This window comes from Aliiroseovarius sediminilitoris, assembly GCF_900109955.1.
In the GTDB taxonomy this organism is placed as follows: Bacteria; Pseudomonadota; Alphaproteobacteria; order Rhodobacterales; family Rhodobacteraceae; genus Aliiroseovarius; species Aliiroseovarius sediminilitoris.
Map to the genome: position 1 here is coordinate 2,437,572 of NZ_FOJB01000001.1, position 115,343 is coordinate 2,552,914.

Consider the following 115,343-nt stretch of genomic DNA (forward strand, 5'->3'; position numbering starts at 1 on the left):
AGAACAAACCAGACATCCAGAACGATGTTGATGCCGTTCATCGCTACTTGCAGCACTAGGATGGAACGCGTGCGCTCCAACGCAATCAGCCAGCCGGTGAAGGCCGTCATCGCAATGGCAAACGGGGCGCCCCAAATACGGATGGCCAGATAGTCCTGCGCCATGCCCTCGACCTCGACCGACGCAGGGGCAAGTTTGAACGCGGCCCAGAACAGGGGGACTTGTAGCACGATCAGCGCAAGCCCGGCTGTCACCGCAATCAACACCGCGCGGGTCAGCATGGCCGACACTTCACCCATTCGTCCTGCCCCATAGGCTTGCGCGGTCAGACCCGTGGTGCCCATCCGCAGGAAACCGAACACCCAATAGAAGGTCGAAATGACAACCGCCCCGATCCCCACCGCGCCAATCGGGGCCGCTTCGCCAAGCTGGCCGATGACGCCGGTATCCACGACACCCAGAATAGGCACCGTTACGTTGGACAGCACGATTGGACCCGCAACCGCAAGGATACGGCGATGGGTGATCTGCGCTGCGCGCGTGGTCATTTGCTGGGCATCAGAAAATGACCGGTGGCTTGAGTATAGAGCTTGTTACGATTGTCCTGCCACGCCTCGACATGCACCGACGCGTAGCGCCGCCCCTGCCGCACAATCCGCGCGCGCGCATAGGCGTCGCGCGGCAGGCCAGACCGCAGATAGTCGATCGAGAAATCGATTGTCTTGGGCAGATAGGGCAGGTTGTCCGGGCCAAGCGTGCCGGGGTCCAGCTTGCCGCTTTCCATGTCTTCCCACAAAGACACCCAGCTGAGTTCGATCACCGCTGCGGTTTCCAGAAACGCCGCCGTCACCCCGCCATGGATGGCTGGCAGCATTGGATTGCCGATCAGCTTGTCAGAAAACGGCAGAATGGCGGTCAACTCGTCCCCGTGACGTTCGACGGTGATGCCCAGAAAGGTCAGATAGGGCACGCTGCCGACAAGGGCCGACAAGGTTGCATCGCGACGTTTCTTGATCACCTCGACCGGTTCGGGACGGGGGCGTTTGACGGATCTGCTCATGGCGCGTCCCCCCCACTGATCTCGGTCGAGATTTCGGTCGAGCGGCGCTTGGAATCGCCATCGGCAGAAAACGCGCCGGTTGCGGTGGCCACCGGGCGGCTTTCATCTTCGTCCAGTGCCACGGCTCGCACAAAGGCCACTGACCGGGTGACGTGATAACAGGTGGCGCGCGCTGTGATCCGCTGCCCGGGCGTCGCCGGGCGCATGTAATCAATGCGCAGGTCAAGCGTCGCGGTGACCGCGGGGGCGTCTGGGTGGCTCATCACCGCCGAGCCACAGCAGGTGTCCATCAGCGCCGATACCGCGCCACCATGAATGACCCCCGAACGGGGATCGCCTATGAAGCGCGGATCATATGGCATGGACATCACTGCCTCGCCTTCCCCCAACGCGTCAAGGGTCATGCCCAAGGCCCCGCAATGCGGGATGGCTTCGGTAAATTTCCGTGCAATTTCAGCTTTCTTTTCGGGAGTAAGACCTTTGATCATCACAGGTTCCCTTTTGTCATGTCCCGCCTTTTATTGGCTGTTGCAAAACACACGTCTAGCCCTGTTTCTCGAATTGGGAATAATTCCCAATTGCAAAAACATTCGTGACAGGCGCCATCGCTCGTATTGTCCCGAGTTGGAAAGTGCGCGTGGGGCGCAGGTGCCGCTGGCTGCTCAATTCGGGTGCTGCTCCGGGCTACCACAAAGGTCTGGCCGTTGCGGCGGCTTATTGCTCGGGCCGTGCCGGGTTTGATGCTGTGGACGAACGCGCACCGCAACACTGGGCAACGCCTTGTTCAGGGCAATAGCCCGCTTTGTTCAACAGTCCCGGCCTTGATCGCGGTCCGAGCATTCTGTTCCGTTACAGTTGGCTCGATGAACAGGGCATGCCCAGAATCCGCAGGTGGTTCTACGCAATTGCACCCCATGCACTGGTCGATTACGCTGTGTCCCATAAAGATTGAAAATGGGGCACCGATGACTGAAGACCGCCTGACCTTCAAGGAAATGTGCGCGAAGTTCGACGTGACGCCGCGCACGCTCAGATACTACGAGTATATCGAACTTCTGAGTCCCGAAAAGGAAGGCCGCGCCCGCTATTACACCCCGCGCGAGATCGCGCGTATGACACTGATTCTGCGCGGGCGGCGGTTTGGCTTTTCGCTGGAGGAACTGCGACAGTGGCTTCTGATCTATGATGAGAAAGGCACAGATGCGCAAAACCGCGCGTGGGTTGAGCTTGCCGACCGGCAACTCGTTGATCTGCGCACTCAGCAGGAAGAACTGGCGGAAAGCATCAAAGACCTTCAGAAACTGCGTGACGACGTGGCCCAGGCGCTGACCTGACCCGCGTCGTTTTCCTTTGTTTCAAGTTGTAATTGGGTGTTGCCACAATAACCGGCGATATGCGCTGACCCTGCGGCACCCTGTTTTCTGTTGAAAACCATACCCTTGCGTCATGCATGCTGATTTTCGACGTTACGTAACGACAAGAAAAACTCTGACGCCACGTTACATTTACGTCAACGTAAACTTATATTGTATGACGTGCTGGTCAGAACACACGACCGGCGTCGGGTAAAGATTGGAGCTAGTATGACCGACGAACTTATGACCATTCGGCAAATGTGCGATGCCTTTAACGTCACCGCGCGCACGCTGCGTTTTTACGAAGCGAAGGAGCTTATCGCACCCATTCGTGAAGGCCAGAAGCGGTTGTTTACCAAGCGTGATCGTGCGCGTCTCAAACTGATCCTGCGCGGCAAGCGTTTCGGCTTTTCGCTGGAAGAAATACGGCAATTGCTGGACCTTTACGACCGCGGCGACCAACAAAAAACGCAACTGAAACGCACCTATGACGTGGCGCTTGGTCATTTGGATGACCTGAAGCGTCAACGGGCCGAGCTGGATGACGCCATCGACGATCTGACAAACCAGTTGAAATGGGTGAACGACAAGATCGCTTCACTTGACGATGACCAATAAGACCTAAGACAAGGACGACCTCTATGCCCAGCTATACCGCGCCGACCAAGGACATGGCCTTCCTTCTGCATGAAGTGCTCAAGGCGGACAAACTGAACATTCCCGGCTACGACGAACTGGAACCCGACTTCACGGCGGCAGTTCTGGAAGAGGCCGGAAAAGTGGCCAGTGGGGTTCTGACGCCCCTGAACGTGGTGGGCGATCAGGAAGGCTGCCGGTTGGAAAACGGTGTCGTCTATACCCCCCCCGGCTTTAAAGAAGCGTTTGAGCAAATGAAAGAAGGCGGCTGGACCGGTCTGGACATGCCGGAAGAGTTCGGTGGCCAGAACATGCCGGTTCTGCTGGGCACAGCAGTGGGCGAGATGTTTTCGGCCGCGAACCAGGCCTTCACCATGTATCAGGGCCTGACGCACGGTGCAGCCTCGGCCATCCTGGCACATGGCACGGACGAGCAAAAAGCGACCTATCTGCCGAAGATGGTCAGCTGCGAATGGACCGGCACCATGAACTTGACCGAGCCACATTGCGGCACCGATCTGGGTCTTATGCGCACCAAAGCGGAACCGCAGGACGACGGCTCGTACAAGGTGTCGGGCCAGAAGATCTTCATCTCGGCTGGCGATCACGACATGTCCGAGAATGTCATCCACCTTGTGCTGGCGAAAATCCCGGGCGGTCCCGAGGGCATCAAAGGTGTGTCGCTGTTCATCGTGCCGAAGTTCAACCTCAACGAAGACGGTTCCGTCAGTTCGCGCAACGGTGTGAGCGTTGGTAATATCGAGCAAAAGATGGGCATCCACGGCAATTCGACCTGCGTCATGAATTATGACGAAGCCACTGGTTACCTGCTGGGGGACATGCACAAAGGCATGCGCGCCATGTTCACCATGATGAACGAAGCCCGTTTGGGCGTCGGCATGCAAGGTCTGGCGCAAGCCGAAGCGGCGTATCAGAACGCCGTGATCTATGCCAGGGACCGCCTGCAAGGGCGCGACGTGACCGGCGTGAAAAACCCCGACGGCCCCGCCGATCCGCTGATCGTGCACCCAGACATCCGCCGCTCACTTATGGATCAGAAAAGTTTCATCGAAGGCGCGCGTGGGTTCCTGTTCTGGGGTGCCCTGCTGATCGACCAGGCACATCGTTCGGGCGACAAGGAAGCAGATGGCCTCATCAGCCTGATGACCCCGGTTCTGAAAGGGTTCCTGACCGATCAGGGCTTCGATATGACCGTTCTGGCCCAGCAGGTCTATGGCGGACACGGATACATCGAAGAACATGGCATGAGCCAATTCGTTCGCGACGCCCGCATCGCGCAAATTTATGAGGGTGCCAATGGCGTGCAGGCGCTCGACCTGGTGGGTCGCAAGCTGGCCGCTGACGGCGGCAAACATGTCATGGCCTTCTTCGAGTTGATCAAATCCTATTGCAAGGGCCAGGACGGCGATGAGATGAAAGACTTCATCGAGCCGCTGAAAACCGCATCGAAGCACCTGCAAGCGGCGTCGATGTTCTTCATGCAAAACGGTATGAAGAACCCCAATCACGCGCTGGCAGGCAGCTATGACTTCATGCACCTGTTTGGTCATGTCTGCCTGGGCTATGCTTGGGCGCAGCAAGCGCGTGCTGCATTGGATGCCCTTGCAAATGGAGCGACTGACGCCACGTTCTATGAGACCAAGCTGGCAACAGCGCGCTACTATATGGCACGCCGCCTGCCCGCAACGGGTATGCACCTGGCGCGCATCGAAAGCGGCGCGGACATGGTAATGGCCTTGGACGCAGACGCGTTCTGAGCCACGCCAACACAGTAAGGAGAGATTATGCCGAAACGCTTCAAACTGACCCGCCGCTTCCCCTGTGCCATGACAGAGGATGGCTATCGTCGACTGCGACGTTTCGCGAAAGAGGCAGGGCTTGACGAAGGTGAAGCCCTGTCCTTCCTCTTCGAGCATTTCGACAGTGTAACGGACCACGAGAACCTGACCGCGCGTTTGCGCTTGTTCAATTCGGAATTGGATGCGCGCAAACGCTGACCACGCCGCCCGCGGCCCCGACAGGAGCCTCCGGCGGGGATACTTATGACAAGAAAAAGCCCGCTCGTATTTTCTTGTCATAAATATCCCGGGGGTCCGGGGGCAGCGCCCCCGGCTACGGAACATCGACAAGGAGGCTCGGATGACGATCAAGCTGTATTGCTTTGGGGAAAGCGGCAACGCCTATAAGGCGGCACTGACGCTAGAACTGTCCGGCCTGGATTGGGAGCCTGTTTTTGTCGATTTCTTCCACGGCGAAAGCAGAAGCCCGGAGTTTCGCGAGTTGAACCCGATGGGCGAGGTGCCGGTGATGATCGACGGGGATGTGACCCTGTCGCAATCGGGTGTCATTCAGGACTACGTGTCCTCAAAATCCGGCAAGCTGGGCGGGCGTAGCGCAAACGAACGCCGCGAAATCCTGCGCTGGCAGTTTTGGGACAATCACAAGATGTCGTCAGTGGCGGGTCCGACCCGTTTCCTGATGAATTTCATTCCAGAGGACAAGCGGCCCGTAGAGGTTATCGCCTTCAACCAAGGCCGTTTGAACGCCGCTTACAAAGTGCTGGAAGGCGAGTTGAGCAAGCGCGACTGGTTGGTCGGCGACACCATCACGCTCGCCGATATCTCGTGCTGTGGCTATCTGTTCTATCCTGAACCGTTCGGCTTTGACCGCACCGAATGGCCCGCAATCGACGCCTGGCTGACCCGTATTTCCGACACGCCCGGCTGGAAACACCCCTATGACCTGATGCCCGGTTCCCCTGCGGACCGTGCGTGATCTCGAAAGGACGAAAGATGACCGACGCCTATATCTATGACGCCGTGCGCACCCCGCGTGGTAAAGGTAAGAAAGACGGCACCCTGCACGAGGTGACCGCCGTGCGCCTGTCCGCGCTGGCGCTGAACGCTTTGAAAGAGCGCAACAATCTTGATGGCCATGCCGTTGAGGATGTGATCTGGGGCAACGTGACCCAAGTGGGCGAGCAAGGCGCGTGTTTGGCCCGTTCCTCGGTGCTCTATTCCGATCTGGACGAACGTATTCCGGGCGTGTCCATCAACCGCTTCTGTGCCTCGGGCCTTGAGGCTGTGAACATGGCCGCCAACCAGGTCAAAGGCGGTGCAGGTGACGCCTATATCGCCGGTGGCGTGGAAAGCATGAGCCGTGTGCCGATGGGCATGGATGGCGGCGCGATTGCCGCCGATCCTTTTCTGGCCATGAAGGCCTATTTCGTGCCGCAAGGTATCTCGGCTGACATCATTGCGACCGAATTTGGGTTTAGCCGCGACGATTGTGACGCCTATGCCGTCGAAAGCCAGAAACGCGCCGCTGCTGCCCGGGCGGATGGCCGGTTCAAGTCGATCATTCCGGTCGTTGACCAGAACGGACTTGAGATCATGGCGCAGGACGAGATGATCCGCGAGACCACGATGCAAACGCTGGGTGGCTTGAACCCGTCATTCAAAGCGATGGGTGAGGCAATGCCGGGCTTTGACGCGGTGGCCCTGCTGAAGTATCCGCATCTGGAAAAGATCAACCATGTGCACCACGCGGGCAACTCGTCCGGCATCGCCGATGGTTCTGCCGCCATTCTGATCGGCAACAAGGAGTTCGGCGAACGTCACGGGTTGAAGCCACGGGCGCGTGTCAAAGCGACGTCAAAAGTGGGCACCGACCCGACAATCATGCTGACCGGGCCGGTTCCGGCCACGGAACGCGTGCTGCAAGCTGCGGGCATGAGTTTCGGCGACATCGACCTGTTTGAAGTCAACGAAGCCTTCGCCTCGGTCGTGCTGCGCTTTATCCAAGCATTTGACGCCGACACGAACAAAGTGAACGTGAACGGCGGTGCCATCGCAATGGGTCATCCGCTGGGCGGCACAGGCGCGATGATCCTGAGTGCCCTGTTGGACGAAATGGAACGCACCGACAAGGAAACCGGTCTGGCCACACTTTGCATCGGGTCAGGCATGGGTGCCGCAACCATTCTCGAACGCGTGTAAGAAGGAGACGTTATAATGGCTGATTTTCACTATTCCGTGGACGCCGATGGCGTCGCCACCATCACCTGGGATGTCCCCAACAAATCCATGAACGTTCTGTCTTATGACGCGTTGCGCGAGTTGGACGCTCATATCGACATTGTTTTGGCAGACGACACCGTGAAAGGCGCGATCATCACCTCTGGCAAGAAAGACTTTGCCGGGGGCATGGACCTGAACGTCATCGCACAGATGAAGTCGGACGCGGGCGACGACCCGGCCAAGGGTCTGTTTGACGGCGTGATGGCAATGCACGGCGTGCTGCGCAAGATCGAACGCGCGGGCATGGACCCGAAGACCAACAAAGGCGGCAAACCGATTGTCGCGGCCCTGCCCGGCATCGCGCTTGGCATTGGGCTTGAGATCCCGCTGGCCTGTCATCGCATCATTGCCGCCGACAACCCCAAGGCCAAGATCGGCCTGCCGGAAATCATGGTCGGCATCTTCCCCGGCGCAGGTGGCACCACCCGCCTTGTGCGCAAGATGGGCGCGATGGCGGCTGCCCCCTTCTTGCTGGAAGGCAAGACCGTGACACCCGACAAGGCAAAGACGTCCGGCCTGATTGACGACGTTGTGCCGGCGGATGAGTTGCTGGCCCGCGCCAAAGAGTGGGTGTTGAACGCCACCGACGCCGATATCGTGAAACCATGGGATGCCAAGGGCTATAAAATGCCCGGCGGCGCGCCCTATCACCCGGCGGGGTTCCAGACATTTGTTGGCGCCGCTGCGATGATCCACGGCAAGACCAATGGCGTCTATCCAGCAGCCAAGGCGCTTCTGTCCGCTGTTTACGAAGGCGCACTGGTGCCGTTCGATGATGCCCTGCGCGTCGAATGCCGCTGGTTCGTGAACGTTCTGATGAACCCGTCATCATCTGCCATGATCCGGTCGCTCTTCATCAACAAGCAGGCGTTGGAAAAAGGCGCTGTGCGTCCTAAAGACGTGGCCGATCAGTCGGTCAAGAAAGTCGGTGTATTGGGCGCGGGCATGATGGGCGCAGGCATCGCGCTGGTTTCGGCCATGGCGGGGATGGAGGTTGTGCTGATTGACCAGACCCAGGAGGCGGCAGATCGCGGCAAAGCCTATTCCGAGACCTATCTGGACAAAGGCATCGCCCGCAAAAAAGCAACGCCTGAAAAGAAAGAGGCCGTTCTTTCCGCCATCAGCGCCACCACCGATCTTGATTCGCTGAAAGGTGCTGATCTGATCATCGAAGCGGTGTTCGAGGATGTGGGCGTCAAAGCCGAAATGACCAAGAAGGTCGAGGCCGTTGTGGGCGATGATTGCATCTTCGCCACCAACACCTCGACCCTGCCGATCACCGAGCTGGCCAAGGCGTCGGAACGCCCCGATCAGTTCATCGGCATCCACTTCTTCTCGCCGGTTGAACGGATGATGCTGGTCGAGATCATCAAGGGCCGCGCAACCGGGGATCGTGCTGTGGCCAAGGCGCTCGACTATGTGCGCCAGATTCGCAAGACGCCCATCGTGGTCAACGACGCTCGCTTCTTTTACTGCAACCGTTGCATCATTCCTTACATCAACGAAGGGATGCGCATGGTTGGCGAGGGCGTGTCGCCCGCACTGGTCGAAGGGGCCGCGAAACTGTTGGGCTTCCCGGTGGGGCCGTTGCAGTTGGTGGACGAAACCTCGATTGATCTGGGAGTAAAAATCGCCAAGGCCACCAAGGCGGCGATGGGCGATGACTACCCGGACAGCGCGGTGGACGACATCATCTTCTGGATGGCTGACCAAGGCCGCTTGGGCCGGAAATCAAATGCAGGTTTCTATAATTACGACGACAAAGGCAAGCGCACAGGTCTGTGGGAAGGTCTTGGCGACAGGTTCCCGCCCGCAGATGAGCAACCCGACCTGACCGAGGTGAAGCATCGCCTGATGATGAGCCAGGTTCTGGAAGCCGTCCGCGCGCTGGAAGAAGGCGTGTTGGAAGACATCCGCGAAGGTGACGTCGGTGCGATCCTTGCATGGGGCTTTGCGCCATGGTCCGGCGGTCCGTTCAGCTGGCTGGACATGATCGGCGCGGGCAAGGCGGTTGAGATTTGCGATGGCCTGACCGCAACCCACGGAGCGCGGTTCACCACCCCTGCCCTGTTGCGGGATTTGGCGGACAAGGGCGAGACGTTCTATGGCCGGTTCGACACGGCGCAGGACGCCGCCTGACCCACGACCACTTGGCGTTGGAACGGTCCGTGCAACCGCGCGGGCCGTTTTTGTTGAATCAGGCCGTCTTGCCTCAGAAAGTATATGAGAATCTCAGAATATCCGGCGCGCACATATCGGCAACCAACGCGGCATCATCATCGCAGTAATAATCGCGATAATCCGCGCGCCGGTCAGATCTGTTCTCATGTGGCATCGGACCCAATGAAAACCCCAAATGCGCTTCGAGCGGGGCAAGATCGGCGGGCAACGCTTCCATCCGTGCGAACAGATCACAGCGTTCCTGCCCGTTCTGATCCGTTACGTAAGATCCCAACGGTGATCCTGCGAAACTGTCAATCGTATGCTGATGGTTCAGGAACTCGGAAAATGTCAGCGCATGGGCCAGATCGACCGCGGGATGATCGAAATGCTGTGCCTTGAGCCAGTGGTAATAGCTGACCAACCGATCCCAGGGGTTTCTCACCAACGTCACGATGAAATAATCCTCGACCTGCTCTTGCGTGACCAGCCCGTAAACATCGCGCAGCTTAGAGTGTTTCCACAACCGACCCGACGACTGAACATGCTTCATACGCCTGCGCCGTTTGACCGCTTTTGGCGTGTCGCCCAGCATGATGTCGTCCTTCATCGCCCGCGCCTCAAGCGCCAGCGCAAGTGAGGTCCCCCCGGTTTTTGGCGGATGGATGAAAATGTAACGACGCCCGTGTGAAATGATCATAGCCAGATAATACCCCGGTTTCAGGTCGCGCGCGAGCGCAACGAAATGATCGCGCCGGAGGCAATGATCAAGACCATCCCAAAAATAGCGCGGGCAGGCACCGGATCGCCAAACAAGACCAAACCCCACCCCGCAGCAAAGGGCAGCAAGAGATATTCATAGATTGCCACCTGTGCGGCATCTCCCATTTGATACCCCTTGAAGATCAGGCCAACGGCGACCAAAGATCCCACCGCCTGCATCACGGTCAAGCCCCAGCCTATCGGCGTGGGCCAAACCACACCACGCAGAATGAACCCTTCGGCGCCTGCGGGCACCTCGTGCACCCATAACGTCATCACAACCGAGCCGATCAGGCCGAACAAACCCAGCGCCAGAAAGAAATACAGCAGCATCGACAAGGCGCTTTCCCCCTCGCACCATTGCCGGGTGGCGATCCCCCCGATGGCATAGAAAAACCCGGCAGTCATGGGAACGAGCGCTACGGGATCAAGGCCGTTTGCAAAGGGGTCAAGCACGATCAGCACGCCCGCAAACCCGATGACTGCGGCGCTGATGCGCGTCAGGCCGACAGGTTCCCCCAGAAACAAGGCACCGATCAGCAGAACCCAGAGGGGTGCGGTAAACAGCCCGGCGGCGACCTGTCCGATCGGCAGGAAAGCCAGAGAGCCGAAATAGATCAGCATGGCCAAGGCTGCGAACCCGCCACGGATCGTTACGGCCCAGCGACGGATGGGATTCAGCCGGGCGCGTCCAACCCATGACAGAAGGACGAGTATTCCAACGGCCATGATCGCGCGCATCAGATGGAATTGCCACAACCCAAGGTCGCGCGCGATCAACACAACAAAGTTGTCAAAGAACCCCAACAGCAGCATCGCCAGACAAATTGTGCCCGCTGCGGTCAGCGTCCGATTGCCTGACATGTCGTTTTCCACCCTTTATTCAAGCGTCATGAGCATTGACCACGTGGGTATCATTCTGGTCTGCTTCAAAAACGACATACACGACCCAAAGGTCAGAGCAAGACAGGGAGAAACACCGATGGGCTGGATGGCTGACGAAACCGGGTTGAACAAATGCGCGGCAAACTTCGTACCACTGACGCCCTTGTCGCATCTTCGGCGTGCCGCGCGGGTGTTTCCCAAGCGCGAGGCGCTGGTCTATGGCACGCGGCGACTGAGTTACGCGGAATATCACGACCGGGTGACGCGGCTGGCCTCGGCGCTGACTGGCCGTGGGATCAAACCGGGTGACGTGATCGCTACGCTTCTGCCCAACATATTGGCGCATGTAGAAGCCAGCTTTGGCGTCCCGGCGTGCGGTGCGGTCCTGAACACAATCAACACACGGCTGGACGTGGACACTGTGGCTTACATCTTCGGTCATGGCGAGGCCCGCGCGGTGCTGGTCGACACCCAGCTTCTGCCGCTGGCGGAACAGGCCATCGGTCAACTGACCGCCCAAGGCAAGCCCGCGCCGATGATCATCGAGGTTGCCGACCCGGATGCCGGATTTCCGGCCACCGGCAACCATCTGGAATACGAAGACCTGTTGCGTGAAGGCAGCGCCAGTTTTGATTGGATCATGCCTCAGGACGAATGGGAAAGCCTTGCGTTGAATTACACCTCTGGCACAACCGGGCGGCCCAAGGGCGTGGTTTGTCACCACCGGGGGGCCTATCTGATGACCATGGGCACCCCGATCAGTTGGGGCATGACACTATATCCGCGTTACCTGACCATTGTGCCCTTGTTTCACTGCAACAACTGGAACCATAGCTGGATGATGCCAGCGTTGGGGGGGACGATCATATGTTGTCGCGATATTACTGCCAAAGCGATCTATGACGCGATCGCCGATGAAGGCGTGACCCATTTTGGCGGCGCACCCATCGTGCTGAACATGATTGTGAATGCGCCAGACAAGGACCGTCGGACCTTTGACCACACGGTCGAGGTCTTCACCGCCGGTGCCCCGCCCGCTGCTGCCACCTTGGCAGCGATAGAGCCGTTAGGTTTCAACGTTACACAGGTCTATGGGCTGACCGAGACTTACGGCCATGTAACCGAATGCCTGTGGAATGGCCCGGAATGGGACGACCTGCCGCAAGACCAAAAAGCATCCATGAAAGCGCGAACCGGCATTGCCATGCCGCAAATGGAAGAGATCACCGTTCTTGACCCCGAAACGATGGAACAAGTTCCGATGGACGGCGAAACAATCGGCGAGATCATGATCCGCGGCAATTCCGTGATGAAAGGCTATCTGAAGAACCCAGAGGCAACGCACGAAGCCTTCTGCGGTGGATATTTCCACTCAGGAGACATCGCACACCAGACACCGGACGGTTACATCCGCATCACGGACCGCGCGAAGGATATCATCATTTCGGGTGGCGAAAACGTCAGTTCGGTCGAAGTTGAAGGCACTTTGATGCACCACCCCGCCGTGAGCCTGTGCGCTGTGGTGGCCAAACCCGATGACAAATGGGGCGAAGTGCCCTGTGCTTTTGTCGAACTGAAGGACGGCGCGAAGGTGACGGAAGACGAGTTGATCGCCTTCGTGCGCAGTCGTCTGGCAGGCTTCAAGACCCCAAAGATGATCGAGTTTTGCGAACTGCCCAAAACCTCGACCGGCAAGATCCAGAAGTTCGAATTGCGTGACCGTCTGCGGAACGCATCCTGATCCACCACGCGCATTGCCCCAACGACCGCAACAGACTATTCTTTCTGCAATGATAACGAGCAGGCGAGACCCGTCCGGCACATGACGGCCCTCACGAAATATCAACGGCTGGAGGCAGCCGGATTGTGGCGCGCCGATACCGAGGCTCAGCGCCGGGATGTGATCGTGTCACTTGGTGACGCCACATTGACGATTTCCGACACACATGACACCGCACTGACCCACTGGTCGCTGCCGGCCATTATCCGGCTGAACCCGGCCGAGCGCCCGGCCTTGTTTTCGCCGGGCAATGACGCCACCGAAGTGCTTGAGATTGACGACGACACAATGATCCGGGCGATCGAGAAGGTGCGCAAGGTTGTCGAACGACGACGCCCCCATCCGGGTCGCCTGCGCCATTGGATCACAGCCGGTTTCTTCTGCCTCTTGCTCGCGCTTGGTGTATTCTGGATGCCCAATGCGCTTCGGAACTACACGGTCTCTGTCCTGCCGGACCCGACACGGGAGGCCGTTGGGCAACGTATTCTGAACCGGATCGGTCGCGTGGCGGGCCAGCAATGCGATGGAAAGAATGGCCAAACCGCGCTTGACCGATTGACAAGTCGCGTACTGGACGGGTCAACGACCCGTGTAATCGTTTTGTCGGGCGGGGTGCAGACCGCGGCGCATCTGCCGGGACGGATCACCCTTCTGAACCGCGCCTTGATCGAAGATTACGAAGAACCCGACGTGGTCGCTGGTTTCCTGCTCGCCGAGGATCTGCGCCGTCAGAATACCGACCCGATGAAAGCCCTGTTGGAACATGCCGGGTTGAGGGCGACCGCTCAGATTTTGACGACGGGCGATCTGCCTGACAGCGTGATCGACAGCTATGCTGAAGATTTACTGACTGCGCCCACAGCTCCGATAAACCATGCCGCATTGCTGGCGCGATTTGCAAAGGCGGGTGTGCGATCCACCCCATATGCCTATGCGCTGGACCTCACAGGGGAAACGACACTTGAACTGATCGAGGCCGATCCTGTGCCACTGGCGGACGCCACACCCTTGCTGACCGATGCCAACTGGGTGCGCCTGCAAGGCATCTGTGGCGAATAGCCGCCCAGATGGACGCGCTGCTTATTTTGTTCCGAACATCCGGTCACCCGCGTCCCCAAGACCTGGCACGATATACCCTTTGTCGTTCAGCTTTTCATCCAGCGCGGCGGTAATGATTGGCACGTCCGGGTGCGCCTCTTTCATCCGGGCCACCCCTTCGGGAGCGGCCAGCAAGCACATGAACCGAATGTCCCGGGCACCGGCCTTTTTCAGCAGATCAATCGCGGCGACCGAACTGTTGCCGGTGGCCAGCATCGGGTCAACCGCGATGACAAGACGGTCTTCCAGCGCCTCTGGCACTTTGAAATAATACTGAACCGGTTCCAGCGTTTCTTCGTCGCGGTAAAGCCCGACAAATCCGACACGGGCCGAGGGGATCAGTTCAAGAACCCCATCCAAAAGCCCGTTCCCGGCCCGCAGGATCGACACCAACGCCAGCTTGCGCCCCGCCAGAACAGGGGCATCCATTTCCTGCATCGGCGTCTTGATCCGCTGGTTTTCCATCGGCAGTTCGCGTGTCACCTCATAGGCAAGAAGTTGGCTGATCTCGCGCAGAAGCTGGCGAAAATGGTTGGTCGGTGTCGTCTCGTCGCGCATCAGGGTCAGTTTGTGCTGAATCAACGGGTGTTTCACGACGGTCAGATGCTCATACATCCTGGGCCTCCACGATATTGCGCACGCGGTCACGCGTGGCATTGTCACAAAATGCCGCCTCGATGGCGGTCAGGTTCAGGGCTTTGAAATCTGCCGCGTTCCAGCCGAACTGACGCGACAGGTCTTCGTATTCTTTCACCATGTCGCTGCGGAAAAAGGGCGGGTCGTCGGTGGACACCGTGACCTTGACGCCCCGGTCGCGCAGCTTCGCAATCGGGTGCCCGGCAAGGTCGGGATAGACGCCAAGAAAGACGTTGGAACCGGGGCAGACCTCAAGCGTGATCCCGTCCTCGACCAGACGGTTCACCAGCGCCGGGTCTTCAATCGCGCGCACGCCGTGACCGATCCGCTGCACGCGCAAATCGTCCAAAGCCGCCCGCACCTCGTCCGGGCCGTTCCATTCGCCCGCATGGGTGGTCAGCTTCAATCCGGCCTCGCGCGCCATGTCGAACGCATAGGCGAAATCACCTTGTTTGCCGGATTTCTCGTCCCCGCCCATACCGAAGCCGGTGATAAAATCACCAGCGGTTTCCTGTGCGCAGCGCGCAGTTTCGCGCGCCGCGTCCGGGCCGAAATGACGAACGGCGGTGACAATCCCGCGCAGGGTGATCCCGGCGTCACGCTCGACCTCAGCGGCGGTATCCTGAATGGCGGAAAGATAGTCGCGCCACGCTATCGCATCCCGCCCGCCGCAAAAATCCGGCGAAATAAACGTCTCAAGATAAACCACGCCCGCCTCGGCGCAGTTTTCCAACACCGCTCGGGTCAACCGCGCATAGTCATTCGGGCTTTTCAGAACAGAAGTTGCTGCCTCATACACTTCAAGAAAATGCCAGAAATCACGATAGGCATAGCCGCCATCCGCCGCGAAGATACCCGACAGATCGGCGCTTTTTTCCTTCGCCAAACCCCGGATAAAATCCGGCGGGGCCGCACCTTCGATATGGGTGTGCAGTTCAACCTTCGGCAATGCTCTGTAGCTCATAAAAACGACTTCCCTGCCCCACGGGCCTCAAGCCCCAGATGTGCAGCGACTGATGCCCCAATGTCGGAAAAACCGCAAATGCCAATTTCCCGCATCCCCAGCCCGGCGCCGATCACCGGCACGCGTTCGCGGGTGTGATCGGTCCCAACCCAAGTCGGATCATTGCCGTGATCGGCAGTGAAGATCAGCAAGTCACCCTCTCGCATCTTATCGAGGACACGGGGTATCTCGGCGTCGAACCATTCCAGGGCGCGGGCATAGCCCGACACATCGCGGCGATGCCCATACTTGGAGTCAAACTCGACGAAATTGGCAAACACAAGGTCGCCATCCTGTGCGCTGTCGCTCGATGCGACCAAATGCTCCATCAGGTCAGCATCGGCGCCCTTTTTCAACGTATCAATGCCGCGATGAGCGAAGATATCGCCGATCTTGCCAATCGCATGAACCTTGCGTCCGGCCTCATGCACCCAGTCGCACAAGGTCGGGCTGGGCGGGGTCATCGCGAAATCGCGGCGGTTGGTGGTGCGCTTGAAGCCCTCGGCCTCGGATCCGATGAAGGGGCGCGCGATGGCGCGCCCAACCTGCATCTTGTGAACTTCGGGCGCGATTGCCTCGCATAAGTTGACCAAACGTTCGAGGCCAAAGGTTTCTTCATGCGCGGCAATCTGTATGACACTGTCAACTGAGGTATAAACAATGGGCCAGCCTGTCCGCACGTGCTCGGCCCCCAATTCATCAAGGATCGCGGTGCCGGACGCATGTTTGTTGCCCAGAATGCCATCAACACCGGCGATTTCGCAGATTTTACGGGTGAGGTCGTCGGGAAAGGCGGGCTGGGTGTCCGGGAAGTATCCCCATTCCCACGGCACAGGCACGCCTGCGATTTCCCAATGACCCGATGGCGTATCCTTGCCCTTCGAAATCTCTTCAGCCGCCCCCCACAGACCGTCGGGTATGGTGTCCAACCCCGGGGCCTCATCGCCTGAGGCAAGACGAATTGCTGCGCCCAGCCCCAACCCGTCCAGATTGGGCATCTTCAGCGGACCGGATCGCCCGTCTTCTGCCAGCCCTTCCGCGCAGGCCTGCGCGATATGTGCCAGGGTGTTGGCACCGGTATCCGGCACGGTCTTGTCGTTGAAAAACGCGTGCGCGTCCGGTGCTCCGCCACATCCTGCGCTGTCCAGAACGATCAGGAAGGCACGCGTCATGTGTTCTCCATATGCTCGGTTCCGAAGGCGCCTGGCAACAGTTCCGCCATCGTCATGGTCAGGCTTTCACCGCTTAGCGTCATCATGGTGATAGTGGCATCAGCATCTGCAAATTCCGCCAGTTTCTGGCGGCATCCACCACACGGCGTTACCGGCAGCGGCGCATCGGCAATCACGACCGCCTCGATGACCTTGTGGTCGCCCGCCATGACCATGGCCGCGATGGCCCCGGCCTCGGCGCAGGTGCCCTCGGGATAGGCGACATTCTCGACGTTACAGCCAGAATACACTGCCCCGGATGCACAGCGCAGTGCTGCGCCAACCTTGAAGTTCGAATACGGAGCATAGGCGTTTTCACGTGCGGTCTTGGCAGCATCCAACAGCGACATCGGACCTCCTGAAAAGTGATGGCAATGGTATTCAACCAAGTTGGCGCGGGGCGACGCCGGATGCAAGGCCAAACCTTGCCGAGTTGACGCGCCAGCCAATACCTGCGCTATCCTATGATTGCGCAAGCAGTCTTGAATGCGCTCCGCTGCCTGTTGTATGGCAGCCCGGAAGATAGTTTAAAGCTAAACTTCTCGCTGGAGGATACCGTGAGCGACGACAATTACCCCCGCAAACGCGCGTTGGATTATCATGAGTTTCCGAAACCAGGGAAGCTGGAAATCCGCGCCACCAAACCCATGGCCAACGGGCGAGATCTAAGCCTGGCCTATTCGCCGGGGGTGGCCGAAGCCTGTCTGGAAATCAAGAAGGATCCTTCCACAGCAAGCCGATACACCGCACGCGGCAACCTTGTCGCCGTCGTGTCAAACGGGTCGGCGGTGTTGGGGCTGGGCAATATTGGTGCGCTGGCATCGAAGCCTGTGATGGAAGGCAAAGCCGTCCTGTTCAAGAAATTTGCCAACATTGATTGCTTTGATATCGAGTTGAATGAAAACAACCCAGAAAAGCTGGCGGACATCGTTTGCGCCATGGAACCCAGCTTCGGTGCGATCAATCTTGAGGACATCAAAGCGCCCGATTGTTTCATCGTTGAACAAATTTGCCGCGAGCGTATGAACATCCCCGTATTTCACGACGATCAGCACGGCACTGCCATCGTTGTCGGTGCTGCCGCGACCAATGCACTAAGGGTTACGGGCAAGTCGTTCGATCAGATCAAGGTGGTGTCAACCGGGGGTGGCGCGGCCGGGATTGCCTGTTTGAACATGCTTTTGAAACTCGGCGTGAAACGCGAAAATGTGTGGCTGTGCGACATTGAAGGGTTGGTCTATGAGGGTCGCGAAACCGAAATGACGCCGCAGAAGGCTGCCTATGCCCAGGGCACCAAACCGTCCACGTTGGATGACGTCATCGAAGCGGCAGACCTGTTCCTGGGCTTGTCTGGTCCCGGCGTTCTGAAGCCGGAGATGGTCGCCAAGATGTCCAAGCGACCGATCATTTTCGCCCTGGCCAATCCAACGCCAGAAATCATGCCGGACGAGGTGCGCGCCGTTGCACCTGACGCTATCATCGCCACCGGACGCTCGGACTTCCCTAATCAGGTCAACAATGTTTTGTGCTTCCCGTTCATCTTCCGCGGCGCCTTGGATGTAGGCGCGACCGAGATCAACGACGCCATGCAACTGGGGTGCATCGAAGGAATCGCAGCCCTTGCGCGTGCCACCACATCAGCCGAAGCGGCTGCGGCCTACAAGGGTGAGCAACTGAGCTTTGGCGAGGACTACTTGATCCCGAAACCGTTTGATCCGCGCCTGATGGGTGTCGTGGCAAGCGCGGTGGCCAAAGCCGCGATGGAAAGCGGCGTCGCCACCCGACCCGTTGACGACATTGCGGCCTATAAGAAAACACTGGACGGCTCGGTGTTCCGGTCGGCCTTGATCATGCGCCCGGTCTTCGAGGCTGCGGCAACCGCCGAACGTCGGATCGTCTTTGCCGAAGGCGAAGACGAACGGGTGCTGCGGACCGCCAACGCAATGCTGGAAGAAACCACCGATGCCCCGATCCTGATCGGGCGACCGGATGTGATTGCCCAGCGCTGCGAACGCGCGGGTCTGTCGATCACCGCCGGGAAAGACTTCCAGATCGTCAACCCGGAACGCGATGACCGCTATCGCGAGTATTGGGGCGCTTATCACCAGATCATGGCCCGCAAGGGCACGACGCCCGATCTTGCCAAGGCGATCCTGCGCACCAACACCACCGCGATTGCCGCGATCATGGTCCATCTGGAACAAGCCGACAGCATGATTGCGGGCACGTTCGGACAGTATTTGTGGCACCTGAACTATATCAAACAAATCCTGGGCACCGGGCAATTGCATCCGGTTGGCGCGCTTAGCCTGATGATCTTGCAAGACGGCCCGCTGTTCATCGCAGACACGCATGTTCACAACACACCGACCTCAGAGCAAATTGCCGAGTCTGTTTGCGCCGCAGCCCGTCATGTCCGTCGCTTTGGCGTCGAGCCGAAAATCGCGCTGTGCTCCTATTCCCAGTTCGGCAATCATGACGGCGACAGCGGCCGACGCGCACGCGGCGCGTTGGAGATTCTGGACAGCCGTCCACGCGACTTCGCATATGAGGGCGAGATGCATGTCGATGCGGCGCTGGACATGGATGTGCGCCAGCATATCTTCCCCGATGCCCGATTTGATGGGCCTGCGAACGCGTTGGTGTTCGCCAACGCGGATGCAGCAAGCGCCGTGCGCAACACCTTGAAGGTGAAAGGCGGCGGGCTGGAGGTCGGCCCGATCCTGATGGGGATGGGCAACCGCGCCCATATCGTCACACCCTCGATCACGGCGCGTGGATTGCTGAATATGTCGGCGGTTGCTGGCACGCCAGTCGCCAAGTATGGCTAGGGCGACTCAGGGCTGCTAATCTTTGCAGTGCGGAGTTTGCAATTTTGCAAATTCCACATTTTTCAAATTCAAAACGCTTGTTTCGCAGAGGTTTGCAAAAATTTGCAAGCTATTTTCTGTCCGATTGCAAATTATTCAGGTTAAACCGTCGCACTGCGACACGCCGCGCTTGCCCTAACGATAGCCGGGGGCGTAACACTTCATACCAAGGGAAACTGGAGGAAGTGCACCATGGCATACAAAGATGTTTACGCTGCTTGGCAGGCAGACCCGGAAGCTTTCTGGATGGATGCCGCCAAGGCGATCAGTTGGGACAAGCCGCCCTCGAAAGCGCTCTTTGACGAAAACGCACCGCTTTACGAGTGGTTTTCGGACGGATTGGTGAACACATGCTATAACGCGGTTGACCGTCATGTCGAAAACGGTCGCGGCGATCAGGTGGCGATCATCTATGACAGCCCGATCACAGGACGGCAGGCCAAAATTACCTTCGCGGACCTGCGAAACCGTGTTGCAGCGCTGGCGGGTGCGTTGAAGGCAAAAGGTGTCGAAAAAGGCGACCGCGTTATCATCTACATGCCCATGGTGCCCGAAGCCTTGATGGCAATGCTGGCTGTCACCCGCATCGGAGCGGTGCATTCTGTCGTGTTCGGCGGATTTGCCTCGAACGAATTGGCGGTACGTATCGATGATGCGAAGCCCAAGGCAATCATTGCGGCCTCATGCGGGATCGAACCGGGGCGCGTCATTGCTTATAAACCGCTTCTGGATGGGGCGATCGACATCGCGACGCAAAAGCCAAAGTTCACCGTCATCCTGCAACGCGAGGAAGCGACCGCCGATCTGACCGATGGGCGTGATTATGATTGGACCGAGTTGGAAGCATCGGCGGAACCGGCGGATTGCTTGCCAGTAGAAGGCAACCACCCAGCCTATATCCTTTACACCTCCGGCACGACCGGTCAGCCAAAGGGCGTGATCCGCCACACCGGCGGTCATCTTGTCGCGCTGAACTGGACGATGAAAAACATCTACAATGTCGATCCCGGCGACGTGTTCTGGGCGGCGTCCGATGTAGGTTGGGTCGTAGGGCACAGCTATATCACCTATGGCCCGCTGATCCACGGCAACACCACCATCGTGTTCGAGGGCAAGCCGGTTGGAACCCCCGACGCGGGCACCTTCTGGCGGGTGATTTCGGAACACAAGGTCAAAAGCTTCTTCACCGCCCCCACCGCCTTTCGCGCCGTGAAACGGGAGGATCCCAAGGGCGAGTTTGTCAGAAAATACGATCTGTCTTGCCTGAAACAGGTCTATCTGGCTGGGGAACGTGCTGATCCTGACACCATCGTCTGGGCACAGGAGCAGCTGAAAGTTCCCGTGATCGACCATTGGTGGCAGACCGAAACGGGTTATGCGATCGCAGCCAACCCGCTTGGAATCGAGGAACTTCCCGTGAAACTCGGCTCGCCATCGGTGCCGATGCCCGGATATGACGTGCAAATTCTGGATGAGGGAGGTCATCCGGTGGCCGCGGGCGAACTGGGTGCCATCGCCATCAAACTACCCCTCCCTCCTGGCACGCTGCCCAGCCTCTGGAACGCAGAAGACCGGTTCAAATCCAGCTATCTGAACACTTTTCCCGGTTACTATGAGACAGGCGACGCTGGTTACAAAGATGAAGACGGATATCTTTACATCATGGCCCGCACCGACGACGTGATCAACGTCGCTGGCCACCGTCTGTCTACAGGCGCGATGGAGGAGGTTCTGGCCTCGCACCCGGACGTGGCCGAATGTGCCGTGATCGGCGTCACCGACCAATTGAAAGGGCAGTTGCCCTTGGGCATGATCTGCCTGAATGCTGGCACGGATCGGCCGGAAGAGGACGTGACCGCCGAATGTGTCAGGCTGGTGCGTGAAAAGATCGGCCCAGTCGCGGCCTTCAAGCTGTGCATCGTGGTGGATCGTCTGCCGAAAACGCGGTCGGGTAAAATCCTGCGCGCTACCATGGTGTCTATCGCGGACGGTAAGGATTACAAGATGCCGGCGACCATCGACGATCCGGCCATTTTGAATGAAATCCAAGAGGCGCTGCAAAGCCTTGGCTACGCCGACTGACACGGGATTTCAAGCACGCAAAACTCATCCGGCCACGCGTCGGATGAGTTTTTTTTTGGCTTTTCAGCCGCGGGGTGGCTAGAACCAACCGGGACAAGAAAACTTGTGCACGTGAACTGGGGGGAAGATGGCGATAGAGGAACGGGGCAATCCCGGCGCCACCGGATTGTTCAATACAGATGCGAACGCGCGATCCCCGGTCGTAATGGTTTTAGCCCCGCCTGCGCTTAACGACCTGTGTCCCGCCACGGTTTTCAAGTCTCTTGATTGCGAGATCAGGTATGCAAACTCGATTGCAGAAGCAAAGATCATTGCCGAGGATGATATCGTTGATATCGCCCTCCTACCGCTCGACGTAAACGGACGCAGCGTTTTGCCGCTTATTCGCGATTTGATAAAGCGAAACGCCGAACAAGCGATCATCGTTGTGTCAAAAAGCAACCAGATCAATGATGCAGCCGAAGCCATGCGCTTGGGTGCATTGGACTGTATCTTTGTGCCATTCACACATAACCGCCTGGAAAAGACTGTCAGCCAAGTGCTTCAAAAAATTGGTGGTATTCGCAAAGCGCAAGACGGAACAATCGCAATCTCCAAACCGCGCGCGCGGCTGGCCCCTGCGCACAAGGCTGGCTCTGGCCACGCTGCGCATGCGGATCCGCATTGGATCAGGCACGGCATGGTCCTGTCTGATCTGTCCATGAATCCTGTCCTACACGCGCTGGACACAATCGCCTCATCGGATGCCCCAATCTATATCCAAGGCGAAACCGGCACAGGAAAAGAGCTTCTGGCCCGTGCGCTTCACGCGGAAAGCAACCGGTCTGCTGGCCCGTTCGTAGTTGTCGATTGTGCCCGACTGGAACCTGACACCCTGACGCATCAGGTTTTTGCCGATGGCCGCAACGGTTCGAAAGGCACTGCCAGCACAGCCGATGGTGGAACTTTGTTCCTGGACGAAATCGCGCGAACGGATCTACGGGTGCAAGAACAGCTGATGCGATTTCTTGAAAACGGTGACATCGCACCACTTGGTGCGCTTGATGCAGCCAAGGTGGATGCGCGCATCATTTGTGCTAGCTCCGAAGACACCCGCGCAGAAATCAAAGCAGGTCGGCTTCGCGAGGATCTTTATTACCGCCTGCATGTTGTGCCGATAACACTGCCAGCCCTGCGTGACCGGGGCGAAGACATTCTGGTCATCGCCAATACGAAACTGGTCCAAACGGCGCGGCAAGAAGGGCGCAGGTTTCGGGGCTTCACACCCGGCGCCGCTGGTATTCTGGTATCGCATCCATGGCCCGGCAACATTCGCCAACTCGTCAATGTCATTTGGAATATCGTGCTGCACCATGATGGGGATCTGGTCACAGCCGACATGCTGCCGGTGGATCTTCTGGCTGGGCTGCCCGATCCCGACAACAGCGCAGGGCTGCAAGCAACTTTGGCGGACACGGGTCTGCTGGGGCGACCATTGGCAGAAATCGAGCGCATCGTCATCGAAGAAACGATCCGAGCGCAGGGCGGCTCTATCCCGCGGGCGGCACAGGTTCTGGACGTGTCACCCTCGACGATCTATCGCAAACGGGAACACTGGACGCAAAAATGACGCCAGCGGCTAGACGAACTGCTCGCGGATCAGGCGTTCTTCCAAACCATGTCCGGGATCGAACAGAATGCGGTGTGCAATCTCTTTATCCGATTTGATTTCCACCGAAACCACGTCGCGAACGGACCGCCCGTCCGCATCGGCCATCACCGGTCGTTTTTCATGCTCCATCACATCGAACCGCACCACGGCGTTCTTTGGCAGCAAGGCACCACGCCATCTGCGCGGGCGAAACGCGGCCATCGCCGTCAGGGCCAGCACATCCGATCCGATGGGCAGGATCGGTCCGTGCGCGGAATAGTTATACGCCGTTGATCCTGCGGCCGTACAAAGCAGTGCGCCGTCGCACACCAGTTCCGGCAGTCGCACCCGGCCATCGACACTGATCTGCAACTTCGCCGCCTGTGGGCCAGCACGCAGCAGGCTGACTTCGTTGATCGCAAGTGCTTTGTGCACGCTGCCATCCGCCCCTTCCGCCCGCATGGCAAGTGGGTTGATCACCTCTTCTTCGGCGGCGATCAGGCGTTCGACAAGATCGTCAGTGGAATACTCGTTCATCAGAAACCCGACCGTGCCGCAGTTCATGCCATAGACCGGGGCTGTCAGCGCTTGTGTCTCGTGCAGGGTTTGCAACATGAAGCCATCGCCCCCCAAGGCAACGATGACGTCTGCGTCTTTCACGTCCTTGTTGCCATAGCGGGCCACCAGTTCCTCTTTCGCGGTCTTTGCAATTTGCGCATTGCTTGCGACGAAAGCGATGTTTTGGCTCATATTTGGGTTTCCCATGCGTGTCCCGTGGTTTCCGAAAGAAACACATGTTTCCGCAAAGTGCCAGAAATTGCCGCGTCTTTCCGCAGCCATGTCGCTTTCCGGTCTTTGCGATCTGGATTGTTTCCGATAGGAAATCCGGACATCAGGCTTCCAATCCAAGGAATACGCGCATGACTGCCACCCGTGACCAAGGTTTCTTCACCGAATCCCTCGCCTCTCGCGACCCAGAGCTTTATCGGTCGATCACCGACGAACTTGGCCGCCAACGCGACGAGATCGAGTTGATAGCATCGGAAAACATCGTGTCCGCCGCCGTGATGGAGGCGCAAGGCTCAGTGCTGACCAACAAATACGCCGAAGGTTATCCGGGGCGGCGCTACTATGGAGGCTGCCAATATGTCGACATGGCCGAAAATCTGGCCATCGACCGCGCCAAGAAGCTGTTTGACTGCGAGTTTGCCAATGTGCAGCCAAATTCGGGCAGCCAAGCCAACCAAGGCGCCTTCATGGCGATGATCCAGCCGGGCGACACGATCCTTGGCATGAACCTTGCTTCCGGCGGGCACCTGACGCACGGTGCGGCCCCAAACCAGTCGGGCAAATGGTTCAACGCGGTTCAATATGGTGTGCGCAAGCAGGACAACCTGATCGACTATGACGAAGTGCAGGCGCTGGCCACCGAACATAAGCCGAAGCTGATTATCGCCGGTGGCTCGGCCATCCCGCGGCAGATCGATTTTGCCAGGTTCCGTGAAATCGCCGACAGCGTAGGTGCCTTTTTGCTGGTGGACATGGCCCACTTTGCGGGTCTTGTCGCGGCTGGCGAGCACCCCTCGCCCTTCCCCTATGCCGATGTGGCGACCACCACGACCCACAAAACATTGCGTGGCCCGCGTGGCGGCATGATCCTGACCAACCGCGAGGATCTGGCCAAGAAGATCAACTCTGCCATTTTCCCGGGCATTCAGGGCGGCCCCCTGATGCACGTGATCGCCGCGAAGGCCGTTGCGTTTGGCGAAGCCCTTCGCCCCGAGTTCAAGGAATACCAAAAGCAAGTGCGTGCCAATGCCGTGGCGCTGGCAGATCAGTTGATGAAGGGCGGCCTGGACATCGTGACCGGCGGCACCGACACCCACGTCATGCTGGTGGATCTGCGACCCAAAGGTGTGACGGGAAATATCGTCGATAAGGCGCTTGGCCGCGCGCATATCACCTGCAACAAGAACGGCATTCCTTTTGACCCGGAAAAACCCACCGTGACCTCGGGCATTCGTCTTGGCACACCCGCTGGTACCACCCGCGGGTTTGGCGAGGCCGAGTTCCGCGAGATCGCTGACCTGATCGTCGAAGTGGTCGACGGGCTGGCCGCAAACGGGGCGGACGGAAATGCAGATGTCGAAGCAGCGGTGAAGGCGAAAGTCGCCGCATTATGTGCTCGTTTCCCGCTGTATCCGAACCTTTAAGGGGCAGCTGACAGCCAGCGAGACTTACATATTTTCGACTACAATTGCACGGAAAGCTCCGGTTTTCAGATCGGGGCTTTCATTTTTGCAATATTGCGCGACATTCCCGTGGCAACGATCAAACCAATCCGCGCCAGATAAGTATCCCGGCGACCAAAGCGATCACGATCAGAAGATTCATCAGAACGCTGGCCGAGACATTCACGGCGATGCCCCGCCGCCGATCCCAGACGTCAAGGTTCAGCAGGTAGTGCTCGATCGCATCGGCCGCTTTCTCAAGTCGTTTTGAATCCACTTGTCGCCCCAGACGTGGATGATCTGACAGCTTCAACGCTTCGATCAATATGGCACCGTCGCGGCGCAAATGACGAGGCAACAACCGCCCGGCGCGGCGCAACTTGGTTTCAAACCCCGAACCGCGAATGTCCAACCGCTGTTCAAGCAGTTGGGCCAGCCGATCTGTTCTTGCGCGTATATCCACGTGGGCTTCCGCCTTGCTCGATCCGTCTTCGCCGCCATCTTATCGGTATCGCCTGTGTTTGCGAAAGGGTCCAGCCGAATAAAAGGGGGGTTCAAGCGCGACCGCCGCCACGCTATCAAACCTCATGCTTGAGATGCAGACATACGGCACCGATACGGTGCACCCGCCCGTCCTGATCGCACACGGCCTTTTTGGCTCTGCACGCAACTGGGGCGTTATCGCCAAACGGATGTCGGCCACTCGCCGTGTGGTGTGTGTGGACATGCGAAATCACGGGCAAAGCCCCTGGACCCAGAGCCACAGTTATCCTGACCTGGCCACTGATCTGGCCGAGGTTGTGAGCGCGCTAGGCGGCACGGTGGATATCATCGGACATTCGATGGGTGGCAAGGCCGCGATGGTGTTCGCGTTGTCTCGCCCCGGAATGGTGCGCCGACTTCTGGTCGCGGATATCGCCCCGGTCGGCTATTCCCACAGCCAACAATCCATGATCACCGCAATGCGCAGCATCGACCTGTCACAGATCGAAACCCGAGGGGATGCCGACAGACAATTGGCGCGGGCTGTCGATGAGGCTTCGGTGCGTGCATTCCTGTTGCAGTCGCTGGATGTCAAGGCGCGGGAATGGCGTCTGAATCTTGATGTGCTGGAACGCGACATGGATTTGATCGTTGGCTTCCCAGACGTCAGCGGGCAGTTCACTGGTGCCACATTGTTTCTGTCCGGGGGCCTGTCTGACTATGTTCTGCCTGACCACCGCCCCATCATCAAAAAGTTATTCCCAACAGCAAGGCACGCCAAGATCCCACAGACCGGGCACTGGCTGCACGCCGAAAAACCGCGAGAATTTGAAGCTTCGGCTCTAAGCTTTCTCGGGGCGTGACCGCAAGGTTAACTCCCTGATATTGCCAGCGTTTGAAAGTGTGGCAGGGCTGTAAATCGGGCAAGTTATCTCGGTGCAGGCCATTTTCACTGTAAATCAAATGACTTATCTTTACCCCTTGCGAAATTGGAGTAAAGATCCCGCGAACCACCGGAGAAGACAACAACATAGCCCGCCGAAGCGGGTTCACTAAAATGACGATTTCTGGAAGGGTCAGGCGGAATTCTTCATCGCGACCACGAAATTCACCTCGACATGGATAGGCGAAAACCCCGCGTATCTACTTCTGTTCGAACGACTGCCTGAAGGACGCGAAGCCATAACCAAAAAGCGCGAGAGCCTATAGCTCGCCAAGCAGCGGGTATCACCGAGGTTTCATTGAATGTAGGTGCCCGACGCCTTACCCGTTGCGGGGTCGATCATCCCCCTCAATGCTGTAGGTGTCCGCATCTTGAATTGGTAAGCTGGACCGCTGCTAAGCTGTTGAATGATGTGCTTCATTCCGGTTTTTCTCCGAATGGGCCTCGAATTGTAGGTAACAGCTACCCTTTTATTCCGTGTTTCCACCAAAATTTTTAGGCATAGTATCAATATCTTAGATGTAATGGCGGTGGAAGCGGAACTGGTAGCCAACCTTCTCTGACCTGTGCCCGGCGAAGAAAAGTGGAGAAGCCTCACCTATGCCTCTGACTTGTATATCATTTCTTCCCACACCCGATTCCATTGCGAAAAAGCGAACTTCATGCACCGGTGTCCGTACATCGTGATTCGATGAGCGATTGAAGTATGAATAGCGATCTGGTCAGGCGGCAACCGGGCGCGGGCTAGATCCAAGCCAGTCCAGCACGGCCACGGAAGAATCCGCCAACTCCGCGGCCAACCCTGCCGAAAAGCTCTCGAATGCGGGCCGGTTCATATCATTGACGCCGACTATCACGGGCACATCCCGCTCCAATGCGGACACGATGACCGGGTGGAAGCCGCGTCCAGTGGCCTCCTGCTTGCCGAAACGATTAAGGATCAGAAGATCCGGCGCAATGCAGCTGTCTGCCAGGTCCCTGCCAACGGCCATCGCCGCGGTCTCGATAGCGGATCCATCCAAACGGCATCCGGTAGAGCCCCCACCCAGTTTCTGGCTGATGTTAAGGCGCGCTCCGGTCGCGAGATTGATCAGGTCCATGTCGCAGGCGTGGCGATCAGCGGCGACGCAAGGTTCAGGCAAGACACCGATAAGCCGACGCCCCTGTCCACCAAGAGTAGCGGCAATTGCGCGCAAGGTGTTGTCGGCGCCACCACGCGATTGAACCCGGATGAAAGCGATGTTCAATTTCGTTTCCCAATTGAGCTCCCTGTCGCCAGCTGTTTGCGGGCGGCAGGGAGATGATTTAACCGATGATCGGTCGAGGCTTTAGCGACATCTCGAGGAAATTGTCCTTATACGCACTCTCGCCAACCTTGCGCAGAACACCACGGCCAAGCTTGTAGCGGTAGTTGCCGGTCACCGGGTCAGGCACCGCGTGACACACCGAGTTCGCCATGGAGCCGGGGTAGTTGAAAGCCGCCTTGGCAACGCCGGGGCGCATCTCGTCCGAGACAATAGCGACGGCGACGAACTGACCCGTAGTGGTCTTGATGTGACCGTTTTCCATAAGCTTGGCGAAGCTCAAATCGTCCGCTTTTACACCGACAGGTTCACCCGATTGCACATACACCGTGTCGTTGAACCCCTCGACCAAATCTCCCGACTCGATACCTTGAGGGGCCGCGTCATCCGGGTGGATAACGATATGTGGCCAGGGCCAGCGCTTGGCCAGATAGGGCTTGCGAAGATCATCGAAGCCCGACTGCCAGACCTCGTTGACGCGGCCGTTGGTGATCCAGATCTCACCTTTTTCGGCACGGGGTTTGATGGCCTCATAGAAGTCCGACCAGCTGTCATTCACCCATGGCGTCTTGAGGATGTTGGCCTTGCCGGTGTGGGTCGAGAAGGCATAGAGCCATTTCTGGTCCTTGGTATCCCCTTCGATTTCACCCCAGTCGTTCTCTGGATCATGCAGGCGGCCAGTTCCGACCATCTCTCCGTTGACATAACGAACTGGCGTCTGGATTCCCGTAGTCCCGAGTTCACGCAGTTTTTCGTGACCTCGTTTGCCTTCCTTCTTGGCTTCCTTGACCAGCACATTGTAGCTCAGAACGCCCGTCCGGGAGAAACGCGCCGCTTCCTCAAAGACATCGTTGCTGTCTTTCCAGTCAAAGCCTTCAAACCCCATTTTCTGGGCAAACTGAGCCATCGCCCACCAGTCTGGTTTGGCCTCGCCCGGTGCGTCGTTGAATTTGGCATAAAGCCGCAAACGCCGTTCGGCGTTGCACCGGGAGAAGTCTTCCTCTCCCCAGCCGGCAGCCGGCAGGACGATGTCGGCGTATTGCGTATTCAGCGGCTCGACCGGATAGATATTGCTGTCGACCAGCATCATGCCTCCGCTGTCGATCCGCGCCTTGAACACTTCGACCAGGTGATCGCGATCAACCGAACGCGGTTGATTGGCGTTGCGCAGCGTGAGGTCAGCGACACGGCTGGCAAGCTCCTGACTGGCGAGCATCGCCGGAAACCATGTGATGCCCATCGTCCACATGAAACGCACCTTGCCGTCCATTACCCAACGGTCCACATTCAGCGGCTTCTTGCGGCGTCCGGGATGTTTTTCCGGGCTGAGGAAGCCCTTGCCGGGGCCTGCGCCCATGCCACCGCGCTGGTGGCCGCCGCCACGGCTGATCACTTGGCCCGGGCGATTGCCCGCGCCTGAGATCAGGCCAAGGGTCGAAAGCGACGCGGTGTTCATGTAGTTGTTGGACCAGTAGTTGCCCTTTTCCAGCATGAACGATGTCTTCGGTCGCGATCCATCCTCGTTCGGCTTTGCGATCATTTCCGCGCAGCGCATGATATCCTCGGCCGGAAGGCCGGTGATGCGTGCGGCTTCTTCGAGTTGTGCCGCAGGTTCGTTCGCAATGAACTTCTGGAAGTCTTCCCAGTCCGATTGCCAACGGCCCCAAGTCGTGCGCCACTGCCAACCCGTGTTCCGGGTGCCGCGACCGTAGCCGGATTCAAGCTCCCAACGGTTGTTCACCCAGGTGTCGATGAACTCCTGGTCCTGCCAGCCATTGTCGATGATGATCTTGGCCAGTGCCAGATGCAGTGCCGTGTCAGTGCCGGGAATGATCGGCAGCCACAAACCACCGTTCTTGATCCCGTATTCGACCCCCATCGTGCGGTGCGGTGTGACAAATATCATCTTCTTGTTGGGGTTGTCTCCGTTCATCATCCATTCGGTGAACAGAACTGTTTTCGTCTCATAGGGGTCGACACCGGAGAGGAAAGCAACGTCGCATTTGCCCCAGTCCTCATAAGTCGCAGCAAACGAGTTGATCCCGGCATCATCCAGCCCCGTGGCATCCGGCCCGCGCATCGGTTTGTCGTGCCAGGCATGTACCGGCGTTCCGATGGCGCGATCCACCAGCTTGCGGATCGTGTAAGTGTTTTCAAAGTATTCGTACGAAAACGTCTTCATGCCCCAGGCATGTTCACCATATTTTGACAAAACGTATTTCGACACGTCCGCCATGACATCGGTCACGAGGTCCCAACTGACAGGCGTAAGCACGCCGCCGATACGTACCATAGGGTATTTCAGGCGATCTTTCGTGGGCGTCTCGGGATTATAGAGCTTTTGTGCCAGCGTCCCTCCGCGGACGCTGTAGTTTCCACCCGGATTGACCACCTCGGCATCTGCGTCGGCGATGACGACGAAATTATGAGGTTTGCCTTCATGCATGCCGACATTGTGTTGGCTGCGCGCAATCCACGGGGCACCAAAGGTTGGGAAATCAACGCCAAAAGCATTCTGATCAGCTTGCGTGCCGCCTTCCTTGCCGACCGGCCAGCGGTAGACCTTGTAGGAACAGGCAACGATGCAATAGCTGCAGGCGGTGGTCAGGACTTCCGCATCAGGTGGCGGAAGGGGTACGGACTCGCGGTTGCGAAGAGTTGTATCAGCCATTTTCTTGATCCTTTCTCACGCGCCGGACGGGTTCTGGCTGTAGCCGTAGAACAGACCCATGACCCCGGTTGCGATAATGTCGTCGCCATCAATCTCGAGCACGATCTGTGGCAGGCTTTCGACGGCATGACCGGACACGAGCATCCCGTGTTTGGTCAGGTCGAAAGTAGACAGATGGATCGGGCACGGGCCCAGCACCGAATGCGGACGCTTGAAGTCATCGGCTCCCATATAGCCGCCCTGATGCGGGCAGATCGTGTTGAAAGCCACGATGTTTCGTGCCTCTCCCACACCGCCGCCTGCTTCTTCGTCGAGCATGACCAGAACGTTTTCCACGTTGTCATTCGGGTAGTTGAAGGTTGTCGCGATACCTTGCTTAAGCTCGGAGACCTTACCCACCACTGTACGGACATAGGAGGAGGACACCAACTCCTGCGCCTGTGCGCCGCCCATCCCGAAAGTGGCCAGAACCGTCACCGAGGTCCCGCCAAGGATCAGAAAGTCGCGGCGGTTAAAACTTGAGCAGGCGGTTCCACCTGCTTTTGATCTTGTTGTTTGGGTCATTGCTGGAACTCCGACCATGTTGCGGTTTCGGGGAGCTCCGGCTCATCGAGCAGAAGCGGTTCGTCCATGGAGAGGGCCTCGAGGAAAGCGACCAGATCGGCCTGTTGCGCCTCATTCAGGCCCAGCGGCTGCAATCCTGCTGTTTGGCCTTCACCGCCTCCGCCATTATAGAAGGCAACCACATCGGCAAGATCAGACAACGCTCCGTTGTGCATATACGGCTCTGTCCAGCGCAATTCACGCAAGGAAGGTGTGCGGAACTTACCCTTGTCCTTTGGCTGCTTGGTAACGTGATAAAGACCGAGGTCATTATCCCCGTTTCGATAAACGTCCTCGGGCACACCTTTTTGGTACAGTTCCCAACGCAAGGTGATCTGGTACAGCGGATCTTCCGAGAATTCCGCCGCCGGAGGCACACCGATGTTGTAGAATCTCTGATCCGAGACCAACGCACCATTGTGGCAGGAAATGCAGCCCGCCTCGCCGTTGAAAATTTCCATACCACGCACCGCGGACTCCGTCATTGCACTTTCTTCACCAGCGAGATACCGGTCGAAAGGGACTTTGGAAGCGTCGGTGACAATGGTGCGCTCATAGGCGGCAATAGCGTCCCAGGCGTGGGCGACCTGAGGCCACTCGGTGCCGAAGACCTTCTTGAAGTCGCGGACGTAATCAGGGACGAAACGCAACCGCATTTCCATCATCGAGCCGTCGCCATTGCCGGCAACGGCCCCGCCCGCAGCACCCTTGGCCTGCGATTCAAGCGAGGTTACGCTGCCTTCCCAGAAGCCCTTGTTGTAGTAGGCCGAATTAAGGATCGTCTGACTGTTGCGCCAGTGTTGCGTACCGGGATAGCCAAAGCTGATGGGGCTGCCCGTTCCCCAGCCGGCATCAGGCAGGTGACAAGCCGAGCAGGGCATTGATCCATTTCCGGAAAGACGGCCGTCCCAGAAAAGCTGTTCACCAAGGGCGATCTTTTCCGGCGTCATGCGGTTGTCGTCTGGGATTGGCGGAGGTGACAAGGTTGCCAAAGGCGGCACGTCGTCCTGCGCCAATGCAAAGGTTGCGAATGCCAGAGCCGAAGCGCCTGTCAGGATTGCAGAAAGTGTTTTCATTGGACCGTCTCCTCAGTTCTGGCCGAGTTCGCGAAGCGCGTAGTCAGGCAATTCAGGCTCGGTCACGTTAGGCGCATCACCAGTCAGGTTGTTCAGGAAAGCGACCAGATCCGCCTCTTCCGATGGCGTCAGGCCAAGCGGTTCGGACTGAACGCTTCCCGCATTGTAAAACCGCACCACTTCGGCCAGCGTGTCAAAGACACCGGAATGCATGTAGGGGGCTGTCTGACCGATGTCCCAAAGCGAGGGCGTGACGAACTTGCCAATGTCGGCCTCGTCCTTGGTGACCACATACTGGCCGACGTCTTCACGCAGGTTCATGTAATTAGGGGTTCCCAAGGTCGCATAAAACCGTAGCATCGTGATCTGCCGATTGGCCGTGTCTTCCGCTGTTTCGGGATCAAGACCTAGAAGGTCCGGATGGTCAGGCACACCGGTCGCGTGCAAGTCACCGTCAGAAAGCATCGCGCCTGAATGGCAGGAAGCGCAGCCTGCTTTTCCTTCAAACAGGGCCAGACCACGTTTGGCGCTGTCAGACAGTGCATCCTCTTGACCGCGCATATAGGCGTCAAAGGGTGCGTTCTCGGTCCGGATCGTCTTCAGGAATTCGCCGATCGCACCATACATGCGTCCGCCATAAGGCTCGGCCCCATAGGCGGCCTGGAACATCTCCATGTATTCTGGCACTTGCTTGAGCCGTTCTTGCGCCAGTCGGCTGTCCATATTCATCGTGTGCGATTCGGTCAGCATGTCGCGGACAACCGTCCCGAGATCTGAACCGTCGAGCCGCCCGTCCCACATGAAATAATTGCGGTTGGCAACATTAAAGAGGCCGGGCGCGTTGCGGAAGTAAAGTAAATCACCATAGCCATCCGAAAGCGCCTCGCCGTCCCCCCAGCCATTTTCAGGGCTGTGACAGGACGCACAGGACAATGCGGTATCTCCCGACATACGGGTATCGAAGAACAGCATGCGCCCCAGGTCGGCGCGCGTCTGGTTGATTTCTTTCGGCTCTGGCAATGGCCCAAGCGCATCCGCGTTCTGGGCCGATACCATGGTCGCGGCAACGCTTAACGCCAGTGCGGGAATGCCTGCAAGAAACGCTGTCGCCCGCCTTGCCTTGGTCGATCGGGTCATGTGATCCTCCATTTTTCGAAATTTGGGGCGAAACGGGTCATTTCTTTGTCCCATCTGCGTTGTAAGTGGCAAGAAAGGCGATCACGTTGACCACCTCCTCGTCTTTTCATAGGCTTGCAAAAGACATCTTGTTGCCCGGCACGGTGGCCGTCGGGTCGGTCAGATACGCGGCAAGTGTGACGTCATCCCAGACAATTCCGCTATTGCTCATTGCATCGGAATATTTGAACCTCTCAACGGCACCTGCCGATTGTCCAACAATCCCGTTGAGGACGGGACCAACGCGGTTCTTTGCTTTTTCGCCAACTTGACGGCAAGTCTTGCACTTGCCAAAGACCTTTTCGCCAGCATCCGCATCCTGCGCTGACAAAAATGTCGGCGTAAATGCAGTTGCCGCCAACGCAATGACGAGATGAAGAATAAGTCGTGATTTCACCGAAGTCCCTTTCGTCAATATTTGCGGCATGCGAGCCCCCTGGATTCAACGTGCTTTCTTGCGTTCTGTCCCAACGATAGCACCGACCATCTGCGTTGATGTGACAGACAGCGTTACCAAATGTTGTGAAATGTGACGATATGTGACGGCGCTATTCAGGTCGCATCGAGGTGCTTGCGCAAGAGTTTTGCCAGTGATTTCGGGTCGATCGGTTTCGCAATAATCGCTGGCGTCGGCCCTGTGATCGGGTCAAGTCGTGGCGCAAAACCGGTCAGGAAAACAACCGGCAGAGTTGGACGCGCCAATCTCAGTCGCAAGGCAAGCTCAACGCCGTTCAGGTCAGGCATCACCACATCGGTGATAACCACGTCAAAGCGGTCCGGGGCAGTTTCGAAGCTACGCAGCGCCGAAGTCGCCGAGGTGAAGGCCTCGATCCGATAGCCATACCGCATCAGACTGCGGCGCAATGTGGCGGCAACCTCGGGTTCGTCATCCACGATCAGTAGCCGCTCAGTTCCATAAGGTGGTGTGTCGGTTTCACCGCTGGCTTCTTCATCGGATGCGTTGCTGCCCGGTAAAAGGACAGTGAAACAGGTGCCCTGCCCCGCAATGCTCTCGACTTCGATGCTTCCGCCCATGTCGGTGACCAACCCATGTACGACGGCAAGCCCAAGTCCGGTGCCCTTGCCAAGGGGTTTGGTGGTGAAGAAGGCGTCGAAAACCCGCCGACGCACATCTTCCGTCATTCCCGGCCCATTGTCCTCGACCTGCAAGCGGACCCAATATGGCACCTCTTTTGTTGCGGTGCGCGAGGCGTCGATATCTTCCTTTACAGTGATTTTCACGGCCCCCGGTTTGCCGCCAATCGCTTCGGCCGCATTGCCGCACAAGTTCATGATGATCTGATGCAATTGGGTCGGATCGGCGGCAACCCATGCCGGGACGCTTTTGGCATCGAACATGAACTTCGTTGTTGGTGCCGTCGCCGCACGGATCAACCGGAGCGCCTGTTGCACCGCCTCGGACAGGTTCGTCGGAACAGGATTGCCGGACTTGCGACGCGCAAATCCCAGCAACTGTTGCACCAGAACCTGAGCGCGGCGGGCGCCGATCTCGATCTGTTCGATTTCGTGCGCGATATCACTGTCCGGGACGGCATCCAGTGCTGCAAGATGGGTCGATCCCAGTATGGACGTCAGGACACTGTTGAAATCATGGGCGATCCCGCCAGCCAGCAACCCAACAGCTTCGATCTTCTGCGCACGGGCCATTTGTTCCCGGGTCTTGAGCCGTTCAGTGATATCCTCGCCAATGCCAAGATAGCTGTGTGCTGATCCATCAGCCCCTCGCAGCGGCAGGATAGTGGTTTCGACCCAATAACTGCCTCCATCTTTCTTGCGATTGTGCAGCACGCCCCGCCATGTTTTTCCCTCGGCCAGCAAAGCTTGCATCTGTCTGTATTCGCTGTCTTCCGTATCACCCGACTGAAGAAATTTTGGAGTCTGCCCCATGACCTCGTCGCGGGACCAACCAGACAGGTCTTCGAAATGACGGTTCACGTATTCAACATGTCCTTCCGTATCGGTAATCATGATTGTCGCCGGGCTTTGCTCCACCACCTGTGCAAGCCGCTGTGCGCGTTTCTCAAGCCGGTTTCGGATTTCCAGTTCGCCGGACAATTGTGTCATCGAGACCTGCATCTGCGATAAAAGAGTCCAGAAAACAAACGCCAGCGTCAGCGACGCGACCACAAGAAGCGCCATTGACATGAAACCAATCCGGATCAGGTCCTGACCACGATCCACAGAAGTGATCAGCCGTTCAGTTTGCCGCTTTCTGTTGGTTTGCCAAATCGTTTCCAGTGTCTCGAAGGCTGCCAATGCCGAAGTGTCATCGACCCGTACCAGCGCATCGGTCTGCTCTGCGGTCCAGCCGTCGACCGCCGCCTGCTGGGCGACAAGTAGTTTCTGACGATAGGCATCAATAGTCATGGCGATCGTGATCAGCGACTCGCGCTCTGCATCCGAAATGGGTAACGAAAGATAGTCGCCCATCGCGGCATCAAATTGCGACAACTGGTCCAGCAATTGCTGAAAATAAGCTTCATCTTTTCGCAACACGTAATTCTTGAAGGAATGGATAATGCCACCATACCCTAGATGCCCGCGAATCGCGCTGATTAAGGCACCCTTTCGGTCAGCCTCACTGGCGAACTCCGACCAGCCATCGGCGATATCAAGAAACTGCTTTCGTGTTTGTGACCCCAGAAAAAGGCCAGTGGTGACGATGCCCAGCAGCAATACACCTGCTGCCAAGGCAGTCCAGCGCGCTTTGGTACGGGGCGTCAGTCGGGAGTCTCCTAGCATGTCTCAATCTTGTCATGGCAGGTGAACACGGGCAATAATGAAGCGGAGTCATGTAGTTGAGAGAACAATGCCAGAAAGCATTCTAATCGTCGACGACGATCATCAGGTTACCGAATTCCTCGAACGTTTCCTGTCAAAATACGCCTATCAGACTGCGTCAGCTGGGTCAGCGACGCAGATGAGTCTGCTGATGGAGCATCGCGAATTTGATCTTGTCGTCCTTGATGTCGGCCTTCCTGACATCGACGGATTTCAGGTTGTTCGAGATTTGCGTCGCGTTTCGTCGATCCCGATCATCCTTTTGACGGTGCGGGATGAAGTCGTTGACAAGATTGTCGGGCTGGAAATCGGGGCCGATGATTATGTCGCCAAACCGTTCGAGCCGCGTGAGCTTCTGGCGCGGATCCGGTCTGTCCTGCGCCGTGCTTCAACAAAACCGGAACCTCAGGGAGCGCCGCAAGGCCCGGAAACAGTTTTTTCCGGGTTTCGGCTGGACACCGATACACGCAAGATCGCGGCGCCATCCGGAACGAACGTACCTTTGACTTCGACCGAGTATTCGATACTGGTCGCGTTGGTTCAAAGATCCGGAGAAGTCGTGGGACGCGATCAATTGATGGACATGCTTTATGGTGGATCCGTTCACGTGACCGATCGCGCCCTGGATGCGCACATTGCGCGCATCCGACGCAAACTCGTGACAGCGGGTGCTGAACCAGACCTGATCAAGACCGTTCACGGATCAGGCTATGCCTTGGCTGCCAAAATTGGAACTCCCGGTGTTCAGGACTTCACATAACCAATAGGAATTAGACATTTCCCCGTGCTTCCAAAATTACCAAGCAAAGCGTCTACAAATCTAGGGGCACCTCACGTCACGTGCTTCTGCATCAGTGCGCCGTATCTACAATCACCCATTCCCATACATGGTTGATCCCGACGGGCCAAAACACCCAGAACTCGCCGGCTAAACCGAGAGCGCGGAAACTTGGGCGCGACGCCAATTTATGACGCCGGACCCTGGCACCCTTAAGTGACCGATTTTTGCAGCGCCGTTTGACAAGGTTTTGCTCGGCCATTGCAGTCCCAGCCTATCTCAGAAGACATGATCTGAGCCTGTGCGCCGCCTGCCACGGTTCGTTTGAATAAACAGGCAATTGTCGGACTGCCATTTGTAATGTGCTCGCGGATTGCCACTGGGCAGTCTGACAACCTATTGTTGATGCATGGGATTCGGAAATATCTCTTTGACGCGCTTCATCCTGCTTGCATTGGCATTGGTGGCAAGCGGCTGCACACGCGATGCTGGGTCTCTGCTCAACCCGAAAGGATCAATCGCGGCCGATCAACTGGGACTTCTCTATCAGGTGACAGCCGTTACGATGATCGCCGTCCTGCCCGTTCTTATTTTCGTTCCGCTGATGCTCTGGCGCTATCGCTACAACAACCGAGCCGCGAAATATGAACCCGGTTGGGACGAGTCCCGCAGGCTCGATCTGGTCATGTGGGGCGTGCCCTTTGCCATCATCGCCTTCCTGGGCGTCCTTTTGTGGCGCAGCACGACGCTTCTCGATCCTTATCGCCCGATCGAACCAGCCGCCGCGGCGACCCGCGTGCAGGTGGTCGGACTCGATTGGAAATGGCTATTTATTTATCCCGGTGAAGGCATCGCGACCGTGGGTGAACTGGCGTTTCCCGCGAGCCGCCCGCTGGCGCTGGATTTGACTTCGGACACAGTCATGCAGTCGTTCATGGTCGGGGCGCTTGGCGGACAGATCTACGCGATGCCGGGGATGCGCACGCAACTGCACCTCAGCGCAGACAGCCCCGGCAACTACACCGGTGAGAACATGCAATATAGCGGTGAAGGCTTTCATACCCAGAAGTTTCGGGCGACCGCCATGACAGACGCGGGTTTCGCAAACTGGCTCGATGCGGCCCGTCAGGTCGCTGCGCCACTGGACGCCGCAGCCTATGCCACGCTATCCGAACGCGGCACCAAGGATGAACTGCGTGCGGCGTTTCCAACGGCGGTCACGCAGGACGGAGCAGTCGTTTTCCGTCTGGGCGACCCCGGATTGTTCGATACGATCATCGCGCGGTATCGCGGGTCAGTCCCCGTCCTGCCGGAACAGCAGCCCGGATCACTGTCGTTTCAAAACACTTTGCCCACTGGAGCCAAACCATGATCGACCAGTGGAACTGGTTCACAGGCAGGATCGGGATCGACAGTTTTTCAATTGTCGTTGCCTGGCAAAACCCGACCACAAGTGAGTTGATTGGCGCAGGAGCGGCGTCGGTCGTGGTGATCGGTGGGGCCGTGACGGTTGCCTTGCTGACGTGGTTTCGCCTCTGGGGACCGCTCTGGCGCAACTGGCTGACCAGCGTCGATCACAAGCGCATCGGAATCATGTATGTGGTGCTGGCCTTCGTGATGCTGCTGCGTGGCGTGCTGGAAGGCGTGGTGATGCGCACGCAACAGGCGGCGGGTCTGGGCGGCGGTTTCCTGACGCCGGAACATTTCGGCGAGCTATTCTCGACCCACGGCACGATCATGGTGTTTTTCGTCGCCATGCCGTTCGTGGCTGGATTGATCAATTATGTCATGCCTTTGCAGATCGGGGCGCGGGACGTGTCCTTTCCAGTGATGAACCAGATCAGCCTGGGTATGACGGCCGCAGCAGCGGCGCTTGTCATGGTCTCGCTGGTCGTCGGACAGTTTTCAACCGGTGGCTGGACCGGCTATCCGCCGTATACAGGCATGGATTTCCAGCCCGGCCCGGGCCCTGATTACTGGATCTGGTCAATCGTGATCGCGGGTGTCGGATCGACCCTTTCAGGTATCAACTTCGCTGTGACAATCTACAAGGAACGCGCGCCGGGGATGCACTTTTTCCGCATGCCGCTTTTCACCTGGACCGCGCTTACCGCCGCCATCATCCTGATCTTCGCCATGCCGCCCCTGACGGTGGCAGCACTCATGCTGGCCGCCGACCGGTATCTCGACTTCCATTTCTTCACCAATGACTTGGGCGGGAACATGATGAACTACATCAACCTGTTCTGGCTGTTCGGACATCCCGAGGTCTATCTGCTGGTGCTGCCCGCCTATGGTGTCTACTCCGAGGTGATCGCGACCTTTTCGGGCAAGCGCCTGTTCGGCTATCCCTCGCTGGTCTGGGCGACGATGGCGATCGCGGTGCTGTCGTTCACGGTCTGGCTGCATCATTTCTTCACCATGGGCCAGGGCGCCAACGTCAGTGCCGCCTTTGGCATCGCCACAATGCTGATTGCGGTGCCGACCGGCGTGAAGGTCTATGACTGGATGGCGACGATGTTCCGGGGGCGCATCCGGATGACGACCCCGATGGTCTATTCGGTGGGGTTCCTGATCCTCTTTGTGATCGGCGGCCTGACCGGCGTGATCCTTGCCAATCCGAGCATTGACACCCAAGTGCACAACTCGCTGTTTCTGGTGGCCCATTTCCACAACGTGCTGATCCCGGGCGTGCTGTTCGGGATGCTGGCGGGCTATCACTACTGGTTTCCCAAGGCCTTCGGGTTCCGTCTGGACGAGACGTGGGGGAAAATCGCCGCCTGCCTGTGGATCATCGGGTTTTCTCTGACCTTCATGCCACTTTACGTCGTCGGATTGATGGGTATGCCGCGCCGGACCGTTGCCTTTGCCGATCCGGCCTTTCAGCCCTTCATGCTGGTCGCCGTCATCGGGGCCGCGGTCGTCCTGTGCGCCGTTGGGGCGCTGGCCGTGCAGCTGTTCGTCAGCATCCGCGACCGGAAGGCAAACAACGTGTTTGCGGGCGATCCCTGGAACGGGCGCACTCTGGAATGGTTCACCTCCTCCCCGCCGCCCGATTACAACTTCGCCGTGGTGCCCGAGATCACGCAGCGCGATGCCTTCGCCGTGGCCAAGGCATATGGCGACGCTTATCAGGAGCCACCGGAGTTCGAGGATGTCGAGATGCCCGCCAATACCGCGTTTGGTTTCATCCTCTGCGTCGCGGCGGGCGCGTTTGGCTTCGGGTTGGTCTTTTACATCTGGTGGCTGGCTGCCCTGTCCCTGCTGGTGATCGTTGGCGCGATGATCGCGCGGAGCTTCGTTGCGGAAACCGAGCGCACGATCCCTGCGGCCGAGGTCGCCGCCGATTATCGCCGCTGGCTCGATGCCGTGCGCGCCGCTGAGCCGGTGGACCGAACGCAAGAGCAAGGCGCCGCAAACCGTGGCCATGCCTTGCGCGAGCTGCCCGAGGGGGTCGTCTGATGGCACAGGACACAATCAAGCACCCCGGCATCAACCTTGGTGCGCATCATGGACACGCCCACGACAAGGCCGAGACACTCGTCTTTGGCTTCTGGGTTTTCCTGATGAGTGACCTGATCATCTTCGGTTTGATGTTCGCCAATTACATTACCCAACTGCCGGGCACGGCCGGCGGACCGGGGCCGAAAGATCTGTTCACCCTTGGCAGCGCCTTCACCCAAACCATGGTCTTGCTGGCCAGTTCGGTGACGTTCGGCATGGCGTCGCTTGCGCTGAAATACGAACGCGGAAAGGGCGCATTGCTGGGCTGGCTGGCGGTCACGCTGCTGCTTGGTGCGGCTTTCCTCGCGCTGGAGTTGCGGGACTTCTCGGACATGTTCGCCAAGGGGGCGATCCCCAGCCGCAGCGGCTTTCTTTCCGGGTTTTTCGGGCTGGTGCCGCTGCACGGGCTTCATGTGACTGCTGGGATTCTCTGGGGGCTGGTGCTGATGGTGCAGGTCGTCTCCGTCGGCCTGACGACGCCGGTCAAGACGCGCCTGCTGCGGCTGGGGCTGTTCTGGCATTTCCTTGACATCATCTGGATCGGGATCTTCTCGATCATATATCTCGGAGGGCTGGCATGAACGACCGCGACACCGAATTCCGCCGTGAGCGGCGGTCCTATCTGATTGGCCTTGGGCTGGCGCTGATCCTGACCGCGATCCCGTTCGGCGTGGTCGCCTGGGCCGGATGGTCCACCGGCGCCACGCTCTGGCTGATCGCCGGTTTCGGGCTGGTGCAGATCGTGGTTCACTTCCGGTTCTTCCTCCACATCGACTTCAGCCGGCAGAAACGCGAAGACCTGCAACTCATCCTGTTCACGGTGCTTCTGCTCGCGATCATGGCGGGCGGCACCATCTGGATCATGGCGAGCCTTCAGACGAGGATGATGTGAGCAACACGGAGGCCGACTGATTGCATTGGGTGACCCAACATGCGCTGATTGTCGTCGGCGTCCTCGTGACCGCGCTTGCCGTGATCTTCGTGCTTCAGCAGCGTCGGACTGCACAATCGACGGCGGCCTGGGTGCTGTTCATCGTTCTTGTGCCCTATATCGCCATCCCGCTGTTCCTGATGCTGGGCTTTCGCAAGCAGGGATCGCGGTTTCCCCCCGTCGCGCTTATGGCGCCGATCGCAAGCACCGTTGCCGATGGCCCGGCAGCGCGGTCGCTGGCAAAGCTCGGGGCACCGCCTGCAACCAAGGGCAATACATTCACGCTGCACGACAGTGCCAGCACCGCTCACGAGGCTCTACAGGAAACGCTGGATGCTGCAAAAGAATCGCTGGATATCCTCTTTTACATCGTTGCGCCCGACGAGGCCGGAACAGCCTTTGTCAACCGGCTGACCGAGAAGGCGCGCGCCGGTGTAAAGGTCCGCCTGAACCTCGATCGCCTTGGCGCGCTGAAGCGGCCGCGCGCGGCGCTGAAGGAATTGCAATCAGCAGGTGGGGAAGTCCGCTACTTCTCTCCGTTCATACATCCGCCTGACAACGGGCACATGAACCTGAGAAATCACCGGAAACTTGTCGTCGCCGACCGACGCCTGGTCTGGTCGGGGGGGCGCAACATCGGCTCTCACTATCTTGGACCGACAGAGAATACCTGGACCGACCTGAGCTTTTGTGTCTCCGGACCCGCCGTGCAGCCGTTCATCGATGTCTTCGCATCAGACTGGGATGTGACCGGCAAGACAGCCGCAGGGGACATGATCGGCCGGTGCAGATTCACCGGTGATGCGACCTTGCAGGTTGTTCCGTCCGGCCCTGACGAGCCTGGCGATACCCTATATCTGGCGCTGATGAACTTGATCCACAGAGCGCGCGACCGCGTCTGGATATCGACGCCATATTTCGTCCCGACCGAACCCTTGCAGCTTGCCCTGACCACAGCGGTTCGCAATGGCCTCGACGTGCGTATCATGGTGCCGGAACGGTCGAACCAACCCACCACGGATTTTGCGCGCGGGCCTTTCCTGCGAGACTTGCAGGAGATCGGCGCAACCGTTCTTAGGCATCAGGGCGGGATGCTTCACGCCAAGGCCGGGTTGATCGATGACACCGGCTGGGTGGGCTCGGCCAATTTCGATATGCGCTCGCTGCTTCTGAATTTCGAGATCGCAATGTTCTGCCATGACACGGGCAGCAACGCCGCCCTCGAAGCGTGGTTTCAAACACAATTCAATGATTGCAAGCGCGGCGTGGCCAGCGCGCGCCTGCCACGCAGGGTGGTCGAGGGGGTCTTCCGGCTTGGTGCGCCGGTACTGTGACGGCGCGGAACATGGACTGGATCGCACCGCGTTTTCCAGACTCCTGTAGACGAAGGCAATCGGCGTGCTATCGTCAGGCGAGACGCGCGTTGGTTTCGATCACCTACGAATGTTCGCCGACATGACTTTCAAGCAAGCCGGACCTCCATTCTCTCCGGGTAGGTTCAACGCTGCCGATCCGGGTTCTCAAGTTGCTGGCGAAATCATTGATTTTCTGTAATTTGCCACTTGTGGCGTCCGAGCCTATCGTTGCCGAAAAGAGGTTGGATACGCAATGGATTCGGAAACGTCAGTTATTGTATTGCAGGGCGGCGGAGCGCTTGGTGCCTATCAGGGTGGTGCGGTCGAGGCGCTGTCTGACGCTGGCCATCCAATCGATTGGGTTGCCGGTATCTCGATCGGTGCCATAAATTCGGCCCTGGTCGCCGGAAATGCGCCAGGGAACAGAACGACGGCCCTCAGAAACTTCTGGGAAATGGTGTCGTCTTCCGCCGTTCCGGTCGGGTTCTTTGATGGTGTCCTGTCGCGTGGGTGGCTCAATGACATGAGCGCGGCGGGGACGACAATAACAGGCGTTCCCGGCTTCTTCAAACTGCGATTCCCTCCGGCCGGTATGTTGCCAAGAGGTTCCGTCGGCGCGCGCAGTTTCTACGATACCAGCCCTCTTCGCGAGACCCTGCTTGAGTTTGTCGATTTCGACCGGCTCAACAACGGGCCCGTGCGCTTGAGCGTCGGCGCGGTGAATATCGAGACCGGGAACATGACTTGGTTCGACAGCGCAGAGATGGAAATTCGCCCTGAACATATCATGGCCTCAGGTGCCCTGCCGCCGGGGTTCCCCGCAATCGAGATTGACGGAGCGTACTATTGGGACGGCGGCCTTGTTTCGAACACGCCGCTGCAATACGTGCTGGACGAACAGATGCCGGCAGACGACCTGTGCGTGTTTCAGGTGGATCTGTTCTCGGCGCGCGGTGCCGTCCCGACCTCGGTCTGGACCTCGGAAGCGCGTGAAAAGGACATCCGTTTTTCAAGCCGGACGCGGTTCAACACCGACATGATGCGCCGGATGCATCAAACGCGTGATGCGGCGCGACGTCTTTACGACAAGCTGCCACTGGAACTGAAGGATGATCCTGACGCCAAGGCGCTGGCGTCGGGAAATGCAGATCCGCGCGTCACGATTGCGCACCTGATCTATCGCCAGACGAAATACGAGCACCAATCGAAGGACTACGAATTTTCGCGGCGTTCGATGCTGGATCACTGGGCTGCCGGTCGAAAGGATGTCGAGCGCACGCTGTCCCACCCGGACTGGAGGGCAAGACATGACTCCCCAGAGCGCGTGAATGTCTTCGACCTTTCCGCATGAACCGGCAACGGATTGTCTGTGCTGCCCCAGTCGCGGCCCCTGCCCTCGGCCCTTAAATTTGCCAATCCATTCAAACCTTCAACATATGGATGACCAGCCCATGACCCCCGCCGACGTAGTCAAAAACGCCTTCGCGATGCCCCTGACCAGCCCCTCCTACCCCAAGGGCCCCTATCGCTTCGTCAATCGCGAGTTCTTCATCGTGACCTACCGCACGGACATGGAAGCCCTGCGCGCGGTTGTGCCCGAACCTTTGCAAGTCACCGAGCCGATCGTGAAATACGAATTCATCCGCATGCCCGACAGCACCGGTTTTGGCGACTATACTGAAACCGGACAGGTCATCCCGGTGGAATATCAGGGCCGCAAAGGCGGTTACGTCCATGCCATGTTTCTCAACGACGACAGCCCGATCGCCGGGGGTCGCGAGATCTGGGGATTTCCCAAAAAACTGGCGGAACCCAGGATGCGGGTGGAAAAAGACACGCTTGTGGGAACTCTTGATGTCGGTTCTGTCCAGGTCGCAAGTGCCACCATGGGCTACAAGCACCGCGCGCTCGACCATACCAGCGTTGCCAAGGCGCTGGCCGCCCCCAGCTGGCTCCTCAAGATCATCCCGCATGTCGATTGCTGCGGGCCGCGCATTTGCGAACTGGTCGAATACTACCTTGAAGACGTCACCATCAAGGGTGCCTGGGAAGGCCCCGCAGGGCTCGAACTGCACGATCATGCGCTTGCACCGCTCAGCGACCTGCCGGTGCGCGAAGTCCTGTCTGCGACCCACATCCTGACCGACCTGACGCTGGGTCTTGGCAAGGTGGTTCACGACTACCTTGGGAAGTCGGAGTAGCACCTCGTTCATATTCTGAATCAGTTCAACGACAGAGCTCTGCGAAAAAGGAACCAAAAATGAACCTGCAAGACAAATCCTGCATCATCACCGGCGCCGCACGCGGCATCGGAGCGACCATCGCCAAACGTTACGTCAAGAGCGGTGCCAAGGTTGCCATTGCCGACCTGCGGCTCTCGGATGCCGAACAGACCGCTGCCGGGCTGACTGCGATGGGCCCCGGTTCGGCCATGGGGGTCGAGATGAACGTCACCGACGAAGCCGCCGTGAACGCGGGCGTGGCCAAGGTGATCGACGCCTGGGGCAGCGTGGACGTTCTGGTGTCGAACGCCGGTATTCAGATCGTGCATGAGCTTCAGGACTTTCCATTCGACGACTGGAAGAAACTGTTGTCGATCCACCTCGACGGCGCTTTCCTGACTTCGAAAGCCTGTCTGCCGCACATGTATGGACAAGGCTCTGGCGCGATCATCTTCATGGGCTCGGTCCATTCGAAAGAAGCGTCGCCGCTCAAGTCCGCGTATGTCACGGCAAAGCATGGCCTGCTGGGGCTGGCGAGGGTCATTTCCAAAGAGGGGGCCAAGCACGGCGTACGCGCCAACGTAATCTGCCCCGGTTTCGTGCGCACCCCGCTGGTGGACAAGCAGATCCCCGAACAGGCCGCCGAACTGGGCATTTCCGAGGACGAGGTCATCAAGCGCGTCATGCTGGGCGGCACCGTTGACGGGGAATTCACGACAGTCGAAGACGTCGCTGAAGTGGCGCATGTTTTCGCGGCCTTCCCATCCAACGCGCTAACGGGTCAGTCGCTGGTCGTCAGCCACGGCTGGTTTATGGAGTGAGGGACCGCCGGAAATTGAGTTCGTAGGAGAAAGAAGTGTTGGTTTCACAATCCCGCGCCAAGGGAATTGGCATTATTCGCATTTTGTTCGGCGTCATCTGGCTGATCGACGCTCAGTTCAAATGGCGGCCAGGTTTCATCAATGACATGTCCAGCTATCTTAGTGGCGCGTTGACAGGTCAGCCGGCATTGGTGAAGGTTTGGATAAATTTCTGGATAGACGTTGTGAATGTGAACCCGGTTGCTTTTGCGTATTTCGTGGCACTCGCGGAAACAGCACTGGCGTTCGCCCTGATTTTTGGCTTCTTGTCCAACCTCGCCTATCTGTGCGGATCGGTTCTGGCGTTTGTTATCTGGTCAACTGCCGAAGGGTTCGGCGGCCCCTATGTCGCTGGGTCAACCGATATCGGCGCGGCAGTGATCTACATCTTCGTATTCGCACTGCTTTGGCAAACGCGTGCCGGACTCTATTTGGGGTTGGATCGACGCCTCGGCGAGCGGTTCGGCCCTCTGGCATTCCTGGCTTCCGGTCGGGTGACGTGAACCCCGACAGCATCCACCAACGGAATCTCACTTGCCTGAAGGGGCGACGGGAATATGCCGCAAGGCACCATTCAGTCTGGCGCGCGGGTTCTGACCCCTGTCTGCGTGCAAATTTGCCCCCCCCTGGCGACGAGCTGGTCCGGGGCTGCGTAGTCTCCATCTAACGCAGCGGCACCGGGCCAGCGTGGTTGCTGCCGGGCGTTGCGCCCTAGTGTTGAAGTGCCAGATTTCGTTGCCGGGTTCGACGACCTCGCAGTGATACCTTAGTCAGAACCCAAGCCTGATGGACGAGTTCACGACTTGCGACCGATAAGCGCTGTGACGTCCTAAAGTCGGGTTCCGAACAACGCGCCGATCCCATATGTCACGGCCATGGCGATCACACCCCAGAACGCCACCCGAAATGCGGCGCGTCCGATGGGTGCTCCGCCCAGTTTCGCCCCCGCCGCACCAAGCGCCAACAGCATGACCAGGGCCACGACAGAGACCGCGATGGCCAGACCAGAAAACGGCGTAACGGCTGCTACGATCAATGGGGGGATGCCACCTACAAGGAAGGCGATGGCCGACGCGGCGGCGGCCTCAAGCGGCCGGGCCGCCAGGGCGTCGCTCAAGCCGATTTCTTCTCGGGCATGGGTGCCAAGCGCATCGTGTTCGGACATCTCCAACGCGGCCTGTCTGGCTGTTGCTTCGGACATCCCGCGCGTTCTCAGGATGCCCACCAACTCCTCAAACTCGCTATCGGCGTTTCGCGTCAACTCCCTCGCTTCGCGCGCAAGATCGGCGCTTTCACTGTCGGCCTGTGAACTGACGGACACGTACTCTCCAGCGGCCATGGACAGCGCGCCTGCGACAAGACCGGCAAGGCCCGCGACCAGAACCGGCCCCGTCGCGCTTGAAGCCGCGGCCACCCCGACGATGATGCTGGCGGTCGATAACAGCCCGTCATTGGCCCCGAGGACCGCGGCACGCAGCCAGCCCGAGCGTCCACTGAAATGTTCATCTTTATGCGCGAGCATCTGCCACCTCTGCTTTTTGGAGCGTGATCACGACCTTCAGCCCCGGATCATTATCCACAAGCTGCAATTCTCCCTCATGCATATCGACGATCGCGGCGACCAGGCTCAACCCCAATCCGTTTCCCGGCGTCGTGCGGCTGCGTTCGAGCCGGTAGAGACGGCGCAGGACATTTTCACGTTCGTCTTCAGGGATGCCTGGCCCCGTGTCACTGACGGCAAGGCGAATTGTTCCGTCGTCCGAAACGATGCCAACCGAAATCGACGCGCCTTCCGGCGTGTGGCGCAGCGCGTTCTCGATCAAATTGGCAAACACTTGGCCCAGCAGGGATTTGTTCCCAGCGACGAAGACCGACCCATCCGGTATGTCACTTCTCAGGTCGTGACCGGTCTCCTCGGCGATCGGTTCATACACCTCGCAAAAGGTCTGGGCCAAGGCGGCGATATCCACTTTCTCAAAATGCCTTCTGGGCGAGCCGCCCTCGATCTGAGCGATTTGCAAAAGCGATTGAAAGGTTTTCACGATTCCGTCGGTTTCGTCATTTGCCCGGTCCACGAGATCCGCGACGTTCTTGTCCAGACTGGTCTTGTCGCGCAACTGGCTCAGCAAGACGGACACCCGCTGGATCGGTGTCTTCAGATCATGGGCAATGTCGGCAGATACCTGTTTTAGGGCCGAGATCTGCTGTTCCTGTGCGGCGGCCATCTTGTCGATACGTGTGCCTATGCGGGTGAGGTCGTCCGCCCTGCCATCCATTTGCGAAACGCGCGCGGCATAGTCGCCTGTTGTCAGCCGATCCAGCGTCGCGTCGATGCGGTCGAGGCGTTTCACAGAGCGCCGGGCCAGCAGAACGCCGCCGCCCACGACAATCAAAGTGGTCGGGATCAGGCTGAACAGGAATACCGACAGGAAGGCTTCCTGGATGTCATGCAAAGGCTCGGCGCTGCGCGCAATGGTCATTTGACCGCCATGTATCGGCCCACCCAAAGCAAAATAATCACCTTCGAGGTCTTCGAACTCACCGTTGAGGGACACGGCGGCAAACCCATCACCTTGCGAGACCAGCGCCCCGTTTCCGACAAGCAGCCCGCCGGGCAACACGAAACTGAGTATGCGATCTTCGGGCGAGGCCGTTTCAGATTGAGAGCGCACGAAGGCAACGACCGCGGCGGTATTCGGCAATGCCCTGAAACTCGCCATCTCCTGTTCAAGGGTGGCGCGAAGCGATTGTTCGGTGTTGTCGCGCACGATCACATAGGTCGCCGCCAGGCTGACGAGGCTGACCAGCGCGAACAGCGCCGCCATCGCCAGCGACTGGCGCAGGGGCGTGGACGTCCATATGCGGCGCGCCTTGGTCACGGATCAGGCCTCGATCCGATAGCCGGACCCGCGCACGGTTTCGATCAATTCGGTGTCGAACGGCTTGTCAACCTTCGCCCGCAGGCGGCTGATATGGGTCTCGACCACATTGGTCTGCGGATCGAAACTGATGTCCCAGACCGCCTCCAGCAGCATGGTGCGGGTCTGCACCCTGCCCTTGCGCCGCAACAGATGCTCCAACAGCGCAAATTCTCTTGGCAACAGATCTATGACCTGTCCCGCGCGCGTCACCTTACGTCGCACAAGATCCATTTCCAGATCGCCGGCGCGCAAAACCGTTTCTTCCTGTGTCGCACGCGGACGCCGGGCAAGTGCTGCAACGCGGGCCGACAGCTCGCCGAAGGCGAAGGGTTTCACAAGGTAGTCATCACCACCGGCGTTCAGCCCCTCGATCCGGTCATCGACCCCGCCCAGCGAGGTCAGAAACAGCACAGGCGTCTGGTTCTTCGCCCCCCGCAGGGTCTTGACCAGCGCCATCCCGTCGAGACCGGGCAGCATGCGGTCCACGATCAGAACTTCGTAATCGGTGGCACTGGCCTGCAACAGCGCATCGCGGCCGTTTTCGATCAGATCGACAACATGGCCCTCTTCACGCAGCCCATCGGCAATATAGGCGCCGGTCGTCTTGTCGTCCTCGATCACCAGGATTTTCATCACTTGCTCCATCTCGTGCTGATGACCCCGGAAGGGGCCACCAGTCTTTTGCCATGGATTTCAGATCTGTGCGACTTACTTGTCGTCGTCGGCTTCGTTTTCTCCATCCTCATCGGCTTCGTTATCGTCGTCGTCACCGTCGTCACCGTCGTCACCGTCTTCATCGGCTTCGACTGTCATCGACCCGTCGGCGAGCGTATAGAGCATATCCTGCTCGGTGCCGTCGGCCATCATGACCTCGAACTCCACGATCCCATTGCCGGTGGCTTCATCGTCAAACTCAGCGCCAACGACCTTGCCGCCAGTGTTGGTTTCGACGCCAGCAACAACGGCGGCGACCTCGGGGTTGGCAGTCAGGAACTGCTGCAACTCTTCCGCTGATTTTGCGGTAGAATCGCTTGAAGCAAAAGCCATGGAACCGGCGAAAACCGACAGGCCAACAAGGCCAGAGGTTGCGGTGAGTGCAATCTTGTTGCGTTTCATATTGTAATCTCCTTGGTTCTGGCCGGGATCATCCCGTCCGATGAGATTGATATAGAAGTGTCTGATCGCGATTGCCTGACGGTCAGATTACATGTTTGTTATTCTCCTGAACGGGTGGCGAAACGCGAAAACGGCAGGCGCTGCCTGCCGTTTTCCAATTCTTACAGTTATTGGTTCAGGCCGCTGCCGGTTCGACACCTTCGGCTTCCTCACGCATCTCTTCGGCGCGCTTTTCTGCCTCTTTGATCAAGCTCGGGCCTGCAAGCCGCAAGGTCAGTGCTAAGGCCGCGCCCAGCACAATGGCAAAGCCGACGGCCATGATGCCGAAGCCGAAGCCAGCAAATACGATCAGGGTGATCAGGGCGCTGCCGACAAAAGATTTGATCCGTTCCATACTAAGTCTCCTTGTTCCTTGTGAAAAGGAAGTATGTCGCCGATTGCGTGATTGCCTGACCGCCACGTTACATCGGTGTAATGTCGCCCTTTTTTCGACGCAAACGCCAGTAGAGCAGTGCAATGCCAATCAGCAGTGCGGGGATGACCACCATCGCGACAAGTGCAAGATGGTTCCAGAACCATGGCAAAACAGAGACATCGTGCCCCAAACGATAGGCCAGGGTGGCCCACCCCCCGACCCAAAGCGCCGCACCGAACAGGTTGGCCCCAAGAAACGTCGCCCAGTGCATTTCGGTCGATCCAGCAACAAGCCCGTTGATTTGCCGCAAGAGCGGCACAAAGCGTGCTGCGATGACCATGAGCGGCCCGTATTTCGCGGTCACTGCTTCGGCCTCTACATATTTTTCATGTGTAATCCCGATGCGACCGCCATAGCGAAGAATGACGGCCTTGCCGTATCTGCGGCCGATCAGATAGCCGATATTGTCGCCGAGCACCGCTGCGACATAGGCCGCGATCACGACGTGCCAAATATTGAGTTTGCCTGCACCCGCAGCGGCCGAAGACGCGATCAACGCGCTTTCCCCCGGCAAGGGAAGCCCCAGTGTTTCCAAAGTGATCGAGAGGAATAGCGCGATGACCCCATATTGCTCGACAAGCGTGAGAAGATGATCCTTGATCCACAGCATCAGGTACTCGCATCCGCAATGTTACTACGCTCCGCGCGCGGCAGTCCCCCATCTCCGTCCTCGGGCATCAGCGCCCCGAGCGAGAAATAGATTTTCATCAGATCATCGGCGTCCATTCCGGGGACAGGGCTCACCGCGTCCTCGGCCACGAATACCAGACCGCCCGACATCGGCACCGGTGACGTCGGCAAATAGACCAGCTGCCGCCGCTTGCCCTCGACAACATACACCTCGCGCGTGGTCAGAAGCGCCAGCACCTCTGCCCCTTCTTCACCACCAAAGCGGCACATAACCACCGACATGCTCTTGAACTCGTCCTTGTTGTCCGCGTTCAGCATGCGCACCACCTGGCTGACGGGCTTGTAGATCGAGCGCACCAGAGGGACCCGCGAAAACAGCGCGTCGATCCACGTGTCAAGCTGGCGTTTCGCCTGTGCCTTGACCAGAACGCCGAGCGCCCAGACACCCACAAGCGCGATGGCAAGGCCAAGCCAGAAGGCGATTGTCTGGTGGCCGGGCCCGATCAGGCTCGATCCTCCGGATGTCAGAATATCTCCCAAAACACTGCCCGGACCCAGCGCGCCGCGCAGCTTTGCCACGATCCACTCGATGATGAGAAAGGTCAGGATAACCGGAAGCAAGACGAAAAGGCCCGTCAGAAACGCGCTCGCGATGCCTTTTTGCCAAACGTAGCCTAATGGATTCATATCTTTTGCCTGTTCCTCATCCTGGCGCCTACCTAAATATCCCCCACGATTGAGCCGCCTTGCTCTCTTGATGGAACCCTAAAGGCGGATGGCGGTCGATACCACCCGCATCGAAGCCATTATGCGGGCTGTTATTTGCCGTCATTCAGGATCGGCCCATTGTATTGCCAGTGACAGACGTTGGCTCTGCGTCTCGCGGCGGCATTTCGCGCCGGTTAATTCGGTGTATGATAAAGACGAGCAGCAAGGAAATCCGACGGGAACCGAGAGATGATCGACAAATTTCAAGACCATGCCTCGAACGAGCGCACCTATTTGTCGTGGATCCGAACGGCCATCGCCATTGCCGGTTTCGGCATACTGATCGAAAAGCTCCCCTCTACACCAAGCAATACCTGGGCCGGTCTTTCACTGGTTGTTCTGAGCGCCGCGCTTGTTCTTCTCGCCTCTCTGCGGTTTCTGGTGATCCGCAAGCAGATCACGCAGGAACATCTGGATCGCACCTCATTCGGTCGCATCGAGGTTCTATTTGCCGCCATGCTGGCGCTTCTATTGCTGACCGTCTTTGTCTTTCTTCTGGGCCTTGTCAGAACCGGCTAGCGCAGGAAGCGATTTCACGATGACGTTCTGATAGGCGAAGGGAATTTCGATCCCCTCAGCGTCGAAGCGTTTCTTGATGGCTTCGGTGAGGTCGTACTTCACGGTGGCCGCAATCGCGGGATCAGCACACCAGACCCGCAAACTCAGATCGACGCTGGATGTATTGAGCAGCAGAACCGGGCAGCCGACGACCTCCTCGATGTCCGCATGCGCCTCGGCCAGTTCCAGGGCGATGGCTCGCGCCCTGTCGATATCCGCGTCATAGCTGATCGAGAACGGCACAATCGCCATCACGCGCGGATGCACCGCTGTCAGGTTGACCATGACCGTGTTGGAAATCACCGAGTTGGAAATGATCACGCGCCGGTTGTCGAACGTCTGCAACACGGTATAGCCCAGCGAAACATCCTCGACGATTCCTGTTTCCAACCCCGTCGGCGCATTGATCTGGATCCGGTCGCCAAGTCTGAACGGCCGGTAGAAGATCAGGCTTAGCCCGGCCACGAAATTGGCAAGCGTGGATTGTGCAGCGAGGCCGATGACAATGGAGGCGACCGATACGCTGGCCAGAAGCGCTGTGCTGAGGCGATCCAGCGCCGGAATCATATGCGCATAGAACATCAGGATCACGACCCAGACGAACACACTTGCCACCTTTGACAGAAATGACGCGGCCATGCGGTCGATCCGCTGGTCCCGGTCACGTTCCATGACCAACCGGATCGCCCGGCGCAGAATCCACGACAAAATCAGCCCGCCGACCCAGAACAGGACCGCAAGGATCAACGCCCCGGACCAGGTATCAGGTTGAATCTTCGCCATCCAGGACTGCAACGTCTGCCAATTCATGCGGCGCCTCCACCTGCACTATTGACCAAACACAGGCTTTTGAAAACACTGGTGAAATGAAAACACCCATCCACAGGAACAAACTGTTCAGCGCGCTTCGCGACGTTCAGGACCGCAGAAATACACGGCGATCGTTTGGAATCGGGACCTCTCCGGTGGCTATCGAGCCGCCCGGGGATGCGGCCGAGACCACTGTTGCGTGGCACAGCTACGGGACGGATGGCTATAGCGTCGAGGCGTCCGAACCCGCACCGGGTGACGACCGGTTGCTGTGGATCGACATCTGCGGGCTGCGGGATCACGCGCGGATCGCGGAAGTCGCGGCTTCCTGTGGTCTGAGCGACCTTGCCATTGCCGACCTGTTCCATGTCGATCAAAGAGCCCACACCGATAGCGACGGCGATCTGGTCCTGACTGTGCTGCGGATGCCGGTCGCCGGGCCGCCGTTTGAGGCGGACCAGATCACGCTGGTCCTTGGCGCCGGCTTCGTTCTGACGATCCGTGAAGGCCCCCGCGACTGTTTGGGCAGTGTCCGCAAGCGGCTTGCGGGCGGCACCGGACGCATCCGCACCTCTAGCGGCTATCTGTTCTATGCCCTGATCGACGCCATCGTGGACACCTATTTTCCGATCCTGGAACGCTACGGCGATCTGGTCGAAGGGCTGGAACAGCGGATCCTCGCGTCGCCTGGCGACGACGCCATGCGCGATATCCATCTGCTGAAACGCGAGCTTCTGGACATACGGCACGCGCTCTGGCCGATGCGCGAGGCGCTGGCGGCGCTGCAACGGGACGACACACCGCAGATCGACGAGCCAGTGCTCCCCTTCCTCAGGGATTGTTCGGATCATGCCTTTCAGTTGCTCGACATGGTCGAGGTCTATCGCGAAACGGCGCAGGGGCTTGTGGACCTGCAACTGTCGTCGCTTTCCAACCGCATGAACGAGGTGATGAAGATGCTGACCATGATCGCCACGATCTTCATCCCAATGACCTTTATCGCGGGCCTCTATGGCATGAATTTCGACCGGGCTTCGCCCTACAACCTGCCGGAACTCGGCTGGCGGTTCGGCTATCTCTATGCGATTGGCCTGATGGTTGTCTCGGCCTCCACGATGCTGTTCGTCTTCTGGCGGCTGGGCTGGATATTCGGCAAGAAACGGCGGTCACGAGCCGATGACTGAAAAGTGACGTTACAAATCTGTATAGTCGCCGCGAAGCCAATTTTATCTGCCGACCCGACATTTGCTCCGTAACGCATGATACGGAGCTTTCCTCATGACACATCCACGATCACCCAAACGGCGCACCAGGCTGACGGCAGCACTGCTTGCGGCGACCATCGCATCGACTGGTCTCGTCTCACTGGCGCCTTCCACCGCACTTGCGGTTCCCGCAGGCGGCTATGCCGACCTGATCGAACAATTCAGTCCGGCGGTTGTTCTGGTCGAAGTCACCCAGACGGCCACACCTGCCGCCGCAGACGGCGGAATGCCCAACGAGGAGTTCTTCAAGGAATTCCAGCGGCGGTTCGGTGACAACATGCCGCAAATGCCTCAAATACCGAACATGCCCGACCGTCAGGGCGTGGGGTCGGGCTTCATCATTTCGTCCGATGGTCTGATCGTCACCAACAATCACGTGATTGACGGCGCAACATCCGTAACAGTCAAGTTTGCCGATGGTTCGGAACATGTTGCGACTGTCGTCGGAACCGACCCGCTGACCGACATCGCCTTGCTCGACATCGAAGGGTCCGACCTTCCAACCGTTTCGTTCGGGTCGTCCAAGACAATGCGCGTCGGAGATGAGGTCATCGCTATGGGCAATCCCTTTGGCCTGGGCGGCACGGTCACGACCGGTATCGTTTCGGCCAAGGACCGCAACATCAATGCCGGACCGTTCGACGAATTCATCCAGACCGACGCGGCCATCAACCGGGGCAACTCTGGCGGGCCGCTCTTCAACGACCGCGGCGAGGTGATCGGTGTCAACACCGCGATCTTCTCGCCCAATGGTGCCAGCGCCGGGGTCGGTTTCGCCGTCCCCTCCGACCTGGTCTCAAAGATCGTCGCAGACCTGCAGGATGACGGCCAGATCGACCGCGGCTGGCTGGGCGTCCAGATCAAGCCGGTGAGCGAGGAAGTTGCCTCGGCTCTCGGTCTTCAGGCAGGACAGGGCACCATGATCGAAAAGGTCATGGACGGCACTCCGGCGCAAAGGGCGGGTTTGCAATCCGGCGACATCATCCTCAGCTTCGATGGTGCACAGATCGACGAAGCCCGCGATCTGACTCGCGCGGTTGCCGGCACTGCACCCGACACGCTTTCGAAGGTCCAGGTTCTGCGGAAAGGCGAACGCCTGACGCTGGATGTCACCCTGGCGAATCGCGCGACCGCGCAGGACGCCTGACAGAAGCTTCGCTGCGCCTCCAGTGTCCTCGGGGTGCAGCGGAGGTCGCCACTCACGGCAGACCACCCGCCCTGGTGCCATTTGCGCCGGGGCGGGTTACACACTGATAACAAGACGCGATTCGAGGGGCCAACGTGACGATTTCCGATACTTCACCACCTGCCGGCATTTGGGCGCGGATCAAGCCGGTCGCCCCCTATCTTCTGACGGCCGGATTATTCGCGCTTGGGGCTTTTGCGCTGTATCAGTTGCTGAAACCGGTGAATTTCCGGGACGTCATGGATCAGGTCCGCGGCACGCCCTGGCACATCATCGCCCTGTCGTTGCTGGCAATGTTCGCAGGCTACGCCGCGCTGATCGGATATGACTGGTCCGCCCTGCGATATCTCGGCAAGAAGCTTCCGTTCCCGGTCATCATGACAGGCGGGTTTCTGGGCTATGCACTTGGCAACACCATCGGCGCGGGTCCGGTCACTGGCGGCGCTGTGCGCTATCGCATCTATTCGTCCCTGGGACTGACCGCCTACGACATCGCCGCGATCGCCATATTCGGGTCCCTTGCCTTCGGGCTCGGGGCGACCATCGTCGGGTTCGGCGCGCTGGCCTATCATCCCTATGCCCTTCAATCGCTGACCTCCATCAGCCCACAAATCCTGCGATGGATCGGAATTGTCGCGCTGGTCCTCTCTCTGGGTTTCCTCGCGGCCCTCGCCCTGCGGAAATCCGAAATCACCCTGCGCGGCCACAGTTTCCGGACACCCTCGCTCGGCTTGCTCAGCGGGCAGTTGCTGTTCACCGCCATCGACATCCTGATGGCGGCGACCGTTCTCTATCTTTTGCTGCCGCCCAACGACATGGGATTCGCCACCTTCCTGGCGGTCTTTGCCGCTGCGATCTTTGCAGGCGTCGCCAGTCATGTGCCAGGCGGGGTCGGGGTATTCGAGACGATCATCATCGCCGCCCTGCCCGCCTCGGTCCCAGTCGATCAGGCCGCTGCCGGCTTGCTGCTCTACCGGCTGATCTACTATCTTGTGCCTTTCGCGCTCGCTCTTGTGCTTCTGGCGCTCAGCGAATTGCGGATGGCCAGCACCAAGGTCCAGTCGCCCCGGATGCAGGCCCTCGCTCCGGTCTTCGGCGCGGTCAGCTCCGTCGTGCCGCTGGCCATGTCGGCAATGATCTTCGCCTCCGGGGTCTTTATGCTGCTTTCGGCGGTCATTCCCGCTTCCAGCGACATTGCCGAGGAAATGGAACTGCTCCTTCCCCTGGGCTTCGTGGAAGGTGGCGCACTGCTTTCCAGCGCCATCGGTGCGGCCTTGTTGATCATTGCCCATGGCATGTTGCGGCGCGTCGAAGGTGCATGGTGGCTTGCCGTCGGGGCGCTCGCCGCCGGGGTTGTGGCATCGCTGTTGCAGGGACTGGATTATGAGCGAGCCATCGTTCTGTTGCTGATGGTTCTCGTCCTGCTGCCATGTCGACGCGAATTCTACCGCAGCGCGCGGTTGACGCGAAACCCCCTGTCACTTCGATGGGTCCTGCTGTTGGCGTCGATCGTCATCGCGGGCATTGGCGTCTATTTCTTTGCCCACAAGGCCACGCCCTACAGCAATGAATTGTGGTGGCAATTCGCCGCCGACCAATCCGCGCCGCGGGCCACACGCGCCGGTCTGGTCGGGGCTCTGCTCATCGGCTTGTTCGCGCTGGTGACGGCCCTGCGCCCGCCACGGGTTGTGGCCGAACTGGCGACGTCCGAGGAATTGGCGCAGGCCCGTGCAATCATTGCAACGCAGGCCAATCCGGATGCGAACTTTGCGCTGACCGGGGACAAGTCATTGCTGTTTTCCGACAGTGGCCGGTCTTTTCTGATGTATCGGGTTCAAGGGCGGTCCTGGATCGCGCTTGGCGATCCTGTGGGTGATCCGGACGAGGCGGCCCAGCTCGCATGGGAGTTCGTCGATGCCGCCAATGCCGCCAATGCCCGGCCCGTGTTCTACGAAGTCGCGGCAGATAACCTGGCGCTTTGGGCCGAGATGGGCCTGGCCATGCACAAGATGGGCGAAGAGGCCGTGGTTCCGTTGCCTGATTTCTCGCTCGAAGGCAGTCATCGCAAGAAGCTGCGCACGGCCTACAATCGCGCTGGCCGCGACGGGCTCAGCTTTGAGATGCTGAACGCCCCGGTCGACGACCCGACAATGGATGTGCTGCGCAAGATCTCGGATCAATGGCTTGCAGACAAACACGCCTCGGAAAAACAGTTCTCCGTCGGTCGTTTCGATCCCGACTATTTGCGTCGGTTTCCCATCGCTATCGTGCGCCATGACACGCGCATCGTCGCCTTTGCCAATGTCCTGACGACCGAGGCGAGGAAGACCGCGACCATAGACCTGATGCGGCACGTCGACGATGCGCCGGCTGGCCTGATGGACTATCTTTTCACGGAATTGATGCTGCATCTAAAGACGGAGGGGTTCGCTGATTTCAGCCTTGGAATGGCACCGCTTGCCGGGCTCGAGACCCGGCGCGGCAGTCGCTGGACGATGAAACTTGGCGCCCTTGTCTATCGTCACGGTGGGCATTTCTACAATTTCGACGGGTTGCGGAACTTCAAGGACAAGTTCGATCCCGTATGGGAACCGCGTTTTCTGGTCGCCCCGCCGCGGGCAAATATCCTGCTGATCGCGACAGACGCGGCGGCGCTGATTGCTGGCGGCATGCGCAAGGCTGTGGCGACGGGCTGAGAAGGTTCGCCCAAGCCGAGCCATATCATTCAAGAAGCCCGATGTTCAGCGCTTATGCTGGTCCTGTGCTGCCCTGCCAGCCGTCTCCGAGCGCCTGCACCATATTCTGCACCATGTGCCGGAAAGCCGATGGGACGTGCCGCGCGTGCTTGCTGTGGGCATCGCTTCCCCGGCCACCACGATCAACGCAGCCCTTGCCGCCGAAGGCTTGGCCGTATCCTTACCAGAAACCGCCTTGACCGCCGTGCCGCTCTACACCGTCACCGCGTCGGATCGTGCCCGCACCCTTGAAGTTTGCCGCAGCACCTACGCCCTCGCCGCCTGACAACCAATCCCTAGTGCCAACGGCAACTAGCCCCGGTTCGCGTGCACCGACGCAGCCTTGGCATTTTTATCTGAAAACTTCGCCGGTATCTGCATTCAAATACAGGCGGTTGGCGACCGTCGCACCGCCGCAGTAAGTGAAGTAGATAGGTTGGTCGCTATGGCTGCTAGACTTCACCCAACCGCCCATGTCGCGGAAGTCACGTTCGGTGCATCGGCGTTGCGCGATAAGAGATTGGGCCGCTTCTGCAAACGCGGTTCGGTATCGCGCGAAGTCGTCGGACCCCGCTACCAATTTTTCAATCCCCGAAGCATCCGCAGCCGGATCGGGCGGGCGAGTTTCGGATAGGTAATCCATCGACACCCATTCGGCGAACTGCCCGTCAGCAATGCCGTTCGCATCGTCGCACGCGGCGTTTCCCGTATCGACATATTCGCTTCGACCGCCGACGCAAGACGCGTCATAGGGCTGTGTGATCCGCGCCCACCCGTCGCGTTCTTCGTGCACGGTCACGCCTTCACGGAAGAACAACCGTCCAACTACACCGCAGCTTTCCGACGGGCATGTGCGGCGGTTCAACCGTTCGGAAGTAACCCAAAGCCGCTCGTCACCTTCCTGTGCAGCCCATCGGCGCTCATTCACTTCCGGCATGGCGGTTTGCGCAGTTTCCGGCGATGGCCCGGTGACGCCGATAAGGACGAAGCACCCGACGAAGGACGCCAAAGCAATCCAGCGGCTCTTGAACGGCTTAAACGGGTAGATAACCCCCGCCAACGACACGATTGACGCAAGCGCCAACACCAAAACAATAACAGAATTCCCGTCCAAGCCCTTATCCTCGTTAGCGATTCAATATTGTGACCCTAACAGGGATAACGTGTTTGTGTGGCGTTTTGCGGGCGAAGCTGCTAAGCACCCGACTTAGCGGGGTGCTACATGCCGTCACGTCTTCGTGAGCGTTCGGAGGCCAATCTGACCCCCTCAAAGCCCTGAAAATCGCATGGGTAGTTCGTGGTTAGAACTAGTTAAGCTCCAAATTATCCAATGAAATCAATGAATAATGGCGGAGACGAAGGGATTCGAACCCTCGAGACGGTTTCCCGCCTACTCCCTTAGCAGGGGAGCGCCTTCGACCACTCGGCCACGTCTCCGCCGACGCGTATATCCAAGCGAGCATGGGGAAGACAAGGTGAAACTTTCTTTCCTGCAAAAAAGTTCTCAGGGGGTCAGATCACACCGCGTGGGCGGCAAGATCGCAGATGACATTCCCAGCGTATCACTGCGATCAACCAATTGGGTGCGATCCCCCGATGCGGGGTCCAAAACGCTCAAGAAATTCGCCACGTATTACAACCAGATCACCTGCGCCAAGTGGGACCAAAGATCGTGCATATCGTTGACCCACAGTGCCTGCCTTACTCTTTCCTCGACAGCGACGTGCATGCGGTTGCGGAGGCCACCCCTTGACCCGGTCGGGCACAGAGGATTGAGTGATAGATGAACATGTTAATAGGTTCGCTTTGTGGGTGCCCGTTCAGATCACCCCGAAAGGATGCCCGATGACTGCTGAGTTCATGCTGATCACCTTCACGCTGTTTCTGGCCGGCGTTTTAGCGGTTCCCATCGCATCCCGATTGGGTCTTGGTTCGGTGCTGGGATATCTGTTGGCAGGTGTTTTCATCAGCCCGTTCCTGCATTGGATGGGCGCAGATGTCGTGGCGCTACAGCATTTCTCGGAATTTGGTGTCGTCATGATGCTGTTTGTTGTCGGGCTTGAGATGAACCCGCGGTCGCTTTGGGAAATGCGGTCCCGGATATTCGTGCTGGGCGGATTGCAAGTGGTCGTCACGACGGTTCTTGTCATGCTGATTGCCATGGCATTTGGCCTGCCGACAACCGTTGGGCTGGCGATTGGGTTGGTGTTTGCCCTGTCCTCGACGGCGATCGTGAATCAGACCTTGCGTGAAAAAGGCCTGTTGCGGTCGGATGGAGGGCAGGCAAGTTTCTCGGTCCTGTTAATGCAGGATATTGCGGTTATTCCCATGCTGGCGCTGATCCCCCTTCTGGCCATGCCGGAACTGGCTGAAACCCTGTCACATGGGTCCGCAGAGGCTGGCGAATATGGTTCCGCTGCAACCAAATTGAACCTCAGCCTGGTTGACGGTCTGAACGGCTGGCAAACTGCGCTGGCGACACTTGCGGCCATCGCGGCGGTCATATTTATCGGCACCTATCTGACCACGCCAGTGTTTCGGTTCGTCGCGCGGGCCAGGTTGCGAGAGCTGTTCGTCACCGCCGCCCTAATGATGGTTCTGGGCATCGCCCTGCTGATGACATTGGTTGGTCTGTCGCCTGCACTGGGCACCTTTCTGGCGGGGGTTGTCATGGGAGGCAGCGCGTATCGGCATGAGTTGGAAAGCGATATCGACCCGTTCAAAGGAATATTCCTTGGGGTCTTTTTTATCACGGTTGGTGCCAGCATTGACTTCACGCTTCTGGGCCAGAACGTTGGATTGGTGCTGGGCCTGACATTCGGGCTGATCGTGCTGAAATGCGTGGTCCTTATGGGGTTGGGGCGCGCATTTCATCTGAAAGGTGGCGACAGATGGCTGTTCGGGCTGGGCCTTGCCCAAGCCGGTGAATTCGGGTTTGTCCTGTTGTCGTTCACAGTCGCCAATGCTGTCATCCCCAAAGAGATTGCCGATCTTCTGCTGTTGGTTGTGGCCTTGTCGATGTTGCTGACGCCTGCGCTGTTCATCCTGTACGACCGTGTCATCGCACCACGTTATTCCAACGATGACGAACGCGAGGCCGACACGATTGAAGCGCCTGCCGAGATCATCATCGCGGGCCATGGCCGGTTCGGCGGCATCGTGAACCGGGGCTTGCGGGCGGCGGGCTATGACACGACTGTTCTGGACTATTCGTCGGAGCAACTGGAAATGCTGCGTCGGTTCGGGATCAGCGTGCATTTCGGCGATGCCACACGCCCAGACATGCTGCATGCCGCCGGGATCGAAGACGCCAAAGTCCTTGTCGTGGCAATCGACGGCAAAGAAGCGATCACCGAAATGACCCGCTATGTTCGTGCCCATTTCCCAAAGGTGCACGTCATTGCCCGCGCAGTTGATCGCAATCACGTATACGACCTTTGGTCGGTCGGCTGTCGAGATGTCATTCGCGAGGTCTATGACAGTTCGCTCCGGATGACCCGTTCGGCATTCGAAGCCCTCGGGCACAGTCGCGCTGCGGCAGACCGAATGGTTGCCGAGTTTGACGCGTCCGACCGTGAGGTCATGCTGGACTTGGCCCAGCTTCACGACATCAACACACCCACATTCGAAAACGAAGCCTATATGCAGCGGGTTGATGAGATGATGAAGGTCTGGGAAGAGCAATTGGCCGGGCGTGTTGCGAATGTAACCAAGACGGCCGAGTAAACCTCACAACAGGGCTAGAGCCGTGAAGTGGTGGACGCCACTTGGCTGCACAGATAGAAACGAAACTGGAACAGGATGGCGCTGCTTGCACGGCGTCGTTTGCAGGGGAAAGACAGTGCCACTGGAAATGTATAAGATGATTGCGCGCAATTCGCTTTTCATGCGCGCCCTACCCGATGTTCATGTGGACGCGATCTTGTCACAGGCCACCTGGCGACATTTTGAGCGTGGCGAAACGCTGTTCATGCAAGAGGATTCAGCCGACGCGATACACATCGTTCTGGACGGTTGGGTCAAACTTTACCGTATGACACGCGGCGGGACCGAAGCGGTGGTGAGTGTATTCACCCGTGGCGAAAGTTTCGGCGAAGCCGTCGCCCTGCGGAAACTGCCCTATCCGGTGTCGGGCGAGGCCGCGACCAATTGCGAAGTGATGCATATTCCGACCAACGTCATGCTGCAATTGGTGAAACAGGATCCCGAGGTCGCGCTTTCGATCCTTTCGTCAACCTTCACACATTTGCACGGGCTGGTCACACAGCTTGAACAGCTGAAGGCCAAAACCGCCCCGCAGCGTGTTGCCGAATTCCTTTTGGCGCTGTGTGACGGCACGTCGGAAGATTGCACAATCCAACTGCCTTATGACAAGGTGTTGATTGCCGGGCGTCTGGGCATGAAGCCAGAAAGCCTGTCCCGTGCGTTTTCTCGGCTTGGCACCTATGGCGTACGGATCGACAAAAGCAGTGCGATCATCAGTGATGTGCAGCGGTTGCGAGACTATGCGCGCGACGACGGATAGGGCGACGACACTGAAAAGACGCGGAGTTGAATGCCACTTAACCCTGTAAGTCATTGATTGTGTTAAGTCTGAATTTCACATTGACAGGGCGCGATACCACTGAGGTGTGAACATATATGCCACAAAAATTTGAAGAAAAACCTAAAAAAGGCCGCTACAAGGCGACCTTTTCAGAAGTATTCAACATCTTGGTTTCCTCGTTTCGATGGTTTGGTTGGCACCACCATCAAAACGGACAACCATTTCCCTTCAAGGGATGTGCCGCCCCCATTTCAGCTTGCTGAGAAGGGCGCGGTGTCAGATCACATCGAGTCTACGCCATGTAAGATGTCCCATCCGGAGTGCGAAGTTTCGCCAACGCCGAAAGCCCTGACTTCGACATCCCAATGATCCGCGCCCCTCATCAAGTCCAACCCGACCTTCTGCCTTTTCCCGAGCGAGAACCTCGTGCACCTCTAAAGGATCACCCATCACGCCTTTGAATTTCAAAGAAGGGTCCACATAACAACATACGTTTATCGCAGGATAATCCGATGATGTTGTTCGCGGGGCTGCACACCCAGCTCTCTGATGGTCGTCGCACTTGCACCTTGCTGACACGCCCGGCACTGCCTGATATCGAAGCGCTGCACCCGCGCATGCCGGTCATTCTGACATCGGAAGAAACGCTGGCCTGGCTTGAAAAGACCGCATCCGATGATGACGTTCGCGACACTTTCGGCACCGGATGGCAGGGCCGGTTCCTTGAGGACCCGGTGGCGAAATTTGGTCTTAAGGATGACGGACCCGAGTTGATCGAACCGATCGACGGTGCCGGGTTCGACTTGGTCCCGCGGCCTGAATATCTTGACTCGATGAAACGAAAAACGCCGCGCGGTTTCCCACGCGGCGTTTTCTGTTTTGCTGTGTCTGGGGCTTACATGCCCAGCGCACCTTTGACCTGGTTGATCGCAGCTTCCAGCAGGGCCGGGTTATTTGCAGCGGCCTCTACGGCAGCTTTCAATCCAGTCTTCTCGGCTTCTCCCAGCGAAGAGTTGTCGATCATCTCGTTCACTTTGGCGGCGTCAAAACCCTGCACGGTCAGCGCATCGGGCGTGGCATCGGTTGCGGCATCGGCGGAAGTATCCGCTGTCGCATCCGCTGCTCCCTCGGCGGTGGCGTCTGTGCCGGCATCCGGTGTTGCAGTGTCCGCGGCATCGCTGGCAGCACCGGTGACGGAATCGATTGCGCCTTCAACGGCATCGGTCACGGCGTCAGCAGCACCCTGCACGGCATCGCCCGCAGCGTCAGCAGCGCCTTGCACGGCTTCGCCAGCTGCGTCAGCGGCGTCCTGCACAGCCTCGCCCGCTGCATCCGCGGCCGCGGCGGCTTCATCGGCGGCGTTTTCGGCCGCTTCCTTGGCAGCAGCTTCGGCAGCGGCCGCCTGTTCGGCGGCGGCATCCGCGGCAGCGTCTTCCGCTGCTTGCGCTTCTGCTGCTGCTTCTTCCGCAATCATCTTAGTTTGGTTGTTGTTGTACCAGATATAGCCGCCCACAGCGGCAACGATCACAATTCCAACAGCGATAATGGTATTTTTCATGTCGGCATCCTCAACTTGTCCATACATGCGCTGCGCAGATCTGAGCAGCATCCAAGAGGGATGTGAGGTCTAAGCCGGTCAAGCGCAAGGGGAGTTTCACCCAATGCGCGTCAATACGCCAATGTAGCAGGAATATTGCAAGATTCTGACCCAAAAGAGCGGATCCCGTCGGCTTTTGACGTCAAATCAACATCCGCCTGAAACAATCCTTCGGAAAACGCTTTATCGGGTTGAAACACACCCGCATGGGCCTTAACTTCCGCAACCGAAGAACACTGAAACGTCAGAAGGAATGGCACAATAGCCCGCAGACCTCACAACGCGCCGCCCACGCGCGACACCGGCCCCCGCGTAAACGAGCGCATCAAGGCCACTGAAATTCGACTTATTGGCGCCGACGGCGAAAACGCCGGTGTTGTCACGCCTGCGCAAGCATTGGTCATGGCCGCAGAGGCCGGGCTTGATCTGGTTGAGATTTCGCCCAACGCCAACCCGCCCGTCTGTAAGATCATGGATTTCGGCAAGTTCAAATATGAACAGCAGAAGCGGGAAAGCGAAGCCCGCAAGAAGCAGAAAACCATCGAGGTGAAAGAGGTCAAGTTCCGCCCCAACACCGATACGCATGACTATGACGTCAAGATGCGCAACGTGTTCAAGTTCCTGGAAAATGGCGACAAGGTCAAAGTGACGTTGCGGTTCCGGGGGCGTGAAATGGCGCACCAAAACCTTGGTCGCGAATTGCTTGAGCGGGTCGCGGAAGATACCAAGGAAATCGGCAAGGTTGAAAACATGCCGAAGATGGAAGGCCGCCAGATGGTCATGATGATTGGCCCCGTGTCTAAGTAATTGGCCAAGCACCTGGTCTGATAAAGAAAAACGCCTCGCATCAGCGAGGCGTTTTGCGTTTCAAATCCGTGGCAGTAGCGCGCGGTCCTGTCAGCGCCGAGCCACAACATAGCGCCGCAATTCCTTTGCCGGGAAATTGCCGCTTTCAACGATTGTGAATCCCTGCTCGGTCAGGATAGCCTCGAACTCCTCGACACTCATGATCGCCACATAGGGCGCTTTGCCGACCATCTGCATCAGTGGCAGAGCAAAACGCATGGCGTAGTAAAACCAAGGCCCACCCTGCGTGGGTTTGCAGAATGTTTTTGAGATAAACACGCCACCGGGTGCCAGAAGATCACGCACACGCCCCAAAACGCCCGGCAGGTCTTCCACCAGATGCAACACATTATGGGCAAGGATGGCGTCATAGGGACCGCCGACATCATGCAGTTTTGCGTCAGTCACCTGAAAGTCCACATTGCCGATCCCCTGCTCGTCAGCCTTGGCTTTTCCGATCCGTATCATCTCGGGCGAGACATCGGTGATCGTGATATGTTCAACGGCGGGGGCCAGTTCCAGAGCCGTCGATCCTGTGCCGGCACCAATCTCAAGCACTTTGTCTTGAGAGCCAAGATAAGACCGCGTGCGTTCTAATGTGAACTGATACCCCTCGGGATCCTTGATCTCGGATGTCGCGTATTTCGCGGCGACCCCATCCCAAAATTTCGCAGCTTGTATCATCGGTCATCTCCTTTGATGCTGGTCTATCCATGCGAAACAGCAAAGGGAATTGCCGAATTTTGCCTTACTGCTATACATTTATGCATGAATTGGGATGCAATATCATTTGATTGGAACCAGGTTCGGGCCTTCATGGCCACAGCAGACGAAGGATCACTGTCCGCCGCCGCCCGTGTGCTGGGTCAAACTCAACCGACTGTCGGGCGGCAGGTCGCGCGGCTTGAGGACACGCTGGGCATCGCCCTGTTCGAACGGATCGGGCGCGGACTGGTTTTGACGCCATCCGGACGCGCGGTGCTGGAACATGTGCACAAGATGGCCGATGCGGCGGTGAACATCTCGCTTGTAGCAGCGGGACAAACGCAGGCCATCGAAGGGAAAGTGCGCATCACAGCGTCGGATGTGTTTGCCGCCTATATCCTGCCGCCAATGCTGCAACACCTGCGTGACATCGCCCCAAGACTTGAGGTTGACATCTTGGCTGCCAATGACATTCGCGACATCCAGCGGCGCGAAGCGGATATTGCGATCCGCCATGTCCGCCCCGCTCAACCCGAACTCTATGCCCGGTTGGTCGACGAGGCCGAGGCGTATCTTTACGCTGCCACCTCATACCTCAAACGGCGGGGGCACCCCAAAACCAAAGCCGATCTTTCGCAGCATGACTTCGTGAACTTCGGATCCTCGGACGAGATGATCGGATATCTTGCTCCGCTGGGGATCAAGGTCACGAAGCAGAATTTTCACCTGGGCTCGAACAGTGGTGTGGTCGCGTGGGAATATGTGCAGCGCGGCCTTGGCATTGCCTTCATGTCAGCCAATGTCGGTGACACCGCGCCGGGGGTCGAACGGCTTTTGCCGGATATGGATCCCGTTGTCTTTCCGGTATGGCTGATCACCCATCGCGACCTGCACACCAGCCCCCGTATTCGGCTGATTTTCGACACGCTGGCGGGGTTCCTGTCGCGCCCACCCGAAAAGTGATCGTTTTGATCGGATTGAGCGCTGTGAAAGTGACCTAACACAGCCGCAGTTATCACCTCTTTTCTCTGCCTGCTCTGCCGACTAGGGTGCCCCGATGGAAACACTGTCCTTTCTGTTCGTTCCCCTGTCCCTGCTGGCAACTGCTGTCATGGCGGCCTCGGCGGCGATCCAGGCGCACCGGGTTCATATGGACCCGTTTGGCGCGACAGTTCTGGCGATTGCCACCTCTATGGGCGGCGGCACATTGCGCGATCTGTTTCTGGGGCTGACGCCGGTGTTCTGGATCACCGACACCAGATACCTTGCCGTTGCGGTGCCGATTGCCCTGATCAGTTTCGGCCTGGCAACGCGAATGTCTTCCGGCAATGGCCGCAGACTCAAGGTGCTCATGCAATTGGATGCCATTGGATTGGCGCTGTTCACTCTGACCGGCGTTCAGGTGGCGCTGGATGTTGGGATATCCCCGATCCTTGCCATCGTTATTGGCTGTGTGACCGGCACGGCAGGCGGGATGATCCGTGATCTTTTGTGCAACATGACCCCCAGCCTGTTGAAAGAGGATCTTTACGCCACGCTGTCGCTTCTAGGTGGCGCGGTCTATCTGGCGATGCTGACATATCTGGGCGAGGCGCTGGCGGCGGGTCTTGGCTTTGCCACAATCCTGATTGCGCGCCTGCTGGTCCTGCGCATCAAGCCGCCGCGCGACAGCGTATAGCCTGGACCGGCTACAGCCTGCCTCGCCGTGCGGCCACCAATTGCGACAGGATCGATACTGCAATCTCGGCCGGACCCTTTGCGCCGATGTCCAGCCCGACCGGGCCGTGCAGACGCGACAGGGCGTCTTCGGGCAGACCCAAGGCACGCAACCGGTCCAGACGCGCAGCATGGGTGCGACGCGAGCCAAGACAGCCGATATAGAAAGAACCGGCCCCCAGCCCTTCACGGATCGCAGGATCATCAATCTTGGGATCGTGACCCAATGTCACGATGGCTGTTTGGGCATCCACCCCGATCTGTGCAAGGGCGGCATCGGTATCATCGCAAATCACACGCAGTCCCGGAAACCGTGCTGGCGTGGCAAAGCTGCTGCGCGGATCGGTGATGATGGGATCGAACCCCGTGGCTGCCGCCATCGGAGCCAGGTTTTGTGCGATATGCACCGCACCGACGATGACCAAGCGGGGCGATGGGTTGACAACCAGTGTGAACACATCACCGTCGAACCGGGTTTCCCCCGCCATCGTCTGCGGTGTGTCGGTATCCGACACCGTAAGTTGCCGCGCCCATGTGGTCACGTTCACCTGATAGGCAATCGGCACGCGATGGGCCTGCGTCCGCACGATCTCTGCCAGCATCGCGACCGGCATAGCGGCCCCATCGTTATCCTGATCCGTGACCGGTTCCACCAGAACACGGATGGTGCCACCACAGGCCAGCCCGGCGCTGAACGCATCCTCATCCGCCACGCTATAGGTCAACAGGCGCGGCACGCGGGCACCGATTGCCTCAAGCGCTTCAGTCACCACCGCGCCTTCGACACAGCCGCCCGAAACCGAGCCTTCGATGTCGCCGTCTTCTGCGATGATCATCTGACTGCCTGCCGGACAGGGGGCGCTGCCCCAGGTCTGAACAACCGTAGCAATCGCCACGCGCTGGCCCGCGCGAAGCCAGTCCAACGCTGTATCTGGGAGTGTCCTGAGCGTTGCCACGTCGATCGATTCATTTCCTTATCCGAATGTGGAATGTCACCGGGCTGGCGCAGGGTTTCAACCGCAAAACGTAAACGGACCGCCTGACAAATCAGGCGGCCCATTATGGAGTATACCATTTACAACACAAAATTGGTCCACATCCGCAGCACAAGCAGCCGCATCGCGTCCTGAACCCCATCCGGATCAACCACCAACGCAGCTTGAAACAAACCGCTACTCTGACTGATTCCACGAAAGAGGTTCGCCTTTAACTAAGACCCGCGCATTACTGGAGGCAAGGAAATAAGGCTTTCCGTGGCGTAAGCTCTACCATCGCGAAAAGGGAACGCATCTTTGGCTGGGCGCATCGTTGACGGGTTTTGATGTGTCTGCCAAAATCGCCCGAAGATCAGCATGGCACGAACTGTGAGCATCTAAGCATATGTTACCGAACGAAAACCCGTGCCAGCCCTGCACACCGAACCGCTTGTGCGTGACCGCCTGATGCGCGTCACAGCTATCACCTGCATGAAAAACGAAGCCGCATTCCTTCTGGAATGGCTCGCGCATCACAAGGCGATTGGTTTCACCGATTTTCTGGTCCTGTCGAATGGGTGCAACGACGGGACGGATGGCATGCTCGACCGTTTGCAGGAATTGGGTCATCTGACCCATCTGCGCAATGACGGACCCCATGATCAGGGCGGCATCCAATGGACCGGGTTCAAGATCGCTGACAAGCATCCCCTAGTGCGCGAAGCCGATTGGCTGATGACATTGGATGTGGACGAGTTCGTGAACATCCACGCGGGCGATCATACTCTGGCGGCCCTGTTCTCGGCGCTGCCCGACGCGGATGCGATCACCCTGACATGGCGGCTGTTTGGCAATGACGGGGTGATCGATTATTGCGACCAGCCCATCACCGGGCAATTCACGCGTGCCGCCCCCGAGGTCATGACCTGGCCCTGGCGTGCTTTTCTGTTCAAAACGCTCTATCGCAATCGTGGAGCGTATCGAAAACTCGGAGTTCACCGCCCGCGATCCCCGGTCGAAGGTGTGGTCGAAACCACGCGGTGGTTAGATGGAAGCGGTCGAACGCTGGATGGTAAGTTCCAGCGACATCAGATATTTTCGGCCTACACACGTCCGAATTACGGGTTGGTGCAGTTGAACCACTATCCCTTGGGCGCGATGGAAAGCTTCATTCTGAAATCCGACCGAGGGCGCGTCAACCGGTCGGACAAACCCATCGGAATGGATTATTGGTGCGAACGAAACTGGTGCGAGGTTGAAGACAACTCAATCCGTCAGACAGGCGCACCCCGGCAAGCCCAGCTTGCAGAGCTTATGTCCGATCCCAAGCTGGCAAATCTTCATCACGCAGCGGTCGACTGGCGCAAGCAGCGTTTTCGCGAACTGATGCAGGATGAAGCGAACCGCGCCCTTTTCGGTCGGCTTCTATTGACCCCGCCCGCACGCCCGATTCCCATGGACGACGCGCAAAGAATATACAATTTCGCGCAAATCCCACGTGCTGCGGACCATTGAAATTCCTTCGGAAACAATGCGCTGACCTCTTTCCCACTCTCCCATTTTTTGCCGCATTGCGCGCCAAAAACCGCCTGCTTTCGCACCGAAAGAACACTGTGGATGGAACAATGATTATCGAGGTGTGAGTGATGCAGGACGACCTGTCAGCAGGCGACATGAATGCCGATCATATCGGCACGCCGGACGACGAGTGGCTCTCGCAATTGGAAGAGATCGGGTACGAGCGTGGGTATTTCGAACCCCTTGGCGCGGATCACGCAGCTATATTGACCGACGAGGGGCGAACCCTTCTGGTCACGTTCGAAACGATCCGCAATATTCGCAACACCTCGCCCCTACAAGAACCGCTTGGCTGGACCCTCGTGCGGCAGAACGGGTGGTCAAACCTGTGCATTCTGGCGTATTCAGAAACTTGGTTTCGGGATCGCGCAGTTTATGGTTATTTCGACCGCCTGATCGAAGACGGCTTCTTTGAAGAATTCGACAAGGTGGTGTTTTATGGCGCGGGCATGTGCGGCTACGCGGCCGCCGCGTTCTCTGTGGTGGCGCCAGAGGTAACGGTTATCGCCGTACAACCCCAAGCCACCCTTGACCCGGCCCAGACTGAATTTGACCGCAGATTTCCGAAGGCGCGGCGGCGCGACTTTACAGATCGCTACCACTTTGCGCCCGAAATGGTCGAGATGGCGCGCGATGTGTTCCTGTTTTTCGATCCGGCAATAACCGAAGACACTGTTCACGCGGCGATGTTCAAAGGGGATCACATTCATCATATTCACGCGCGCCACTTTGGCGAAACGCTGGCACAATCTCTGTTTGACATGGGCGTGACCCATGACCTGATTATGAAAGCCGCCAAGGACACCCTGACACCGCAGGGATGCTATCGTGCGCTGCGTGTCCGACGGCGTTACCGCCCCTATCTGCGCAAACTGCTTGCCGCCGCCGAGGCGCGGGGAAAGCCACTGCTGGTCAAATGGTTGGCGTCGTCCGTGGCCTCAAACCAACACGCTCCACGCTTTCAACAGGCGTTGGACCGTGCGGAACGCATTTTGACAAAAGGTTCATCTATATCCTAGCTGTGAAGCAGCGCATCTGCACCAGGGACGCCCGTCGCGTTGCCCGTCGCGTTGCGCGATTTGCGCTTTGCATTCGCCCGAATCATCTGGCACGAAACCAGTTGCTGCGCTATGCCCTGTGCCGATGACCCAGACCCTGACACTCCGCCGTCCCGATGACTGGCACTTGCATCTGCGCGATGGTGAGATGCTGAAAGCCGTCCTGCCCGAAACCGCGCGTCATTTCGCGCGCGCCATCATCATGCCGAACCTTGTGCCGCCCGTGGTGACAAGCTCCGATGCCAACGCTTATTGCGACCGCATCATGGCCGCACTGCCTGCCGACATGCGCTTTGAGCCGTTGATGACACTTTATCTGACCGAGGACACAGACCCGGCAGATGTCGCCGCCGCCGCGACCCGTGGACTGGTGAAAGCGGTGAAGCTTTATCCCGCTGGGGCGACAACAAACTCCGCCTCTGGCGTGCAGGATTTCGACAAAGTCCGCCCGGTGTTCGAGAAAATGGCCGAGATCGGCCTGCCTCTTTGCGTCCACGGTGAAGTCACCGACGGCGACATAGATATCTTCGACCGCGAAGCCGTGTTCATCGACCGTGTGCTTGATCCAATCCGCCGCGCGACCCCCGGTCTGAAAGTGGTGATGGAGCACATCACCACCAAGGATGGCGTGGACTACGCGCGCGCCGAAGGTGACACGCTGGGCGCGACGATCACCACGCACCACCTGATCATCAACCGCAACCACATCTTGGTCGGCGGTATCAAACCGCATTATTACTGCCTGCCCGTCGCCAAGCGCGAAACGCACCGCCTTGCCCTGCGTGAAGCGGCGACCTCGGGCGATGCGACATTCTTCCTTGGCACCGACAGCGCGCCGCATATCGACCCGTTGAAAGAAAACAGCTGCGGTTGCGCAGGATGTTTCACCGCCACCAACACCCTGTCCTGCCTTGCCGAAGTGTTCGAGGCCGACGGCGCGCTGGACAAGCTAGAGGCGTTCACCTCGCTGAATGGCCCCGCTTTCTATGGCTTGCCCGTGAACGAAGACACCATCACGCTGACCAAGGGCGACCCCGTGAATTATCCCGCGAAGATCGCTACAGGGGACGGTCCCGTGACCGTATTTGATCCGGGCTTTCCGCTGCACTGGCGGGTTGACACATAACAAGAACAAGGACGCTGCCCATGATCCCTTCGACCTTCCCCACCAAGGATGAGATTGCCCGCCTGACCGCGCGGATGCTTTTGGAAATTGGGGCCGTGAACTTCAATACGGACGAGCCATTCACGCTGGCCTCGGGCCTGCCCAGTCCCTCCTATATCGACTGCCGAAAACTGATCAGCTTCCCCCGCATCCGCTCAACCCTGATGGATTTCATGGCGGTCGAGATCATGCGCGAAGCGGGGTTCGAGGCGTTCGACAACATTGCAGGCGGCGAAACCGCGGGCATCCCTTTTGCCGCCATGGTTGCCGAGCGTCTCGCCCTGCCCATGACATATGTGCGCAAGAAGCCGAAAGGGTATGGCCGCAACGCCCGCATCGAAGGGGCGATGGTCGAAGGCCAGCGCGTTCTGTTGGTTGAAGACCTGACCACGGATGGTGGCTCAAAACTCAGTTTCGTCGATGCGATTCGCCAAACCGGGGCGACATGCGGTGCAACCGCCGTGATCTTCTATTACGACATCTTCCCCGAGACCGAAAAAACCCTTGGCGATCATGGTGTTCAACTGATCCACCTGTGCACATGGTGGGATGTTCTGGCTGAAGCGAAAGCCCAAGGCGCGTTCACGACCGAGACTTTGGACGAGGTGGAGCGCTTCCTGAAAGACCCGCGCGCCTGGCAAAAAGCGCGTATGCAGGGCTGACGCACATCACCATCTGTATGGACTGTTTTGCGCGACCCCACCAAATCTGGTAGGGTTACGTATGTTTCCGACTTATCCACACGATAATCACAGAAACATACATTTTGCCTTGGACCATCCCGAGGCGCTAAACAATCCCCAAAAGGGGCAGGCAGTCATGAACGAGATCAGCAGTATTCCTCCGGGCGCTAAATCCGGCGACGCCAGCGAAGGCGTGCAGGACGCCCTGCCCCATCACATCGAAGCCGAACAACAGCTTCTGGGCGCGGTCCTGACGAACAACGACGTCTATGATCGGGTCGCCTCGATCATCAATGCGGGTCATTTCTACGAACCCGTCCATGCCCGCATCTGGGAAATCGCCGCCAGCCGGATTTCGAAAAACGCACTTGCCAGCCCTGTGACGCTGAAAGCGTTCATGGAAGATGACGAGGGCCTGAAGGAGCTCGGTGGACCCGCCTATCTGGCGCGACTTGCGGGCGCAGCAATCTCCAGCTTCGCCGCGCGTGACTATGCACAGATGATCTATGACCTCGCGATCCGGCGCGAGTTGATCCAGCTGGGTCAGGACATTTCGTCCAAGGCACAGAAGGTCGATATTTCGTCCGAACCGAAAGAGCAGATCGTCGAGGCCGAACAGGCGCTCTATAAACTGGGTGAAGCAGGCCAGACAGATTCCGGATTCCAAAGTTTTTTGAAGGCCGTGACCGACGCGGTTCACGTCGCCAACGCCGCCTATCAGCGCGAAGGCGGATTGGCCGGTGTCTCGACCGGGCTTGCCGATCTCGACAACAAACTGGGCGGGCTGCACCCGTCCGACCTGCTGATCCTTGCGGGCCGCCCGTCGATGGGGAAGACCTCGCTTGCCACCAACATCGCGTTCAACGTGGCGAAAGCCTACAAGAAAGGTACCCGTCCGGATGGCAGCGAAGGTGCCATTGACGGCGGTGTCGTCGGGTTCTTCTCGCTCGAAATGTCGGCCGAACAGCTTGCCGGACGGATCCTGGCCGAAGCCTCGGAAATCTCGTCTCACAAGATCCGCCAAGGCGACATGGACGAAGGCGAATTTCGCCGGTTCGTCAACGCGGCAAAGGAACTGGAAAGCTGCCCACTTTTCATCGACGATACGCCCGCGCTGCCGATCAGCCAACTGGCTGCCCGCGCCCGCCGCCTGAAACGCACCCATGGCTTGGACCTTCTGATCATCGACTATCTGCAACTCTGTCGCGGCACGGCCGAAAACCGGGTGAACGAGATCGCCGAGATCTCGATGGGCATGAAAGCCATCGCCAAGGAGCTCAATATCCCGGTCATCGCCCTGTCGCAGCTCAGCCGTCAGGTCGAAAGCCGCGACGACAAACGCCCGCAACTGTCAGACCTGCGCGAATCCGGGTCAATTGAGCAGGACGCAGACGTTGTCATGTTCGTGTTCCGCGAGGAATACTACAAGGAACGCGAAAAACCCGGCGACCACGAACTGGACCGCATGGCCGCCTGGCAGGACGAAATGTCCAGCCTGCACGGCAAAGCCGAAGTCATCATCGGCAAGCAACGCCACGGCCCCATCGGCACGGTCGAACTGTCCTTCGAAGCCCAGTTTACCCGGTTCGGAAACCTCGTGCAGAAATGGCAGCAAAGCTCGGACAGCGGGTTCTGATGGCGATCACTGGGGTGAACCACATCAACCGGTCGTGTCTGACCTTTCGCGCTCGGTTCACTTCTTCATGGATGTTCTGGGCAACTGCTGTGCGCGGATTGGTCAAGCGGCGCGTATCTTGAACTTGGCGAGCGTTGGCTTTGCCTCACCCCATCCGCCCAGCCGATTACGCCGCGCACAGATTATTCACTCCTCACTTTTTCCCGTAAACTAGACCACTTCGAACCGCTCGCCGCCAGTTCACCGGATGGCCACCCGGTAAACCGACCGCTCACAATCTGGCGCAGGTAATATCAGGGCAATGACAAACACCTAATCCGTGAGGTATTCGCGACATTTCTTGAACACACGATGCAGGTGGGAATGGACGTTCCTTAAAAGACCTTCGCAGTCAGGCCAATGACCGCGCCCTGCCGGTTCCGTTCCATGATGATGTGTTCCCCGATATGCCCGTCGGCCGCCGCCCAAAACAGTACGCCATGGGGCAAGATCATCTAACCGCCGTGCGCATGTGCGACGACTGCAAAGCGCCCCGTGAGGGCAGAGACGTAACTCTTAACCGCGTGATTGGAGTGGCGTCACACAACGCGTTTCCGCCAACCGCTGGTCCTTCAGGAAACAGACGGACCCTAAACCATCGGAGCAAACCGACGGCAGTGACTCCTTTCTGCGTGCATCGGCAGGAGCGGTCCGCGTGCATGTGCAGCGGGCCGCTTTTTTTGAGCGATTCACCCGCAAGCTGCCCTGCTGGATATCTGCTATATTGGGAAACACACCGCTTTGGCAAGCAAGGCCAGAGGTCTATAAGTTTCTGTTTTTATTTGTATATTCTGGTGCCCCCACACGGACTCGAACCGCGGACCTACTGATTACAAATCAGTTGCTCTACCAGCTGAGCTATAGGGGCACTGCTGCGCATTTAAGGGGTTCTGCGGGCGGGTTCAAGCAAAAGGTTTAGGGTCGGCTTGCCCGGGCCATCAGGGCCACGGCGCACAGGCCCACGGCGATGACCATCAAGGCCGGTGGGGCGGCTTGGCCGAGTTGTTCAAGCGATGCTTGCTCATAGACCCGGGTGGCCAGAGTGCCATAATTGAAGGGGCGTAACAGTAGGGTTGCAGGCAGTTCTTTGACGCTGTCGACGAATACCAGCAGCAAGGCCGTGCCGACCGAACTTCTGATCAGGGGAACATAGACCTCGGACAAGGCACCACGCGCCGATCGTCCCAGTGATCGTGCCGCCATGGGCAAGTTGGGGGAAACACGTCCAATGGCCGCGTCTGCGGCCCCTTGCGCAATGGCAAAGAAACGCACGCAATATGCATAGACCACGGCAAAGGCCGTCCCGGTCATCATCAGACCCGGATCCCAGCCTGTCATCGCGAGCACGCCATCGGCCAACATATTGTCCGTCGCCGCCATCGGGATCAAAATACCGATCCCAAGCACAGCACCGGGTGCGGCGTAACCAATCGTGGTCAACGGCATCAGCTTTCGCGGCACAGGATGCCCGGTCAAACGAACGCCATACACCAGAAACAGCGCAGCGGCGACCGTTACAACGGCGGCGATGCCGCCTACCGTCAGAGTATGCCAGAGCGCCGAGAACAGTCCGTTTGACAGCCAATATTCCGGTTTGGAAATGGCATGACCCAACAGCACGAAGACTGGCAAGACGAACCCAACTAAAAACGGAATGGCGCAGGCAATCAAAGCCATGATGCCGGGCACAGGCCCCAGCGCGCGCGCCTCGACCGGACGGCTTTGACGCGACATGCGGTAAAAGCGGCTGCGGGATCGGCTGATCTTTTCCAGCGCGGCCAGCAGGAACACGAAGACAAGGATCACCAATGCGATCTGCGCGGCCCCTCCTGCGTTATGACTTTCCAGCCAGACCGTGAAGATACCCGTGGTCAAGGTCTGGACCGCGAAGTAATCCACAACTCCGAAATCAGACACCGTTTCCATCATGACGATGGCGACCCCTGCGGCGATGGCTGGGCGCGCCAAGGGCATCCCGACGCGCCAGAACCGCGCAAATGGCCCTGCGCCCAAAGCGCGCGCAACCTCATAGGCGTCACCTGATTGTTCGCGAAAGGCGGCACGCGCCAACAAAAACACATATGGGTTCAGGGCAGCGGTCAGCACCAGAACGGCAGACCAACGCGACCGGATCTGAGGAAACCAGTAATCCGCCGAACTTTCCCATCCGAACAGGGCGCGCATCCCGGTCTGAACCGGGCCTGCATATTCCAGAAAATCAACGAGGGCATAGGCGCCGACATAAGCGGGGATCGCGAGCGGTGTCAGCAACAACCATTCCAACCAGCGGGCGCCGGGAAACCGATACATGGTGATCAGCCATGCGGATCCGGTGCCGACCGCCGCCGACAACGTGCCCACGGCCAGGCTCAGCAACAGCGTGTTTGAAACATAGCGCGGCAGTGTCGTATTCAGAAGGTGCGGCCACGCGTTCTCGGCCGGGGTCATGGCCAGCCAGACGATCGACAGGATGGGCAAAAGAACCAACAGCGCGATCACAATCGCCCCGATGGACCAAAGGTCTGGCAAGCGGCGGTCACGGCGTTGTGTCGCAATCTGAGTCTTTTGGTCAGTCATCAATTGTCCGTTTAGCCTGAAACAGGTTTAACTGTCCAGAAATCCAACATATGTTTCATGGGGTCGACTGCAAAAAAGGCCGGTTCTGAATGCAAATCTGTTTCCACCTTGGCGCCCACTGCACGGACGACGACCAGTTGACAAAATCGCTGCTTAAAAACAGTGGGCAACTGGCGAAACTCGGGGTCGCTGTTCCCGGTCCCGGTCGGTATCGGGGGCTGTTGGCCGACGCGCTGGTGAAGCTACAGGGTGCACGCGCCGATGACGACACGCAGGAAATGTTGCTGGATACCTTGGTCGATAGCACGGACGCCCAGCGGCTGGTCCTGGGCCACAAGAACTTCTTGGGCGCGCCGCATCGCTCGATTGAGAACAACCAACTCTATCACCTTGCCAAACGCAACACGGCTTGGATCCGCAACCTGTTTGCCAATCACGAGGTCAGTTTCTTCATCGGGCTGCGCAACCCGGCCACCTTCGTACCTGCCGTCCTGAGTATGGTGCCCGCCGCTGACCGCGCGTCCCTGCTGGCCCAGATTGATCCGCATAGCCTGCGGTGGTCCGACATGCTGCTGACGATCCGGGAAGCCAATCCCGCCACACCAATCATCGTCTGGTGCAACGAAGACACACCACTTTTATGGCCCGAGATCATGCAGGTGATCACGGGCGTAAACGACAGTAAACCGCTGGATGGGGCGCTGGATATTCTCAGACCAATCATGACTCCAGACGGGTTTCAAAGGATGCTGGATTATCTGGGAAAAACCGAGATCCCCAGCCCACAACAGCGCCGGCGGGTAATCGTCACATTTCTCGAGAAATATGCCATCCCTGACGAAATCGAAGAGGAAATCGACCTTCCGGGCTGGACTGAGGCGATGATCGACGACCTGAGCGATGCCTATGATCGAGATCTTGATCAGATCGAGCGGATCGAAGGAGTTACCCTTCTGGTAACATAGGCAAAAAACCCGCCAGATTGGCGGGTTCTCTCGTCTTCACGCGCGGCCGGACTTACATGCCCAGCGCTTCCTTATACATTTCCAACACCGCTTCTTCTTCGGCGATGTCATCCTTGTCGCGTTTGCGCAGCGCGATGACCTTGCGCATGACCTTGGTGTCATAGCCACGCGCCTTGGCTTCGGCCATCACCTCTTTCTGCTGATCTGCAAGGTCTTTCTTTTCCATATCCAGCCGCTCAATCCGCTCTATGAATTGGCGTAGTTCGTTGGCGGTTACGCGATAGCTGTTATCGGCCTGAGTGTCGTCCATGTGATCCTCTTCTTCGGGTTGCCTCTGACTAGCCAATCCCCCTGTCCGCTTCAAGAGCGGCAGATGCCGCGAAATTGTGAAACGGCAAAGCGCCGCCGGGGTTGCACCGATCCGCGTGGCGCGTTAGGCGATCGTCATAAGAACGGAGGACGCCATGGATTGGCTGATCATCATCGGAGCGGTCATGTCGCTGGTCGGACTGGCTGGATTGCTGGCCAGTGCGTTCAAGGTCATGAAGGCAAAGCGCGAAAATCTGGACGACGCCGCCCTGCGCGCGCGGGTTCAGAAAGCGATGGCCCTGAATATGGGCGGATTGGCCTTGTCCGTGATCGGGCTGATGTTTGTGATCCTGGGCGTTTCCCTGTCCTGACGCCGGGCGCTGTCCGCGGCACCACCTATCAATCGTCGTTCAGATCACTGAAATGCCGTCCGTTCTTGATCAACTCGTCGAACAGAGGGGATGGCGCCCAGAATTTTGGCTCTTCCTCCTGATAGGATTTCAACGCATTCTTAACCGTCAACAACCCACGTTGGTCGGCGGCCATCATTGGTCCCCCGCGAAAGCGCGGGAACCCATAACCATACAGCAAGACCACGTCGATATCCGAAGGGCGGAGCGCTACACCTTCGTCCAGCAGTCGCGCGCCTTCATTGACCATGGCGCTCAGGCATCGCTGCTGAATCTCATCATTTGAAAAGGCGCGCGGGCTAATGCCTTTTTTGCGCCTCTCATCCTCGATGATTGCCAGTGCGTCGTGATTTTCCACCGGCCCAAGCCCGTGGCCATGCACATAATAACCACGGCCGGCCTTCTGACCGAACCATCCTTGTTCACACATCCGGTCGCCAATCGCCACATAGCGGTCGCTTGGGTCACGGGTCGCGGCAAGGCGCTTGCGACGTGCCCATGAAATATCAAGCCCCGCCATATCAAGAACCTGATACGGCCCGACCGGAAAGCCATAAGCCCGCATCGCCGCGTCGATCTGCGCGGGGCTCGCGCCGTCTTCCAGCATGAAATCTGCGGCCAGACGATACGCCGCCAGAACGCGGTTTCCAATGAATCCATCGGCGACACCGGCCCGCACCGGCACTTTTCGAAGCTTTTTCGCCAACGCAAATCCGGTGGCAACCACATCACGGTGGGTTTTTGCGCCCACGACAACCTCAAGCAGCTTCATGATATGGGCGGGTGAGAAGAAGTGATACCCGACAACATCCTGCGGACGCGAAATCGTCGCGGCCAGCGCATCAATATCCAGATATGACGTATTGGTCGCCAGAATGGCACCGGGGCGCATGACCTTGTCCAGTTGTTGAAACACATCGCGCTTGACGGTTTCATCTTCGAACACTGCCTCGATGACCAGATTAACTTGGGACAGATCGGCCATGTCGGTGGTACCGCGCAGGCGGGCCATACGGTCGTCTGCTGCGGCCTGATCAATGCGCCCCTTGCCAACCGATTTCTCATAATTATCCCGGACCCTGTCCACTCCGTGCGCCAGACCGTCATTATCCCGTTCGACCAGAGTGACGGGAAAGCCTGCATCAAGACAGGAAATCGTGATGCCCACCCCCATCGTGCCCGCACCAACAACCCCAATGGCTGACACATCACGCAGCTTGGCCCCTTCCAACTCGGGCACTTTTGCTGCGCGTCGTTCGGCAAAGAACGCATGACGCAACGCCGTGGCCTCAGACCCTCGTTCGCAATCATCGAAACATTGCCGCTCCAAAGCGATGCCAGCATCAAACGGCAACAAAAGGGCGGATTCGACGCAATCGACAATGCACCGGACCGAGGGAACAAAGTTCCCGGCGACACGACCACGCCACGACTTGATCGCTTCGGTGTATCGGACAGGATCCGCGAACCCTTCACTTCGCTCGCGCGTGGGGCGTGCCGGGGTCTCTTGCGCAATCATGTTCTTGGCAGATGCCAGCGCTGCCCGGTCAAGATTCTTGTGAATCACCTTCTCGATCAAGCCCATCTCGGCGGCCCGATCTGCCGAGATGGGCTTGCCGGTGATCATCAGATCAAGTGCGGCGTTCGCGCCAGTAATGCGCGGCATCCGTTGCGTCCCGCCGCCACCTGGCAGCACACCCAGATTGACTTCAGGCAATCCCATGATCGCATCGTGCAGCGCAATGCGATAGTGACAGGCCAGAGCCAGTTCAAACCCGCCACCCAGCGCGTGACCGTGGATGGCCGCCAGCACCGGTTTTTTGCAGGCTTCGATCCGGGCGCAGACATCCGACAGGATGGGGGCCGCCCGTGGGCGTCCGAACTCACGCACATCGGCGCCCGCCGGGAAGGTTTTCCCCTCAGCAGACAGGACAATGGCCCCGACGCGGTCGTCTGAATCGGCACGTTCAAACGCGTCCATCAAGCCCTGCCGGACCACCTGATTCAGCGCATTAACGGGTGGATTTGAAATCTTGATGAGGGCGACGCCATCCTCGACGTCATACTGAACCTGTGCTGTCATCTGCGCCTCCGTCCCTGCCTGCATTCAGTCGCCAGATAAAAGCGCCTTTTGTCAATGGTCTGGGGGCGAAAACTGATCACTTTCGACCAGCCGGTCGACAATGCCGCAAGCAGAACACTGCTTGGGTGGCACGCGTCCGCTTGACCGGTCGCGCGCTTGTTCCGGTCAAACCGGCATATTATCGAACAGATCGTCGGCGTCATCATCCTCAAGGTCGGCTTCAAACTTCCGGAAATCCTCGGGCACCGGCTGGCCGGTCTTTTCCAACTCCGAGATTTTCTCGCGCAGCTGTTCTTGCAACACATGACGGTCTTCGGGTCGCTTGGCAATTTCGTCCAGGATCATGCTGATCGAGGCTTTAAGCTCTTCAAATGCCATTTTCTCCTCCAAGGTTCGTGATGATGTGTTCGGGTTCGTTACGCCATGTCAGCACCAAACGGGTGCGTCAGGCGTGTTTCGCAGCGCAATCGCGGCAGAATGGTGTATGCGGCACAACATCAAGGCGTTCCGATGAAATCTCGGTGCCGCAGGTCATACAGAAGCCAAACTCGCCTTCGTCGATCCGCGCGAGCGCCGCTTTGATCTTCACAAGCTCATCCTGCCCCGAAGTCCCCAAACCTTCAAGCACTTCGTCTTCTTCTCGCTCGACAGCCAGTTCTTCCCAGTCCTTTGAGCTATGACTCTCCAGTTCTTCTTCGATCTCGTGAAGCCGCGCATCCAGCTCTTTCTGGCGCGCCTGCAACATGCTTTGGTACTTGCTCACATCAACCATGGCGTTTCTCCTTCTCGACCTGATATTGGAACCAAGCAAAGCAGGTTGCTTTGATGCAGGTCAAGCCGACCACCGACGGTTGTAAAGTGAGGTATTTATTGACTTTCGGGGGCCAATACTGGTTCTGCATCAACACCGTCTGAACGGGCTGACAATGCGGCGGTCTGTTCGGGTTGGGCGGACAGGCCCGGAACATGCAGGTCGGCACGCTGCGCGGACGGATCCATCTCGATCCGAAGCGCCCGCTGGCCCGCCGCCTGCCCGAGCCGACAGGTGGCACGTATCTGCCCGGTCAGGTCTTCCAGCTCGACGCTGTCCAGCACGTCTCGGGTTAAAGTGATCACCATGCCAGGGGCCAATCCAGAAACATTGTCCAGCGACATGCGAACTCGATGTAAAATGGCATGCAATTCAACTCGTGCGCCGAGTATGGCAGGCGGCGTTTCAGACGGCTTTTCCGGTCCTGCGCCAGACCTATGCGCAGCGGGTGGCTTGGTCGCGTCAAATGGCAGCAGAAGTGTCAGATGTCCCTGCTTGCCGCCGTTGCCCAGATCAAGAACCGCCCGATATCTCCGATACGCAATATCAGGCAAAGCCATCTTGGCAGCGCGATAATCATCCAACTGGAGCGCAAAACGGAACCCATTGCAAAGGCTTGCCACCGGCAGCTGGGCCGCGGTCAGAGCCCTTTCCAGCCCTTCCAGCACAAGGTCAAAGAAATCCGCGCACATGGCCGCATCGGTTCGCGTCGTCGGGCGGGGGTGCGCAGGGCTGGGCAACACGCGCCCAATTGTTTGCATTTCAATCACCGCGGCAATCAGATCAGGGTCCGCAACCAACAAGCCAAATCGGCTGTCAGCCCCTTCCGCGATGGCAAGCAGATCGTGCTCGGCAATGTCGCCGTCCAATACTGACAAGACGACACGGTCTTCGGTCACATCGGTCGCGTTGATCGAAAGGCCGGCGGTCGCGTCCCCTGCGCGCGCCAAAGCCTTGCCCAGAGCCACAGCGGCTGTCACCGGCGGGATCTCGGGTGGCGGGCGGCGCGCACCGGCCTTTTGGCGGATCGCGCTGATCTGATCGGGGTCAGCCATGTCTGGTCCGTTCTGGTCGTATAGCATCAGACCTGACAAAACAAAGTTGACAATACGTTTAATTCAGTCCGCGATGCGGTATTTTTTCAAGCGGCAGCGTGACCCGGAACGCCGCCCCGCGTTGGCCCGGCAGATAGGTAATCGCCCCGCCCAGCCTGTCCATGACCTCGCGGCAGATGGCCAGCCCCAGACCTGCCCCACCCGCAGCGGCGTTGTCTGTCAACCGAGAAAACTTCTCGAAGATCATCGCCTGACTTTCAGTAGGAATGCCTGATCCGTTGTCCACGAAATCAAGCCGCAAAACGCTGTCCCGCACGCTGACCCGAATGGTCAGGCGCTTGTATTTGGCATCCCCGTATTTCGCCGCGTTGGCAATCAGATTGATAAACACCTGCGCCAGTCGGTCTGTATCTGTGGCGACGATGATCTGTTCGCGCGCGTGATCGCGGTGGATGCGCAGATCTTCAGCAACGATCAGCGACTGCGTGGCGGCCACGGCGCGGTCCAGAACTTTCGACAGGACTTCACGTTGCGGGTTCAATTGCACCTGCCCGTGTTCAAGCACACTGAGATCAAGCAAATCATCCAGCAGCCGTGTCAGGCGCAGCGCCTCATCATGAATGATCGAGGCATGTCGTCCAGCGGCTTCCGCGTCGGTGACACCCCCATCGCGTAAAATCTCGGAAAACGCGCGGATCGAGGTCATGGGCGTTCGCAATTCATGGCTGATCTGGCTCAGGAATGCGTCTTTCTGGATCGACAGCTGCGTCAGTTTTTCATTGGCCGCCGAAAGCTGTCGCGCGGTGGTGGTCAGTTCTGATTGTTTTGCCTCCAACTGCGACGAATAAACCAGCATTTGCTGGGTTTCATCCGCCACGGCCATCAAATCATCGACGGACACCGTGGCCCCCCCCATGATCTGAGCAATCATTGCATGAGCCGTTGCCGCGCCAACCGAACCGGAAAGCTCACGCTCTAACAGCGCAATGAAATCAGGGGTCGTATCGGGCAGATACCCTTCCTTCCCTTGCGCACTGGCTTGGGTCTGAAACAATGACTGCGCGGCATCTGCCCCCATGGTGCGTTGAGCCATCACAAGCAGATCCTCGGCAGCAGCTGCCGGAAAAACGCCACCCTGCGTTTGGTGAGTATGATCCAGCACATTGACAAACTGCGCGCCTTGCAAACGTTCCAATGGACCTGGAAATGAGACAAGCGACACGCCAATAAAGGCAAAGCTGTTCAGGATCATCGACCAGAATACAGCGTGGACGACCGGATCCAACCCGGTGACACCAAACAATGCCTGAGGCTTCAGCAATGCGATTCCCAATGGCCCTTCGGCCAGCAGGGTCGCGCTCATCAGACCCGCTTCGCCGAAGCTGGGCAGAAACAGGGTGTAGGCCCAGACGGCGAAACCGGTGACAAGCCCGGCTGCCGCACCGTTGCGCGAGGCTCCTCGCCAAAGTAAGCCACCGGCCATCGCGGGCAAAACCTGTGCGACGCCCGTGAAGGAAATCATCCCGATTGCGGCCAGCGCCGTGCCGCCGCCAGACATACGAAAATACAGATAACCCAACACCAGAACGCCGATGATCGACAACCGGCGCGCAGCCAGAAGCACCTGACGCACATCGCCCGACACGGTGGCTTCTTCGGGCCTGATCGACAACCAGATTGGCATGATGATATGGTTTGACACCATCGTCGCCAAGGCAATCGAAGCCACAATCACCATGGATGTGGCCGAACTGAACCCCCCAAGAAATGACAGCATCGCCAAACCGTCCCGATCAAAATGCAAAGGGATGGTCAGAACGAACAGGTCCGGGTTTTCACCTGCTGGCAAGGTGCCAAGACCGACCACGGCAATCGGCACGACGAACAAGCTCATCAGGAACAGATAGGTCGGGAAAGCCCAAGAGGCGACGGCAAGCTGGCGCTCTCCGGGGTTTTCCACCACCAGCACATGGAACATACGCGGCAGGGTCAGAAATGCGGCAGCGGACAGGAAGGTCAGCCCGACCCAGCGCCCACCGGTGATGGTCCACGCACCGCCGGGGGTGGCCTGCATCGCCTCGTCAACTGCAAGCGCGATATTGACCGGCCCACCACCGACGCCCCAAACGACGAAGACTCCCACGGCCAGCAGGGCGACCAGCTTGACCACGGCCTCGACCGCGATGGCGGTGACAACCCCGTGGTGGCGTTCGTTGACATCAAGGTTTCGTGTCCCGAACAGGATGGTGAACAACGCCAGACCGCCCGCCACCCAAAGGGCGGTGGCATCCATATCGGGAACGTTCCAGCCCGCCGACCGATCGCGCGCAAAGACCGAGAAGGCCAGTGTAACCGACTGCAACTGCAAGGCAATATACGGTGTGGTTCCGATGACCGCGATCAGCGTCACGATCACCCCAAGAAGGTTTGACTTGCCATAACGCGACGACAGCAAATCGGCGATTGACGTCACTCGCTGCGCGCGGCCAACCCGAACCAGCTTGCGCAAAAACCACCACCAGCCGATCATCACGAGGGTCGGCCCCAGATAAATGGTCACAAACTCAAGCCCGGACCGCGCGGCATACCCGACCGCACCATAGAAGGTCCAGGCCGTGCAGTAGACGGACAGTGACAAGGTATAGATCAGCGGAGAACTGAGAAACCGGTTCTTGTTGCGCGCCGCACTGCGGTCAGCGGCAAACGCCACCAGAAACAAAACCATCACATAGAGCAAGCAGACCGCGACCAGCGTATTGAAGCTGAGCATCAGTCACGTCCCTCGCGACGCGGTGCCGGTTCCGACGGATCGTCTGGGGAGGGTAATGACAGATCATCGTTCGGGTTTTGCGACATGTCGGGCCAGCGGGTCAGCCCCCGCGCGATGACCGCTGTTGCGACGATCAGACCAAACCATGCAATGAATAAATACATCCCCTGTGCAGCGGTGCCAGCCCCCCTGGCCAGCAACGGCAGAAGAAACAGGAACACGCCCAAAATCGGCAAGAGCCTCGCGGCATCCTCCAACCGTCGCCGCCGATAGCTCTGGCGCGCCAGAAAAAGGGGTTCACGCCGAAACCTCATGCTAGGTCCGCCCGTTTAGGCAATATGGGGGTCCTGCGGTACGGCATCGCGTTTCTAACCCGGCACAAGCTCGTTCAGGGTGTCGACGACTTCGGCGTTTGAGAATGGCTTGGTCATGAAACGGTTCACTCCAAGCCGCTCGGCCTGTTCGCGATCGGTGCGCTGCCCCCGGGCCGTCAGCATCAGGACAGGCAATCGGCGCGTCAGGTCATGCGCGCGCAACTCCTGCAGAATGTCATAGCCAGACCGGCCCGGCAGCATGACATCAAGAATCAAGGCGTCGGGTCTGGCGTCCAGCACGGCCTGCACGGCTGTCTCGCCATTGGTATGCGTTTCTACCAACCAGCCATCTCGACTTAGGATGAAACTGATCGCCGCGACAATATTTGGTTCGTCCTCAATGACGAGCACCTGTTTTGTCATCTGTCCCTCCGCTCGGGCGGCTTTCGCCACGCCCTTGCGAATGAATATCGACAATGCACACACCCATGTCAAAACAAACCAAACCCGACTGACGCCGCAGCATCGCTTCAACCCGTGCGAAAGGCTCGACTTCTCGCGGCATCACGTGGGGTCTGCGGACAGAAGCGACGCCTCGCGTCGGGCGGCGCACTCCCTCCGCGGGCAGAGGCGGCAGGAGGAACCTACAGGCAAAACAGGACCTTCCAGATTACTTGTTCGCGTCTCATCCAGGGGTTCGATTAACATGAACGCTTCGTGCACCGGAGGGAGGTCAAAGCGTAACGCCTCTCGCGGCAGACAGATGGCCTGACACAGAAACCTGCGCGGTGTTGGTCCCGGCATCTCAACCACTGTGCGCAGCGGATGCCCCGGACGGCTAAGAGCCTGATACAGCGGCCAATAGGAACAGGCCGCCCCAAAGCGCGGCAGCGAAAAACCGGGCAATGGTTTGCGCAAAAACAACGCGCCCGATCCGTCGCATGACACAAGCCCGACTGCCTGATGGTCATCCCCAGCAGGAACAAAGGCCAAACGACGCATGACCGCGGGTAATGATTGATGAAAATGGACTGCCAGTTGGCTTGGATCGCCAGCGGTTTCGGTTCGCACTTTCTGAAACACGGACAGCGGCATTGCCGCAGCATCTTCGACATATTGCTGAAAGTGGTGGCGTGTGACGTCTTTTGCGGACGAGGTTTGCAGACTGTCCACCTGCGCAATCAGCGCGTCAATTCTTGCCGCAACCTGATCTGGCGTCGCACCGTCCAGCCCTTCGAGTTCGGGAAGATGGTGATCCCGACGATCAAGAAATGCGGACAGTTCCTCGCCCGGCACGACTGGCGCCATGTCGCGATCCGCACCCGCGTCCAGATACTGGACCAATCCTTGCGCTGCGTTGGAAAGGCGCCGCCCCTCGTCGCGCATATTGCCCATGAAGCGCAACTTCCACTCCGGGTCGATGTCTCCACCTCCGGTCAGAATGCCGACAGTCGACCGGATTGCGGTGACAGCCGAAATAACCTCGTGCAAGGAAGCCGCCAATTCGGGATCGTGGGTTAACCGGTCAGACAGGGCTTCGACCAGTTGCTCGAGATCGCGAATGCGCTGATGTTGGGCGGCGACCAGCGCCGACCATCCCGGAAATCGTCCTGCCAGGTCTTCGGATCGATGCAATTCCGGTGCCAATTCGGGCATCCTTTGCCCGGCTTCCTGAAGCGCGCCCAACAGTGCGACTTCGGCCCCTTCGGTCAGTGATCGGGGGTCGGTATTGAGTTCACGCGCAATGTCTTGCAGCAACTTGCCCCCGGCCCGGCGGCGGTTGTGTTCAATCAGGTTGAGATACGCCGCAGAGATACCGACGGCCGCAGCGAGTGCTGATTGCTTCTGACCAAGAAACAATCGGCGCTCGCGAATGCGGCTTCCTGTCAGACGGGACTGTGGCATAGCAACTCCGTTATCGTTTTTCCGGCCGGATCACCGCCAAGGCTTTACAATAACATTGATCTCTTTCTCGCCCATTTACAAGAAATCTGTTTTATCTTAGCGGCTTGTGATGCACTTTTCAGCACTGAGCAAAGGTATGATCGGTGTATGTAAAGCCTCGGCGGTGCCGCCACAACCTCTCATCGAACATCTGAAATGTCGAATGTTTCAGACTGTGATCGCCGTTCTGGCGTGAAAAACGGCTGGTTTAACGAGCACTGTAAGAGGAAGCCAAACATCCTTGGCGGGTTCCCGCCGCTTCCTGCCTGTGCGACCCGCGCAACATTCCCTTGCAGCTACAATTCCTTACAAACTAAGGTGAACTCATGATTCATCCAGGAGGATACTATGAAGAAAGCCATTTTGACCCTCGCCAGCGTTGCGGTGCTGGCACTGCCCGCTTGCAGTCGCCCGCTGACCGATCAGGAAAAAACAATTGTTGGTGGTGTGGCAGGGATTGGTGCCGGGCTGATCACCGCTAACGCCATCGGTGCCAACAAGAACTGGACCGTGCTGACGACCTTGGCCGGGGCAGCGGCTGGTATCATGGTTGCGCGCAACTACCAGACCAACCAATGTGCCTATTCCAATGGCGACGGCACCTATCGCACCCGTCCTTGCCCTGTCTGATCGGCATATAATTGAACACAATGGGCGCGTCTTCGGGCGCGCCCCTTTTTTTGGAGTTTGTAACGCGCTGCCCAATCGGGCTGGTCTTGTTGCATGAAACTTCCTGCACTGGCCTTTGTCACCCAATATTGCAGTCAATTGAATTGCTGCGAAACCTTTGGCAGGATGTAACAATGACGCCTATGGATCTTGCCTTCATGCACGCACCGACCGGATTGGCGCTGACCGAAAACCGGATCGTGCGGCAGTGCAATCTGCGCTTTGCCGAGATGTTCGGCGATCAGGTGGACGCTTTCACGGATATGCCACTGGAACGGCTATACCCGTCCCTGAAAGACTATGAGAAGGTCGAGCGGGTTGGTGGCGACCGGCTTAGAAAAACTGGCCGCTATGAAGACGAGCGCATCATGCGCCGCCTGAATGGCGATCTGTTCTGGTGCCGCGTGCGTGGCACCAGCCTGACGCCGGAAACGCCTTTCAAACAAGGGGTCTGGAGCTTTGCAGATCTCTCTGCCGAACGTCCTGTCGTGGCATTGACACCAAGAGAACGAGATGTAGCGATCCTGACTTGCCAGGGCCGCACATCAAAAGAAATAGGCCTGATGCTGAACCTCAGCTATCGCACGGTTGAAGCCCACCGCGCGCGGCTGCTGCAAAAATTCGGAGCACGCAAGCTGCCCGAACTGGTGGCGAAATTCTCGGGTATGCCGCTCTAGAGGTTCGCCATTCCTCGTTTCCGCGTGTCCCGATTAACGCTTTCGAAAGAATACTTAATTATTCTCGAAAACGGTGGGGACCGACCGAAGACGGAGCAAGACGATGGAATTCACGATACCAGCCCCGTTGGGGGCACAGGCCAGTTTGCTGGCCAACACGCCGGCGCGCAAGCCGCCCGACAGCTCGAAAATCGAAGCCGCGCCGAACGCCGGGAAGGCCCGCGCGGACATGCATAACTCGAAAAATCCCAGCGCGGCTTCGCAAGCCCGGGATAAGGCTGCACCGACATCATCAGAGGTTGAAATTGAACCTGACACATTGGCCGGACCGCCGCCCAGCTTTCAGGTGAACATCCTGGAATTGGACCAGAAGTTGCAGCAAAAACTGGCCCGACTTGAAACTGAACGTGCACGCGACCAGCAGGATGATCGTATCGGGACGGCGTCAGCGGACGATGACAACTCAACACCATCAGGGATGTTGACGATACCACATCCATAAATGGCTGAACGGACAGACCGGACCATCCTTCAACACGTTGGAATACTCCTACCAACCAACAGTGTTTCACAAAAATCTGTGGCTCAGGCTTTCCACGAGCCACTTTAATCGCTTTTCTCCCTTTACCTGGCGTCCTATAAGCGTTGCAATCATGCATTGCCTGCGCGAACACTGGGCAAAATAAACAAGGGTGAGGACCCATGACGAAAAAACATCATGAAAATGACGTGTCCTTCATCGAGGCACTGGCAAAAATCCTACAGGAAAATGACCTGTCCGAAGTCGAGGTCATGCGCGACTATGGTGAAAATGACAGTCTGAATGTCCGCGTCAGCCGCGCAAAAGAAGTTGTCCAGATTGCTGCACCGGCCCCCGCTCCGGCCATGGCAGCCGCCCCGGCACCATCACCTGCGGTTGCGGAGGCAGGCGGCACCGCGCGCGCGTCGGACGATCCGGCAAGCCATCCGGGTGCCGTCCCATCCCCGATGGTCGGCACGGTCTATCTGCAAGCCGAACCGGGCACGCCTGCCTTTGTCAGCATCGGCGACAAGGTTGAGGAAGGGCAGACCCTTCTGATCGTCGAGGCGATGAAAACCATGAACCAGATACCGGCACCGCGATCGGGCACGGTCAAACGCATTCTGGTCGAAGATGGTGCCCCCGTTGAATTCGGCGCACCCCTGATGATTATCGAATAAGGGACATCACATGGCCCATTTCGACAAGATCCTGATCGCCAACCGCGGAGAGATTGCCCTGCGCGTCATCCGCGGCGCACGCGAGATGGGAATAAAGACCGTGGCGGTCCACTCGACCGCGGACGTGGACGCAATGCATGTGCGCATGGCGGATGAAAGCGTCTGCATCGGCCCGCCGTCCAGCACCGACAGCTACCTGTCGATCCCTGCAATCATCGCGGCCTGTGAAATCACGGGCGCACAAGCGGTGCATCCGGGCTATGGCTTCCTGTCCGAAAACGAACAATTCGTTCAGGTTTTGGAAGATCACGAGATTACGTTTATTGGCCCGTCTGCCGAGCATATCCGCATGATGGGGGACAAGATCACTGCCAAGGAGACTGCGATCAGTCTGGGCATCCCCGTCGTTCCGGGATCTGAAGGCGGCGTGCCCGACCTTGCGACGGCCCGCAAGGTGGCCGGCGAGATGGGCTATCCGGTGATCATCAAGGCCACCGCTGGTGGCGGTGGACGTGGCATGAAGGTTGCCGAGACGGCTGCCGAGATCGACACGGCCTTCTCGACCGCGCGGTCCGAGGCCAAAGCCGCGTTCGGCAATTCCGAAGTATATATGGAGAAATACCTCCAGAAACCACGCCATATCGAGGTGCAGGTGTTCGGAGACGGCCAAGGTAACGGTGTGCATCTGGCCGAGCGGGATTGCTCGCTTCAGCGGCGTCACCAGAAAGTCTTTGAAGAAGCCCCCGGCCCCAGCATCAGCCCCGAGGAACGCGCCCGTATCGGTGGCATCTGCGCCAACGCCGTGGCCGAAATGGGCTATCGCGGCGCGGGAACGATCGAGTTTCTTTATGAAGATGGCGAGTTCTATTTTATCGAGATGAACACTCGCTTGCAGGTCGAACATCCTGTGACCGAAGCCATTTTCGGCGTCGATCTGGTGCGCGAACAAATTCGCGTCGCCGAGGGTATGCCGCTGTCTTTCGGGCAGGATGACCTTGAGGTGAACGGTCACGCGATCGAGATCCGCATCAATGCCGAACGCCTGCCCAATTTCTCTCCGTGTCCCGGCAAAATCACCCAGTATCACGCGCCGGGTGGGTTGGGCGTGCGGATGGACAGCGCGTTGTATGATGGCTATTCGATCCCACCCTATTACGACAGCCTGATTGGCAAACTGATCGTGCATGGGCGTGACCGGCCCGAGGCACTTGCCCGGCTTCATCGCGCCTTGGGCGAATTGATCGTAGATGGCGTCGAAACCACGGTGCCTCTTTTCCACCAGTTGCTGGCAGAAAAGGACATCCAAACCGGCAATTACAACATCCACTGGCTGGAACGCTGGCTGGACAAGAACCTGGGCTAGGGGCCATTGGCCCCGCCACACGACCCGCCGCCCCTGAGTGCCGATCTTCTGCTGCGCGCCTATGCTATGGGGGTGTTTCCCATGGCCGAAGGTCGCGACGATCCGCGCGTCTTCTGGGTTGATCCGGAAGCGCGTGGCATTTTCCCTCTGGATGGGTTTCATATCTCGCGCAGCCTTGCACGCTGCATTCGGCGCTGTCCGTTTCAGGTCGCCTTGAACAGGGATTTTTCAGGCGTCGTGGCGGCCTGTGCAGAGCGCGAAGAGACTTGGATCAACACCACCATCTTTGATCTATACAAGCAGCTGCATCACATGGGCCATGCCCACGCACTGGAGCTGTGGGACGGCGACGCTCTTGTCGGTGGTGTCTATGGGGTAACACTTGGGCGGGCATTCTTTGGTGAAAGCATGTTCTCGCGCCGCCGGGATGCGTCAAAGATCGCGCTGGCCTATCTGACCCATCACCTGTCGAATACAGGCTTCACCCTGTTCGACACGCAGTTCCTGACGCCACATCTGGCCAGCCTGGGCGCGATCGAAATTTCAAGAAAAGACTATCACGACATGTTGGAAGCCGCGCTTTCACATGGCGTTGCCGACATCACGTCGAAACCGCTACCCGACGCTCAGTCTGTGGTGCAGCGCAGAACCCAAACGTCATAGCGTTGATGATCCAGCGCGTTGAGTGCAGGAGATGAGGCGATCATCCAGCCTTCAAACGTGGTCTGATCGTCGTTCCCATCCCGGATCACAAGCCACGCATATGCGTCACCTGTCGGGTTATCGGTGGGATAGCGGCATTCGCCCAACGTCACGCGAAGCCTGCCCAGTTCGACCGTGTCACCCACCTTCATCGAGAAGTCGATGGGCGTGCCTGATACCTTGTCCAGACCGCGCAACAGGGCACCGGTCGCCTTGCCCGTTTCGGCGCTGGCGGGAAAGCTGGTGGCGATCAATGCAACGGCCGTGATGGCAGCGCGAAAGATCACTTCGTGTCCTCGCTGCCGGCGACATATTTCAGCAAAAGCTGAACAAGGCTGACGGACCCCTGCGTGTCCTCAATCTCGGCCCCCGGTTCCAGGTTGAACGGCGAACCACCGGGCAGGAGTTCTACATAGGACCCGCCCAGCAACCCTTCCGACGAGATGATGATGGCGGTGTCATCAGGCAACGCCACATCGGACTGCACGGTGAACGCTGTGTCCGCGCGATAGGTTTCCGGGTTCAGGCTGATACCTGTGACCGTCCCGACCTTCACGCCACCCAGACGCACATCCGTGCCGACCGAGATACCATCTGCGGTTCGGAACGAAGCCGAATAGCTGTTGCTGTCACCCGACCCTGACAGACCAACGATTTGACCGGCATAAAGGAAAAATCCCACAGCAGCGGCCAAAACCACGCTGCCGGTGACGACTTCTGTTGTGTGGCTATCGCTCATAGCAGCCCCTTTCGATCAGGGAATACGAAAATGTACCGACGACGCAGGCCGCTTATTCAGGCTGCCACGCTTCGTAGTCTCGGCGGTCAGCCGGTTCAGCTTGGCGCAACGAGCCTGCGGGCGCATAGGCCAACGGAGTGCCGGTCAGGTTGACCTGATGCGGCTTTTCCCAAGCCTTATGGGCCAGGGGCGCCTCGGCTGGACTGTTGTCGAACGTGTGGTGCAGCCAACCATGCCAGGCGGGACTGACGCGGCTCGCTTCAGGTTCGCCATTGAAAATCACCCAGCGACGGCTGTCATCACGGTTGCGATAGAAGACGTTGCCTTGCTCATCCTCACCCACTTTCACGCCTTTGCGCCAGGTGAACAGACGTGTGCCAATGGTTTCGCGGTGATACCAGGTCAGCAGGGACAAGATGAAACGCATGTCAGTCTCCGGTTTTGTTCTCACTTCATATGGCGCAAGCTGCCCGGAAGGTCCAGTGTTTTGCACCGGATTGGGTGGGCTTTGGGCAAAATGCGGCAGCTTGGCGCAGATCTCTGCCCGAACGAAAAAGCCACCGCGCAGGCGGTGGCTTGTTTTTCATGCAGTCAGTGACCCTTTGCGGTCTGATCAACTTGCGCTAACCTCTTCCTTCGCAGCCTCACCATAGATGATCAGCGGTTTGGCGTCGGAGGTCACAGCCTCTTCGTTCACCACAACCTCATCGACATTTTCAAGCCCCGGCAGATCGAACATCGTATCCAGCAGGATGTCTTCCATGATCGAACGCAAGCCACGCGCACCGGTTTTGCGTTCGATGGCACGTTTTGCGATGGCCTTCAGCGCGTCATCGGTGAAGGTCAACTGCGCGTCCTCCAATTCGAAAAGGCGCTGGTATTGCTTGACCAGAGCGTTCTTGGGCTTGGTCAGAATAGTGACCAGAGCTTCCGCATCCAGATCTTCCAACGTCGCGATCACAGGCAAACGGCCCACAAATTCCGGGATCAAACCGAATTTCAACAGGTCTTCCGGCTCAAGTTCCTGAAACAGTTCGCCCACGCCGCGGTCATCATTTTCACGAACGTCAGCACCAAAGCCCATGGCCGAGCCCTTGCCGCGCTGCGCGATGATCTTGTCGAGACCCGCAAATGCCCCACCACAGATGAACAGGATGTTGGTCGTGTCAACTTGCAGGAATTCTTGCTGCGGATGTTTGCGCCCACCTTGCGGCGGCACAGAGGCAACAGTGCCTTCCATAATCTTCAACAACGCCTGTTGCACACCCTCGCCCGACACGTCGCGGGTGATGGACGGATTGTCCGACTTGCGGGTGATCTTGTCGACCTCGTCGATATAGACAATGCCGCGCTGTGCGCGTTCGACGTTGTATTCCGACGCCTGAAGCAGTTTCAGGATGATGTTTTCCACATCCTCGCCGACATATCCGGCCTCGGTCAGTGTGGTCGCATCGGCCATGGTAAAAGGCACATCCAGAATGCGCGCCAGCGTTTGCGCAAGCAATGTCTTGCCGCACCCCGTCGGGCCAATCAGCATGATGTTGGATTTCGCCAGCTCAATCTCGTCGCCCGACGCGGCAGCGTGGTTCAGTCGTTTATAGTGGTTGTGAACGGCAACCGACAACACGCGTTTGGCATGGGCCTGCCCGATCACATAGTCGTCAAGCACGTTGCAAATGTCGATCGGGGTTGGCACCCCGTCCGAGGTCTTCAGCCCCGTCGACTTGGTTTCTTCGCGAATGATGTCCATGCACAGCTCGACACACTCGTCGCAGATGAACACGGTCGGCCCCGCGATCAGCTTCCGCACTTCATGTTGGCTTTTGCCGCAGAACGAACAATAGAGTGTGTTCTTGCTGTCGCCAGAGGAGTTATTCGCCATCAGTTCGTCCTATTGGGTCCGCGCTGGGATCCGGTTTGCGCCCGTTCGAGCGGCATTTTCTTCCATCACCGCAAGTCTAGGGCAGTGTCCGGGCAGGCACAATCCGGTTTTTCCCGCGCCTTGCCCGGTGTGGCAATGCCCGGTTTCAAGCCGGGCATTGCGTTATTCTTCGTCGTCGCCCTTGCCACGATTCTCGACAATCTCGTCGATATGACCCCAATCCTTGGCCTCTTGCGGCGACATGAAATTGTCCCGCTCCAGTGCTTTTTCAACTTCTTTCAGCGCGTTGCCGGTGTGTTTCACATAAATCTGGTTCAGCGTGTCCTTGACCTTCTGGGTCTCGGCCGCGTGGATCATGATGTCCGTGGCCTGCCCCTGGAACCCGCCGGACGGCTGGTGGACCATGATGCGCGAATGCGGCAGTGAGAACCGCATCCCCTTTTCACCCGCCACCGACAGAACCGACCCCATCGACGCCGCCTGTCCGATGACCAGCGTGGATACGGCAGGCTTGATGTATTGCATCGTATCATAGATCGACAGGCCCGACGTCACCACGCCACCGGGCGAGTTGATATACATTGATATCTCTTTTTTCGGGTTCTCGGCTTCCAGGTGCAGCAGTTGCGCCACAACAAGGCTGGACATGCCGTCATGAACGGCGCCGTTCACGAAGATGATCCGTTCTTTCAGCAAGCGGGAAAAGATGTCATAGGCCCGTTCGCCCCGCGATGTCTGCTCCACAACCATGGGCACAAGGGTGTTGTTATAAATTTCAAGAGGATCGTGCATTTCAGCCTGCTTTCATGTTCACGCCAGCGCCGTTGGGTCGGCCCCTGACGCATGATGTTAGTGCCGCTGGAAAGGGGCTGCAAGGGGGGGGTGGCAACCGGTCCTATACCCATCGGCACATTCGCGACTGGGATGCCTGAATTTGGTTAACAAATCCCTGATCTGAAGGGGGCGGGGCGCCCGTCAACGAAAACGGCACCCCAAAGGGTGCCGCTGTTCGTTAGAAGCCGTGTGCGCGATCAACCGGGGCTCATCCCACGCAACCGTTCCGACCGACGGCGCAGAAGCTCGACAATTGTCAGCAAAACAATCGACACGGCCACCAGGATCGTGGCAACCGCCAGAATGGTGGGGCTGATCTGTTCGCGCAGGCCGGTGAACATCTGCCAAGGCAGCGTTTGCTGCTTGGCCGAGCCGACGAAAATCACCACCACAACCTCGTCAAACGAAGTAATGAACGCAAACAGTGCGCCAGAAATGACACCGGGCAGGATCAGCGGCATCTGCACGCGGAAAAAGGTCGTCACCGGATCGGCTCCCATATTGGCGGCCGCCCGCGTCAAGGATCGGTCAAACCCGACGAGAGTCGCCGTCACCGTGATGATCACGAAGGGAATGCCCAACGCCGCGTGGGCCAGAACGACGCCCCAATAGGTGCCGGCAAGATTGATCTTGGAATAGAAGAAATACATGCCAGCCGCCGAAATGATCAGCGGCACAATCATCGGTGAAATCAGGATCGCCATGATGGCCCGACGGGCGGGCACATGTGGTTGGCTTAGCCCGATGGCCGCCAATGTGCCAAGGCTCACCGAAATCACAGTCGCCACGGGCGCAATCTTGATCGAGTTCCACATGGCATTCTGCCAATCCGGATTCGAGAAGAAGTCGCGATAGTGCTTCAGTGAATACCCTTCGGGATCGAAACGCAGCATTTCAGGTGTGAAGGTGAAGAAGTTCTCGGCGTTGAAGCTGAGCGGGATCACCACGGCAATCGGCGCAATCAGGAAAAAGAAGATCAATCCGCAGATCACGAGAAACGTATAGTGCCAAATCCGCTGGCCGGTCGTTGTATAAGGAGGAAGTTTGCTCATATCCGTTATCCCAGCTTCACGTTGTCGATGCCGACGATCTTGTCATAGGCCCAATAGAGCACCAGAACGACCGCCAGAAGTATGGCACCCAGCGCCGAGGCAAGACCCCAGTTGAGTGATGTCGAGATGTGGAACGCGATCTGGTTCGAGATGAACGTCCCCTTCGTGCCCCCGACCAGAGCCGGCGTGATATAGTAGCCAATGGCCAGAATGAAGACGAGGATCGAGCCGGCGCCAATGCCCGGTATGGTCTGCGGGAAATACACTCGCCAGAACGCTGTCCAATCTGTTGCCCCAAGGCTTTTCGCGGCCCGAAGATATGTCGGCGGGATGGTCTGCATCACGGAATACATCGGCAGGATCATGAACGGCAGCAGAATGTGCGTCATTGCCACGATCGTGCCAAACTGGTTGTTGATGATGATCAGGCGCGCGTTGTCATCCACCAACCCGATCCAAACAAGGATGTCATTGATCACCCCCTGTTGTTGCAGCAGGATTTTCCACGCCGAGGTGCGCACCAGTAGCGATGTCCAGAACGGCAATAGCACCAGGATCATCAGCAGGTTCGCCTGACGGGTCGGCAGGTTCGCCAACAGCCACGCAACCGGATAGGCCAGAACGATGCAGGAGAAGGTGATGAACAGCGACATCCAAAGGGTGCGCTTGAGCAAGTTCATATAGATCCGCTCGTTTTCAGGCCGCATTTCGGCCCCGTCTGCCCCCACGCGCATGTCAACGGCATTCAGGAAATAACCGGCTGTGACAGGTGGTGAATAGGTCTGAATGGTGCGCCAGATTTCTGGATCAGCCCAGTCTTCGTTCTGGTCGATCAGTTCTTCTTTCCAGGGCCCGCCATTTTCGATGTCAAACTTCTTGGCATTCCGACCTGTCTTTCGAAACACCGATGAAATACCCGGATATTCATAGTTCAGCCGCGAGCCAACTTTCGTATGTGTTTTGGCCTCGGCGGCGTCTTTCAGGTCAGCCGCCATCGCGGCAAACGCAGCTTCATCGGGCAATTCACCAGAATTGGCATCCCAGGAAGACAGCGCTTTCACGGTCCGTGGCAGGGTTTCGGTGACAATCCTGTTTTCAACCGAGCGATACAGCATATCCGCAATCGGAAGAATGAAGCTGACCATGATGAACAACAACAAAGGCGCGATCAGTAGCAGAGCGCGCATCTTTTGACGCCTGAGTGCCCTGTTCAGACTGCGTTTCAGCGGTGTTCCATCTGCGGCCAGAACGGGGCCGCTCGTATCGGTCATGTCGCTCATGTCATCCCTGTCAGCGTCAGCTTCTTTTCAGTTTCGATGTGGTCAAATTCATAAACAATTCGTGCCGAAACTAATGTTTTTATTGGGGTGGGAAGGGCCAGACGGCCCCTCCCGAAAGCCAGAATTACTTGGCCAGCCAAGCTTCGAACTTGGCATTCAGATCGTCGCGGTTGTCGGCCCACCATTCATAGTCATAGACGTGAACGTTACCGGAATTCGCGGGATCGGTTGGCATGTGCGGCGCCATGTCGATACCCAGTTCGGCATGCTTGCCGACCAGCGGGGCCGACGATTTGCGGGCCGGACCATACGAGATATAGGCTGCCTGATCCGCCAGACGCTGGGTGTCCGTAGCGAATTTCAGGAAGTCCATCACGCGGGCTTTGCGATCCGCAGGCAGACCGGCAGGAACAACCCAACCATCAAGGTCAAAGGATTGCATATCCCACAGCATACCAATCGGCTGGTTCTGTTCGGCAATCGCCGAGAACAGGCGACCGTTGAAGGTCGAACCCATCACAACTTCGCCGTCTGCCAGAAGCTGCGGCGTTTCCGCACCAGCAGTCCACCAGACAACCTGGTCTTTGATGGTATCCAGCTTGGCCAGCGCACGGGCCACGCCTTCATCGGTCCCCAGGGCGTCATAAAGCTCGTCCTTGGCCACGCCGTCGCAATACAGCGCCCACTCCATATTGTCGATCGGACGCTTTTGCAGCGCGCGTTTACCCGGATACTTCGCAAGGTCAAACACATCGCAAACCGAAGTCGGTGGTTCGTCGCCCACCATGTCGGTGCGATAGCCGAATGTGGTCGAATAAACGATCTGCGGCACGAAGCAGTCAGAGACAAGCAGGTCGCCGAAATCTTCCGACGCCGATGTGCCGTCGGGCGCAGCGGCCAGAACTTCATCATGGTTCAGTTCTTCCGCCAAACCTTCGTCGCACAGACGCATGGCATCAGATGCCACGGCATCAACCAAATCCCAGGTTACGTTGCCGGCTTCGTTCATCGCGCGCAGCTTGGCCACGGCTTCCGCCGAGCTTTCGTCCCAGGTTACGCTGACCTCGGGGTTCATTTCCAGATAAGGCTCTACATAAGCCTTCACCTGGCTGGCTTGATATGCGCCACCCCAAGAAACGAGAGTCAGCTCGTTGGCCATATCCTGCGCCGCAACCGCACCCGCGGTGACGGCCAGGGCAGAGCTGGCCAAAAGAGTCTTCACAAGTTTCATACTTTATTCTCCCTAGTTATCCCCGTTCGATTGGTCGGGCCTGCATGAACGGGTACATGGCAAACCCCTGGCTAATATGCCCGGAGCCATCACAGGCCCCGAAGCAATGGGTATCAGGCGTCGAGCGCGCGACAGTCGGATGGCAACCATCCGATCTCGATCTGCTGACCGGGCGTCAGACGGTCGACATCCGGGGCATTCCGGGTTTTGATGATGAACTCATCATTGCCCGCCACCCGCAATCGCGTGCGGAAGATGTCGCCCATATAGATGAACTCGAGCACCTCGGCTTTCAGGGTGTGAACCCCCTTCTTCAGACGCTCTTTGTTATATTCAACACGTTCGGGACGGATCGACACGATGGTCCGGTCCCCGACCTTGTCGACGTTGATCGGCGTCGCGTCGATGACCTCGCCATCGTCCAGTTTGACGATGCAGGTATCCCCTTTGATTTCCGTCACCACGCCTTCCAAGGTGTTGTTTTCACCGATGAACTGCGCAACGAAGCTGTTTTCCGGCCGCTCGTAAAGCTGATCGGGCGGTGCAAGTTGCTGGATGCGCCCGTCGTCGAACACCGCCACGTTGTCAGACATGGTCAAAGCCTCGGTCTGGTCGTGGGTCACATACACGGTGGTGATACCCAACTGGTGCGCAAGGTGCGTGATCTCGAACTGCATCTTTTCGCGCAACTGCTTGTCCAGCGCACCCAAGGGTTCATCCATCAGCACCAGTTCAGGTTCAAACACCAGCGCGCGCGCCAAAGCAACACGCTGCTGCTGACCACCTGACAATTGTGCCGGGCGACGCCCGCCGAAGGCGCCCATTTCAACCATGTCCAAGGCGCGTTTGATCTTCGCTTCTCGGTCAGACTTGCCAATCTTGCGCACCTCCAACGGGAAGGACAGGTTTTCAGCAATCGTCATATGAGGGAAAAGCGCGTAGTTCTGGAACACCATCCCGATGCCGCGCTTGTGGGGCGGGATATTGTTGATCGGCTGACCGCCAAGCCGGATGTCACCGTGCGTCGCGGTTTCAAACCCGGCCAGCATCATCAGACATGTTGTTTTGCCAGACCCCGACGGCCCGAGCATCGTAAGGAATTCGCCCTTGGCCACGGATAGGTTCAGGTCTTTTACAACCAGTGTTTCCCCATCATAGCTTTTCTGGACACGATCAAAAACGACGAACCCGTCGTTGGAAGCTGCATCAGCCAAGTGACCCCCCTGGTCTATGTTTTTCTTTTCGTTTGTTGGGCATAAGCCAACACGAACCTAACGTGAATATCAACAGCAAATCCACAAGTTGTCGCGAAGTTTATCTTCGCGACAACCTTAGCCTCTAATTAAACATGACGGTTTCGCGGTTCGATCCCGACACTTTTTGCGAATTTCGCGTCATACCGGCACGATGTTATGCTCAGGGCCGTAAGGAAAGCCGGTAATGTTCTCGGCATCCGTTTCACCCACAACAAGAATATCGTGTTCGCGATAGCCCCCGGCACCGGGCGTGCCTTCCGGCAGGAACAACATCGGCTCCATCGACACGACCATTCCCGGCTCCAGCGCCGTGTCGATATCTTCGCGCAGTTCCAGCCCGGCTTCGCGACCATAGTAGTGAGACAACACCCCAAAGCTGTGCCCATATCCGAACGAGCGGTATTGAAGCAATCCTTCGCTTTCGAAGAACTTGTTGATCTCGGCGGTGATTCCTGAGCAGGTCGCGCCGGGTTTGATCAGTGAAATGCCCAACTCGTGTGCGGCAACGTTGGCTTCCCAGATACGAAGGCTGTTCTTGTCCGGTTCGCCGATGAACAACGTGCGCTCCAGTGCGGTATAATAGCCCGAGATCATCGGGAACGTGTTCAGCGACAGGATGTCTCCTGCTTCCAGCTTGCGTGTGGTGACCGGGTTGTGGGCACCGTCAGTGTTGATGCCGGACTGGAACCACACCCAACTGTCGCGAATTTCGCTGTCGGGATGGACGCGAGCGATCTCTTCTTCCATTGCATCGCGACCTGCCATGGCGATATCAATCTCGCGCGCACCGATACGGATGGCATCGCGAATGGCCGCTCCGCCGTGGTCGGCCACACGCGCCCCTTCACGGATCAACGCAATCTCTTCAGCCGATTTCACCATGCGCGCTTTCATTGCGTCCGGGGCGATGTCGGTGAAGCTGACACCGGTCAGAAACTCTTCGGCCAAGGCGCGTTGGGCCAGCGTCAAGTGATCGCCCTCGATCCCGACGGATTTGGCACCACCCATCACGTCTTTTACCGCGCGCCAGTAGTTGTTCCGCTCCCAGTCGGTGTAGATGACGTTGTCACCAAAGCTGCGCCGCCACGGCTGGCCCGCGTCGATATTGGCCGACACGGTCGTGCAGCGATCCGCCGTCACAACGCAGCCATAGGGGCGACCGAACGAGCAGTACAGGAAGCCCGAATAATAAGCGATATTGTGCATCGAGGTGAACAGAACCGCTTCTACCCCGCGATTGGCCATGATTCCGCGCAAGGTTTTCAACCGCCGCTCATATTCGGCCTTCGAAAAGGGCAGCGGTGCTTTTTCACCGTTCTCACAAACAAAAAACTGGGTGCGTGACATTTCTCAAGTCTCCGTATTCCGAGGCCGAGAATAGATGTGCCCGGCCAACCAAACCCCCCGGCGTGCAGGGCAGTTGATCTCCGGACCTTGCGCGGGCAACTGGGCCAGCACGCAGGGCAGCGACGCCATCGCTGCGGATGGCGCGATCTTTGGCGATCATGCGCCGTTCTGTCAATTTCAAAGTTGGGTTTCTGCCTTAAAGCGTGGCGCGATCCACCACCAGAACGCCGTCGGCGACCCGGTCACCTGGATGGGTGACAACCTGATCCCCTTCGGCAAGACCATCCAGCGCCACGGCCTCTTCGCTGTTGCGATGCCCCAGTTCGACCTTTCGCAACGCGACATAGTCTCCGTCGACAACGAAGACGGCCCAGTCCCCACCGTCGCGAAAAAGCGCAGATAATGGGACGATCACCCCCTCACCCTGCCATTCGACAATGCGCAGAAAGACACGGAACCCATGGCCAAGCGCAGCGCGATTTTCTTTCGGGGTCAACAAGTCCAGCACAACCCGCACGCGCTGTTCCTCGATCCCCAGCGCCGACACTTTGGTAAATCCCGCCGGCTCGATCACCCGAACGCGCGCCTCCAGCGATGCATCGCCGCCCCATCTGTCAACGTAAGCCGCGGCACCGGGCGTCAGGCGCACGGCATCGGTCGACAGGATCTCGGCAGTGATCTCAAGATCATCGGTTTCGCCGATGGACAGAATCGGGGCACCGGGCAGAACCGGCCGCGCGCTTTCGCTGACGACGGTCAGAACCTTGCCCGACACCGGCGCTTTTACGTCGATGCAGCAAGCATCCCCCTCAGCCGGGTCATCCTGATCGCGTGGTTCGATCAATGTGGCCCGCTGGGCGGCCAGTTCGGCCACGCGCATGTCGTACGCTGCATGGGCGCTGTCCAGTTTGGCCGCTGCCACATCGACACCCAACTCGGCGTCGTCTAACTGCGCCTGCGGGATGGTGCCGCGTGAATACAGATCGTGCAGACGGTTCAGGATCGTTTGCGCATGGGCAAGGTCCGCCTCGGCCAACGATATCTGCGCTTCGGCCACAGACACAGCCGCCATGGCTTGCGCCACCGCCGCTTCGGCCTGCGCACGCGACCGCACATCCAGAAACGCGGGATCACCGGGCGCGATCCGGGCCACAATTGTTTCACCCGCCTTCACCATATCGCCGATAGAAACCGGACTGCGCGCCAGCTGACCCGCGACAGGGGCTGATACGTCATACACATCGCGCACCCGCGTTCGGCCTTCGGCGTTGACGGTCACTTCAATTGGACCACGCGCGATGGCGGCGATGTCAACCGGCACGGGTTCCGGTTTGGTCGCGATATAGGCAAAGCCCGCCACGGCGACCGTTGCCGCCCCTGCCAGTATCGTCTTGCGCATGTTCCAGCTCATCGGGTTACTCCCTTGTTTTCATAACGGCGACCAGATCCATCCGATCAATCCGCCGCCGCACGATCATCGCCGATGCGACTGACGCCACAGCCACCACACCCGCCGCCCACATATATGTTCCACGCGACACAACCAGAGGTATGGAATAGAGGTCGCTGTCAAAGCTTGCCACCATCGCCCCAGCCAAAAGCCGGCCAATCACCAGACCCAGAGGGATCGCCGCCGCGGTCAGCAAAAAAAGCTCGCCCAGCAGGATATAGCTGACCTCGCCCTTGGTGAAGCCAAGGATGCGCAGACTGGCCAGCTCGCGGGCACGTTCAGAAAGCTGGATGCGCGCGGAGTTATAGACAACACCGATGGCTATCAGCGCGGCGAGGAACGAGTTGATCGTGGTGGTCATCCCCGCGTTCTGCGCGATGGTATCGGTGAAGGACTGCCGCACCTGTGCAAGCAGCGTCAGCCCCGCGACAGCCGGGGCCGCCTTGATCGCCTGAAACAATGCATCCTCTTGCCCCGCATCTATCAGAAGGTTGGCTTGCGTGACCTGCACCGGCTGATCCAACAGCCGCGCCAAGGTGTCAGCATTCATATAGGCGCCAAGCCCGAAATACTGCCCGGCCAGCCCTGTCACCGTCAGTTTGTGCTGACTGTCCGGGATTGTCAGAAACTCGACCATCAACGCGTCCCCCACCCCGACATTCAGATGATCGGCCAATCGGCGCGCCAGCACGATACCGTGTTCGGGCCGCACCAGAACGCGTGTTTCGGTGTCAAATACTTGCGACAGGTTGTCTTCGGGCCGCCGACCTTCAATCGCGATGCGGCGGGTTAAATGACCGTTGGTCAGTCGCGCAGGCATTGACCATACGCCCTCGGCCGCCAGCACGCCGGGAAGGTTGGCGACGTCGTCCAGCACATTTTCGGATCGTTGCAGGGCAAATTGCACGATGGCATCCTGCCGGTTGATCTGAACGAAACTCACATCCAGCAATTCGTCCATCGCATCAAACATGAACAGAGCAGCAATCATGACCGAGGCAGAGGTTGCGATCCCCAGCGTGGTCATCGCAGCCCGAAGCGGCCAACGACCGATAGCGCGCAGAATCATCATCGTGGGCTGGCGTGGTTTAAGCCAAACGATCAGGTGATCCAAAAGCCCGCGTCGAAAGCGCGTGGGTGCAGGTGGAGCCATCGCGACCGCCGGACTTAACCCGACGACCCGCCGCACTGCGCTGATCGCGCCCAGCCCGGCAGCCAGAAGCCCCGCTGCGGCTGACACCGCATAAATCGACGGATACTGCACGAAGACAAGATAGGGGAAATGGAAGAATTCGGCGTACAGCTGTGCCATGCCGCGACTGGCCAGCATCCCGAACCCCCAGCCCAGCGCCACACCCACGCAACCGATCACCAGCGCCAGCTTGACATAATGCCAACTGATTTCGAACCGTTGATAGCCCAGCGCCTTCAACAGCCCAATCTGTTCGCGTTCCAGCGCAATCAAACGCCCCAAAACCATGTTCACCAGAAACGCCGAGATCACCAGAAAGATCGGTGGCACCACTTCGGCCATCACGCCAAGCTGCGTCAGCTCTCCATCCAGAAAGGCGTTCGAGATTTGATCCTTGCGCGGATAGGCACCGGTGCCACCATAGGGTTTCAACAGGTCATCCAGAGCGTCGGTCACAACGTCAGGGGCCGCGTTGCGACCCAGTTGGACCGAGACCGCGTTGAACGCGCCGGTCAGGTTGAAGGCAGCCCCCAGCACATCTTCGGCCATCCACAAGATGCCGAAACGTCGATCATCCGGCATGATCGAGTTCGGACCAATGGTATAGATGAACTCGGGGCTAAGCGCAGTGCCGGTGATCATCAAGTCGCGCTTCTGCCCGTTCAACGTAACGCCAAACCGATCCCCCGGCGCAAAGCCATGCGCATCGGCAAAGTTCTGATTTACCAACACCTCATCGCGCCGTCCCGGCTCGGGCATACGCCCCTTGGTAAGCGTTGGAATATTCAGGGCCGGAAGGCCCGAAGCAGGCAATGATAACACCTGTCCCATCGCAGGTTCGGACATATCCGCGATGTCCAGAATGGCAAATTCCGAAATCCGCGTGTCGACGCGCATGACGCCATCAATCGACAGAATGTCAGCCGCCAAAGCGTCCGGTGCGCGCGACGCGCTTGCAAATAAATCGCCGAACCGGTTGCGCTCATAGAACGTATCGCGGGTTTCACGCAGGCTGCGTTCGGCACCGTTGGACATGACCATGATCATCACGCCAACTGCCAATACTGCGGAAATGGCCAGGCTTTGGGTCCAGAGCCGACGAAGGTCGCGAAGCAATTTCCTGTCCAGAACCCGCATGGCTACCACACGATCTCGTTGGGTTCGATCCGATCGGCGTTTTCACGAATTTCCGTGATGCTGCCGTCGGCGAAAAACACAACCCGATGTGCCATCGCCTGAATCCCCGCGTTATGGGTAATCACAAGCGTTGATGTGCCAAGCTCGGTGTTGATCTTGTGCAGGGCTTCCAGAACCTGAACACCGGTTTTGCTGTCCAGCGCACCGGTGGGTTCGTCGCATAAAAGCACCTCGGGTCGTTTGGCGATTGCGCGCGCAATGGCAACACGCTGCTGTTCGCCCCCTGACATCTCGGCCGGGAAATGGTCCATGCGGTGGCCAAGTCCCACACGCTCCAACGCCTCTTCCGGCGGCATCGGGTGGCCCGAAATCTCGGTCACGAGCGCCACATTTTCACGCGCAGTCAGCGATGGAACGAGGTTATAGAACTGAAAGACAAACCCCACATGGTCACGCCGGTAACGCGTCAATTCGCGGTCGGATTTGGTTGTCAGGTCCTGATCGCGAAACCACGCCTTGCCCGATGTTGCCGTATCCAGCCCGCCCAGAATATTCAGAAGCGTGGATTTGCCCGATCCTGATGCACCCAACAACACGACAATCTCGCCCGCCGGAAGCTCGGCGGTGACACCGCGCAAAGCATGAACGTCAACCGCTTCTGTCCGGTAGGTTTTGGTCAAATCCTGCATCCGATAAATCGGCGTGCGGCTGGCATTACTGTTGTCAGAGCTCATGGTTTCCACCGCTCTTCAGCTTGGGTGTTAAACCCCTATTGCGTCACAACCGGATGTTGTCACACCTGCCACACGCATCAACCCGTATTCGGCCTCAAAAGGCGGAAAAATCGTCGCAACCCTGTGCGGAGATCAATCCAGCACCTCAATCCCGTCATTTGATATGTGGACGACCGACAACTGTCCGGTCCGATACGCGCCTGTATCAACCGCGATCCGCCCGTCACGGCGGCGGACCTCGGGCACTATCGTATGGCCGTGCACAACCCACTGATCGTCAGACCGGGGCAGCTTGCGAAAATCCGGATGGCCCCACAACAGCGCCATGCGATCCTGCCGATCTATATCGACAACAGGGTCAGCGCCGGCATGTGTCACCCAAACATTGCCCGAGCGCCAGACCAAAGGCAGACCCTGCAACCATGCTATCAATTCGTTCCCCATGACCTCTTGCATTTCAGAACGGATCTGCTCGACATCATCCTTGGACGGTGTTTTGTCTGGCAGGCTTATCCCGAAACTTTGCAGGGTCGCGTTCCCTCCGTTCTGAAACCAGATGCGGTGATCGTGCAACGTGCCGTCCAGAAAGCCCATCAGCATATCTTCGTGGTTCCCCATAAGGCAGATGATCCGATCAAGGCTGGCGGATTGCAGAGTGAACAGATGGCGCAGCACCTCGGCGCTGTTTGGCCCGCGGTCGACGTAATCGCCGACAAACACCACCGGCTGGTCCGGCCAACGCGCGGCGGTCCGATCCAGCGCTTCTGACAGCAGATCCATGCAACCATGGATGTCGCCAACCACACAAAATGGAGCGTCCGGCAGAAGTGGCGCATCGAAACGGGCCGTAACAACGGCTTGTTTGGGTCTGCTTCGACGTGTGAACCAACGCATCGGCACCTGTGCCTTCTCTGTCTCAAATACAGTCGCTTGACCATCGCACAGCGACCAGGGTGCCACGACCATATGACGACCCCCGCACCAAAGACCAGTGCCCTGGGCACGCACCATCGCAGAGGCCCGGTCTGAATGGGCGTTGGGCGGACTTGTGGTGGTGGCGGTCAAAGACCTGACCGGCGACTCACCTCGCCTCGACGGAACCGAAGACTCACGCTCAGGGAGCAATCGGCACTTTTGCACCGTTTTTGGCGTTGAGACTGGGCGGAGTCCCGACCCTCCGCCGCCCAAAGGTCCTGATTGGCACAAGATCGCCGACATTCTTCGCGAAAACAGGCGTTGGATCGCCTAACAAGCTCAACCCAGCGGAGAAGACTCCCCATCCATCGGATTTCGCCCTTTTTAGCCACGACCACTCACGGAGACCAAACGACCACTCAGGGTCTGCTGATCAGGCGAAGCCTTCAGCACCCGACGTCAAATCGTTTCTAACCGTATCCACGGCGTGTCGCCTGATCAAAGCGGCACACCTGCTGCCATGACTGACCAGAACGGAGCGGAAATGACCGATCCAACACAACAATCGCGCGAACTCAGCCGCACTTTGGCGGGGTTTCGCTATGAACTTATCGGCGTTGCCGTCTTCAGCGCGGCAGTTAATTTGCTGATGCTGACCGGACCGCTGTTCATGCTGCAAGTCTATGACCGCGTGTTGTCCAGTCGATCCTCGGCAACATTGGTCGCCCTGTTTGGACTTGTCGTGTTCCTTTATACCTTGATGGGGTTTCTGGATCACGTGCGGGGGCGTGTTCTGGCGCGGGTTGGCGCAGGGTTCCAGTCGGCGCTTGACCGACGCGTCTTCGACGCCGTGTTGCGGCAAGCTGAGAATGCCGATCAACGTGCGCGTCCGGCAACCGGCCTGCGTGACCTGACCAGCATTCAGTCTTTGCTTGCCTCTCCTGCCCTGACAGCACTGATTGATCTTCCATGGGCTCCTGCGTTTCTTGCGCTATTGTTCATCTTCCATCCGATGATGGGTTGGTTTGCGCTGGCCGGTGGGATGATTCTGTTCATTCTGGCCTTTGCCAATCAACGCGTCAGCAATGCCGCCCAGTCCAAGGCAAACCAACTGTCGGCCCAAGCCGATGGCCGCACCGACTACATACGCAAATCCATCGAGACGGTTCAGGGTCTGGGCATGAAAGAACCGTTGGCCGATGACTGGAGCACGGTGCGGCGCGATGCCCTGAGCAGCCGCATCTTTGCTGCCGACAAACGCGGACGGCTGACCGCAGCCACCAAAGCCTTCCGGCTACTGTTGCAGTCCGGCATCCTCGCCTTGGGGGCATGGCTCGTGCTGCGCGGTGAATTGACCCCCGGTGCGATGATTGCAGGTTCAATTCTTCTGGGCCGCGCATTGGCCCCCGTCGAACAAACGGTCGCACAATGGGGTTTGTTTCAGGCGGCCGCACAAGGATGGAGATCGCTGCGCACCGTCTTGACCTCGACCCCGCCCCGCCCTGCACTGATGCCGCTGCCCGCACCCGAAAGCCGGATGCAGGTCAAAGGGCTTGCCGTGGTGCCTGTGGGTGCCACGAAACCCCTGTTGATGGGTGTCAGTTTTGACATACAGCCCGGCGAAGCAGTGGCCGTCATCGGACCAAGTGCCGCCGGAAAGTCGACATTGGCCAAGGCACTGACCGGAGTTTGGCCGCCCCGCGCCGGGGAAATCCGGCTGGGCGGTGCGGATCTTCATCAATACGCGCCTGATCGGCTTGGCCGTCTTTTGGGATATCTGCCGCAAGACGTGGTGCTGTTCCCCGGAACGATTGCGCAGAATGTAGCGCGGTTTGACCCCGACGCCGACCCAAAAGACATCGTCAAGGCCGCCCGCGCTGCTGGGGCGCACGACCTGATCCTAGGTCTTCCCAATGGCTATGACACGGTTATTTCCGACGGCGGCAGTCGTCTGTCCGGCGGGCAGCGCCAGCGGGTTGGCCTGGCCCGTGCGCTGTTCGGAGACCCTGCGGTTCTGATCCTTGACGAACCCAATTCCAGTTTGGATGACAGCGGGGTTCGATCACTTAATCAGGCGATCTCGGACGCAAAAGAGGCTGGTCAGGCGGTCCTGATCATTTCACACCGGCCCTCGGCGCTGGCGCAATGCGAACGGGTGCTTCTCATCGACAGTGGCAAGATGCGTGCCTTTGGCCCGCGCCAGGAGGTTCTGGACAAATTCGTCAGAAAAAGCCCGGCCGTGGTGCCGGCACAGCAAGGTCGGAGGCTTGAACATGCCCAGTGATTGGAACGCAAAAACTTATGTAAAACAGGGCTTTTGGGCGCTTGTCATCGGGTTGGGCGGACTGGTGGCTTGGGGTGCCTATTCGACCATCAACGCGGCGGTTGTGGCGTCGGGCTACGTCGAAGTGGATCAGCGCAAACAAGTGGTGCAACACCCGGATGGCGGTGTGGTCGCCGATATCCTTGTGCGCAACGGCGATACCATCAAAGCGGGGGAAACCATTATCCTGCTGGATGACGCCGAACTGCAATCCGAACAAAACATTATCCGTCACGCCCTGTTTGAAGTGCAGGCCAATATCGACCGCCTGTCCGCAGAAGCGGTTGAAGCCGAAGAAATCACGTTCCGCCCGGCGCTTCTGTCGGGTGCCAAGGACGATGCCGACCTGCAAAGCATCCTGGACACGCAACAAACTCTGTTCGAAACTCGCGCCACGACGCTCAGTCAGACAGACGATCAGTTGCGCGAACGGCGCGCGCAGTCTGAAGCGACGATTGTCGGTCTGGAAAAGCAACTGACCGCCAACCGCGAGCAAGCCGAGCTGATGAACAACAACCTGAAAACCTTTCAGGACTTGTTGGAAAAAAACCTGACCGAACGATCACAGGTTCTGGATTTGCAAAAACAGCTTGCCCAGATCAATGGCCTGTCCGGAGAGACCGAGGCACAGATTGCGGCCACCCGGAACGCCATCGCTGGTTACGAGATCGAGCGGCTGAAGGCACGGTCAGAACGGCAAGAAAGCGCACAGGAAGAACTGCGCAACCTGCAACCACGAGAGGCAGAGTTGCAGGAAAAACTGCGCGCCGTTGAAACCCGACTGTCCCGGTTGAACCTGAAGGCCCCGGTGGATGGTGTGGTCTATGGCATGAACGTATTCACCGTCGGTTCGGTTGTGCCTGCGGGTGGCGAAGTGGCCGCGATCGTGCCGGACAACAGCCCTCTGATCGTGTCTGTGCAACTGGCCCCGGCGGAAATTGACCGTGTAACGGTCGGGCAGGAAGCCGTGCTGAAATTCCCGGCCTTCAATGCCCGCACCACGCCAGAGTTGTTCGGGCAAATCAGCCTGATTTCGGCAGATGCGATGACGGATGAGCAAACTGGACAGCGCTACTTCGCAGGCGAGGTCGAAATCGATCCCGCCGCCTTTGATCTTCTGGGCGAGGACGAGATTATACCCGGTATGCCCGTCGAAGCCTTCATCCAGACCGGTGCGCAAAGCCCCGCGTCCTATCTGTTGAAGCCTTTCACGGATTACCTTGATCTGGCGTTTCGCGAAGAATGAACGCGGGCGCGGTCGGAACGTCGGCCGCGCCTGTCCTGACGCGGGGGCAGCCATGTTCCCGCCCTCAAATCTCAACTTCATCTGGACAGTCAAGATCGGCCCGCCCTAAAGTTACAGGCGCCATCCATTTGGAGATTCCCGATGAAACCGATTTTCACAACCGCCCTGATGTTCAGCCTGCTGGGCGCAACTTCTGCTCTTGCCGACACCCATTGCGCCGCCGGTAAAACCCTGTCCCCCGATGTTCTGACCATCGCGACAGGCAACCCCGCCTATTACCCATGGGTCATGGATGACGACCCGACCAGTGGCGCAGGTTTTGAATCCGCCGTCGCCTATGAAGTCGCCAAGCGTATGGGATTTGAAAAGGACGCCGTTGTCTGGACCCGCGCGACCTTTGACCAGTCGATCCAACCGGGCGCGAAAGAATTTGACGTGAACCTGCAACAATTCTCGATCACCGAAGACCGCGAGAAAGTGGTCGATTTTTCCGAACCGTATTATTCCGCAGCCATGGCCGTTCTGGTGCGCCAGCCCACTATCGACGGCGGTGCCACTGCCGAACTTGCGTCGCTGAAAGACCTGAAATGGGGCGTCATGGCGGGCACCACGGCGCTTGAAACCGTTAATTCGGCGATCGCACCCGCGGACACGCCGCTTCTGTATGATGACAACGTGAACGTCGTCGAGGCGATGAAGGCAAACCAGATCGACGCGGCCTTGTTTGACCTTCCGACCGCACTTTATCTCAGCGCCGTGGTCTTGGATGACGGTGCCCTTCTGGGTCAGTTCGCCGCCGACCGCAGCGAGAACCCCGACCAATTCGGCATCCTGATGGAAGAAGGAAGCCCGCTGAAGGCCTGCGTGGATGAAGCCCTGTCAGCCATGAAGGATGACGGAACCCTCGCCGCCATCGAGGCCGAGTGGCTGCAAGAAACCACCGGCGTTCCGCTGATCAAGTAACGACACGTTCCATGAAAACCACAAGCGCGGGCCTTACGGCCCGCCAAATCTATGAACAGAAGGCGCGGCGCAAATCGGTGGCGGTGGCGACGCTTAGCACTGTTGTTGTGATGGTCCTGATCGTCATCCTTCTGCCGATGACACCGGGCTGGGATCGTGTGCGCAGCAGCTTCTTTGATTGGGACATTCTTGCAAAGACTTTCCCATCGCTGTTGTCCGCCTTTCGCTGGGATGTTGCCATTTTCCTGTGGTGCACGCCCGCCATCGCCTTTCTTGGTCTGTTCATCGCGCTGTGCCGCGACGCACGCGCACCTGCGCTGTTTCCGCTGCGGGTGTTCGGCGTGCTCTACACCGACATTTTTCGCGGCGTCCCTGTTATCCTGATCGTGTTTCTGATCGGCTTCGGCGTGCCCGGCCTTGGCCTGCAACGTCCATGGAACAGCCCTTACATCTGGGGCTCGCTTGCGTTGATCCTGACCTATTCTGCCTATGTGGCCGAGATCTTCCGCGCCGGCATCGAAAGCGTTCATGAAAGCCAGCGGGCCGCGGCCAAATCGCTGGGCCTGTCGCATTCCGACATCATGCGCTTTGTGGTTCTGCCGCAGGCAATCCGCCGTGTCGTGCCCGCCAACATGAACATGCTGGTAGCGTTGCAGAAAGACGTGGCGCTTCTGTCCTTCATCGGCCCGGTAGAGCTGTTGCGCCAAGCCGGTGTGCACAAATCGCTTCTGGCGAATTTCACGCCCTATGTGGGGGCTGCAATCATCTTCCTTGCCGTGACCATTCCCGTCACGCGATTTGCCGACTATCTGATCGCGAAACAGAACAAGGCGCGCAGTTGATGTCCATTCTTCGCCTGTCAAACGTCACCAAATCTTTCGGCCCGACAGAGGTGCTGCGCGGTATTGATCTGGACGTCAATGAAGGCGAGATGATCTGCCTGATCGGCGCGTCCGGGTCGGGCAAGTCCACGCTGTTGCGCACAATCAACCTGCTTGAGCCGATTGACGAGGGCGAGATCCGGTTTGAAGGCCACGACATCTCACTGCCCGGTGTCGCCCCGCAACCCATTCGCCGCAAGATTGGTCTGGTCTTTCAAAGTTTCAACCTGTTTCCGCATATGACCGCAGTCGAAAACGTGCTGCTTGCGCCATCCCGTGTATTCAAACGGTCAAGGAAAGATCTGTTGCCGGACGTGACACAGCTGTTTGAACGGTTCAACCTGAGGGACCGCATGAATGCCTATCCGGATCAATTGTCGGGTGGTCAGCAACAGCGTGTCGCCATTGTCCGTGCACTGGCGATGCAGCCCAAAATCATGCTGTTTGACGAAGTTACCTCGGCCCTGGACCCGGAATTGGTCAGCGAGGTGTTGGAAACGCTGTTGAAGCTGAAAGCCCAGAATATGACGATGATCCTTGCCACCCATGAAATGGGATTTGCCAGGGAAGCTGCCGACAGGGTCTGTGTTCTGGATGGCGGCAAAATCATCGAGACCGGCACACCGGATCAGATTTTCAACGCCCCGCGAACGAAACGCGCGAAAGAGTTTCTGGCGTCGGTCTTGTGACACGAGCAAGCAGACGGCTTGTCACCTTTCATTCGCGCCTTTGCCCAGTATGATATTGTCGCGAAACCGGTCAATACGTGCAAGTCGTGTTGCGGATTGTTTCGCAGCGCCGAGGTTGATCACATAGCTTCGCTGCCGTCCTGGCGTCAGCGCATCAAATGCGGCGGCAAGTTCGGGATCGGCCGCCAGAACCTCAATCAGTTCGTCCGGCAACTCAAATGCCGTATCTGTTCTGGGGGGATTAACGCCCGCATCCGCGTAGGATACCGCCTCGGCCAGATATGAACGAATAACAGCATTCATCTTGGCAACCTGCGCGGTGGCGGTGAACCTGATAAGGCAGGGATTCTGAGTATTTGGCCCCGGTTTCTCAAGCACATGTTGCGGATCTTTCATCAGCGCAGCGTTGAAGAAGGTCAGGCGGAAATCGCTTCGAAAGGCGCCGATGATGGCGATGTTGCGATCACCCCTAAGATAGCATGGATGGCCCCATTTCACGCGCTCGGTCAGGCCAACATCACGACACAGGCCGCGCAGGTCGCGCAAGCCGTTGGCCCAAACCTGTGTTGAACAGTCAAGCGTCTCAAAACGTTTGCAACGCCCGCATCCTTTCGCGAAGTAGTCTTCGATATCTGTGATCATGCTCGCCGACCCGATGCCAGTCCGTGCTGCGGTTCAGGCTACAGTGAAAGGTCCCAAGGACGCAATTCCTGACATGGGACAAAAGAGACGCCCTGAACCACCGCCGCCGAGTGCGGGAGGTTCAAAAAGATCATCAGGGCCAGGATGATCGACAACACGGCAGATGCGACCATGATCGAGCGGAACGGATGACATTCGGACCGGAAAGCCAAGATCATGCGGGCCGCCCGGCCACCATCAACAAGATTGCAATCGTATAGGCCAGGGTCAGCGCCTTGACATAGGGCGTTTTAGCAGGCGGGTGTAGCCACAGGCTTTCTGCCATTTCTCCACATGGCGCTCACATCAGGTGCTCAACCTCGGGAGCTGCCACGAAGCGCCAATTTCGGCGCGGTCCTGCCATGACGTTAAGATAGTACATCTCGAAGCCGTGAGGCGCGCCGCACGGGTGGTGTCCTTTGGGAACGCAGACGACCTCGTGGTCATG

At 58.4% G+C, this 115,343-nt stretch carries 109 protein-coding genes, 2 tRNA genes and 2 pseudogenes (2 of these 113 cut by a window edge); 54 read left to right on the forward strand and 59 right to left on the reverse strand.

From position 1 onward, the window contains the following. The 3 genes in view from BMY55_RS12055 to BMY55_RS12065 are tightly spaced (each overlapping or abutting the next) and all read right to left on the reverse strand, a layout consistent with a single transcriptional unit that may run on beyond the window. A protein-coding gene (locus BMY55_RS12055) for an MATE family efflux transporter (RefSeq protein WP_091430934.1) crosses the window boundary here: on the reverse strand, positions 1-548 show its start. 769 nt of this gene lie to the left of the window's left edge; only the first 548 of its 1,317 coding nucleotides appear in the window; the start codon lies at positions 546-548; its stop codon lies off the left edge, out of view. Then, positions 545-1,060, reverse strand: coding sequence for a PaaI family thioesterase (locus BMY55_RS12060; RefSeq protein ID WP_091430936.1), 516 nt, complete (start codon positions 1,058-1,060; stop codon positions 545-547). Before BMY55_RS12060 ends, BMY55_RS12055 begins: the two co-directional genes overlap by 4 nt. Next, a complete protein-coding gene (locus BMY55_RS12065) occupies positions 1,057-1,548 on the reverse strand; it encodes a PaaI family thioesterase (RefSeq protein ID WP_091430938.1) in 492 nt (163 codons plus the stop codon). Before BMY55_RS12065 ends, BMY55_RS12060 begins: the two co-directional genes overlap by 4 nt. A gap of 104 nt (positions 1,549-1,652) precedes the next feature. Here BMY55_RS12065 and BMY55_RS16795 point away from each other — a divergent pair, with 104 nt between their 5' ends. The 8 genes from BMY55_RS16795 (at position 1,653) to BMY55_RS12100 (ending at position 9,290) form a co-directional block, all read left to right on the forward strand. Then, the gene (locus tag BMY55_RS16795) at positions 1,653-1,856 is read left to right on the forward strand and encodes a hypothetical protein (RefSeq protein WP_143064333.1); all 204 of its coding nucleotides are present in this window, start codon (positions 1,653-1,655) and stop codon (positions 1,854-1,856) included. A 169-nt stretch (positions 1,857-2,025) separates the two neighbouring features. Beyond that, positions 2,026-2,394, forward strand: coding sequence for a MerR family transcriptional regulator (locus tag BMY55_RS12070; protein WP_091432491.1), 369 nt, complete (start codon positions 2,026-2,028; stop codon positions 2,392-2,394). Positions 2,395-2,643: 249 nt separating this feature from the next. Next, on the forward strand, positions 2,644-3,033 hold the full coding sequence (locus BMY55_RS12075) for a MerR family transcriptional regulator (RefSeq protein ID WP_091430939.1): 390 nt from the start codon (positions 2,644-2,646) through the stop codon (positions 3,031-3,033). 23 nt (positions 3,034-3,056) lie between these two features. Next, positions 3,057-4,829, forward strand: a complete 1,773-nt coding sequence (locus BMY55_RS12080) for an acyl-CoA dehydrogenase C-terminal domain-containing protein (protein ID WP_091430941.1) — start codon at positions 3,057-3,059, stop codon at positions 4,827-4,829. 27 nt (positions 4,830-4,856) lie between these two features. Continuing rightward, positions 4,857-5,069 carry a hypothetical protein gene (locus BMY55_RS12085; protein WP_091430943.1) on the forward strand — a complete coding sequence of 71 codons (213 nt, stop codon included), beginning with the start codon at positions 4,857-4,859 and terminating at the stop codon, positions 5,067-5,069. A gap of 142 nt (positions 5,070-5,211) precedes the next feature. Next, on the forward strand, positions 5,212-5,847 hold the full coding sequence (locus BMY55_RS12090) for a glutathione S-transferase family protein (RefSeq protein WP_091430945.1): 636 nt from the start codon (positions 5,212-5,214) through the stop codon (positions 5,845-5,847). Between the two features lie 17 nt (positions 5,848-5,864). Continuing rightward, positions 5,865-7,070 carry an acetyl-CoA C-acetyltransferase gene (locus tag BMY55_RS12095; protein ID WP_091432496.1) on the forward strand — a complete coding sequence of 402 codons (1,206 nt, stop codon included), beginning with the start codon at positions 5,865-5,867 and terminating at the stop codon, positions 7,068-7,070. A 15-nt stretch (positions 7,071-7,085) separates the two neighbouring features. Further along, positions 7,086-9,290 carry a 3-hydroxyacyl-CoA dehydrogenase NAD-binding domain-containing protein gene (locus BMY55_RS12100; protein ID WP_091430947.1) on the forward strand — a complete coding sequence of 735 codons (2,205 nt, stop codon included), beginning with the start codon at positions 7,086-7,088 and terminating at the stop codon, positions 9,288-9,290. A 73-nt stretch (positions 9,291-9,363) separates the two neighbouring features. On the opposite strand, the gene BMY55_RS12105 is transcribed toward BMY55_RS12100, so the two are convergent. Further along, a complete protein-coding gene (locus BMY55_RS12105; RefSeq protein WP_091430949.1) occupies positions 9,364-10,011 on the reverse strand; it encodes a sulfotransferase family 2 domain-containing protein in 648 nt (215 codons plus the stop codon). Between the two features lie 20 nt (positions 10,012-10,031). Next, positions 10,032-10,937 carry a DMT family transporter gene (locus tag BMY55_RS12110; RefSeq protein ID WP_091430951.1) on the reverse strand — a complete coding sequence of 302 codons (906 nt, stop codon included), beginning with the start codon at positions 10,935-10,937 and terminating at the stop codon, positions 10,032-10,034. A gap of 118 nt (positions 10,938-11,055) precedes the next feature. Here BMY55_RS12110 and BMY55_RS12115 point away from each other — a divergent pair, with 118 nt between their 5' ends. Both BMY55_RS12115 and BMY55_RS12120 read left to right on the forward strand, forming a co-directional pair. Then, positions 11,056-12,699, forward strand: coding sequence for an AMP-binding protein (locus BMY55_RS12115; protein ID WP_091432498.1), 1,644 nt, complete (start codon positions 11,056-11,058; stop codon positions 12,697-12,699). Between the two features lie 81 nt (positions 12,700-12,780). Further along, positions 12,781-13,797, forward strand: coding sequence for a hypothetical protein (locus tag BMY55_RS12120; protein ID WP_091430953.1), 1,017 nt, complete (start codon positions 12,781-12,783; stop codon positions 13,795-13,797). Between the two features lie 21 nt (positions 13,798-13,818). Here the strand turns inward: BMY55_RS12120 and upp are convergent, their stop codons facing one another. The 4 genes from upp to BMY55_RS12140 are packed head-to-tail and all read right to left on the reverse strand — an operon-like array spanning position 13,819 to position 17,036. Continuing rightward, on the reverse strand, positions 13,819-14,451 hold the full coding sequence (gene upp / locus BMY55_RS12125) for a uracil phosphoribosyltransferase (protein WP_091430954.1): 633 nt from the start codon (positions 14,449-14,451) through the stop codon (positions 13,819-13,821). After that, the gene (locus tag BMY55_RS12130) at positions 14,444-15,436 is read right to left on the reverse strand and encodes an adenosine deaminase (protein WP_091430956.1); all 993 of its coding nucleotides are present in this window, start codon (positions 15,434-15,436) and stop codon (positions 14,444-14,446) included. Before BMY55_RS12130 ends, upp begins: the two co-directional genes overlap by 8 nt. Then, positions 15,433-16,647 (reverse strand): phosphopentomutase, encoded by a 1,215-nt coding sequence (locus BMY55_RS12135; RefSeq protein WP_091430958.1) that lies wholly within the window; start codon positions 16,645-16,647, stop codon positions 15,433-15,435. The genes BMY55_RS12130 and BMY55_RS12135 overlap by 4 nt, the downstream gene beginning before the upstream one ends. Beyond that, the gene (locus BMY55_RS12140; RefSeq protein WP_091430960.1) at positions 16,644-17,036 is read right to left on the reverse strand and encodes a cytidine deaminase; all 393 of its coding nucleotides are present in this window, start codon (positions 17,034-17,036) and stop codon (positions 16,644-16,646) included. The genes BMY55_RS12135 and BMY55_RS12140 overlap by 4 nt, the downstream gene beginning before the upstream one ends. A 207-nt stretch (positions 17,037-17,243) precedes the next feature. Between BMY55_RS12140 and BMY55_RS12145 the strand changes: the two genes are divergently transcribed. The 3 genes from BMY55_RS12145 (at position 17,244) to BMY55_RS12155 (ending at position 23,247) form a co-directional block, all read left to right on the forward strand. Beyond that, positions 17,244-19,517, forward strand: a complete 2,274-nt coding sequence (locus BMY55_RS12145; protein ID WP_245744730.1) for an NADP-dependent malic enzyme — start codon at positions 17,244-17,246, stop codon at positions 19,515-19,517. A gap of 231 nt (positions 19,518-19,748) precedes the next feature. Further along, positions 19,749-21,638: a propionyl-CoA synthetase gene (locus BMY55_RS12150; RefSeq protein WP_091430963.1), complete on the forward strand. Its 1,890-nt coding sequence runs from the start codon at positions 19,749-19,751 to the stop codon at positions 21,636-21,638. A 127-nt stretch (positions 21,639-21,765) separates the two neighbouring features. Further along, on the forward strand, positions 21,766-23,247 hold the full coding sequence (locus tag BMY55_RS12155; protein WP_091430965.1) for a sigma-54-dependent transcriptional regulator: 1,482 nt from the start codon (positions 21,766-21,768) through the stop codon (positions 23,245-23,247). Positions 23,248-23,256: 9 nt separating this feature from the next. Here the strand turns inward: BMY55_RS12155 and BMY55_RS12160 are convergent, their stop codons facing one another. Then, positions 23,257-24,108 (reverse strand): NAD kinase, encoded by an 852-nt coding sequence (locus tag BMY55_RS12160; RefSeq protein WP_407639035.1) that lies wholly within the window; start codon positions 24,106-24,108, stop codon positions 23,257-23,259. An 80-nt stretch (positions 24,109-24,188) separates the two neighbouring features. Here BMY55_RS12160 and glyA point away from each other — a divergent pair, with 80 nt between their 5' ends. Beyond that, positions 24,189-25,481, forward strand: a complete 1,293-nt coding sequence (glyA, locus tag BMY55_RS12165) for a serine hydroxymethyltransferase (RefSeq protein ID WP_091430968.1) — start codon at positions 24,189-24,191, stop codon at positions 25,479-25,481. A 118-nt stretch (positions 25,482-25,599) separates the two neighbouring features. On the opposite strand, the gene BMY55_RS12170 is transcribed toward glyA, so the two are convergent. Further along, the gene (locus BMY55_RS12170; protein ID WP_091430970.1) at positions 25,600-25,962 is read right to left on the reverse strand and encodes a hypothetical protein; all 363 of its coding nucleotides are present in this window, start codon (positions 25,960-25,962) and stop codon (positions 25,600-25,602) included. Between the two features lie 124 nt (positions 25,963-26,086). Here BMY55_RS12170 and BMY55_RS12175 point away from each other — a divergent pair, with 124 nt between their 5' ends. Next, positions 26,087-26,845 carry an alpha/beta fold hydrolase gene (locus tag BMY55_RS12175; RefSeq protein ID WP_091430972.1) on the forward strand — a complete coding sequence of 253 codons (759 nt, stop codon included), beginning with the start codon at positions 26,087-26,089 and terminating at the stop codon, positions 26,843-26,845. 802 nt (positions 26,846-27,647) lie between these two features. Here BMY55_RS12175 and BMY55_RS12180 read toward each other — a convergent pair. The 7 genes from BMY55_RS12180 to BMY55_RS12210 all read right to left on the reverse strand — a co-directional run bounded on the left by BMY55_RS12180 (position 27,648) and on the right by BMY55_RS12210 (position 36,518). Then, the gene (locus BMY55_RS12180; RefSeq protein WP_091430974.1) at positions 27,648-28,172 is read right to left on the reverse strand and encodes a DUF2478 domain-containing protein; all 525 of its coding nucleotides are present in this window, start codon (positions 28,170-28,172) and stop codon (positions 27,648-27,650) included. Between the two features lie 58 nt (positions 28,173-28,230). Next, the gene (locus tag BMY55_RS12185; protein WP_091430976.1) at positions 28,231-30,900 is read right to left on the reverse strand and encodes an arsenate reductase (azurin) large subunit; all 2,670 of its coding nucleotides are present in this window, start codon (positions 30,898-30,900) and stop codon (positions 28,231-28,233) included. 15 nt (positions 30,901-30,915) lie between these two features. Next, entirely contained in the window at positions 30,916-31,464 is a 549-nt protein-coding gene (locus BMY55_RS12190) for a Rieske 2Fe-2S domain-containing protein (protein ID WP_177179340.1), read from the reverse strand. Then, positions 31,461-32,519, reverse strand: a complete 1,059-nt coding sequence (locus BMY55_RS12195) for a cytochrome-c peroxidase (RefSeq protein WP_245744731.1) — start codon at positions 32,517-32,519, stop codon at positions 31,461-31,463. The genes BMY55_RS12190 and BMY55_RS12195 overlap by 4 nt, the downstream gene beginning before the upstream one ends. A 72-nt stretch (positions 32,520-32,591) precedes the next feature. Further along, on the reverse strand, positions 32,592-33,716 hold the full coding sequence (locus tag BMY55_RS12200; protein WP_177179341.1) for a cytochrome-c peroxidase: 1,125 nt from the start codon (positions 33,714-33,716) through the stop codon (positions 32,592-32,594). Positions 33,717-33,822: 106 nt separating this feature from the next. After that, a complete protein-coding gene (locus tag BMY55_RS12205; protein WP_245744732.1) occupies positions 33,823-34,182 on the reverse strand; it encodes a c-type cytochrome in 360 nt (119 codons plus the stop codon). Between the two features lie 125 nt (positions 34,183-34,307). After that, positions 34,308-36,518, reverse strand: a complete 2,211-nt coding sequence (locus tag BMY55_RS12210; RefSeq protein WP_091430982.1) for a hybrid sensor histidine kinase/response regulator — start codon at positions 36,516-36,518, stop codon at positions 34,308-34,310. A 67-nt stretch (positions 36,519-36,585) separates the two neighbouring features. Here BMY55_RS12210 and BMY55_RS12215 point away from each other — a divergent pair, with 67 nt between their 5' ends. From BMY55_RS12215 to BMY55_RS12260, 10 genes are all read left to right on the forward strand, one after another. Then, a complete protein-coding gene (locus tag BMY55_RS12215; RefSeq protein WP_177179342.1) occupies positions 36,586-37,317 on the forward strand; it encodes a response regulator in 732 nt (243 codons plus the stop codon). A gap of 427 nt (positions 37,318-37,744) precedes the next feature. Next, a complete protein-coding gene (locus tag BMY55_RS12220) occupies positions 37,745-38,707 on the forward strand; it encodes a cytochrome ubiquinol oxidase subunit II (protein WP_245744733.1) in 963 nt (320 codons plus the stop codon). After that, on the forward strand, positions 38,704-40,797 hold the full coding sequence (locus tag BMY55_RS12225; protein ID WP_091430986.1) for a cbb3-type cytochrome c oxidase subunit I: 2,094 nt from the start codon (positions 38,704-38,706) through the stop codon (positions 40,795-40,797). The genes BMY55_RS12220 and BMY55_RS12225 overlap by 4 nt, the downstream gene beginning before the upstream one ends. Beyond that, complete coding sequence (locus BMY55_RS12230; protein WP_091430988.1) at positions 40,797-41,420, forward strand: cytochrome c oxidase subunit 3; 624 nt, start codon at positions 40,797-40,799, stop codon at positions 41,418-41,420. Before BMY55_RS12225 ends, BMY55_RS12230 begins: the two co-directional genes overlap by 1 nt. Then, positions 41,417-41,731, forward strand: a complete 315-nt coding sequence (gene cyoD / locus BMY55_RS12235; RefSeq protein ID WP_091430990.1) for a cytochrome o ubiquinol oxidase subunit IV — start codon at positions 41,417-41,419, stop codon at positions 41,729-41,731. Before BMY55_RS12230 ends, cyoD begins: the two co-directional genes overlap by 4 nt. Positions 41,732-41,760: 29 nt before the next feature. Continuing rightward, positions 41,761-43,104 (forward strand): phospholipase D-like domain-containing protein, encoded by a 1,344-nt coding sequence (locus BMY55_RS12240; RefSeq protein WP_245744734.1) that lies wholly within the window; start codon positions 41,761-41,763, stop codon positions 43,102-43,104. Positions 43,105-43,378: 274 nt separating this feature from the next. Further along, entirely contained in the window at positions 43,379-44,476 is a 1,098-nt protein-coding gene (locus BMY55_RS12245; protein WP_091430993.1) for a DUF3734 domain-containing protein, read from the forward strand. A gap of 85 nt (positions 44,477-44,561) precedes the next feature. Further along, positions 44,562-45,326 carry an acetoacetate decarboxylase gene (locus tag BMY55_RS12250; RefSeq protein WP_245744735.1) on the forward strand — a complete coding sequence of 255 codons (765 nt, stop codon included), beginning with the start codon at positions 44,562-44,564 and terminating at the stop codon, positions 45,324-45,326. Positions 45,327-45,385: 59 nt separating this feature from the next. Further along, the gene (locus BMY55_RS12255; RefSeq protein WP_091430995.1) at positions 45,386-46,168 is read left to right on the forward strand and encodes a 3-hydroxybutyrate dehydrogenase; all 783 of its coding nucleotides are present in this window, start codon (positions 45,386-45,388) and stop codon (positions 46,166-46,168) included. A gap of 35 nt (positions 46,169-46,203) precedes the next feature. Further along, positions 46,204-46,710, forward strand: a complete 507-nt coding sequence (locus BMY55_RS12260; RefSeq protein WP_091430996.1) for a DoxX family membrane protein — start codon at positions 46,204-46,206, stop codon at positions 46,708-46,710. A gap of 326 nt (positions 46,711-47,036) precedes the next feature. Here the strand turns inward: BMY55_RS12260 and BMY55_RS12265 are convergent, their stop codons facing one another. From BMY55_RS12265 to BMY55_RS12295, 7 genes are all read right to left on the reverse strand, one after another. Further along, positions 47,037-47,729 (reverse strand): VIT1/CCC1 transporter family protein, encoded by a 693-nt coding sequence (locus BMY55_RS12265; RefSeq protein WP_091430998.1) that lies wholly within the window; start codon positions 47,727-47,729, stop codon positions 47,037-47,039. Continuing rightward, positions 47,716-49,086 (reverse strand): sensor histidine kinase, encoded by a 1,371-nt coding sequence (locus BMY55_RS12270; protein ID WP_091430999.1) that lies wholly within the window; start codon positions 49,084-49,086, stop codon positions 47,716-47,718. Before BMY55_RS12270 ends, BMY55_RS12265 begins: the two co-directional genes overlap by 14 nt. Before the next feature lie 3 nt (positions 49,087-49,089). After that, a complete protein-coding gene (locus BMY55_RS12275; RefSeq protein WP_091432509.1) occupies positions 49,090-49,761 on the reverse strand; it encodes a winged helix-turn-helix domain-containing protein in 672 nt (223 codons plus the stop codon). 75 nt (positions 49,762-49,836) lie between these two features. After that, positions 49,837-50,244 (reverse strand): hypothetical protein, encoded by a 408-nt coding sequence (locus BMY55_RS12280; RefSeq protein WP_091431001.1) that lies wholly within the window; start codon positions 50,242-50,244, stop codon positions 49,837-49,839. A gap of 175 nt (positions 50,245-50,419) precedes the next feature. Continuing rightward, the gene (locus tag BMY55_RS12285; RefSeq protein WP_091431002.1) at positions 50,420-50,638 is read right to left on the reverse strand and encodes a hypothetical protein; all 219 of its coding nucleotides are present in this window, start codon (positions 50,636-50,638) and stop codon (positions 50,420-50,422) included. A 67-nt stretch (positions 50,639-50,705) separates the two neighbouring features. Next, on the reverse strand, positions 50,706-51,329 hold the full coding sequence (locus BMY55_RS12290; RefSeq protein WP_091431004.1) for a DedA family protein: 624 nt from the start codon (positions 51,327-51,329) through the stop codon (positions 50,706-50,708). Next, the gene (locus tag BMY55_RS12295) at positions 51,329-52,036 is read right to left on the reverse strand and encodes a DUF502 domain-containing protein (RefSeq protein ID WP_091431006.1); all 708 of its coding nucleotides are present in this window, start codon (positions 52,034-52,036) and stop codon (positions 51,329-51,331) included. Before BMY55_RS12295 ends, BMY55_RS12290 begins: the two co-directional genes overlap by 1 nt. 270 nt (positions 52,037-52,306) lie before the next feature. Here BMY55_RS12295 and BMY55_RS12300 point away from each other — a divergent pair, with 270 nt between their 5' ends. Further along, positions 52,307-52,636 (forward strand): YidH family protein, encoded by a 330-nt coding sequence (locus BMY55_RS12300; RefSeq protein ID WP_091431007.1) that lies wholly within the window; start codon positions 52,307-52,309, stop codon positions 52,634-52,636. Here the strand turns inward: BMY55_RS12300 and BMY55_RS12305 are convergent. Beyond that, positions 52,586-53,458, reverse strand: a complete 873-nt coding sequence (locus tag BMY55_RS12305; RefSeq protein ID WP_245744736.1) for a mechanosensitive ion channel family protein — start codon at positions 53,456-53,458, stop codon at positions 52,586-52,588. The genes BMY55_RS12300 and BMY55_RS12305 overlap by 51 nt on opposite strands. An 83-nt stretch (positions 53,459-53,541) precedes the next feature. Here BMY55_RS12305 and corA point away from each other — a divergent pair, with 83 nt between their 5' ends. The 4 genes from corA to BMY55_RS12325 all read left to right on the forward strand — a co-directional run bounded on the left by corA (position 53,542) and on the right by BMY55_RS12325 (position 58,957). Next, positions 53,542-54,669 (forward strand): magnesium/cobalt transporter CorA, encoded by a 1,128-nt coding sequence (corA, locus tag BMY55_RS12310; protein WP_091431010.1) that lies wholly within the window; start codon positions 53,542-53,544, stop codon positions 54,667-54,669. Positions 54,670-54,763: 94 nt separating this feature from the next. Then, positions 54,764-55,897: a S1C family serine protease gene (locus tag BMY55_RS12315; RefSeq protein WP_091431012.1), complete on the forward strand. Its 1,134-nt coding sequence runs from the start codon at positions 54,764-54,766 to the stop codon at positions 55,895-55,897. A gap of 134 nt (positions 55,898-56,031) precedes the next feature. After that, positions 56,032-58,632 (forward strand): bifunctional lysylphosphatidylglycerol flippase/synthetase MprF, encoded by a 2,601-nt coding sequence (mprF, locus tag BMY55_RS12320; RefSeq protein ID WP_091431014.1) that lies wholly within the window; start codon positions 56,032-56,034, stop codon positions 58,630-58,632. A 115-nt stretch (positions 58,633-58,747) separates the two neighbouring features. Next, complete coding sequence (locus BMY55_RS12325) at positions 58,748-58,957, forward strand: hypothetical protein (RefSeq protein WP_143064334.1); 210 nt, start codon at positions 58,748-58,750, stop codon at positions 58,955-58,957. A 66-nt stretch (positions 58,958-59,023) separates the two neighbouring features. On the opposite strand, the gene BMY55_RS12330 is transcribed toward BMY55_RS12325, so the two are convergent. After that, a complete protein-coding gene (locus BMY55_RS12330) occupies positions 59,024-59,785 on the reverse strand; it encodes an SH3 domain-containing protein (protein ID WP_143064335.1) in 762 nt (253 codons plus the stop codon). A gap of 233 nt (positions 59,786-60,018) precedes the next feature. Then, positions 60,019-60,108: transfer RNA gene (locus tag BMY55_RS12335), tRNA-Ser, on the reverse strand. Positions 60,109-60,516: 408 nt separating this feature from the next. Here BMY55_RS12335 and BMY55_RS12340 point away from each other — a divergent pair. The 3 genes and pseudogenes from BMY55_RS12340 to BMY55_RS17205 form a co-directional block, all read left to right on the forward strand. Then, entirely contained in the window at positions 60,517-62,397 is a 1,881-nt protein-coding gene (locus BMY55_RS12340) for a cation:proton antiporter domain-containing protein (RefSeq protein ID WP_091431021.1), read from the forward strand. A gap of 127 nt (positions 62,398-62,524) precedes the next feature. Further along, positions 62,525-63,196 carry a Crp/Fnr family transcriptional regulator gene (locus BMY55_RS12345; protein WP_091431023.1) on the forward strand — a complete coding sequence of 224 codons (672 nt, stop codon included), beginning with the start codon at positions 62,525-62,527 and terminating at the stop codon, positions 63,194-63,196. Between the two features lie 509 nt (positions 63,197-63,705). Further along, a pseudogene (locus BMY55_RS17205) lies at positions 63,706-63,891 on the forward strand (SOS response-associated peptidase family protein); the annotation flags it as partial. A 221-nt stretch (positions 63,892-64,112) separates the two neighbouring features. On the opposite strand, the gene BMY55_RS17090 reads toward BMY55_RS17205, so the two are convergent. After that, positions 64,113-64,775, reverse strand: a complete 663-nt coding sequence (locus BMY55_RS17090) for a hypothetical protein (RefSeq protein WP_091432511.1) — start codon at positions 64,773-64,775, stop codon at positions 64,113-64,115. A gap of 300 nt (positions 64,776-65,075) precedes the next feature. Here BMY55_RS17090 and infC point away from each other — a divergent pair, with 300 nt between their 5' ends. After that, a complete protein-coding gene (infC, locus tag BMY55_RS12360) occupies positions 65,076-65,621 on the forward strand; it encodes a translation initiation factor IF-3 (RefSeq protein WP_091431025.1) in 546 nt (181 codons plus the stop codon). 90 nt (positions 65,622-65,711) lie between these two features. Here the strand turns inward: infC and BMY55_RS12365 are convergent, their stop codons facing one another. Beyond that, a complete protein-coding gene (locus BMY55_RS12365; protein ID WP_091431028.1) occupies positions 65,712-66,344 on the reverse strand; it encodes a class I SAM-dependent methyltransferase in 633 nt (210 codons plus the stop codon). Positions 66,345-66,428: 84 nt separating this feature from the next. On the opposite strand from BMY55_RS12365, the gene BMY55_RS12370 reads away from it, so the two are divergent. Together BMY55_RS12370 and BMY55_RS12375 are read left to right on the forward strand one after the other, a co-directional pair. After that, the gene (locus BMY55_RS12370; protein ID WP_091431030.1) at positions 66,429-67,328 is read left to right on the forward strand and encodes a LysR family transcriptional regulator; all 900 of its coding nucleotides are present in this window, start codon (positions 66,429-66,431) and stop codon (positions 67,326-67,328) included. A 94-nt stretch (positions 67,329-67,422) separates the two neighbouring features. Continuing rightward, positions 67,423-68,043 (forward strand): trimeric intracellular cation channel family protein, encoded by a 621-nt coding sequence (locus tag BMY55_RS12375; protein ID WP_091431032.1) that lies wholly within the window; start codon positions 67,423-67,425, stop codon positions 68,041-68,043. Between the two features lie 10 nt (positions 68,044-68,053). On the opposite strand, the gene BMY55_RS12380 is transcribed toward BMY55_RS12375, so the two are convergent. Next, a complete protein-coding gene (locus BMY55_RS12380) occupies positions 68,054-69,004 on the reverse strand; it encodes an XdhC family protein (RefSeq protein ID WP_245744738.1) in 951 nt (316 codons plus the stop codon). A 519-nt stretch (positions 69,005-69,523) separates the two neighbouring features. Here BMY55_RS12380 and BMY55_RS12385 point away from each other — a divergent pair. The 5 genes from BMY55_RS12385 to BMY55_RS12405 all read left to right on the forward strand — a co-directional run bounded on the left by BMY55_RS12385 (position 69,524) and on the right by BMY55_RS12405 (position 75,175). Next, positions 69,524-70,570, forward strand: a complete 1,047-nt coding sequence (locus BMY55_RS12385; protein WP_091432514.1) for a glycosyltransferase family 2 protein — start codon at positions 69,524-69,526, stop codon at positions 70,568-70,570. A gap of 131 nt (positions 70,571-70,701) precedes the next feature. Further along, positions 70,702-71,652, forward strand: a complete 951-nt coding sequence (locus tag BMY55_RS12390) for a hypothetical protein (RefSeq protein WP_091431036.1) — start codon at positions 70,702-70,704, stop codon at positions 71,650-71,652. Positions 71,653-71,776: 124 nt separating this feature from the next. Beyond that, positions 71,777-72,817, forward strand: a complete 1,041-nt coding sequence (gene pyrC / locus BMY55_RS12395) for a dihydroorotase (protein ID WP_091431038.1) — start codon at positions 71,777-71,779, stop codon at positions 72,815-72,817. A 20-nt stretch (positions 72,818-72,837) separates the two neighbouring features. Continuing rightward, complete coding sequence (locus BMY55_RS12400) at positions 72,838-73,518, forward strand: orotate phosphoribosyltransferase (RefSeq protein WP_091431040.1); 681 nt, start codon at positions 72,838-72,840, stop codon at positions 73,516-73,518. A gap of 157 nt (positions 73,519-73,675) precedes the next feature. Further along, entirely contained in the window at positions 73,676-75,175 is a 1,500-nt protein-coding gene (locus BMY55_RS12405; RefSeq protein ID WP_091432517.1) for a replicative DNA helicase, read from the forward strand. 831 nt (positions 75,176-76,006) lie between these two features. On the opposite strand, the gene BMY55_RS12410 is transcribed toward BMY55_RS12405, so the two are convergent. Both BMY55_RS12410 and BMY55_RS12415 read right to left on the reverse strand, forming a co-directional pair. Further along, positions 76,007-76,082, reverse strand: a tRNA-Thr gene (locus BMY55_RS12410). 47 nt (positions 76,083-76,129) lie between these two features. Further along, positions 76,130-77,791, reverse strand: a complete 1,662-nt coding sequence (locus BMY55_RS12415; RefSeq protein WP_091431042.1) for an ABC transporter permease — start codon at positions 77,789-77,791, stop codon at positions 76,130-76,132. Between the two features lie 89 nt (positions 77,792-77,880). Here BMY55_RS12415 and BMY55_RS12420 point away from each other — a divergent pair, with 89 nt between their 5' ends. Next, positions 77,881-78,756, forward strand: coding sequence for a hypothetical protein (locus BMY55_RS12420; protein WP_091431044.1), 876 nt, complete (start codon positions 77,881-77,883; stop codon positions 78,754-78,756). A 52-nt stretch (positions 78,757-78,808) separates the two neighbouring features. Here the strand turns inward: BMY55_RS12420 and BMY55_RS12425 are convergent, their stop codons facing one another. Next, a complete protein-coding gene (locus BMY55_RS12425; protein ID WP_091431046.1) occupies positions 78,809-79,066 on the reverse strand; it encodes a DUF2312 domain-containing protein in 258 nt (85 codons plus the stop codon). Between the two features lie 154 nt (positions 79,067-79,220). Here BMY55_RS12425 and BMY55_RS12430 point away from each other — a divergent pair, with 154 nt between their 5' ends. After that, positions 79,221-79,436 (forward strand): hypothetical protein, encoded by a 216-nt coding sequence (locus tag BMY55_RS12430; RefSeq protein ID WP_091431048.1) that lies wholly within the window; start codon positions 79,221-79,223, stop codon positions 79,434-79,436. A 28-nt stretch (positions 79,437-79,464) separates the two neighbouring features. Here BMY55_RS12430 and BMY55_RS12435 read toward each other — a convergent pair whose 3' ends face one another. The 8 genes from BMY55_RS12435 to BMY55_RS12470 all read right to left on the reverse strand — a co-directional run bounded on the left by BMY55_RS12435 (position 79,465) and on the right by BMY55_RS12470 (position 88,413). Continuing rightward, positions 79,465-81,582, reverse strand: a complete 2,118-nt coding sequence (locus BMY55_RS12435; protein WP_091431050.1) for a 3-hydroxyacyl-CoA dehydrogenase NAD-binding domain-containing protein — start codon at positions 81,580-81,582, stop codon at positions 79,465-79,467. A 141-nt stretch (positions 81,583-81,723) separates the two neighbouring features. Then, positions 81,724-81,936 (reverse strand): hypothetical protein, encoded by a 213-nt coding sequence (locus BMY55_RS12440; protein ID WP_091432520.1) that lies wholly within the window; start codon positions 81,934-81,936, stop codon positions 81,724-81,726. Between the two features lie 67 nt (positions 81,937-82,003). Then, a complete protein-coding gene (locus BMY55_RS12445) occupies positions 82,004-82,330 on the reverse strand; it encodes a TraR/DksA family transcriptional regulator (protein ID WP_091431052.1) in 327 nt (108 codons plus the stop codon). Positions 82,331-82,425: 95 nt separating this feature from the next. Continuing rightward, a complete protein-coding gene (locus tag BMY55_RS12450; RefSeq protein ID WP_177179344.1) occupies positions 82,426-83,424 on the reverse strand; it encodes a FliM/FliN family flagellar motor C-terminal domain-containing protein in 999 nt (332 codons plus the stop codon). Positions 83,425-83,482: 58 nt separating this feature from the next. Then, positions 83,483-86,194: an ATP-binding protein gene (locus BMY55_RS12455; protein ID WP_091431056.1), complete on the reverse strand. Its 2,712-nt coding sequence runs from the start codon at positions 86,192-86,194 to the stop codon at positions 83,483-83,485. After that, positions 86,194-86,508 carry a hypothetical protein gene (locus BMY55_RS12460; protein WP_245744739.1) on the reverse strand — a complete coding sequence of 105 codons (315 nt, stop codon included), beginning with the start codon at positions 86,506-86,508 and terminating at the stop codon, positions 86,194-86,196. Before BMY55_RS12460 ends, BMY55_RS12455 begins: the two co-directional genes overlap by 1 nt. 54 nt (positions 86,509-86,562) lie before the next feature. After that, positions 86,563-86,931 (reverse strand): response regulator transcription factor, encoded by a 369-nt coding sequence (locus BMY55_RS12465; protein WP_091432523.1) that lies wholly within the window; start codon positions 86,929-86,931, stop codon positions 86,563-86,565. 141 nt (positions 86,932-87,072) lie between these two features. Further along, a complete protein-coding gene (locus BMY55_RS12470; protein ID WP_091431058.1) occupies positions 87,073-88,413 on the reverse strand; it encodes an XRE family transcriptional regulator in 1,341 nt (446 codons plus the stop codon). A gap of 387 nt (positions 88,414-88,800) precedes the next feature. Here BMY55_RS12470 and BMY55_RS12475 point away from each other — a divergent pair, with 387 nt between their 5' ends. From BMY55_RS12475 to aat, 6 genes are all read left to right on the forward strand, one after another. Continuing rightward, positions 88,801-89,082, forward strand: coding sequence for a glucose-6-phosphate isomerase (locus BMY55_RS12475; RefSeq protein ID WP_091431060.1), 282 nt, complete (start codon positions 88,801-88,803; stop codon positions 89,080-89,082). 173 nt (positions 89,083-89,255) lie between these two features. Further along, on the forward strand, positions 89,256-89,798 hold the full coding sequence (locus BMY55_RS12480; protein WP_091432526.1) for a LuxR C-terminal-related transcriptional regulator: 543 nt from the start codon (positions 89,256-89,258) through the stop codon (positions 89,796-89,798). Between the two features lie 103 nt (positions 89,799-89,901). After that, the gene (locus BMY55_RS12485; RefSeq protein ID WP_091431061.1) at positions 89,902-90,300 is read left to right on the forward strand and encodes a hypothetical protein; all 399 of its coding nucleotides are present in this window, start codon (positions 89,902-89,904) and stop codon (positions 90,298-90,300) included. Positions 90,301-90,500: 200 nt separating this feature from the next. Then, positions 90,501-90,998 (forward strand): acetyl-CoA carboxylase biotin carboxyl carrier protein, encoded by a 498-nt coding sequence (gene accB / locus BMY55_RS12490; RefSeq protein WP_091431063.1) that lies wholly within the window; start codon positions 90,501-90,503, stop codon positions 90,996-90,998. 10 nt (positions 90,999-91,008) lie between these two features. Continuing rightward, positions 91,009-92,361 carry an acetyl-CoA carboxylase biotin carboxylase subunit gene (gene accC, locus BMY55_RS12495; protein ID WP_091431064.1) on the forward strand — a complete coding sequence of 451 codons (1,353 nt, stop codon included), beginning with the start codon at positions 91,009-91,011 and terminating at the stop codon, positions 92,359-92,361. Between the two features lie 6 nt (positions 92,362-92,367). Beyond that, on the forward strand, positions 92,368-93,024 hold the full coding sequence (gene aat / locus BMY55_RS12500; protein ID WP_281242455.1) for a leucyl/phenylalanyl-tRNA--protein transferase: 657 nt from the start codon (positions 92,368-92,370) through the stop codon (positions 93,022-93,024). On the opposite strand, the gene BMY55_RS12505 is transcribed toward aat, so the two are convergent. The 14 genes and pseudogenes from BMY55_RS12505 to BMY55_RS12570 all read right to left on the reverse strand — a co-directional run bounded on the left by BMY55_RS12505 (position 92,988) and on the right by BMY55_RS12570 (position 108,163). Continuing rightward, positions 92,988-93,350 carry a DUF2155 domain-containing protein gene (locus BMY55_RS12505; RefSeq protein ID WP_322787729.1) on the reverse strand — a complete coding sequence of 121 codons (363 nt, stop codon included), beginning with the start codon at positions 93,348-93,350 and terminating at the stop codon, positions 92,988-92,990. The genes aat and BMY55_RS12505 overlap by 37 nt on opposite strands. Next, complete coding sequence (gene mlaD / locus BMY55_RS12510) at positions 93,347-93,802, reverse strand: outer membrane lipid asymmetry maintenance protein MlaD (RefSeq protein ID WP_091431066.1); 456 nt, start codon at positions 93,800-93,802, stop codon at positions 93,347-93,349. Before mlaD ends, BMY55_RS12505 begins: the two co-directional genes overlap by 4 nt. A gap of 52 nt (positions 93,803-93,854) precedes the next feature. Beyond that, on the reverse strand, positions 93,855-94,229 hold the full coding sequence (locus BMY55_RS12515) for an NADH:ubiquinone oxidoreductase subunit NDUFA12 (RefSeq protein ID WP_091431068.1): 375 nt from the start codon (positions 94,227-94,229) through the stop codon (positions 93,855-93,857). Positions 94,230-94,415: 186 nt separating this feature from the next. Then, positions 94,416-95,684, reverse strand: a complete 1,269-nt coding sequence (gene clpX, locus BMY55_RS12520; RefSeq protein WP_091431070.1) for an ATP-dependent Clp protease ATP-binding subunit ClpX — start codon at positions 95,682-95,684, stop codon at positions 94,416-94,418. Between the two features lie 162 nt (positions 95,685-95,846). Then, positions 95,847-96,476, reverse strand: a complete 630-nt coding sequence (locus BMY55_RS12525) for an ATP-dependent Clp protease proteolytic subunit (RefSeq protein ID WP_091431072.1) — start codon at positions 96,474-96,476, stop codon at positions 95,847-95,849. A 239-nt stretch (positions 96,477-96,715) separates the two neighbouring features. Then, positions 96,716-97,561 (reverse strand): annotated as a pseudogene (locus BMY55_RS12530) (ABC transporter permease); the annotation flags it as partial. 14 nt (positions 97,562-97,575) lie between these two features. Then, positions 97,576-98,850: an ABC transporter permease gene (locus tag BMY55_RS12535; protein WP_091431076.1), complete on the reverse strand. Its 1,275-nt coding sequence runs from the start codon at positions 98,848-98,850 to the stop codon at positions 97,576-97,578. A 124-nt stretch (positions 98,851-98,974) separates the two neighbouring features. Beyond that, a complete protein-coding gene (locus BMY55_RS12540; RefSeq protein WP_091431078.1) occupies positions 98,975-100,081 on the reverse strand; it encodes an extracellular solute-binding protein in 1,107 nt (368 codons plus the stop codon). Between the two features lie 113 nt (positions 100,082-100,194). After that, the gene (locus BMY55_RS12545) at positions 100,195-101,295 is read right to left on the reverse strand and encodes an ABC transporter ATP-binding protein (RefSeq protein ID WP_091431079.1); all 1,101 of its coding nucleotides are present in this window, start codon (positions 101,293-101,295) and stop codon (positions 100,195-100,197) included. A gap of 180 nt (positions 101,296-101,475) precedes the next feature. Beyond that, positions 101,476-102,684 (reverse strand): aminopeptidase P family protein, encoded by a 1,209-nt coding sequence (locus BMY55_RS12550; protein ID WP_091431081.1) that lies wholly within the window; start codon positions 102,682-102,684, stop codon positions 101,476-101,478. Between the two features lie 196 nt (positions 102,685-102,880). Next, on the reverse strand, positions 102,881-104,095 hold the full coding sequence (locus BMY55_RS12555) for an efflux RND transporter periplasmic adaptor subunit (protein ID WP_091431083.1): 1,215 nt from the start codon (positions 104,093-104,095) through the stop codon (positions 102,881-102,883). A 4-nt stretch (positions 104,096-104,099) separates the two neighbouring features. Then, the gene (locus BMY55_RS12560) at positions 104,100-106,442 is read right to left on the reverse strand and encodes an ABC transporter permease (protein WP_245744740.1); all 2,343 of its coding nucleotides are present in this window, start codon (positions 106,440-106,442) and stop codon (positions 104,100-104,102) included. 23 nt (positions 106,443-106,465) lie between these two features. Beyond that, positions 106,466-107,197, reverse strand: a complete 732-nt coding sequence (locus BMY55_RS12565) for an ABC transporter ATP-binding protein (protein WP_091431086.1) — start codon at positions 107,195-107,197, stop codon at positions 106,466-106,468. Between the two features lie 132 nt (positions 107,198-107,329). Beyond that, entirely contained in the window at positions 107,330-108,163 is an 834-nt protein-coding gene (locus BMY55_RS12570) for a metallophosphoesterase family protein (RefSeq protein WP_245744741.1), read from the reverse strand. A 469-nt stretch (positions 108,164-108,632) separates the two neighbouring features. Here BMY55_RS12570 and BMY55_RS12580 point away from each other — a divergent pair, with 469 nt between their 5' ends. From BMY55_RS12580 to BMY55_RS12600, 5 genes are all read left to right on the forward strand, one after another. After that, positions 108,633-110,396, forward strand: a complete 1,764-nt coding sequence (locus BMY55_RS12580) for a type I secretion system permease/ATPase (RefSeq protein ID WP_245744742.1) — start codon at positions 108,633-108,635, stop codon at positions 110,394-110,396. After that, a complete protein-coding gene (locus BMY55_RS12585; protein WP_091431089.1) occupies positions 110,386-111,681 on the forward strand; it encodes an HlyD family type I secretion periplasmic adaptor subunit in 1,296 nt (431 codons plus the stop codon). The genes BMY55_RS12580 and BMY55_RS12585 overlap by 11 nt, the downstream gene beginning before the upstream one ends. A 141-nt stretch (positions 111,682-111,822) precedes the next feature. After that, the gene (locus BMY55_RS12590; RefSeq protein ID WP_091431091.1) at positions 111,823-112,644 is read left to right on the forward strand and encodes an ABC transporter substrate-binding protein; all 822 of its coding nucleotides are present in this window, start codon (positions 111,823-111,825) and stop codon (positions 112,642-112,644) included. An 11-nt stretch (positions 112,645-112,655) separates the two neighbouring features. Further along, positions 112,656-113,486, forward strand: coding sequence for an amino acid ABC transporter permease (locus BMY55_RS12595; RefSeq protein ID WP_091431092.1), 831 nt, complete (start codon positions 112,656-112,658; stop codon positions 113,484-113,486). After that, on the forward strand, positions 113,486-114,214 hold the full coding sequence (locus tag BMY55_RS12600) for an amino acid ABC transporter ATP-binding protein (protein ID WP_091431094.1): 729 nt from the start codon (positions 113,486-113,488) through the stop codon (positions 114,212-114,214). Before BMY55_RS12595 ends, BMY55_RS12600 begins: the two co-directional genes overlap by 1 nt. 21 nt (positions 114,215-114,235) lie before the next feature. Here the strand turns inward: BMY55_RS12600 and BMY55_RS12605 are convergent, their stop codons facing one another. The 3 genes from BMY55_RS12605 to iolB form a co-directional block, all read right to left on the reverse strand. After that, on the reverse strand, positions 114,236-114,856 hold the full coding sequence (locus BMY55_RS12605) for a YdeI/OmpD-associated family protein (protein ID WP_091431096.1): 621 nt from the start codon (positions 114,854-114,856) through the stop codon (positions 114,236-114,238). A gap of 38 nt (positions 114,857-114,894) precedes the next feature. Then, entirely contained in the window at positions 114,895-115,074 is a 180-nt protein-coding gene (locus BMY55_RS12610; protein ID WP_091431097.1) for a hypothetical protein, read from the reverse strand. 122 nt (positions 115,075-115,196) lie between these two features. After that, positions 115,197-115,343 carry the 3' portion of a 5-deoxy-glucuronate isomerase gene (gene iolB, locus BMY55_RS12615; protein WP_091431099.1) on the reverse strand. 648 nt of this gene lie beyond the right edge of the window, so the window shows 147 of its 795 coding nt (coding positions 649-795); the start codon falls outside the window, past its right edge — the gene reads right to left on this strand; the stop codon is at positions 115,197-115,199.

Coding starts and splice junctions, on each gene's coding strand:
- BMY55_RS12455 (WP_091431056.1), bottom strand. CDS start 86,194: ATGCTCAGCTTCAATACGCTGGTCGCGGTCTGCTTGCTCTATGTGATG.
- BMY55_RS12450 (WP_177179344.1), bottom strand. CDS start 83,424: ATGGCTGACCCCGATCAGATCAGCGCGATCCGCCAAAAGGCCGGTGCG.
- BMY55_RS12420 (WP_091431044.1), top strand. CDS start 77,881: ATGCAAATCTGTTTCCACCTTGGCGCCCACTGCACGGACGACGACCAG.
- BMY55_RS12175 (WP_091430972.1), top strand. CDS start 26,087: ATGCTTGAGATGCAGACATACGGCACCGATACGGTGCACCCGCCCGTC.
- pyrC (WP_091431038.1), top strand. CDS start 71,777: ATGACCCAGACCCTGACACTCCGCCGTCCCGATGACTGGCACTTGCAT.
- BMY55_RS12075 (WP_091430939.1), top strand. CDS start 2,644: ATGACCGACGAACTTATGACCATTCGGCAAATGTGCGATGCCTTTAAC.
- BMY55_RS12565 (WP_091431086.1), bottom strand. CDS start 107,197: ATGAGCTCTGACAACAGTAATGCCAGCCGCACGCCGATTTATCGGATG.
- BMY55_RS12390 (WP_091431036.1), top strand. CDS start 70,702: ATGCAGGACGACCTGTCAGCAGGCGACATGAATGCCGATCATATCGGC.
- BMY55_RS12315 (WP_091431012.1), top strand. CDS start 54,764: ATGACACATCCACGATCACCCAAACGGCGCACCAGGCTGACGGCAGCA.
- BMY55_RS12405 (WP_091432517.1), top strand. CDS start 73,676: ATGAACGAGATCAGCAGTATTCCTCCGGGCGCTAAATCCGGCGACGCC.
- BMY55_RS12415 (WP_091431042.1), bottom strand. CDS start 77,791: ATGACTGACCAAAAGACTCAGATTGCGACACAACGCCGTGACCGCCGC.
- BMY55_RS12400 (WP_091431040.1), top strand. CDS start 72,838: ATGATCCCTTCGACCTTCCCCACCAAGGATGAGATTGCCCGCCTGACC.
- BMY55_RS12600 (WP_091431094.1), top strand. CDS start 113,486: ATGTCCATTCTTCGCCTGTCAAACGTCACCAAATCTTTCGGCCCGACA.
- glyA (WP_091430968.1), top strand. CDS start 24,189: ATGACTGCCACCCGTGACCAAGGTTTCTTCACCGAATCCCTCGCCTCT.
- BMY55_RS12460 (WP_245744739.1), bottom strand. CDS start 86,508: ATGAGGTTTCGGCGTGAACCCCTTTTTCTGGCGCGCCAGAGCTATCGG.
- BMY55_RS12285 (WP_091431002.1), bottom strand. CDS start 50,638: ATGGAACGGATCAAATCTTTTGTCGGCAGCGCCCTGATCACCCTGATC.
- BMY55_RS12305 (WP_245744736.1), bottom strand. CDS start 53,458: ATGGCGAAGATTCAACCTGATACCTGGTCCGGGGCGTTGATCCTTGCG.
- BMY55_RS12220 (WP_245744733.1), top strand. CDS start 37,745: ATGGGATTCGGAAATATCTCTTTGACGCGCTTCATCCTGCTTGCATTG.
- BMY55_RS12440 (WP_091432520.1), bottom strand. CDS start 81,936: ATGGCATTTGAAGAGCTTAAAGCCTCGATCAGCATGATCCTGGACGAA.
- BMY55_RS12295 (WP_091431006.1), bottom strand. CDS start 52,036: ATGAATCCATTAGGCTACGTTTGGCAAAAAGGCATCGCGAGCGCGTTT.
- BMY55_RS12060 (WP_091430936.1), bottom strand. CDS start 1,060: ATGAGCAGATCCGTCAAACGCCCCCGTCCCGAACCGGTCGAGGTGATC.
- BMY55_RS12555 (WP_091431083.1), bottom strand. CDS start 104,095: ATGAGCTGGAACATGCGCAAGACGATACTGGCAGGGGCGGCAACGGTC.
- BMY55_RS12105 (WP_091430949.1), bottom strand. CDS start 10,011: ATGATCATTTCACACGGGCGTCGTTACATTTTCATCCATCCGCCAAAA.
- BMY55_RS12430 (WP_091431048.1), top strand. CDS start 79,221: ATGGATTGGCTGATCATCATCGGAGCGGTCATGTCGCTGGTCGGACTG.
- BMY55_RS12120 (WP_091430953.1), top strand. CDS start 12,781: ATGACGGCCCTCACGAAATATCAACGGCTGGAGGCAGCCGGATTGTGG.
- clpX (WP_091431070.1), bottom strand. CDS start 95,684: ATGGCGAATAACTCCTCTGGCGACAGCAAGAACACACTCTATTGTTCG.
- BMY55_RS12570 (WP_245744741.1), bottom strand. CDS start 108,163: ATGGTCGTGGCACCCTGGTCGCTGTGCGATGGTCAAGCGACTGTATTT.
- cyoD (WP_091430990.1), top strand. CDS start 41,417: ATGAACGACCGCGACACCGAATTCCGCCGTGAGCGGCGGTCCTATCTG.
- BMY55_RS12445 (WP_091431052.1), bottom strand. CDS start 82,330: ATGGTTGATGTGAGCAAGTACCAAAGCATGTTGCAGGCGCGCCAGAAA.
- BMY55_RS12605 (WP_091431096.1), bottom strand. CDS start 114,856: ATGATCACAGATATCGAAGACTACTTCGCGAAAGGATGCGGGCGTTGC.
- BMY55_RS12610 (WP_091431097.1), bottom strand. CDS start 115,074: ATGATCTTGGCTTTCCGGTCCGAATGTCATCCGTTCCGCTCGATCATG.
- BMY55_RS12280 (WP_091431001.1), bottom strand. CDS start 50,244: ATGAAACGCAACAAGATTGCACTCACCGCAACCTCTGGCCTTGTTGGC.
- BMY55_RS12535 (WP_091431076.1), bottom strand. CDS start 98,850: ATGAGCGACATGACCGATACGAGCGGCCCCGTTCTGGCCGCAGATGGA.
- BMY55_RS12595 (WP_091431092.1), top strand. CDS start 112,656: ATGAAAACCACAAGCGCGGGCCTTACGGCCCGCCAAATCTATGAACAG.
- BMY55_RS12070 (WP_091432491.1), top strand. CDS start 2,026: ATGACTGAAGACCGCCTGACCTTCAAGGAAATGTGCGCGAAGTTCGAC.
- accC (WP_091431064.1), top strand. CDS start 91,009: ATGGCCCATTTCGACAAGATCCTGATCGCCAACCGCGGAGAGATTGCC.
- BMY55_RS12140 (WP_091430960.1), bottom strand. CDS start 17,036: ATGTCGCTGTTGGATGCTGCCAAGACCGCACGTGAAAACGCCTATGCT.
- BMY55_RS12345 (WP_091431023.1), top strand. CDS start 62,525: ATGTATAAGATGATTGCGCGCAATTCGCTTTTCATGCGCGCCCTACCC.
- BMY55_RS12255 (WP_091430995.1), top strand. CDS start 45,386: ATGAACCTGCAAGACAAATCCTGCATCATCACCGGCGCCGCACGCGGC.
- BMY55_RS12100 (WP_091430947.1), top strand. CDS start 7,086: ATGGCTGATTTTCACTATTCCGTGGACGCCGATGGCGTCGCCACCATC.
- BMY55_RS12515 (WP_091431068.1), bottom strand. CDS start 94,229: ATGCGTTTCATCTTGTCCCTGCTGACCTGGTATCACCGCGAAACCATT.
- BMY55_RS12525 (WP_091431072.1), bottom strand. CDS start 96,476: ATGCACGATCCTCTTGAAATTTATAACAACACCCTTGTGCCCATGGTT.
- BMY55_RS12245 (WP_091430993.1), top strand. CDS start 43,379: ATGGATTCGGAAACGTCAGTTATTGTATTGCAGGGCGGCGGAGCGCTT.
- BMY55_RS12580 (WP_245744742.1), top strand. CDS start 108,633: ATGACTGACCAGAACGGAGCGGAAATGACCGATCCAACACAACAATCG.
- BMY55_RS12375 (WP_091431032.1), top strand. CDS start 67,423: ATGGAAACACTGTCCTTTCTGTTCGTTCCCCTGTCCCTGCTGGCAACT.
- BMY55_RS12250 (WP_245744735.1), top strand. CDS start 44,562: ATGGATGACCAGCCCATGACCCCCGCCGACGTAGTCAAAAACGCCTTC.
- BMY55_RS12130 (WP_091430956.1), bottom strand. CDS start 15,436: ATGAGCTACAGAGCATTGCCGAAGGTTGAACTGCACACCCATATCGAA.
- BMY55_RS12485 (WP_091431061.1), top strand. CDS start 89,902: ATGGAATTCACGATACCAGCCCCGTTGGGGGCACAGGCCAGTTTGCTG.
- BMY55_RS12300 (WP_091431007.1), top strand. CDS start 52,307: ATGATCGACAAATTTCAAGACCATGCCTCGAACGAGCGCACCTATTTG.
- BMY55_RS12435 (WP_091431050.1), bottom strand. CDS start 81,582: ATGCAGGCAGGGACGGAGGCGCAGATGACAGCACAGGTTCAGTATGAC.
- BMY55_RS12215 (WP_177179342.1), top strand. CDS start 36,586: ATGCCAGAAAGCATTCTAATCGTCGACGACGATCATCAGGTTACCGAA.
- corA (WP_091431010.1), top strand. CDS start 53,542: ATGAAAACACCCATCCACAGGAACAAACTGTTCAGCGCGCTTCGCGAC.
- BMY55_RS12585 (WP_091431089.1), top strand. CDS start 110,386: ATGCCCAGTGATTGGAACGCAAAAACTTATGTAAAACAGGGCTTTTGG.
- BMY55_RS12275 (WP_091432509.1), bottom strand. CDS start 49,761: ATGAAAATCCTGGTGATCGAGGACGACAAGACGACCGGCGCCTATATT.
- BMY55_RS12185 (WP_091430976.1), bottom strand. CDS start 30,900: ATGGCTGATACAACTCTTCGCAACCGCGAGTCCGTACCCCTTCCGCCA.
- BMY55_RS12340 (WP_091431021.1), top strand. CDS start 60,517: ATGACTGCTGAGTTCATGCTGATCACCTTCACGCTGTTTCTGGCCGGC.
- BMY55_RS12470 (WP_091431058.1), bottom strand. CDS start 88,413: ATGCCACAGTCCCGTCTGACAGGAAGCCGCATTCGCGAGCGCCGATTG.
- BMY55_RS12110 (WP_091430951.1), bottom strand. CDS start 10,937: ATGTCAGGCAATCGGACGCTGACCGCAGCGGGCACAATTTGTCTGGCG.
- BMY55_RS12230 (WP_091430988.1), top strand. CDS start 40,797: ATGGCACAGGACACAATCAAGCACCCCGGCATCAACCTTGGTGCGCAT.
- mlaD (WP_091431066.1), bottom strand. CDS start 93,802: ATGAGCGATAGCCACACAACAGAAGTCGTCACCGGCAGCGTGGTTTTG.
- BMY55_RS17090 (WP_091432511.1), bottom strand. CDS start 64,775: ATGAAAAATACCATTATCGCTGTTGGAATTGTGATCGTTGCCGCTGTG.
- BMY55_RS12160 (WP_407639035.1), bottom strand. CDS start 24,108: ATGGCTGCGGAAAGACGCGGCAATTTCTGGCACTTTGCGGAAACATGT.
- BMY55_RS12365 (WP_091431028.1), bottom strand. CDS start 66,344: ATGATACAAGCTGCGAAATTTTGGGATGGGGTCGCCGCGAAATACGCG.
- BMY55_RS12425 (WP_091431046.1), bottom strand. CDS start 79,066: ATGGACGACACTCAGGCCGATAACAGCTATCGCGTAACCGCCAACGAA.
- BMY55_RS12095 (WP_091432496.1), top strand. CDS start 5,865: ATGACCGACGCCTATATCTATGACGCCGTGCGCACCCCGCGTGGTAAA.
- BMY55_RS12475 (WP_091431060.1), top strand. CDS start 88,801: ATGAAGAAAGCCATTTTGACCCTCGCCAGCGTTGCGGTGCTGGCACTG.
- BMY55_RS12465 (WP_091432523.1), bottom strand. CDS start 86,931: ATGACAAAACAGGTGCTCGTCATTGAGGACGAACCAAATATTGTCGCG.
- upp (WP_091430954.1), bottom strand. CDS start 14,451: ATGTATGAGCATCTGACCGTCGTGAAACACCCGTTGATTCAGCACAAA.
- BMY55_RS12155 (WP_091430965.1), top strand. CDS start 21,766: ATGGCGATAGAGGAACGGGGCAATCCCGGCGCCACCGGATTGTTCAAT.
- BMY55_RS12115 (WP_091432498.1), top strand. CDS start 11,056: ATGGGCTGGATGGCTGACGAAACCGGGTTGAACAAATGCGCGGCAAAC.
- BMY55_RS12150 (WP_091430963.1), top strand. CDS start 19,749: ATGGCATACAAAGATGTTTACGCTGCTTGGCAGGCAGACCCGGAAGCT.
- BMY55_RS12540 (WP_091431078.1), bottom strand. CDS start 100,081: ATGAAACTTGTGAAGACTCTTTTGGCCAGCTCTGCCCTGGCCGTCACC.
- BMY55_RS12590 (WP_091431091.1), top strand. CDS start 111,823: ATGAAACCGATTTTCACAACCGCCCTGATGTTCAGCCTGCTGGGCGCA.
- BMY55_RS12080 (WP_091430941.1), top strand. CDS start 3,057: ATGCCCAGCTATACCGCGCCGACCAAGGACATGGCCTTCCTTCTGCAT.
- BMY55_RS12385 (WP_091432514.1), top strand. CDS start 69,524: ATGCGCGTCACAGCTATCACCTGCATGAAAAACGAAGCCGCATTCCTT.
- BMY55_RS12090 (WP_091430945.1), top strand. CDS start 5,212: ATGACGATCAAGCTGTATTGCTTTGGGGAAAGCGGCAACGCCTATAAG.
- accB (WP_091431063.1), top strand. CDS start 90,501: ATGACGAAAAAACATCATGAAAATGACGTGTCCTTCATCGAGGCACTG.
- BMY55_RS12370 (WP_091431030.1), top strand. CDS start 66,429: ATGAATTGGGATGCAATATCATTTGATTGGAACCAGGTTCGGGCCTTC.
- BMY55_RS12135 (WP_091430958.1), bottom strand. CDS start 16,647: ATGACGCGTGCCTTCCTGATCGTTCTGGACAGCGCAGGATGTGGCGGA.
- BMY55_RS12065 (WP_091430938.1), bottom strand. CDS start 1,548: ATGATCAAAGGTCTTACTCCCGAAAAGAAAGCTGAAATTGCACGGAAA.
- BMY55_RS12210 (WP_091430982.1), bottom strand. CDS start 36,518: ATGCTAGGAGACTCCCGACTGACGCCCCGTACCAAAGCGCGCTGGACT.
- BMY55_RS12190 (WP_177179340.1), bottom strand. CDS start 31,464: ATGACCCAAACAACAAGATCAAAAGCAGGTGGAACCGCCTGCTCAAGT.
- BMY55_RS12085 (WP_091430943.1), top strand. CDS start 4,857: ATGCCGAAACGCTTCAAACTGACCCGCCGCTTCCCCTGTGCCATGACA.
- BMY55_RS12550 (WP_091431081.1), bottom strand. CDS start 102,684: ATGTCACGCACCCAGTTTTTTGTTTGTGAGAACGGTGAAAAAGCACCG.
- BMY55_RS12225 (WP_091430986.1), top strand. CDS start 38,704: ATGATCGACCAGTGGAACTGGTTCACAGGCAGGATCGGGATCGACAGT.
- BMY55_RS12200 (WP_177179341.1), bottom strand. CDS start 33,716: ATGACCCGATCGACCAAGGCAAGGCGGGCGACAGCGTTTCTTGCAGGC.
- BMY55_RS12290 (WP_091431004.1), bottom strand. CDS start 51,329: ATGCTGTGGATCAAGGATCATCTTCTCACGCTTGTCGAGCAATATGGG.
- BMY55_RS12265 (WP_091430998.1), bottom strand. CDS start 47,729: ATGCTCGCGCATAAAGATGAACATTTCAGTGGACGCTCGGGCTGGCTG.
- BMY55_RS12205 (WP_245744732.1), bottom strand. CDS start 34,182: ATGCCGCAAATATTGACGAAAGGGACTTCGGTGAAATCACGACTTATT.
- BMY55_RS12480 (WP_091432526.1), top strand. CDS start 89,256: ATGACGCCTATGGATCTTGCCTTCATGCACGCACCGACCGGATTGGCG.